The sequence below is a fragment of the Erwinia sp. BNK-24-b genome (assembly GCF_047456155.1).
In the GTDB taxonomy this organism is placed as follows: domain Bacteria; phylum Pseudomonadota; class Gammaproteobacteria; order Enterobacterales; family Enterobacteriaceae; genus Erwinia; species Erwinia phyllosphaerae.
Window position 1 is genome coordinate 4,705,983 of the sequence record NZ_CP179901.1, and the last position, 113,916, is coordinate 4,819,898.

Consider the following 113,916-nt stretch of genomic DNA (forward strand, 5'->3'; position numbering starts at 1 on the left):
CTGGAAAAAAAATACCATGACTGGCAGCACTGTTTCCGCCCGCAAAGCCAGGCTCGTCTGCCCAGGTTAGCCAAAGGAGGAAAAACGCTGCATCCGGTTGCTCATGTGGGCGTCAAAAAATTGCCGGACAAGCTGGCTGTTGCCCGCTGGATGAAGGGGAAAAATCCGCTCTGGGTGCAGCCGAAGCTGGACGGCATCGCCGCGACGCTGCACTACCAGCAGGGAAAGCTGGCTAAGGTTATTAGCCGGGGGGACGGCGTGCGGGGTGAAGACTGGACGGAAAAAGCGAGGAATATTCCCGCCATCCCACACTACATTTCCCATCCCGATGCTTCTGTAATCTTACAGGGCGAGCTTTTCCTGAAGATGACCGATCATCAACAGGCGGTTAAGGGCGGGGTCAACGCGCGCTCTGTCGTAGCTGGCGCGATGCGGCGTAACGACGTCTCGCCCGTCCTGAAAGATCTGGGCATCTTTATCTGGGCCTGGCCCGATGGCCCGCAGGAAATGTCGCAGCGCCTTGAGCTATTGGATAGCTTCGGTTTCGGTTTGGCAAAACGGTGGAGTAAAAGAGTAACAACCGCTGACGACGTTGCAGGCTGGCGCGAGCGCTGGTTCAGAGAGCCTTTGCCCTTTGTCACGGACGGCGTGGTTATTCATAGTACGCCAGTAAAAGGTGCCTGGTGGTTGCCAGGGGACAATAGCTGGTCCGCAGCCTGGAAATATTCGCCGGTAAAGGCCAGCGCGGAGGTGCGCTCAGTAGACTTTCCCATTGGCCGCACGGGAAGAATCAGTGCGGTATTAAATCTGGTTCCGGTGCAGCTGGATGATAAAAAAGTTAGTCGGGTCAGTATCGGCTCGCTTAAACGCTGGCAGGCCGCTGATATTGTGCCGGGCGATCAGGTTGCTATTAGCCTGGCGGGTCAGGGTATCCCCAGGCTTGACGAAGTTACCTGGAGAGTAAAGGTGCGGGAGCGTCCTCGGGTGCCGGATGCTGCGGCTTTTAACGCCTTAAGCTGTTTTTACTATACGCCTGCCTGCCGCGAGCAGTTTCTGGCCCGGCTGGTCTGGCTAAGCAGTAAGTCGGCGCTGGCTATGCAGGGGATCAGTCGCAGCAGTTGGCTACGGCTTATGCAGACGGGGGAATTAACCCATATCTTTTCGTGGCTGATGCTTACGCATGAAAAACTGAGCAAAATGGCAGGCATAACGCCGGCTCGCGCGGCGTTGCTCTATCATCAGTTTTCCCTGAGCCAGCAGCAGCCGTTCCGGCGCTGGGTCAGGGCGCTGGGCGTGCCGATTCCGCAAAGCGCGCTTAATGCAATAACAGATAACGACTGGCAGTCGCTGCTGTTACGCAAAGAGTCAGCCTGGCAACAGTTGCCCGGTACGGGCAAAGCGCTGGCGGGACAGATTGTTCGCTTCCTTCATCACCCTCAGGTTTTGCAGCTTATCTCGCAGCTGCAGGAAGCAAAGTGATGAAAAATTCAGTTATCGGCATGCGGGTAGTTAAACACGGGCAGCCCCAGCCGAAAACGCAGCGCCAGCAGGCGGGCAATAAAACCAAACAGCAGGGTGATAATAATCGCCATTTCGTCAGAAAGCGGTGTTTTCAACAGCAAGATATAGAGCCAGCCGGAAGCAAAGGCGATACCCGCGTACAGCTCCTTCTGAAACACCAGAGGAATGCGATTACAGAACATATCGCGCAGTACGCCGCCAAACACGCCGGTGATGACCGCGCTAATCGCGGCAATAATCGAAGCGTGACCCATGTCCAGCGCGACCTTAGTGCCAATAATAGAGAAAACGGCCAGGCCCAGTGCGTCCAGCACCAGAAACACTTTACGCAGGTGCGGCATTAAAGGCGCAAGCTGGGTCGTAATGACGGCAGCTACTGCCACAATAACGATGTATTCAGGATGCTTTACCCAGCCAAGGGGATAGTGTCCAAGCAGCATATCGCGTACGGAGCCGCCGCCGATGGCGGTCACGGAGGCAATAATAATGACGCCAAACATATCCATCTTGCGGCGGCCTGCGGCCAGTGCGCCGGTCATTGCTTCTGCGGTAATACCAATGAGATAGAAAACGGTAAGTAACATAACTTGCTCCTGAATAATCGGCGGCAAGCCTGAAGGATTGCTCAGAAGTTGACGACTGAAATTTTCTAAAAACAGATGATTACATGAGTTAAATTAATTCACCAATCAAATCCCCATGAAAGATTATTTTATATCATGTTGATTTTAAAGGTTTATAAATATCACGTCTTTAAAGCTGGCTTAATTTATTCGAGCCCGATCAACAGAAATATTCATGGTAAACCCGGTATCGGATGCAGGGAGATGCCCTGTTAACAAGGATGAGAAATATGATGGCAGGAGAACTGTTTCGGCTACTGGCAAAAGGGATACATCCGGAAACGGGCGAACTCTTACCGCCACACTCTATTGTACACACGCCTGACGCAATCAGACTGCTGTTTGCGCTGGCGGAAGAATTTAAAGGCACCAATTTTAATTCAGTCAAACGACATGCCAGAGTAAAGCTAACCCCCGATGAGCGCCGGGAGAAAAACCGCGCAGAGGGCAAGCCCGCCAACGCTTATCTGCCCTGGTCAGAAGAAGAGAAGCAAACGCTGGTGGTCCATTTTAGACAGGGCTGCTCAATTGGCGAACTGGCCGCGTTATGCGAAAGAACGCCTCGTTCCATCGCGATACAGCTGGAAAAACTGACGCTTATTACGGCTGAACAAGCGGCAGAGTTTAACTGAGCGTGGAAATAGCGGCTGGGCCGGGTACAAAAGCAAAGATCAGTTTTTCTTCACGAACTCAGATTTCAGCTTCATGGAGCCAAAGCCGTCTATCTTGCAGTCAATGTTGTGATCGCCTTCGACCAGGCGAATGCTTTTCACGCGAGTGCCAATTTTAAGCGGCGTAGAGCTACCTTTGACTTTAAGATCTTTGATAACGGTAACGCTGTCGCCATCGACCAGCAAATTGCCGTTCGCATCTTTTACTACCAGTGTGTCTTCTGACGGCGTTTCTGCACTGGCAGACCAGACGTGGCCGCATTCGGGACAGTTAAACATCGCGCCGTCTTGCCAGGTGTAATCAGACTGGCATTCTGGGCAGGGAGGTAAAGTTTGCATAAAAGACCTTAAAATAATCCATAGAAAGAAAGGGGGCATTTTAGCCTGGCAAAGCGGATAAGCCTATCCCTCTTTGTTTACTTCGTCCTTTACGACTTAAAATGTGCTGACGGGTGAGCCGATATTCATCAACTGACATACTGCATGATATTCATCGACTGACACCCTGCAGTATGGCCAATCCTTCGCAGAGATTTCGCTTTCGGCTCAGGGCTAATAAAAATCGTCCTGTTTTGCAAAGTCGGGTAATGGTTTTTGAGTCAACTGACATGGCTGGTACAAGCGGGTAGGGCAGACAATTTTATTGCTGTCCTGGCGTGAGGTGCAGAATTATTCATTTTTAATTTTTATTATTTCCCCGTTCTTTCCCATACGATATACTGCATCTTTCACAGTGAAGAAAATATTACCTCTTTGGCCTGTCTCTACGGAAAATACTCTGTTTTTTTCTATGCAATTTATCGGTGGCTGCATGTCTTTAAAACATAATCTGTCATATTTACCTTCTGCTTTATAACCTTCTCCGAACAACCAAAAAGTCAGATAGAAAGAGCCATCTTTATCAGGAGTAGGGATTTGGTATTTTTTCTCGATGCTTTTACTGTTTTTCAACCACCAGTTAATTTTTCCTTTATCCGTTAAAGGAAAGTTTTTTACTAAAACAGCACTGAAGCCGCTACTTCTGTGATGAATTGCAACAATTTCAACCGGACGTAAGGTTAACCAGAAAAAGTAACCTGTTAAAATAGTAATAATCACAGCAAGGATCAACAGGATTTTTTTGAGACTAGCTTTCATCACGGCTCCCGGTAATCTCTATAGTGGCTTCCATATTGGTTATAAATGGCTTGAAGCCAAACTGATTGTATCTCTGGAGAACAAACCAGATACGAAAGAAATGAAACTGGTGGAATTTTGTTTTCAGTATATCTTCACTGTCCAGGCCAAAGTGATCTTGCACCTTATAATGTACTACTGCCCGATAACCACTATTATCAATTTCTAACGATTTTATAGTGATGTATGTTGCCCAGGTATCATGAACAGTAATTCCCATGCCATTATAGTTATCCTGGAAACGGTCAAATTTAGGTAGCTTGCCAAAAGATATTACCTCATATAATTTTCCTTTTTTCACAGCCGGATAGTATTTATTGTGCCAGTCTATATTGTTACTCAAAGCCCTTTTCAATAACAGACGTGTACTATTTTCCTGTGAGTTATCCCTGATAATATGCTCTTTCAGCGCCCGGTCCAGCGCCACATCGCGGAAGGGTGTACCGTTACCATTCTGCATATGGGTGATCATCTTTTCGATCAGGTGACTGTATGGCCCGTGAAGGGAAAATTTATGGGATAACGAGCGGAATTCATCAAACAGCATTGCGGCACACTGCTGACGGGTAATCTTCTCACCCTTGCCGCGCTGGTTGCAGCAAAACATGGACTGAGGACGATCCATTGAAGAACGTCGGGTAAGCGTCCAGGGATCGACCCGGTCAGAAATGTAATCCAGCCGGTACTGGGATTTTAACTGTGTTTCGGTCAAATCGCCGCAGCGCATATCGCTGGCACCATAGTCGTCCATCCATTTTTGCGTTTTGAATACGATGTCGGGAAACTGTAAAGCGGTCATGGGTATACATTCCTTGTATAGTCATCCGTGAGGGTTTTCACAGGGAATGATACGTGATGAACGGTCATAGTGTAAATATTGTACAGCCATTACCCATGATTTTTACAAATCCTGAGCAGAGGACATAATTGAGGCTCTACGTTCCCAGTCCATCATCAATATGCCCTATGGCATCTTTAAGATTCACAGTGATTTCCTGTGCAATGCCTTTTGCATCAATGGACTGCACCTGTATCTCATTATTGTCGCGCCAATATCGAAGGCGTTGAGGCAGGCAGTAAGGCGTTACCACTTTTCTCTCCGTCGGGATAGCCTCTTTTGCATTTTGCTCTTTACTACTCCCGCTTTGCCGGAGCAAAATTGGGTAGATTAGATGATTTTATTACTGTCTCTATGCGAGCGAAAGCGGTTCTCTTCACCTTTAAGTTTTATTATTTTTTCGTTTCTTCCCATGCAATATTTTCCATTATATACTTTTGAGGTTAACTTTCACTACGGCCTCCGGTAATGAAAGTTAACTCTAATCGGATGAGGCTTTTATAATGTCACCATTATGACCTAAGCGATAGTTATCACCACCATATAAGGTAAACATTACTCCCATGTTTCTGCTTTTATCTACAGAAAAAATAGCATCTTTTTCAATGCAATTTTCTTTCGTTTTCATATCGTCAAAACAAAGCCTGTCATGTTTCCCTTGTTCTTTATAGCCTTCACCGAAATCCCAAAAAACAATAGTAAAATAGCCTGAAGATGATGGTTTAGGGATGGCATATTTTTCTTTTAGCATCTTTTTATTTTCAAGCCACCAGTTTATTTTACCTTTATCTGTGTATGGAAAATTTCTGACTAAAACATAGCTATGGTTTCCATTGTCGTGGACTGCGACAATTTCCACTGGGCGTAATGATAGCCAAAGCCAGTAGCCTGAGAGGGCGCATATACTCAAAAAGAGTAATGCAATGGCTTTCTTATTTATCACTCTCATTCTCGATTCCCTGTAATTTCAATAGTGGCTTCCATGTTGGTTATAAAGGGTTTGAAACCAAATTTATTGTATCTCTGGAGTACAAACCAGATACGGAAGAAATTGAACTGGCTAAATTTTTTTTTCAGAATGTCATCGTTATCAAGACCAAAATGGTCCTGAACTTTGTAATGGATCACTGCCCGATAGCAGTCATTATCAACATGCAGTGACTTTAAGGTGATATGTGTTGCCCAGGTATCATGAACGGTAATGCCCATACCATTAAAGTTATCCTGGAAGCGGTCAAATTTTGGGAGCTTCCCTTCGAGAATGGTTTTTCGCAATTCATCCTTATCTTTTTTCGGGTAACACTTCTCTTCCCATATCATATATTTTTTAAGTGTATCCCTTATTCTTAAAAGCGTACCATTCTTGCTTCTGTCATTAAGAATGCGCTCTTTCAGCGCCCGGTCCAGCGACACATCGCGGAAGGGCGTACCGTTACCGTTCTGCATATGGGTGATCATCATTTCGATCAGGTGACTATATGGCCCGTGAAGGGAAAATTTATGGGATAACGAGCGGAATTCATCAAACAGCATTGCGGCACACTGCTGACGAGTAATTTTCTCACCCTTGCCGCGCTGGTTGCAGCAAAACATGGACTGAGGACGATCCATTGAAGAACGTCGGGTAAGCGTCCAGGGATCGACCCGGTCAGAAATGTAATCCAGCCAGTACTGGGATTTTAACTGTGTTTCGGTCAAATCGCCGCAGCGCATATCGCTGGCACCATAGTCGTCCATCCATTTTTGCGTTTTGAATACGGTGTCGGGAAACTGTAAAGCGGTCATGGGCATACATTCCTTGTATAGTCATCCGTGAGGGTTTTCACAGGGAATAATACGTGATGAACGGTCATAGTGTAAATATTGTACAGCTACTCCCTGTGGTTTTTTGCAAATGCTGCAGTATAAAAATAAAAAGCTCGCTATAAAGCGAGCTCTAAAAGTTTGCACTATTAGTTTCGATAATATGAAACGTTACTCAATATTCTGAATCTACTTATGAAAGGAATTGGAAAAACTTATTTTATTCATATGCTTATAAGTTTTATTATATGAATCAACTCATAATAACCCCCACTATGCCCCCCAAAAAAAGTGTCAGGTATTAATATATCAAAAATGAATATCAAGTTAATTTCATATAACTAATTATTTTTTCAGTATACTTTGTAGTGGCAATCTGATCATCTTACAGGTCTAATGGTTGTCGTAAATCGTTCACCTTTGATCAGTTCACCAGAAGGTTTTCGATAGTAAGACTCGCCATCAAGTCGGTAGTAAGTGTATCCATCTTTGGTTTTAGTGATGTCCATGACCCAGTTTGACTTGTCTATACAATTCTCATCTGATTTCATGTCATCAAAGCACAGTAAGTAGTCAGTGTCATGGTCTGGAAAAGCACCTGAGTTCTTGGGAGCGAGCTTTTGATACTTACCATCAGATTTCCAAACTGAAACATTGTAAGTTTCATGAGAAGAAATGGTTTTGACTCCATTGTTATCCCACCATTTTATTTTATCACTATCAGAAAAAGGAATGTTTTTAACTAAAAAATCTTTTTTCGTATCAGAACTGTAAATTGCAAGCACTTTTGGAGAATTAAAGAAGCTAACATAAAATAATGCTAACATTGCTAATGCTACAATAAAAACGATAACCTTTTTGATTCTCATTAATTTCTCCTGCTATTAATTTCAAACTCTGCTTTCATATTGGTTAAAAAAGGCTTGAAAGCAAATTGTTCCCATCTTTGAAGAACAAACCAAATACGGAAGGCTCTGATAAAATGAAATTTAGGATTCATGATGTCAGTTTTATCGAGACCGAAATGGTCTTGCCCTGTAAATGTTATTTTTGCTACATAACCATTATCAGTTATATCAAGTTGATTTATCTGTATATTTGTAGCATGAATATCATGTATCGACATTCCTAATCCATTGAAACTATCAGCCCATCTATTGAATTTAGGAAGTATTGAATTTCTTATAGCTTGTGTTATTAAATCTATATAAGGATCTGATAACCTTTTTTGTCCAGTAACTATGATTTTATCTAATGAAGACTTAATTACTGTAAGTGGTGAGAGCGGAGATGTTTGCCCACTAATAATTAGATTTTTATATGCACTATCAAGAAAAGGGCTGGAATAACTTTTCCCATTACCGTGGTAAAGATGCTTTACGAGATTGTTGAATATTTGGTGCTGTCCAAGATAATATGCAGGCATAGAAACACGAAGAAACTCATTGAAAAGAAGTTCAGCCATTTCTATTCTGGATTTTGGACGGGTATCCCGGAAGGAGTTGAATATAGATACTTCTTTTCCAGTCCAAGGGTCAACGACATCAGAAACATCATCCAAACCCAAATCGCTTCTGAGTTGCTTTTCACTAAGATCTCCACACTTCATATCATCAGTACTGTAATCATTAAACCTGTGCCGTGTCTGATAAACGGTAAAAGGGAACTTCAATGCTGACATAATAATTTCCTTGTGAAATGATTCAGACTGAAAATCCACACTCATTACATTTTTACAGAAGGTATCATTGAAAGTGATAATGTAATCAGAGCCGTATAATCATAAACTTCCTGATGAGAAATTGGAAGTTAAAGAATTGAATTTTACGTATAATCAATAAGTTAGATTAAAGACTATAAGTCAAAACCATAAAAAACTTTGGTATTTTAGCTAATTAAATGAACAACAGGCATTGCGAATTATGTTTTGATTTTATGATGCTTGAATATTAGCTGAAGTTGTAGTGTAAAATGAGAATGTGTCATATCGGAAGCAATCTTATCTTTAATCACAGGAATGATTAGTCATGAGTGAATCTCTGAGAAATCTCAACAACATACGCACTCTTCGGGCACAAGCTCGTGAAACCCCATTAGAGTTTCTTGAAGAGATGCTTGCGAAACTCGCAACAGTTGTAGAAGAACTCCGCGATGAGCAAGATTATATTCGTAAGGAACAGGAAGAGAAACAAGCCAAACTTAAAGCTATCCATGCTCAGCTCCTTGAAGATGGCATTGATCCCCAGGAACTTCTAAATAGATTTTCTCAAAATAAAAAAATTAAGTTTACTCGTGAGGCTCGCCCAGCAAAGTATAGATATATAGATGATAAAGGAATGGAGAAGACTTGGACTGGTCAGGGAAGAACTCCAAAAGGTATAACCCATGCTATAGCTAACGGAAAAAAATTAGAGGATTTTCTTTTAAAGGAATAATCTAATAGTAATTACTTCAGGAGATTCTATCCCCTGAAGTAATTTTAAATATAAGTTATTTTCTTTTGAACAGAGAAGATGCAATAATGAATATCAAATAAATCATGCTGATTACAATTAAACCGAAAGATATTATAAATGAAGTTATATTTTCTTCAATCGAGCTTATAAGCCTTCCGGTTTTTCCATAATAATACTCTCCAAATTTGAGGTTGGCTATTTGATTTTCATCACCAATTTTTATTTTATATTTATTGAAATTATCTGATTTTGACCAAGCCCATATTTTATAGTGTCCACCTTGTCTGATTGAAGGTATCTTATATCTTGAAGTCGGAGCTTCTGGATGTGATTCATCACCTTTGTCATCTTCAACCATCAATAAAACTTTATCAGGATAATCAACATAAACATCTTTAGCGATAGCATCACCATTATTTTTAATATAAATAAATACTTTTGTTTTATATGATTCAAGCCCTTGATCAAAAGGGGGAGAGAACGGAAGTCGCATAGTTGAGACTAAAGTATTAGTGAGCTGTTTTTTTTGTTCTAAATCGCCGTTTAGGTCTACATTGTCGATTGAGTTAAAAATTTTATCCCGGTCTATTTTTTTAAAATATTCAATATTGTTATCTATGAATTGTGGAGGGATGTAAAAGTTATCTTGATAAAGCATAGCTGTTAATGCTGATTTAGGTTTTGTAACTTCATTCAAAAAACCTCCTATCGTAGCAAGGCCAGAGATAATTGCTACAATCAACCCTATTTTAGTAATGATTTTACGAGTGTTCATAAGCTTCCTTGTATATAGTATATAAAGTAACTAAAGAATGATAGTTTATATTAAAAAGTGTAAATAGAAATTGACCGCTTAAACAAACTCTTTCTTAGCACATATATGAATTTTTATAGTAACAATCATTAAAACATGGTGAGTTTATGAAGAATTGGACTACAGAGCATACAAAAGAAATTAAGGAGTGGTTCTCAATAGAAAACTATCATGTTTTCACAGGCTTAACCATTAAGGCCTACTACCATGAACTGTGGGCGAGAGCGATTTGGCACAGACCTTGGCCGACAGAGGAGGAAGCAAGGGATCTTATACAATTTGGCATCAAAGTGTTTAGTGGTAATCCCGTTTTATATAACTCAAGGCAACTGCAATACACAGATCGTGATGATCGCCTTTACGAACCTCCTCACATCCATCTCACGACTACCAAGAGGATTGCTCAGCTTGGCATCAACAGTATGGTAGCAGGACTCTTTTCATGGGATGGAGGAGAGCATTATCGTATGGTGCCAGAGTATGCTGAAGCCTTCATCTCAGACATCTTCGATGAGAGTATGACCAAGGGCACAGTGATGCTGGAAGTGGACCTGGCAAGTGGAACAGATGAAGAGATAGCTGAAGCTATAAAAACGGCGTTACCACAATGGAGAAAGATTAAAGGTATTGAGCCGGATATGTCAGGAGTAGTGCGGTTTGGGTATGGCACAATCAAAAAACTCGTGAGTTATCGAATCATGGCCATGCTCGACATTTTAATGTGGGCGAAAATCTACAAGGTGAGGATCTCTGACGATAGGTTATCTCGTCTTCTCTATACCGATGAAGATGAAGAGGAGGAAACCCGCTTGAGTAATCATATCCGCGATTCAGACCGTCCACTGGCTAACAAAGCGGCAACGATAAACTTTATCAGGCAATTCAATTACTTCCTAAACAAAAATCCTCATCTCAAAGATATGAAAGTTTCAGATGTTATGAAGCTTAGTGACTGAGTAAAGGCACCTTAAAGATAAGGTGCCTGACAAAAAATCAAAGCTATTTCAGAGTTACATTATCATCAAGATGCTTCGTCAGATCTTCTCTTTTAATCGGAGCTTTACCTGTGTATTTAGCTATTCCTGCCATTACAATGTCACGGTTCGCATCCGTAACCTTAGCCCCGTTATCTTTTATGTATTTATCAACAAAATATCCTACTTCCCACTCTTCTTCTCTTGAAACATAAATTCTGTCCAAATGTCCCTTATAATGCTTGTTATCTTCATGTTTCCAATCACTTTTCTGTAAAGACATATCATTCTCCAAAGGTATAAAGGAATAATAACTTATCTTAAAGCATATATAAGTTGTCATATTTCACTGATGCCTGCTGTATACCTAATCACAAAAAAGAGAAGAACTTCAGTAACGATGAAGTTCTTGAAGTTTATCCTGCCTGTTACAAATCAAACTGGGTTGTAAGTAACATTGATAGTTACCAGTATCACTAAGGTCTGTCCTTTCTAAAACAAACTTCCGTTACTGTTGGTTCATCAGAGAAACAGTGAGGAAACAAACATGAAAAACTCCAGTATTCGCTTAATAAGAATGCCCGAAGTGTTATCAAAAACCGGATTTAAAAAATCTTGGATTTATCTATTGATCTCAAGTCATTCATTTCCTAAACCTATCAAAATGGGACCGAGGGCTATAGCTTTTGTAGAAGCGGAAATTGACCAATGGGTTTTAGATCAAATTGAGAAGTCTCGGAATTAAAAAAGTTTGAATCTAATGATTCGAGTGATTTTGTAAAGTTTGCATTTGAAAAACACAGTATATTTAACGAAATAGTTTACAAAGTTTTTTGCGACGGTTTGTTTTTCTTATGTAATAAGGCTTTATTAGCTTTTCTCTTTGAATTGGGTATGGCTACAGTTAACTAGCCATACTGGTTTCTTTCACGTGAAAGAAATTTTTATAAGTTATTAAATCATATATAAATAACCCAAAAATATCAAAAATAAAATTGCAAAATTAAAATATATAAATTAATTGATAAGCCGGAATGATTAACAAATGTAAAATTTACGGAGGGTTATTAAATTGCAATATAAAATTAAGAAATTTGTAATGGAAAGCGGAGAGCGGAACTGCATTATAATTGATAGAGAAACTGGTCTTCCAGCTTACTATGAAAACCTATTCCTTACTACTAACATAAGAAATCCGGGTTATACCGTTTCAACTATTGAAGTGATCGCGACAAAGCTAATAATATTTAATGAGTTTTGCAAAAATAACAATATTAACTTACATGAAAGAATATTAAATAAAGAATTCTTCAACATATTTGAGATCGATAATCTCTCCAGATATTTGAATCAAAGATTTGATAATGGAAAAGTCCAAGAGATTAATAAAAAGGAGATTAAATCTATCTCAAAGAGAACTTTTAATTATAGGTTGCATATCATTGCGAAATATCTTGAGTGGCTTTGCGAAGTTGTGCACTCGACGAAAAAAATCAATGCAAAAAATGAAGTAGATACTTTCATCAAGAGTATTGAATCTCGTAAATGGAGTGTCCGAACTCTTAAATTGAATGAAATACCTGATAGAGCACTCAATGAATCACAGATAATTGAGTTATTTAAAATTGTAGAGATTGACAGTGAATTCAATCCTTTCTCTAAAAATGTTCAAAGGAGAAATAAACTTATCTTCAAAGTTCTGATTAATCTGGGGTTAAGAGCAGGCGAACTGCTGAACATAAAGCTGGAAGATTTAAATCCTCATGAAAACACATTGTATGTGAAGAGACGACATGACTGTAAAAAGGATTCAAGAATCTATCAACCTCTTGTTAAAACAGAAGAAAGGGTGCTTCAACTTTCTGATGAGTTAGCTATGGAAATTGATGAGTATATGATCTATGAAAGAGATGTTGCTACTAAACGGAAAAAGCATAGCTATCTTTTTGTAACTCATGGAAATTCAAATACAGAAGGCGACCCTCTCAGTATTTCTGCATACGAGAAAATAATTTCGACCATTAAGAAGAGCAGTAATTTATTAGCAAATCTATCTGGGCACAGGTTGAGACATTCATGGAATTACCTTTATTCAAAGGAGGCTAATAGCTCACAACTAAGCAGTCATGAGCAAGATGCCTTTAGAAAATATTGTATGGGATGGTCTGAGTCCTCGAAAATGTCTGAGATATATAATAGGAAAACGATTTCTGAAAAACATAAAGAGATTATGTTCAAGATTTTCAATGCCACTGATAGAATTTTAAAAGGGAAATAGATATGAGTTTGTCGTTAAAAGTCGAAGAAGCCTCTTACAAAGCTAAAATGGATGGGTATTACTTCAAACTAACAGATGGAAAATGGAAGCTTGATAAAAGTATAACTATATCTCCGATTGAAGCGATTGAATACCTATCATCTGATATCAAATTTGGTTATATCCATACTCTTGCATATTTTTCTTCAAATTTTAGTGCGGGATATGTAAATGCTATTAGCAATTCATTTAAAAAATTTTTCGCAAATTCTAAGATAAAAGTCATCGATAGTGAAAGTATTTTGAGGTTTAAAGCTGGACTGAAAGAGCATGAATTACATTATTTATGTTGTATGAAGAGTTTTCTGAAGAAATGGGTTGAGTTAAATTACCCAGGTATAAATTCATCTTCAGTGGCTATATTTAATGATATTAAAATAATTCGGGGAGCAATTGGTGAAGCTGTTAAAAGGAGAGACCCTAATGCAGGACCTTTTACAGATAATGAACTGAGTATGGTTACAACCAAAACCAATGAATTGATATCTGAAGGAAAGGTTGACTTATCTTTATTTTGTTTCTTGCATCTCTTAATCACCACAGGTAGACGGCCAGTGCAATTGACATCATTGAAGCATATCGATCTTAAGAAAGATGATAAGGGTATATACATTAATATCCCAAGGGTTAAGCAACAACTTACATTCAGAGAAAGTTTTACTTCAAGTTTTCTTGCACAAGGATTGTTTTCTTCATTAATGCATTTAAAAGATCAAACAGTAAAACAAATAGAAGCGAAGTTTGGAGTTAAATTAGAACAGCATATCAGTGATTTATTGCCAGTTTTCATTAATCAGAAAGCTGTAAATTCGTGCAGGAGTATCACAGATTTGAAGCAAAAGGTTTCCTCAGATTTTCTCCATGCACAAAATAAGTCGCTGACTAATGAAGTAAGGAAAATGGCTAAACAACATGGACTTATTTCAGAAAGAACAGGTAATGTTATCAAATTAAATCCAACAAGGTTTAGATACACATTAGGCTCAATTCTCGCAAAAAACGGAGCATCAGTTAGCGAGATTGCTCAAGCACTTGATCACAGCAATATAAGCTCAGCGGGAATCTACATTAAAAATATTGCTGACAATGTTGCCAAGATTGACTCGCACATGAATAAATTTATGTCACCGCTCTCCAATATCTTTATGGGAATAGACGTTGAATCAAATTCTCAAGGATTTATCAAAGTTATCAAGGAGGCTTTTCGTATAAAAGAAAGTATTCATAATGATATCAAATGTTTTGAGTGTAGAAAATTCAATCAATGGAGATCTGAAGATAATGTCTAATATAGTGTTATTTAAACCTGACCAAAAAAACTCGGCTTTTCACAATGTAAAAGCTTATGTGGCATACTATCGTAGTATTATTTCTGACAACGAGTTAATAAAAGACTGGAATGCAATTTCTTGGGGAAAGACTTATAGGTTTACTAAATTTGATTTCAATGATAATCGTGAATCCGATGTTCCTCTTAGTGAAGATTTTATAGACTTTGCTAAAGCATATATTAAATTTTCTATTTTATATGGAAAGAGAAAAAAACATACTAAAGCATTACGAGTTTTAAAGGCACTTGAGTTCGTTCTTCTAGAACTGCTTGATAATGCAAATATCAACGAATGCAATAATTTAGTTTTAGATAAATGTGCCAATATTATCTATGAGAAATATTCTAAGTCTGTATCCGCAGATACATGCAAAGAATTAGAGAATATAATCAATTTCCTTAAAAGAAATAGAATGATTGATTTACCTCATTTGAAGTGGATAAACCCAGTCAGGTTCAAATATCGGAAAAGCTGGGAAGGATATGATAAAGATCTCAAAGGTCATAGTAAGTTGCCAGATATTGAATCTTTAATGGTTATTGCAAGAATCTTTGCTAAAAAGGATGAAGAACTCTCTCAAAGAGATATGTTTACCACTTCAGTTGTGGCACTACTCTGCTGTGCACCCAGTAGGATTTCTGAAATTTTGGCTTTACCCAGCGACTGTGAGATTTCAGAAAACGATTCCAGAGGCATTAAACGGTATGGCCTTAGGTTCTTCTCGGGTAAAGGATATGCAGGCGATATCAAGTGGATTCCAACTGAAATGATCCCTGTTGCTCAAACTGCTGTAAGAAGGCTAAGGATGCTGTCTAAAAACGCCAGAGAACTCGCCCTAAAAATGGAGGGAGGTTATGAAAATTTCCAATCTCAGATCCTCCTTTCTGTAATAGATGAGAATAAATATCTTACTGCTAAAGAGGTCTGCGAGTTTTTAGGTTTTTACAGAGAGATTAGCAATGATTATCGAAGAAAGATTAAGGGAATTACATTAAATGGCAATGTAATAAATCATCAAGACTATTCATATACTTTAAACGAATTGAAGAGGTTGGTTTTTGATTCTAAACCAAAAGATTTTCCTTGGTTTGATCGTGAGAAAAATATTAAATATTCAAATGCCTTATGCCTGTTAAATCGTTTTCAGCTTAATGAAGTCAATGATACTTACAGCTTGGTTTTTGAAAGACCTACTTATGCTTTATTTAGTACTGATTTAGTTAAAGCCAGAGAAAGTAAAAAAAGATTTATAAATATTTTTGAAAGGCATGGTTTTATAGGTGATAAAACCTCGGGATATCGACTTAATTCGCATCAGCCAAGACATCTTCTTAATACATTAGCTCTCATTGCAGGCATTGATGGTTTCGATCTTGCTCGTTGGTCAGGAAGGCAATGTATTGCTCAAAATAGATATTATGATCATAGAAACCATGCTCATATGCTTAGTTTAATTAACGGTGAAGAACTTAAAGATGAAAATCAAAAACGCTCTGAGGCTGTAATTGAAGATTTGAATATCTTAAACAACGGTGCCGTCATGGTTAACAAGCACGGTTATTGCAGACATGCATATGCTTCAGAACCTTGTAAACATTACCCTGAAAATGAGTCAGGGATAGATGAAGAAAGCTTTTCAAGCATACACAAAAGAGTTCGAGAAAAAGCGACTCATGATAAAGAAGAAGGGCATGAAAGTGCTCAGAAGTGGTGTGAATTCCATGAAAGAATACAAATAAGGGAGGTCTAAATGGCAAAACATTTAAGCATTATACAGATCAGATATATTGTAGGAGTAATAAATAGATGGTCTGAGAATGAAAAGCTGACTTGGGATGCTCTATGTGACAAAGTTTCTTCAGGTATAGGCAAAAGGCCATCTCGTCAGTCTTTAAGCAGTCATAAATCCGTTGAAGAATCATTTAAACTAAAGAAAGAACAGTTAAAGCATGGTGAAGATAAGACTATCAAACCTGCGAACAGAAACGCAGCTATTCAAAGGATCAAAAGGCTCGAAGCTGAAAACAAAGCATTATTAAAGGAAAACAACGGCTATCTTGAGCAGTTTCACAGGTGGCAATATAATGCCCATATACGGCAAATAACTCTTGAAGATTTAGACAGTCCATTACCCAAAAAATATGGCGACAAATTTGATAGGTTTTAGCTATTGACATGATTGGATATTGTGGTAATTCTTTTAGAGTCGGGATGACATTTCACAAACAGCAAGGATGCTTATTATGATTAAACTAAATAGATATTTGCCAGACCAAAAGTTTTTAATACTCTTAAATCGCTTCATTCTTAGATACGATGAATCGGACTGTAATAAAGAAAAGATCGTAAAAGATGCTTATCTCTTTTGTGTGGGCTACTTTTTAAAGTATCAGCAGGACTATGAGAATCCTCACCTTACAGGATCAAGTAATATTATCGCTGTTCTCACCTCTGCTTTACTTAGCCCAAACTTTCATACATTACCTGATACAATAAGTTTGGAGAGAGTTCTCTACTTTTATAAATTTATTGTTGAATATATCATATGGAATGAGCATGAAGTTGAGAAAAACTTCATCAGCCATAAGATGAACTTTCAAAAGCAAAGTTCTCATAACAAAAATAGCCGATTGCTTAAAAAGCGGATTTGAAAATTCTTAAGGAAAGCACCTTTCCGAGTGCTTTCCTTTTTGATTTATTGCACGATTTATAAACTATCTTCAGTCTTGATTGACAATTTTATCGAATACATTCATCCATCTTTTGAACTGAAGTTCCAAATCCCTCACACCATCTTGAGTGTTGATGTGTCCGTTCTTCGGGAAAAAACGAATGTGCCACTCAGGTTGTTGAAGATCATTTACAATTACGAAGAAACCTGATTCATAGAGGTTTCTGTTCGTTTGGATATTATTTTGAGCCATGCTACTCAATCCGCCACTGATGGTTTCACCACCATGAGAAAGGTTATATCTCCACTCCTTCACATCTGAAAAGTTATAAGTTTTTTGTTTGTTTTCTTCTTTTAAGAAAATTTTTCTTTTATTAGTATCAATGATCATCAATGAACTGAAATATTCATGACTCCAGATACCATCATTTTTTTCATTAAAATAATCCCTGGTGCTGGCATTCCACTTCTTAACTTTGAACTTTTTATAAGCAAACATCAAAAGCATAATACTTACGAAAACCCAAATCATCGCAAGCTGAACTAAACCTTGCATACCCAGAAAGTAAAAAATGACGATTGGTAAAGCGATAGCAATCCATACCCGTTTCATCATTAGAAAATTCGGCTGTTTTACTTCTGTCATCGCTGTCATGTAAGTGTCCTATATGAAAGGGGCTGAATTTAGGGCGCACGTATTCGTCAGCTTTTTTGCTGATAATTCAGTAAGCTACATCGCTTTGTTTGAAGTTACTTTACGACTCAGAATTAGTTACTAGCAAATCATTTATACCGATCGATCGCTTTCTTTTGATAGCTAATGACTATCATCAATGGATAATTGATCAGTAATAACGATCGATCGTTTTTATCTATCAATATGATTTGAAATGAAAATATTTGTTGTGTTTGGCTTGGGGAATGATTTTAACTAACTGAAAACTAGCCGTTTAAAGGGGTTTAAATTGCGGTTTTCTTGCCGAGTCATGAGAATTTACCTCAGGAATCTCTGGTGTTTCAGAGTTGCCGGTTCGTATTGCTGTATAGATGACATTACTTTTGAGAGGATTGAGTATCGTTGAACTAACAGCTTTTAAACTGGCAACAAGCTCGTCGAGGTAAGGTATCCATTGTAACCAGCGAGAGCGAGTATGTTCGCTGGATTTCGCCATAAGGCTTGATGGGGTTGCTGTGGGATGAACTTCAATGGGAGTCGAAACGTTTTCATTGACGGCAATCGATACCGGAGTGATAGCTTCTGTTTGATGAGCAACGATGACTCGCTTACTTAGGTTTGACCAACTGTATGCTTTACCGAGCTGGGATGCCTTAAAAGCGACTCCCTTATGCTCAAACGAGAAACCGTTCATCTTGCCAGTAGATGCGATGTTTGATGTCGCTAATATGTTTTGCTTTTGCAGTTCACTGATGAAGTCTTCAATAGTGATTTCATCAAAGAAGGTGAGAACTGCATCTATAGCTTCTTGTATCACTATCTTGGGAGCTTTCTCTCCGGTCCTGTCTTGCATCATAGTTTCATTACGGGAGAGCTTCTTTTGCTTCTGTGAACGTTTCTCTGGTGAGGGACCAACGGTGCGAGTGAGGTTATGCTCCTGTTCCAGATCTTGGATCACACGAGTGCTGATGAGATTCTCATTCCTGCCAAGATAGAGTTGGCCATTGACCAAAACGTTTATGCGAGAAGCAATGATGTGTATGTGTTGTCCTTCTTCGTCGTCATGAAGAACATAACAGCGAAGATGAGTGTCGCAGAAGCCCATGCGAGTCATATAGTCGTCAGCTACCAGTTTCCATTGTTCATTGGTCAACGAATCACCTTTAGGGAGACGAAGAGAGTTATGCCATACAGGTTTCTCAACATCTTCTCTCAGTTGCAGAGTTCTGTTGAACTCTGCTGTCAGCTCTTCCACTGAAATGCCTACCAGGTTTCCTCCTATCACCTGAGGAACGGTTAAGTGATGAGGAGCAGGGGCAAGAGCATACGAGACGACACCTCGGAATTTTTTGCCCCTTTTTATTTTATTCATGCCCTTCATCAATAATGGTCACTTGTCGAGTGTCAGTAGAGCATCTCTTACATGTGACAGCTTTAACTTTAAAACAGTTACTTCATGCGACAGAAGCTGAGCATCTGTTCCTTTCCGAATCAGAAAGGATGTAAGGTCGTTGAGCTTCTGCAATGAAGCAGTAAGCTCTTGCCAGGCTTCTTTGTTGGGTTCTGGAACTCTTGGAGAAAGTTGCTTAAGAGCTGAGCTTCTTAGCCAACAGCTTTTGCTGAGCTGGTTCCGAGAATTATTCACTTGCTTGAGTTCAAAATCGTTAAGACGAACTGTTACTGTATGCTTGCGGATGCGGTTAGGTGGTAGTTTCTTTGCTTTTGAATGATCGCTGAACGACGAAGGAAATTCGTCATCAAATATATTATTAAATTTTTCCATATCAACTCCTTTTAATATTTAATTAATAGCAAGTCCGTATGCTATGCATATGTAATTATCATAATATGCAAATGTGTCAATGGTTTAGATTTTGATTTCGATGTTGGCTTTTCTTTTTCTGACTACAAGGAAGAAAAACAAGGGGAACTCAGCTTCGCTGAGTTAGCCCTTGCTAATAATTATATTGACAACCTGCTAAAATATGATTTATTAAAAATAAAAGGACAGAAAATGAAAAAGATAATTTTTTTAAACCTCCTTGCTCTAATCGCAGTTGTAACTATCAAAGATCCCAAAACAATACTGGGGTTTTATTTTTTCTATGCTGGTTTTTTCACTATAGCAATAAGCATCATCCTTTCACCTATTATTTATATAATTTTCGGCAGGCAATAATGATTATAAAAAACATCTAACTATAATTATTGGAAGTTTGGCAATAAACTTAAATGGGGAGAGAAGAAATCTTTTCAAAGAAAACTTTCGGCATTTCTTCTTGTTAGGTTTTACAGAAGGTTTTTTAAGAGCGAACACTACATTGTTAAATTGATTCTTAAGATACTCTTTTCTTGAAAGTATTAACTCTGAATAGGAAATTAAAAGCTTAATTGTATAAAAATATATAAATACTTCCGAAAGTAGTATCCGTAGAGCTTTATATAATTTTGAATATTCCAAGGCTATTGCTTGAGCATTTGAAATTATAAAATTATTACTAAGTGTATTCATATCAACAAAGTTAAATATTAATACTGTAGCACCTAATGCTCCTGTAAAGATTACAACAAAGTCCGCCATTTTTTTTAGATGATCTCCCATTGTAAAATAAGAGATAGAGAAAGTCATATAACCAAAGAGTAACGGAAGCAGATACATCAAGATTAAAAATAAATCGTTATAATAACTCCCAATACTTATCATAAAAAAAATAGTTAGATAAGGGATTAGGAATATTTTGGTTATTTTGTTTTTAATCAATTTTTCAATGTGCTTTTTTCTTGAAAAATAGAAGTTATCATTTTCTGCATCGAGCAATGATCTAAAAGGATCTAGGTTACTATATTTTTTCTTACCCAAGTCATTTTTTGGCATATTAACGGTGTAATATGATCTTCCAAAGAAACTTTCTTCATGGATTGTAATTTCATTAATATCAATATATTTTAATCGATTAGGCATTTCTCTTTTGATAATTTCAAAAACTTTATCTTTGATTTCGTCACTCATTAACTATCTCCTTAAAATCCGATGGAAAAGTCGTTTTTGATTTCCTGATTTAGACTGAAAAATTTTTAGGGTGATTTTTTAAATTATCATCTCATCAGGGGTTTGGATAGTGTAGCTGAGTAAAACTTTTTATTTTTTGGATTTACAGCAATTGTTTTCATTAGCAGTTTATGTTATCTTAAGCGGTTACGATTATTAAGGTTTAAATCGACATGGCTGAACTAATTACTGACCTGGATTGGGATTTTAAAGAGAAAGTTATTAAAGATTCTGTGCACGGAATCCATCCTTATCCTGCCAAGTTTATACCGGAGATACCGTTTCAGCTAATTAATCATTTAGGCTGTAAAGAAGGCACTTCAATTTTAGATCCTTTTTGTGGTTCTGGAACGACTCTAAAAGTTGCTCAGTCACTTGGTTTTTCTTGTGTCGGAATTGATCTGAATCCAATCGCATGTTTGGTATCTAAAGTCAAAACCTCAAGAGTTCCGAATGATTTTGAAAATGTCTTCAAAGCCGTAATAGCTAATGCAAAATCAAAAAAAGTGGATATTAATGAGTTGGCATCAATCCCTAATTTAAACCACTGGTTTAAATTAGATATACAGGAAAACTTATTAAAACTGAAAGAAAGCATCCATGAATTTTATGGTCATAATGTCTTTGATGCTCTTTGTGTGGCTTTTTCCTCAATAATTGTGAAAGCATCTAATCAGGAAAGCGACACTCGTTATGCTTCTATAGAGAAAAATATAGATGCATGGGATGTTTTCAGGTTATTTGAGATTTCATGCGAAAAGTTAAATCAATCATTGTTGCATTATAACGATAATTTGCCATGTCAAATTATCAATAAAGATATATTAACAGTTGAATCAAAGGAAATTCATTCTAAGATAGGTCTTGTCGTTACTTCGCCACCTTATCCAAATGCATATGAATACTGGCTCTATCATAAATATAGAATGTGGTGGTTAGGTTTTGACCCTAAAGAAGTTAAAGAAAAAGAAATTGGGGCTAGAGCACATTTCTTTAAAAAAAATCATCATACCGAGAGGGATTTTTATCATCAAATGTATGGAACACTTAAGCTTATAGACTCCGTTCTTATATTAGGAGGCTATGCCGCTTTTGTAGTTGGCAGATCCATCATTCATGGTAAGAACATAGATAATGCTGACCTAATTATAGAAGCAGCAGAAAATCTTGGCTTTGATATTGTTGAAAGATTTAATAGAAATATGAATTCTAATAGGAAGTCATTTAATCTTTCTTATGCAAAGATTAAAGAAGAAACAATTGTGGTTCTTAGGAAAAAGTAATGTTAAATTTCACGTTTCCAAATTACAAGCTGTTTGAATATGAAAAGAAACTTGCAAAAAAAGAACTCGCTAAGGTGTTCCCATCAGAAGACATTTATGAGACTGAAATTGGTTATAATATAAATTTAAAATCAGTAAATGATAAACAAAAGTTTAAAATCAGTAAGCTAACCTTCTTAAAGTTAATCAGTGAAAATGGATATCTAGTGCCATCATTGCAAGAGTTTAAAGAAAGCTCTTGTCTTAAAAGTGGGCACACTAAAAGACAGTCAACACGGTATGGTGCACATGGATTACATGAATACAAAGGTAAGTTTAATCCTCAAATTGTTTCTTCAATTTTAAATATTTTAGAGGTTGATGAAAATTCTAAAGTTGTGGAACCTTTCTGTGGAAGCGGAACAACTCTTTATGAATCCGCTTTAAATAAAATTGAAGGTGTGGGCTTCGATTTTAACCCCTTAGCATGTTTCATCAGTAATGCTAAATTATCCACTCTCGGCATGGATGTTAAAGAATTTAAGTCTTTTTCTAAGGATTGCATTGACAAAGCCATAGTATTGGCTAAAGATTTTATCATTGAGAATGATACACGATTAATTTATTTAAAAAAATGGTTTGAAATTGAAACTTTAAAAAAGTTAGAAGCTTTTCGTTTTGTAGTTTTAAAAGCTAATAACGAAAAATACCGGAATTTACTTTTTGCTTTAGTGAGCGATTTAGTTAGAGAATATTCTTTACAGGAGCCTGCGGATTTAAGAATTAGGAGGAGAACCTCAGAAATGCCGGATATCGATTTCTGGGAAGCAGTTAATGGAAAAGTTAATTCGGTTTGTGCCAACATAAAATCACTGCATGATTTTGCTAAAGTTGAAATTATTAATTCTAAAGCCATAAATACTGATATAAGGGATAGCGATGCATTAAAACAGTATCGTGATTTCGATTGCGCAATAACAAGTCCTCCATATGCGACAGCTTTACCTTATATCGATACACAAAGACTCAGCATAGTATGGCTTGGTTTAGCTTCTCCTGATGAAGTAAAGAAATTAGACCGGGATTTAATAGGATCTCGTGAGCTATCTCCGTCACTCAAGAGAGACTTAATGAAGTCCTTGATTGAAAATTCCTCTAAGATTCCTGTTAATTTAAATGAATTATGTCTTGAGATGTTTAATAGCTTAACTGATAAAGATGGATTTAGAAGGCAGGCAATGCCTTTTATCGTTTACCGATATTTTTCTGATATGAAAAAAATGTTTGAAAATGTTTTTTCAATGATGAAAGCCGATGCTAAATTTGCTTTAGTAGTTGGTCATAATTCGACTACTCTTGGCGGCAGGTTGTTTAAATTAGATACGCCATCTTATCTTATTGATATTGCAAAATCAGTAGGTTGGACTTTACATGATGACATCACTTTGGAAGTTTATAAAAGGTATGAGCTTCATAAATTGAACTCTATTGATTCTGAAAGATTAGTTATTTTGAGAAAAAAAAGGGCCTGATTGGCCCTCATTAATTATATGGTTTGAAAGAAAATATTATTATCTATCAAACCAAACCTTTTGCCTTTATGACCTATTGAAGTTGTTGCAACAGCATTTAATCTATCATAGATAGCTGAACCTTGTTGAATTATTCGCAACTCATAATCTTTAATTCCTGTTCTTGTAATACAAGCTAAATCACAAGGTTGGGCAATTTTACTATAGCGGAGCTTTCCTGTCCCTAACCGTACATCCATATTATTTTCAGCTTCGTATGTAACTCTTTCCTCACGGACTTCATTTAAATCGATATAATTCAGATTAATAATAGTATATTCTGCAATTTTCTCACGGTCGTTTCTTTGATCTAAGGGAGGAAAAAAATCCAGAGTTTCTTTACTCAACCAGATGTATTGGCTACCTTTACCTGCATCTTCACCTTGATTAGCCATAATACGATTGGTATCAGTATCAACTAGGGAAACTATAAGTGTATTAAGTTGCTGATTATTCATTGTTTTAATCCTTTTTAATGAGAATAATCTTAATTATACTTTCTAAGCATACATTAGTACAACTTAATGTTCTTCTAAAATTATCATGGAGACCTTGATGTATAATTCAAATAAATTCAATGATATAGATTATAAAAAAGCTTTTTTGATTGATAGTATTAAGAGAGAAAAAGCTTTAGCCTGTGCTCTGGAAATAAGAAAATTTGAAATAGAATTATACTGGAAAAGAGCTACATATTTTTGGACATTTATTGGTGCAAGTTTCGTTGCTTTTATAGCCCTTCAATCCTCAAGTATCCCACAAGGTGATTCAAAACAAGAGCTTACTATAATGATTGTTTGTTTAGGGAGCGTTTTTTCTTTTGCTTGGTCATGTGTCAATAAAGGAAGCAAATTTTGGCAACAGAATTGGGAAAAACATGTTGATATGTTAGAAGATGACATAGTTGGCCCACTTTATAAAGTAGTGGCAAACTCACACTTAAGTAAGAATGAGAGTTATGCGACTGAGTTATTACTATTAAAATCAAGACCGTATTCAGTATCAAAAATAAACCAGTTGATAAGCTATTTTGTCTTCTTAATATGGCTCTTAATATTAATCAGGATAGTTATTGATTCAAATCTTGTTTCAAATCCTAATTGGTATTGCATATCTTTTATCATTTTCTCATTTTTAACCTGCCTTTCAATTTGTTTAGTATGTAAGTCATCCATTGAATTTTCCGATAGCAATTGGATAAAAAGGAGTTAATTTATAATTCTTTGATTAAGAACCGAAGCTCATTGCTTAATAAATAATGAGCTTTTACTCTCTCCATAAAATAGTCATGTCTGTCATAAATACCTTCAACACCTTTGAGCTTATGATTCAGGCATCTCTCGGCCACATGAGGAGGAACTGCCAGTGAAGCAAGTAAGCTTCGGCTCGTTCTTCTCAGATCATGGACAGTAAAATATTCAATATCACCCATAACGTTTTTGGGTTTCTTCTTTTTGCCAGGTTCAATACCGAACAGCTTCGCTATGGCTCTGTTGAGAGTGTCTTTTGCCATGTGCTGGGACTTGCTCACACGGCGATTTGGGAAGACATAAGAAGAGCCAAAGGCTCTGACCTTCAGCTCGTTTAAAATCTCAATTGCGAGTGGAGGAAGTGGGATGACAATACCTACACCAGATTTACTTCTTTCTTTTGGTAAGGACCATTTTTTATCTTCTAAATTGAATTCCGACCACGGAGCTTCTGTCAGCTCACTTTTGCGAACAGCAAGAAGCAGTAACAGGGCACAAGCGAGATAGTTATCACGAGAGAAGCTGTCCGAATGTTCTCTGAACACTTTAAAAACATAAGCAATCTCATCCAGGCTCAATGCTCTTTCTCTGCTCTTTTCAACACCTCCGGCATCATTCACTTTGAAAGCAGTCGCTGGGTTGCTCTGAATTAAACCGAGCTTAATGCCGTGATTGAAGAGTTGCTTCATGTGAAGAAGAGCATCATTGGAAATTGTAGGTCTTCCACTTTTAGTAATATTTTGAAGAATTGCTCTGACATCTATGGGAGTGACTTTGCTTAAGGCAAGTCCACCAATGGTAGGTGCTATGTCTTTACGGTAAATCCTTTCTGGAATTCGTGGGTGCTTCAATCGCTTTTCGAGGACTTTATGCCAGTCCTCGAAAAGATCATTCACTGTAATCAGTGCTTCAGGTCTGTTTAACTTTCTTTCTGCGATAGGGTCATCTCCAGCCATAACCTTTTTGCGAACATCTTCTGCAAGGCTACGAGCTTCTGCGAGTGACACTATAGAAACCTTCCCTAAAGTGATTTCCCGTCTCTTTGTTTGTGCTGTGTATCTCAGCATCCAGTATGGTTCACCCTTGGAGGGGATTTTCAGGTATAGACCTCGCTCATCTCCAAACTTACCAACTCTGCCTGCTTTTATCAGAGACTGAACGGCTTTTACTGTTAATGAACCCATATAACTGACCTGTCATTTTTAGTGGGGGGTATCTGGTTATAGACTGTTATATTTTTCTAGTAAAGCACAAATGCTCCCCATTTTGCCCCCCTAAATTTCGTGGATGTAAGTGGAGAAACATGTTCATTAGTGGAATTTAAATACCATAAAAAAGCCCATTTAACATGGGCTTATGGAATTTATAGGGTGAGGGTGGAAATTATTCGATATTTTGAATCTGCTCGCGCATCTGCTCAATCAGCACCTTAAGCTCAATGGCGGAGGTAGTCACTTCAGCATTAATCGACTTAGACGCCAGCGTATTAGATTCGCGATTGAACTCCTGCATCATAAAGTCCAGGCGGCGGCCAACGGCCTCTTTCTTCTTCAGGATGTTATAGGTTTCTTTAACGTGCGCTTCCAGGCGATCCAGCTCTTCTGCCACGTCTACGCGCTGCGCCAGCATAATCAGTTCCTGCTCGACGCGGTTAGTGTCCAGCTGTACCTGAGCCTCTTCCAGCTTGGTTATCAGCCGTTCACGCTGCCATTTCAGCACGTCCGGCATTTGCGCGCGGACCTTAACGATTTCGGCACTAACCCCTTCCAGACGCTGCTCAATCAGTGCTTTCAGAGCCGCGCCTTCGGTTTCACGTGCAATGATGAAGTCATCCAGCGCGGTATCCAACGCCTGCAGCAGCTCGGCAGAAATAGCGTCTAAATCCTGTTCCTCTGCGGACATCACGCCAGGCCAGCGCAGGATATCAACCGGGTTGATCTCTCCTTCATCGCTCTGCATTTTCACCCAGTTGGCAGCCTGAACCAGCTGAATTGCCAGCTTTTCGTTCAGCACCAGCGAGCTTTGTGCCCGCACGTCAGCGTCAAAACGCAAATTGCATTCAATTTTGCCGCGCGTCAGGCGGTTGCGGATGCGCTCACGGATAACCGGCTCCAGACCGCGGAACTGTTCCGGCAGGCGGATATAGGTTTCTAAATAGCGCTGGTTTACGGAACGAAGCTCCCAGGCTGCGCTGCCCCATTCGCCTTTTGTCTCACGCCGGGCGTAAGCGGTCATACTGCGGATCATTGTGCGTACCCGTTTTCAGAAAAAGTTCAGGTGATTATAGCGGTGCTGACGTTGCCTTAACAGGCATCAGGTCAAACTCTGGCAAATCAGTAGCCTCCTGAAGGTGTGAAAAATTCTCGTGTTCAGCGGAAACAGCGTTTACGCGGGTCGCCGTAGGCATCTGCTCTCGAAATCCGTATAATGCGCAGCCAATCACGATTTTTAAGCCGGAGAAAAACCATGCGACCAGCAGGCCGTCATGCCAGTCAGGTGCGTCCCGTTACCCTGACTCGCCACTATACTAAACATGCAGAAGGCTCCGTCCTGGTTGAGTTCGGCGAAACCAAAGTGCTTTGCACCGCCACCATTGAAGAGGGCGTTCCGCGCTTTCTGAAAGGTCAGGGCCAGGGTTGGGTAACTGCAGAATACGGCATGCTGCCCCGTGCTACCCACAGCCGTAACGCGCGTGAAGCTGCAAAAGGCAAACAGGGCGGCCGCACGCTGGAAATTCAGCGTCTGATCGCTCGTTCTCTGCGCGCCGCGCTGGATTTAAAAGCGCTTGGCGAATTCACTATCACCCTGGATTGCGACGTATTGCAGGCTGATGGCGGTACGCGTACTGCTTCTATTACCGGAGCCTGCGTAGCGCTGGCCGATGCGCTGAACCATCTTGTCGCTATTGGCAAACTGAAGGCCAACCCGATGAAAGGGATGGTTGCTGCCGTTTCTGTCGGTATCGTTAACGGTGAAGCGCTGTGCGATTTGGAATACGTTGAAGACTCTGCCGCAGAAACCGACATGAACGTGGTCATGACCGAAGATGGCCGGATGATTGAAGTGCAGGGCACCGCAGAAGGTGAGCCGTTCAGCCATGAAGAACTGCTGACGCTGCTCTCTCTGGCGCGCGGCGGCATTGATACGCTGATCGAAGCGCAGAAGGCGGCGTTACAAAACTGATATTCCAGGCGACCAGAGAGTCGCCTTTTTTATAACTGATTGAGGAACGAGACATGAAAGCCTGGCAGCGGCAGTTTATCGAATTCGCCATTAACAAACAGGTGCTGAAATTTGGCGAGTTTACGCTGAAATCAGGGCGGAAAAGCCCTTATTTTTTTAACGCCGGTCTGTTTAACACCGGGCGCGATCTGGCGCTGTTAGGGCGCTTCTATGCCCAGGCGCTGGTCGATTCTGGTATCGATTTTGATGTGGTTTTTGGCCCCGCTTATAAAGGCATTCCTATCGCTACCACCACTGCCGTAGCGCTGGCCGATCATCATGACCGCGATGTGCCTTATTGCTTCAACCGGAAAGAGGCAAAAGATCACGGCGAAGGCGGTACGCTGGTTGGCAGCCCGTTACAGGGACGCATTATGCTGGTAGATGACGTTATTACTGCCGGCACGGCCATTCGTGAATCAATGGAAATTATCGCCGCCAATCAGGCAACGCTGGCTGGCGTGCTGATTTCGCTGGATCGCCAGGAGCGCGGTCGGGGTCAGGAGTCGGCTATTCAGGAAGTGGAACGTGACTACGGCTGTAAGGTCATTGCCATTATCACGCTGAACGAACTCATTACCTATCTGGAAGAAAAACCGGAGCTGGCTGACCATCTGGCCGCCGTCCGCGCCTATCGTAAAGAGTATGGTATTTAAAAAACAGCGGGCCGCTGATAGCGGCCCGGGTTGTTCATACCAGCTGACAGGCCAGTAGCGGCCAGCGCGTTTCAAATTCTGCCGTAGGACGATAGCGGAACCCGGAACGGACAAAACGCGACAGCAATCCTTCAGAAAACGCCAGCAGCTGGGAAGCCAGCAGTGCCTCGTCCGTTTTGAAACCTTCACCATCACGCAGCTTCTGCTCGCGCAGCACCTGTTTAAGCTGCACCTCGATACGTTCAAACAGCTGATTGATTCTTCCCTGCAGGCGATCCTGTTCAAACATCAGGGCATGGCCGGTCAGAATGCGTGATAAGCCCGGATTACGCTCACCAAAACCCAGAATCAACTGGAGTATCAGGCGCAGGCGCGGAATCGCTTCCTTCTCATCCTGTAAAATCAGATTGATGCGCGTAATCAGGCTGTCTTCAATAAATTCAATCAGGCTGTCAAACATGCGCGTTTTGCTGGGGAAATGCCGATAAAGCGCAGCTTCCGAAACGCCGACGTTGGCGGCCAGTTTGGCCGTGGTAATCCGCTGGCTTCCGTCGCTGGATTCCAGCATTTGCGCCAGAGCCTGCAGTATTTCTTCGCGACGGTTCCTTTTCGCACTCTTTTTCTCTGCCATGTCCTGAAAGACCCCTGAAATATCACTTTATACGGGCCAACGCCCACGCGACATCCGTGAGCGGTCGTGCTCACGGCGAAAATATGGGAGTTACTCGCTCACGAATGCCAGGCTGGCGACTACTGACGGCCTGAGTGGCCGAAGCCGCCTTCACCACGCACGCTGGCGTCAAAGTCGTTGACCAGATTAAATTCAGCCTGCACAACCGGTACAAAGACCATCTGCGCAATACGTTCGCCAGGCTCAATGCTGAACGTGTCCTGTCCACGGTTCCACACGGAAACCATCAGCTGTCCCTGATAATCGGAATCGATCAGGCCCACCAGATTGCCCAGCACCACGCCATGTTTATGGCCCAGACCGGAACGCGGCAGGATCACCGCGGCCAGCTGCGGATCGGCAATATGAATAGCCAGACCGGTAGGCACCAGCGTGGTCGCGCCAGGAGCCAGCTGTACGGCTTCATCCAGGCAGGCGCGCAGGTCGAGACCAGCGGAACCCGAGGTGGCGTAAGCGGGCAGGGGAAAAGTGGTGCCCACGCGCGGGTCTAAAATCTTAACGTCGATTTTTTTCTTCATAACGGCTGACTATTTCGTCCAGTAATTGTTGGCCCAGGAGCTGCTTATCGCTAAGCGGTAAGACTTTGTTCCCTTCTTGCCAGAAAAGATGCAGGGCATTGGTTTCACTATTGAATCCTTGCCCGGCTTTAGAAACATCATTAGCGCAGATCAGATCCAGATTTTTCCGTACCCTTTTTTGCCGGGCATATTCTTCCACATTCCGGGTTTCTGCTGCAAACCCCACGACAAAAGGACGATGTTCCTGCATGGCCGCTACGCCAGCAACAATGTCCGGGTTTTTTATCATCTTCAGAACGATTTCATCGCCCTGTTTTTTGATTTTTTCTTCAGAGAACGCCGCCGCGCGATAGTCACCAACGGCAGCAGAAGCAATAAAAATGTCCTGGCTGGCAGCGGAAGCCATGACGGCCGCTTCCATTTCCAGCGCGCTGATGACGTCAATACGGTTAACGCCCGGCGGCGTGGCTAACGCGACCGGTCCTGCAACCAGCGTGACGCTGGCACCGCGTTTTGCGGCAGCGGCGGCGATAGCAAAACCCATTTTACCCGAGCTGTGGTTGGTGATAAACCGGACTGGATCAAGCGACTCGCGGGTTGGACCAGCGGTTACCATGATGTTGAGGTGCGTCAAATCGTTGCCTGAAGAAGCCCAGTGAACCGCTTCGTCGACAATCGTTAACGGATCCAGCATGCGTCCTGGCCCTACGTCGCCACAGGCCTGACTGCCGCTGTCCGGTCCCCAAATCATCAGGCCGCGCTCGCGTAATACCTGAAGATTGTGTTGCGTAGCGGTAGCCCGGTACATTTGCTGGTTCATAGCCGGTACAACGGCGATGGGGGCAGCGGTAGCAAGACAGATGGTAGTGACCAGATCGTTAGCCATACCCGCCGTGACGCGCGCGATAAGGTCGGCTGTGGCAGGGGCCAGGATAACCAGATCGGCCCATTTCCCCAGTTCAATATGGCCCATTGCCGCTTCCGCCGCCGGGTCCAGCAGGCTGTCGCTGACCGGATAACCCGAGACGGCCTGCAGGCTCAGCGGCGTGATAAACGCTTTTGCCGCTTCGGTCATGGCCACCCGAACTTCTGCGCCGCGATCGCGCAGGCGTCTTACCAGCTCTGGCGCTTTGTAAGCCGCTATACCGCCGCTGATGCCCAGAACTATACGTTTACCGTTTAATGTCATGCTATCCGCTCCGTTGAGACAGATGGGCGCGCAGGCGCCGGAATGCCGCCATTTTACCACACTCCCGGTTTGCTGACTTTTAACGCAGCATCATCTTTGCGAGAGAACTCGCAGAGCGGCCTTACCCGCGTAGAAAACTACTGTATATAATGCCATGATTCTGTCTGTTGCGGAAGGAGGAAAGCACATGAAGAAGCCATGGAAAAAGCTACCGCCACGTGAAAAGCTGGTGGCGGAAGGGGTAGAAGCGTTAACGGATATAGAGCTGTTAGCCATTTTTCTCCGTACCGGGGCAAACGGCGTCCATGTAATGGCGCTGGCCCGGCAGCTGATTGAAGAATTTGGTTCACTTTACCGGCTGATGACGGCAGACAAAGACGCGTTTTTGCAGATAAAGGGCGTGGGCGTAGCAAAATATGCGCAGCTGAACGCCATAGCCGAGCTTGGACGACGCTTTTTTACCTGTTCTGATTCAATGAAGCAGGCCGTGCAGAGCTCCACGGATATGGTGAATTATCTGCACAGCAGGCTGGCGCATCGCGAGCGTGAAATTTTTATGGTGGTTTTTTTTGATAGTCAGCACCGGATTATTGAAGCTTGCGAAATGTTTGCTGGCGCTATCGCCAGCGTTGAGGTTCATCCGCGCGAAATTGTCCGCAGGGCGTTAAAAAATAACGCGGCGGCAATTGTGCTCGCTCATAACCATCCTTCGGGCATCGCCACGCCCAGCATGGCCGATCGTGATGTAACTCAACAGGTTATCACCTGCTGCCAGCATTTCAGCATTCGCGTACTGGACCATATTGTGATTGGCCGTGGCGAATATGTCTCTTTTGCCGAGCAGGGATGGCTCTCACCCGGCTGAAGCGCGGAAACCGCGTGGTTTTTAACCGGCAGACAACACTTTTTGCGTTCAAATGGAGCAATTTTGCACGATCCAAAGGGATCTTTATCTGTTCGGGACTTGAGCACCGGCCTTGCAGGGCGTATACTACGCCACCTTTGAGAATCTCGGGTTTGGCATTTGGGCCTGCTCAGCGGGTTCACATAGAACTCGCCTGGATGGGCTAAGAGCCTGACGAGGCGGCCAAGACCTTATTTTTAAAGCTCGAGCTTATTTGATTTTTGGAGAATTGACATGTCACGAGTCTGCCAGGTAACTGGAAAGCGTCCGGTGACGGGTAACAACCGTTCCCACGCAATGAACGCGACGAAACGCCGTTTCCTGCCGAACCTGCACTCTCACCGTTTCTGGGTTGAGAGCGAAAAGCGCTTCGTTACACTGCGCGTATCTGCCAAAGGCATGCGCGTAATTGATAAAAAGGGTATTGAGACGGTTCTGGCCGATCTGCGTATCCGCGGTGAGAAGTACTAAGGTAAGGAACTGAAACATGGCTAAAGGTATTCGTGAGAAGATCAAGCTGGTTTCTTCTGCTGGTACAGGTCACTTCTATACCACCACGAAGAACAAGCGTACTAAGCCGGAAAAACTGGAACTGAAGAAATTCGATCCTGTTGTCCGCCAGCACGTGATCTACAAAGAAGCTAAAATCAAGTAATTGAGATTAGCGACTGAAAAACCCTGCCTCGGCGGGGTTTTTTCTTTTGTGAGAACGGAAAAATTCCCAGCGGGAGGTTTGAATGCCGGAGTTACCTGAGGTAGAAACCAGCCGACGCGGTATCGAACCGCATCTTGTCGGCGCCACTATTCTGCACGCCGTAGTACGCAATGGCCGCCTGCGCTGGCCTGTCTCTCATGAAATTCACAGCCTCAGCGACCAGCCGGTCCTTAGCGTCCAGCGTCGCGCCAAATATCTGCTGTTAGAGCTGCCTGAAGGCTGGATTATTATCCATCTTGGGATGTCCGGTAGCTTACGCGTGCTGTCAGAGGAGACGCCTCCAGCCAAGCACGACCACGTTGACCTGGTGATGAACAATGGCAAAGTGCTGCGCTATACCGATCCACGTCGCTTTGGCGCCTGGCTATGGAGCAGCGACCTGACCGCCAGCAATGTGTTAGCGCATCTCGGCCCTGAACCGCTAAGTGAAGCGTTTAACGCAGATTACCTGTTTGAGAAGTCGCGCGGCAGACGAACGCCGGTTAAGCCATGGCTGATGGATAACAAGCTGGTGGTGGGCGTTGGCAATATCTACGCCAGCGAATCGCTGTTTGCGGCCGGGATCCATCCCGATCGCCCAGCGATGGACCTGAGCAAAGAAGATGCATCTTTGCTGGTCGCGACGATTAAAGCGGTGCTACTGCGCTCCATTGAACAAGGCGGCACCACGCTACGCGACTTTCTACAGTCGGACGGGAAACCGGGCTATTTTGCTCAGGAACTGCAGGTTTACGGCCGGGCGGGTGAGCCTTGCCGCGTTTGCACTACGCCAATAGTTGGCGCAAAGCACGCGCAGCGCAGTACTTTTTACTGCCCAACCTGCCAGAAATAGCTAGTCCGACAGCTTTGCCAGCAGCGCGTTATAGACGGGCGCTGGCAAAAAAGCGCTGACGTCGCCCTGATGGCGCGCCACTTCTTTCACCAGCGTGGAAGAGATAAACGAATACTTTTCGGAAGGCATCAGGAACACGCTTTCAAGCTCCGCCAGCAGATGGCGGTTCATCCGCGCCAGCTGCATCTCATACTCAAAGTCGGAAACCGCCCGCAGGCCGCGCACCAGTACATTTGCCTGGCGATCGCGCGCAAAGTTTGCCATCAGGTCGCTAAATCCCGTCACTTCTACATTGGGCAAATGCGCTACCACCTGCTGCGCCAGCGCCACGCGTTCGTTCAGCGAAAACATAGGCTTTTTGCTGGGGCTGGCGGCGATAGCCAGAATGATATGGTCAAACATGCGCGCCGCACGCGTGATAATGTCCAGATGGCCGTTAGTCAGCGGGTCAAAGGTGCCAGGATAGATCGCTTTTGTGCTCATAAACCGCCCTTACCGGAAGCGTGCGAAGAGTGATTCAGCGCCCACAGCGCCGTATATTTATTGAAAGTATACTGCGCGTTGACCACCGCCAGCAGCCAGCCCTGTTTACCATCCAGAAACCCGACGCGCAGCACCAGCGTTTTCAGAAAAGCACCCAGCGTATGGGCAAAAATCGCCGCCATACTGCACTTTTTCCCCTGATGATGGCGCTGCTTTGCCCAGGCTTCCGCATAGGCAAACTGCTTCCACTGAAAGGCGGAAAAATCGCGGCAGGTTAAATGCAGCAGGTCGCCTTTCAGCGCCACTACCTGTGCGTCCTGGGTTTCCAGCGATTCGTGTACCTGATGGTCGTTATAGGTAAAGTCGCGCGGGTAAAGGCGCGTTACCCTGTCGGGATACCAGCCGCTATGGCGCATAAAACGCCCCAGAAACAGATTGCGACGGCCCAGGCTGTAAACGGTACGGCCAGCGGCAGGCTGTTCTAATACGGCCTCAATAGCGCTGCGCAGCTGGGGCGTGACGCGCTCATCGGTATCGATCATCAAAATCATCGGATGACTGGCATGGCTTTGAGCCAGCTGGCGCTGTTTGCCGTAACCGCGCCACTCGTGAGAGTGGAAAACTTTCGCGCCGTGCCGGGCAGCAATCTGCGGCGTGCCGTCGCTGCTGCCGGAATCCAGCAGCACGATTTCATCGGCCCAGCTCACGGATTCCAGGCATTCCGGCAGCAGTTCGGCCGCATCTTTGGCGATCAGTACAACCGACAGAAGCTGACGTGAAGACATTTAGTGATTCCGCTGTGGCAGATAAGGTTCGAGTAACTGTAGCAAACGCTGTAGCGCGCCCTGGTTCTGATGCAGAACGTCTACCGCATGGCGGCCATAGTACAGACGATAATCTTCATCGGTGAGCAGGGTGCCGATCTCTTTATCCAGCGAGTCGGCATCGGTAACGGTAATCAGCCCGTCCGCCTGCTGCAGCTTCGCGCAGATATCTTTAAAGTTAAAAGTATGGGGGCCCATAAGCACCGGAATTGCATGCGCGGCGGCTTCCAGCGGATTGTGTCCGCCTCGTTCCACCAGGCTGCCGCCGACGAATGCCACATCGGCAATGCCGTACAGCAGCATCAACTCGCCCATCGTATCGCCAATCACTACCTGCGTACCGCCCGAAGGGATTTCGCCGCTGCTGCGTGTGATAAAGCTAAAGCCAGCCTTCTGCGTCATCTCGCGCGCGGTAGAAAAACGCTCCGGATGGCGAGGCACCAGAATAAGGAGCAGATCGGGGAAGCGCGCCAGAAGTTTGCGGTGCGCTTCCAGAATAATGCTTTCTTCGCCTTCATGCGTGCTGGTTGCTATCCATACCTGGCGGCGTGAAGCCCACTGGCGGCGCAACGCAACCGCGCGTGCGGCCAGCTCCGGCGTTACGGAAATATCAAACTTCAGGCTGCCGGTCACGGTCAGCTGGGAACGCTTCAGGCCAAGGCTGACGAAACGCTCGCCGTCTTCTGCGTTTTGCGCCGCAATCAGCGTGATTTTTTGCAGCAGGCGCTGCATAAATTTGCCCAGCTTGCCGTAGCCTTTCGCCGAGCGTTCAGAAAGACGAGCATTGGCGATGACCAGCGGGATTTTACGGGCGTGAAGCTGTGCAATCATGTTCGGCCACAGTTCGGTTTCCATAATGATCACCAGACGTGGATTCACATTGTTCAAAAACCGATTCATGGAGCCGGGCAGATCGTAAGGCAGATAAACGTGATGAACATCTTTACCGAAGGCCGAGGCCGCGCGTTCCGAACCGGTCGGCGTCATGGTGGTGACGGTAATCGGCATGGAAGGATAACGGTGGCGTAGCGCCCTGACCAGCGGCACGGCAGCCAGCGTCTCGCCGACGGAAACGGAGTGCAGCAGAATACCGTCCGGCCTGACTTTGTCTTTGCAGTAGCCGTAGCGTTCCGCCCAGCGTTGACGATAGGCCGGTGCCTTTCTGCCGCGCAGCCAGAGCCGCAGCCAAATCAGAGGCTGAATAAGGTAGAGCAGGACAGAATAAATTGTTGTCATCACAATGTTTACGAATTACAGAGAGACTCGCGCCAGAAAAAGCCGGAAAAGAGAAACATTACCGCATGTTAGCAGATAAGTCGCGCGTGCTCACATCTTCTTCTCAGGCCTGCTGCAACACTTGTTGATATAGCGCATGAAGCTGGCCTGCCAGCCGCTGCGGTGAGCAAGGCAGAACGCGCTCGCGGGCCGCATCGCCCATACGACTGTCGAGCGTTCTGACTGTGATAGCGTTAGCGGCGGCAGTCAGTGCCGTAACGTCCAGCGCATCACACACGTAGCCCTGCTCGCCATCAACGATAAATTCCGCTCCGCCGCAGGTAAAACTGGTAATAACCGGCAGCCCACACGCCATCGCTTCCAGAATGACGTTTGGAAAAGGATCGTAGAGCGTCGGCAGCATCAGTGCGTCAGCCGCGTGATAGTAAGGAGTAACGTTGTGCTGAACGCCGACAAAATGCACGCGGTTTTCGCATCCCAGCTGGCGAGCCAGGTTTACATACCGGGACTGCTGCTTGTCCTGACCAACAACCAGTAAATGCGCATCGGTAGCGGCCAGCGCCGTTATGGAGGCTTTTAAGCCTTTGCGTTCAAAACCGGAACCGACGTAGATAAAGACTTTGGCGTCAGCGGGTAAGTTTAATGCCGTACGCGACTGCTGGCGCTCTTCCAGCGTGGCGGGCCTGAAGCGCTGGGCATCAATAGCGTTGTAGATAACCGCGAACTTTTCTTCCGGCACCTGAAAGCAGCGCATGATGTCGTTCTTTACCATCAGCGAGTTACAGATGATTTTCTTCAGCGCTGGCGAGCGAAACATCTTTTCTTCTGCCGCCATGACGTAGCGATGATAGGGACTCAGGCTGGTTAGCAGCCGCTGCGCCGGGGAAACAACGCGCGCTCTTTGCTCCAGCCAGACGCGATGCACGCCGTCACCGGCGCGAAAAATATCGCAGCCCGCTATGCGCTCGTGGCTTTGCACGATATCGAATTTTTCCCGCTGCCAGCATTCACGGGCGGCCACGGCGAAACCACGCTCGCGTGAAATCCTTCCCCATTTTTTAGGGTTGCAGATATGCAGGTGCCAGTCCGGCTTTGGCTCGCCCTGCCAGCTGCGGGTGATGATATTTAACTCCAGGCTATCGTCGTCCAGCGCTTCAAGCGCCCGCGAGATAAAGCGTTCAGCGCCGCCGTCCGGCCGATATTTCTGCCGCACTATGGCCAGCCGTATTTTATTCATCCAGATAACTCCTTGCGGCTTTTACTACGTCATCCAGCGGGATCGCTGAAAGATAGCGCGTCTCCGTGCCGGTATTAATGCTGTCCGGTGACGGCAGCGGCGCGTAGTCTCCTGCCCAGATCACCCGGTTATTTTCTCCCCATGGTCGCCATTGCGTCAGCTTGGTCGGGCCGAAAAGGGCGATACAGGACGTATTTAACGCGGCGGCCATATGCATTGGCGCAGAATCGACGCCGATAAAAAGGCGAGCGTGATCGATTAACGAAGCCAGCTGCGGCAGCGTTAGCTTACCGGCCAGCGAAACGGCTTTATTGGGACAGAGCGTAAGAATATGTTCAATCATCGCCAGCTCTTTCTTATCGGGCGCGGCGGTTAACACTATGTCTGTTTCGCCAGAAGCCAGTGCGCTCACCAGGCCGGCGACCTTTTCATCTTCCCAGCACTTAAACACCCAGCGCGAAGTTGGCTGAATAACGATATAGGGCCGCGTAACCTGGTTTTGGGTCAGCACTGCCTGCGTATGTTGCCAGTCGCTGTCGCTGTAATACATCGCGGCCGAAAAACCGCTGGAAGCAATCCCCAGCGGCTGTAGCGCAGACAGGTTCTGTTCGACCGTATGTAGCTGGCTATGGTTGCTGGTGGAAACCAGATGGGTATGCGCTTTACGCCAGAAGAGGCTGCGGCGCTTGTTGTAAGCGAAACCAATTCTGACCCGCGCGCCGGATAAGCCAGTAATGATCGCGCTGCGCCACTGATCGGCCAGATTAATCACCAGATCGTAGCGCTGACGGCGAATCGTGCCGAGTAGCGCCGCTTCATGCCGGATATGCGCCAGCGCCCCTTCCTGTTTCCATTTGCGATCGATAAAGTGCAGCTGGCGAATATGCGGATGCGCCTGCAGCATCGGCAGCGTCTCTTTATAGAGCAGCACGTCAATACTGGCCTGCGGATAACGCTGGCGAAGCGCTTCAATAACCGGCGTGGTCAGCAGCATATCGCCATGATGGCGCAGCTTGATCAGCAAAATTTTCTGCGGCGCAAAGCTGGCGGGAATCGACTGGAGAGTAGCCATACTTATGGGATCTCAACATAAAGTGAACCGATTGTAAGAAAAAGTCCGACTGCGGAAAAGCCGGGATGCTTCAGCATCAGCGCTGACGCCAGCGGTAAATCCGGCCCAGCCAGAGCAGCAGCTGATACCACTGTTTAATGCCGCGGGCATTACGCATCATTCGCCCTGGCGTTTTGCTGGCGAACAGATCCGCTATCATTGCCTGTCGCGCCGCCGCGTCCGGTTCACGACGCAGGGCATGGCAAACGGTCAACGCCTCTTTCGTTACCTGGCGATACACGGCCGGGCCGATTTTCACCTTATGGCGATAGCGCAGGTTAATTTCATCCAGCATGCGGGCAATTTTCAAATAGTGGCGCTGGTACTCGACGTTGGCCATCCCGCTACGTTTGCGGTTGCTGATAGACTGGTCGTGAACGTAATAGCGATACATCACCTCGCTGGTATAGCGCACGCGACGCGCGTTCAGCATCAGTTCGGTGGTCCACGGGATATCCTGATGATGCAGCCCAGGCTCAAACAGCAGGTTCAGCTCTTCGATAAGCGAGCGGCGATAAATGCCCAGCCAGACCACGTGCAGATAGCGGTTGGTGGAAAGCGCCTGTTGCAGCCAGTCGGCGCCGCTCAGCACGGCAGTGGATTGCAATCGGTCTTCAGGGATCAGCGTTTTTGCACGGCCAGACCCCCAGAATACGCGCTCTGCATTACACTGCGCCACGTCCAGATCGTCCTGTTCGGCCATTGCCGTCAGCTTGCTGTACATCTCTGGCGACAGCGTGTCGTCGGCGTCCGGAAAGGTGACGTATTTACCGCGTGCGATTGCCAGTCCGGCATTGCGCGCGCGCGATACGCCGCCGTTTGCCTGATCGATAACGTGTACATGCTCATACTCGCTGGCGTAGCGGTGTGCCAGCTGTGCCGATTCATCCGTTGAGCCATCATTAACAATGATGATTTCCATTGATTGCAGCGTTTGCGCCAGCGCGGAGTCAATGAAAGCCTGGAAACTGCTTCCGGCGTTGTACATCGGGACAATAGCGCTCAGCAAAAGGGCCGGGTGTTTTTCTTGCGGCTTCATACTCAGGAGTCGGTCTTCTTTTCTTGTAATGGCGGCTTGCGCGCGCAAATAAAATCGTAAATATCATTGAGCTTACGGTCGTCAAGCTCATAAAGCTGTTCAACGGGATGGTTGAATTTATACAGCGCATGAAAAACGAACGAGGAAGGCGCGATATGATTAGGCCCAATCAGCAGCACGTCGCCCAGCGGACGCTGCTCTTCGACACAGCAGGGGCCATAAATCAAAACAACCGGCACGTTTTGCGAATCGGCAATGTAGATATTGCCGGAATCGGACGCCACGTAAAAATCCATCTGGCTGATGGCGTAAGGCAGGCCTTCCAGCGAAACCTTTCCGATCATATTGACGATGTTATCGCTTTCACCCGTCACCTTATTGAGTTCATGCAGGCGCGTAAGTTCATTTGGTGCGCCAAAAACATAAAACAGGCAGGGCAGCGAGCTGAGGCGGTCAAACAGGGCTTTCCAGATGGTGGGCGGAATAGTTTTTGCCTGGTTACCGGCAGAAATGCTGATGCCGATTTTGATTTTGTCCGTTCTGAAAACTTCTTCGGGCGTATTAGCAGGTTTCAGGAGCGGCAGCGTCGCGTGTTTGGGATAGCTTTCTTTCGTTAACGAGCGGTCTGCCAGCTTGAGGTAATTTTCCAGCGTCAGTGAATACTGGTCGTGTTCGACCACGCCGGTTGCGGTCAGATAAAAAATGCCCTGATACCATTTGCGGCGGTACATCGACAGAAACTGTTTGTTGCTGGCATTACAACAGGCGGCGTAGAACAGATTGGTATTGTTGGGATGCAGAAGATAAACGTTTTCATAGCGGTTCATGAGCTTAAACGCGAGCTTAAGCTTGCTGAAGGTGTTGTTTTTATGTTCTTCGATATAAAAAATTTCTGCCAGCGTCTGGTCGTGCTGCGCCAGCGGCGCAACGGTACGGCTCAGCAGCGCATCGCTACGTTCAAGATGGGTAAGTAACGGAGTGATATTAATGAAATCACCAATTTTTGCCGTCTGGATAACCAGGTTACGGGCCTGCTTTTTATGGTTTAGCTTCATTAACAGCTTGAACGGCAGCAAAAGCAAAAACAACAGCACGTAATTCACGCTCGATTCTCCCTGAGCCGTGCCCGGTTTGCTGCCCACAGGCTTTTTACCGTGCTCTGATATCCGTTCCCGGTTATGAGCATTACCATACTAAAAACCTTAAGTGAAAATAGGCGCTGGTCGGTCTGGCCGACGAGAGCGCTGAAATGAATGTCTGAGGCTTTCAGACACCGCCAGTTCATAAATGTTGCCGGGCCAGGTTAATCCTTCGTTAACGCGAGATATTGCTGGCAGATCGCTTCAATACTGTAGGCATCAAGATTTAGCTGTGAAACGTCAGGCGGATTCGACCAGATATCCTGCATGGTATGCGCCAGCGAGTCCACATCCAAATCTGCCAGCCCGCGCGCCAGTTCGCCGGTCAAAATAGAAATTGGCCCACCAGGGCAGCGCGTGCTGACCACCGGCACTTTGCAGATTAACGCTTCCACTAACACGTTACCAAATCCTTCGCTGTCCGAGCTGACCACCAGCATTTTTGCGTGACGGATCCACGGATAAGGATTGCTGAGGAAACCTTTAAAAATCACGCGATCCTGAATGCCCAGCTCGACGGCCAGCTTCTTTATCCGTCCGGTCGCTTCCTCATTTCCCTGACCAATCAAGACCAGCGGCGCGCCGATCCCCGTTTGCGCATAGGCTTTAAGCAGTCGATCGTGTCGTTTAGTCTGATGAAAGCGGCCAACATGGATTAAATAAGGTTTTCCTGCCATGTCACAAGGTTGCAGTGAAGCCTCAAGAACAGTATCAAAATCAAAAGGATTAAAAATTATCCGCTCGTGCTGCGGCTGAACGGCAAAAGCGCGTTTCAGATCGCTCACTACGTATTGAGAAACGCCAATGATGTTGCGGTTCTGATAAATACGGCGCGTTTTTAACTTTTTCTGCCACAGGGAAAAACCCTGACGGTGCGCCAGATAGGAAGCAGAGAAAACGCCGTGCAGGCAGAACCAGGTTTTGTCTTTGGCCAGATGTTGGCAGCGGCTGACGATACGGTCGGTTTTATGCAGGTGAGAAACGACCAGATCAAAAGGGCCGCCTTCTTTTTCTGCCTGCATGATGGCCTGGTCCAGCTTTGCTGCACGGCGGCTTAACTCGGTAAGCTTACGCCAGGGAAAAGAGCAGCGGTCCTTGATGACTTGATAGTCCAGACCGGCAGGAATGGCATAATCACAAACGCTGCGAAGCGAAAAAAGCGACACCCGGTGACCGCGCTCTATTAATCCTTTGGAAAGCGTTAGCACAACTTTCTCTGCGCCCCCACCGGGCAGACCGTCAATGATCATTAATACGCGCTTGGACAATTTTTTACCCTTAGCAGAGAAAGCCTATGATATGGACGACTTCCCTGCCGTTCATCATACGAAGATAAACCATCTTTTTTAACGTTCTACAGCATTCCTTTATTGAAGCTCGTTGATTTCATCCTGGCAATGTTGTGATTTTGTAAGGTGAACCGCCTTATTTGTGTATCTTAGAAAAATAAGAAAGATAGCGCTACAGCGAATACCTTTTAGCGACGTATTTCTGCAAATACTTTTGCGTCTGTTGAGGCCGCTGATAACATACCGGCAGGTTTAAAACGGAGTACCGCATCAACATGAAAACCCCTGCATTTCTTATCACCATCGACACAGAGGGTGACAATCTCTGGCGTAACCGCTCCGGCCATATTACGACCAAAAATGCCGGCTATCTCTCTCGTTTTCAGGAACTGTGCGAGAAATATACTTTTAAACCTACCTGGCTGACGAACTACGAGATGGCTATCGATCCGATCTATATCGATTTTGCCCGTGATGTTATTGCCCGTGGTCAGGGTGAGGTAGGCATGCATCTCCATGCCTGGAACAGCCCGCCAGCGTATGAGCTTACGGATAACGACTGGCAGCACCAGCCCTATCTGATTGAGTATCCGCATGAAGAAATGCGTAAAAAAGTCAGCTTCATGACGGAACTGCTGGAAAAAACCTTTAGCACCAAAATGCTCAGCCACCGCGCTGGCCGCTGGGCCTTTGACGAATATTATGCTCAGCTACTGATTGAGCACGGCTATCAGGTTGACTGTTCGGTAACGCCCGGCGTTAACTGGCAGTTTTCGCCAGGCGCGCCGCAGGGTAAAGGCGGCAGCAACTATACGCACTTTCCGCGTTCAGCCTATTACCTGGATGCGAATGACATTTCTCGTCCCGGTAAATCTTCGCTGCTCGAAGTGCCCATGAGCATCCAGTATAAGCATTCCGGTTTGATGAACGCCGTTAAACAGGGATACGACCGCCTGCGCGGTAAGCGCCGCAGCCCTTCCGTGCACTGGCTGCGTCCTACGGGCGGCAATGTTGAGCAGATGACTGGGGTGGCGCAAAAAACGCTGGCTGGCGGCGCAGATTACGTAGAGTTTATGCTGCACTCCAGCGAGTTTATGCCCGATGGTAGCCCAACCTTTAAAACCGCCGAGGATATCGACAGGCTTTATGACGATCTGGAGCAGCTTTTTATCTGGCTGCAAAGCCGCACGCAGGGGATGACGCTGGCGGAGTATGCTACGGCTAAAGCGGCTGGCTGAAATCGTTGTCCGGGATGCTGTTGAAACAGATGATTAATGTTGCCTGATGCCGCTGACAAAGCGGCTGAAAGGCTCGTCTCCGTCAGGGAGAAGCCTTTACAGGCCCCGCTTGCGGACGGCCAGCATCTTTCGTTTATAACTCAGCCTGATTTTGCCGTTCAGCAAGAACTTGCCGATGCCGACGCGTGCAATACGCGCTTTGACCTGGTTTCCCTGCGTCGTGCCGCGCAGTTCGTTGTGATAACGATTAGCGATATCCAGCCAGTGACAGGTGATCAAATGCTCATAACGTTCTGGCAGCACTTCATCCATATGCTGCGTTGCCGCAATCAGACAGGCAATTTTATGCTCATCAATGGCAGATGATAGGCTTTGGGCATGTTTGCGGTAAAGATAAAACCCTGCTGAAGTAAAAAGCGTTTTTTTACTCTTTATCAGCAGCTGCGGAAACAGCCAGGTATCTTCGTAACAAATAAAATCAGGAAAAGCATGCTGTTGCAGCAGCTCGCGCGAGAAAAACTGGCCGATAAAATGCGCCTGGTAATCCCGGTGGATCAGAAAACGTTCGACGGCACCGTGCGTCGTCAGCGTCTCCGGCTCTGTAGGTTGCCACTCTACCGTTGACGGCGTCTGCCGCACCTCAATGATTTTGCTCAGCAAAATATCCGGCGATGTCTGCCGCAGCGTCTCAAGCCTGTGCTCCAGCGCGCCCGGCAGTAGCGTATCGTCGCCGTCGACCATCAGGATATAGTCGCCGCGAGCAAGCTGGACGGCATGATTACGTACCTTGCCGACGTTACGATACTCTGTACGGCTGCTGCGAAGCTGCGGCAAACGTTCTGCGTAGCTATCGATAACGGTCTGCGTGGCGTCCGTCGAGGCATCGTTAACTACGATAATTTCCGCCTGGTCAGCCGCTGCGCCGAGCGAGGCGAGAATGCTTTCCAGCGTGTCGGCCAGCGAATCGCCACAGTTATGCGCGGCAATCAAAATACTTAACGGCAGCGTTTTCACGAGTTTTCGCCAGCGTGGCTAAGCAGAGGTATCAGCTGAGCCATCACGTCTTCGGCACTGATATCCGCCATGCTGTTGCCCTGAGCGGGCCGCAGCACGAACTGATTCTTGCCGTAGCCGCCAATCAGGCCCGGATCGGTTGGGCCATACAGCGTAATATTAGGGCGATCCAGTGCCGCCGTCAGATGGCTTAAGCCCGTATCGACGGATACCACGGCCGCCGCATTCGCTAAGGTTTGCGCCACCTGTTCCAGCGTGAGCTTCGGCAGTACTTCTACATAATCGAAGCCAGCCGCCAGGCGCTGCGCGCGCTGATGCTCATGCTCGGCTCCCCAGGGAAGCTTAATCTGTAGGCCGCTGTCGCTTAACAGGCCAATAAGCTGACGCCATTGCGCTTCCGGCCAGTGTTTTTCGTCGCGCGTAGTGGCATGCAAAAACACCAGGTAGCGGCCTGCGTCTGGTAAACGTTCAGCGGTAAAATGTTTGGCAATCGCGTAATCACCGGTAGTTTCCGGCAGCGGATAGCCCAGGCTTTTGGCAAACAGCTCGCGAGTTCGCTGTACGGCATGCTGCTGCTTGCTGATTTCATGGCGTTGGTCGTACCACCAGCTGGCAAACGGCTCGCGCGCGCTACGACTATCCTGGCCATGTTTAACACCTTTAGCGATACGAGTGACCAGCGCGGCGCTTTTAATCAGGCCCTGCGCGTCAATCACTACGTCGTACTGACGCGACTGTACTTCGCGCTTGAAGAGAAAACGCTCTTCACGCACCTGGCTGCCAAACCAGTGCTTGCGCCAGCGACGAATAGCCACGGGGATCACGCGATCGACGGCCGGATGCCAGGCAGGAATCTGCGCAAAACCTTCTTCCACTACCCAGTCAAAACGAATGCCGGGAATAGCCTGCATCGCGTCGGTTAAAGCAGGCAGCGTATGCAGAACGTCGCCCATTGAGGACGTTTTTACAATCAGGACGTGCATGCGTTCTCCTGATTTTTTTCCAGCAGCGTGGCCAGCTCTTGCAGCACGCGCTCCGGTTTTATATCGATCAGGCTTTGATGATAGCCTTCTTCGGCATCGCCTTTGCGCACCTTGTGATAGCCGCTGATTAGCCTGATTACGCATGCTTTATGCGACAGCGGTGGCGTGAAGTCCGGGCTGCTTGGCCCATAAAGCGCTACCAGAGGGCGGTCCAGCGCGGCGGCGATATGCATCAGGCCAGAATCGTTGCTGATCACGGCACGACAGTGCGCCAGCAGACAGACAGCCTGTTCCAGCTGGGTTTCACCTGCCAGATTACGGCAGTATTGCCGGGAGTTTTCCTGCAGGCTTTGCAGGATCTGCTCGCCGGTTTCTTTGTCTTTAGCCGAGCCAAACAGCGCGATCTGGTAGCCTTTATCGATCAGCTTCTGCGCCAGTTCCGCGTAGTGATAGTGCGGCCAGCGCTTGGCTGGACCAAACTCTGCGCCGGGACAAAAGCCGATGGCGGGTCTTTCTGCGGTCAGCCCAAAAGCGGCCGCCGTTTCCTGTTTTTCCTGCTCGCTGACCATCAGTTTTGGCCACAGCAGCGGCTGCGGCAGGTCGCTGGCTTTGGCAATCCGGCCTTTGTCGTAAGCCAGCGCCACGTAGCGTTCAACCATCAAAGGGAAGGCCGCTTTATCCAGTACTCTAACGTCGTTCAGCAAGCCGTAGCGCATCTCGCCGCGCCAGCCGATACGCGTTTTGATATCGGCGAAAAAGGGCACCAGCGCGGATTTAAAGGAGTTGGGCAGAACGTAAGCGCGGTCGTAACCTTTGCCGCGCAGCGCTTTACCCAGCCGTCGACGCTCGCCAATTTCCAGCGCGCCGTGGCCCAGCGGCATCGCCAGCGCCTCGTTGACTTCAGGCATTCGCGACAGCAGAGGACGGCACCACGCGGGTGCCATGACGTCGATTGTGGCTTCAGGCCAGGTATGTTTCAGCGTGCGATAAAGACTTTGCGACATCATCATATCGCCGACCCAGGAAGGCCCGATCACCAGAATTTTCATTGCCGGATGTCCCGTTAGTTGCGGTTCAGCCAGGCCATATACTCCGCCACGCCTTCCGCCACGGTTTTAAATGGCTTGTCGTAACCCGCCGCGCGCAGCTTCGTCTGATCGGCCAGGGTATAAGCCTGATAGCGTCCTTTCAGCTTTTCCGGGAAAGGAATATATTCAATTTCGCCTTTCTGGTGGAAATTCAGCGCGGCGTCGGCCACTTCCTGGAAAGATTCCGCGCGACCGGTGCCGCAGTTGAAAATGCCGGAAACGTTGTTTTCCCAGAACCACAGATTGACGGCGGCCACGTCTTCCACATAGATGAAGTCGCGCTTAAAGTTATCGCTGCCTTCAAACAGCTTTGGATTTTCGCCGTTGTTCAGCTGGGTATTCAAGTGGAAAGCGACGCTTGCCATGCTGCCTTTATGGCCTTCACGCGGGCCATAAACGTTGAAATAGCGGAAGCCGCAGATCTGCGACTGCGCTTCTGGCAGGATCTCGCGCACATAGTGGTCGAACAGCATTTTTGAATAGCCGTAGACGTTCAGCGGCTGCTCATACTGACGCTCTTCAATAAAGTTTTCGTTGCGACCGCCGTAAGTGGCCGCCGAAGAGGCGTACAGGAACGGGATTTGACGTTCCAGACAGTAGTGCAGCAGCTCTTTAGAGTACTGATAGTTATTATCCATCATGTACTTGCCGTCCCACTCGGTGGTGGACGAGCAGGCGCCTTCGTGGAATACCGCTTCCACCTCGCCAAAATCTTCATCGGCCAGGATGGCGATCAGGAAATCTTCTTTATCCATATAATCGGCAATATTCAGATCCGCCAGATTGGCGAATTTGGTGCCGTCTTTCAGATTGTCGACCACCAGAATATCGGTGTGGCCTTTGTCATTCAGCGCTTTGATAATGTTGCTACCGATAAATCCCGCGCCGCCAGTGACGATAATCATGAGTTTTAACCTTTAAAGAATGTGGGTGAAACGAAACGTTCACGCGCTAATGCCTGACATCATAACATCTCATCCCGCCTCAGACAGCCGGATGACTCCGTAAGAGAAGGTAAATTCCGGCGGCGAGAAGGCTACTTCAGCTTTTCCGCATCGGTCAGATAGCGCACCTTACGAGTATAATCCTGTCCTTTGAACGTCAGCAGCGCGTCGGGCGACTGTAGATATTTCTGCCATTCATCCAGCGGAAAACCGCCGTGTGCGCCGACCACTTCTTTAGGGATCGCCGCCGTCGTTCCGCCGATTTTTTTAGAGACCGGCCAGTTCATCCAGTCGCCCAGATTAACTGTTTTGAGATCCAGCATATCTAACAGCGCGGCCAGCGGGAGCTGATCGGTCGGCGGCTGTGAATCGTCCATCAGTTCCCAGGTATCCTGAAACAGGGTCAGCCACAGTGGGCAAATACGTTTCCAGGTCTGCCGCGTTGCGGCCAGAAAAGCGCCGTTAACGTGATCGACAATAAACGGGCGAACGCTGTGACGGTAATAGGCGGGCCGATTTTTTTCTGGTGCGTTCATCAGTTTGGCAATCATTTTGCCCTGACGGAAACTGGAATAAATGTGGCCGTCCAGCATGTTGATTTCCGGCATCTTAAGCAGATTCAAATCGGAATCGATCATCAAAATCCCTTCCGTTCGCGCCTGTAAAGGAGCCTGAAGCTTAATCAACCGGCTGCGGTAGATCTGCTTATAACGGTAGTTTTCTTCCCGAAAAGGGACGTCCAGCGTAACGACGCGCGTTTTCTCAGGTAGTTCGCCAAACTGTGCAGCTGGCTGGTCGGTAACGATAACAATCTCTTGCGCCGCTGGCGCAAAACGGGAAGCGAACAGCGCGCTCAGCTTAGCTTCTTCTACAAAATCCGCGCCGGTGCAGGGGATGACCACGGAGGTCACGGGGATTTTTCCCTGCACGTCCTGCTGGTAAGCAACATTGTGGCGTGCGCGAACGTGGCGGAACCGAGGATTTAAAAATTCAAACATGCGATGAGTTTCCATAAGCCGCATTTTCTAAAATAGTTTCTACACCAGAGACATAGTGCTCGATAGCATAGTGTTCTTTCACGTGCTGATTTGCCTGCTGCACCAGCTGCTGACGTTTTTGCGCATCCTGCCACAGCGTTTGCATGTGGCCAGCCAGAGCCTGAGTATCACCATAGTCAAACAGCAGACCGGTTTTATTGTGTTCGATTAGCTCTGCCGTTCCGGTCACCTTCGAACCCACCACTGCCGTATTTAGCAGCATGGCTTCCAGCACGACGCGGGGCAGACCTTCGCTCTTTGATGCCAGAATAAAGACATCAAAAGTAGCCAGATATTCCAGGGCATTGCTGCGAAAGCCGGTAAAAATCACGCGTTCTGCAATACCTGCCTGTCTGGCCTGTCGTTCCAGCGCCTCTCGCTGCTGGCCTTCGCCCAGAATGACCATTCGCCAGTTCGCCTGCGGAAAAGCAGCGGCGAATGTTGCCAGCGCCTGCAAGGTATGGTGATTAGATTTGCGGGCAATCAGCGAGCCGATGCTGCCAAAAACGAAGGTGTCGTCCTGAATGTTCAGCAGTTCTTTGCGCATCGCAGCACGCTCAGGTAAAGGCTGATAGATATCGATAGCGTTGAACACGGTAAAGCACTTTTCTGCTTTAACGCCGTGCTTCAGCAAAACATCACGCACTCCGTTGGAAACGGCGATGACGGCATCGGCACGCTGGTTGACCATTGCCACCAGTTCCTTATCCAGCACGGGTTCGATACGGCAGTGCTGGACCACGCTGACGGCAAGCCCGCTGGCGGCCAGATAGCCTTCTGCATTACTGCCCGGCTGGTTGTTCATATACAGCATGTCGCTCTGCTGCTGTGCAAGCAGCTGGCGAATTTTGCGGGCGTTTGGCTGAATGCGCCAGAGCTTGTCGACAAACCGGGCCGCCTTTAACCGCAGGCCGCGATGGAAAAAAACCAGCGAGCGCAGCAGTTCTTTGACTATTTTTGCCCAGCCAGGCTGGCGGCGCTGGGGAATGAACACGATCGGAATCGACAGCGCTGCCAGCACCTGCTCAATGGAATCGCCGCTGCCGCGACGATAGTTATGATAGAAACAGCAGTGAACGGCGAAGCGATTGCGATCGATGCGCTTCAGCAGCTCAAGCATGCTGTTGGTGCCGCCACCCCATTCGTTGCCGGTATCCAGCAACAGGATTTTTTTACGCTGCGTCATGCTGCCTGCAGATCCTTGTGACCGCCGCTGTAAGAGGCGAAATTAGTCTTTCCCCAGCTCAATTTTCAGGCCAGAGAAATAGGTATGGATATAGCGTACGCCAGCGCTGTCGGCAATGCTTTCCGTTATGGCGTTTATTGCCCGGCTCGCAGGAACAAACTCAGGCTTGCCCGGACAGGTTTTTACGCCTTTAAACGGATTACGCGGCGGCGTCGGTTTGGTTACTGACGGCAGCGGTTGATGGCCTTCGTGCTGCGGCTCGTTCAACAGCTGGCTCGGTCTGACCAGAGTGATATCGGCGGGCAGCGTCGGCAGCATCTGTTGCAGTACCTTCACCGTAGTAGGGTGAGGATGGCCGATAGCGATAGCTGAACCGTCACGCTGAGCCAGCTGGACCGCGCGCTGGAACTGTTTGCGGATATCAGCTTCGTTTTGCGTATCGTCCAGGAAAACGCGCCGCTTGATGACTTTAACGCTGGTGCCGACTGCTGCGCGAGTCGACTGGCTACCGGCAATGGTCATACTGTCGAGAAAGTAAAAATTATAGTGATTCAGGACCTGCATGACTTTCTGCATGCCCGGCAGGCTGGAGGTCATCGCGCTGCCCATGTGGTTATTCAAACCAACGGCATAGGGCACTTTTGCCACGGCTTCCCGAATAATCCGTTCAACCTCTGCGCTGGACATATCCGGACGCAGCGTATTTTTTTCCAGCGGTTGTTTACTCAGCGGCGCCATCGGCAGGTGGATCAGCACTTCATGGCCGTCCTGATGCGCTTTTGTGGCCATTTCCCGCGCGTGGGTCGCGTCTGGCAATACCGCAACGGAGATCTGCGGCGACATCTGTAGCACCTGGTTTTCCTGAGCCGGACGGTAGCCAAAATCGTCAATAACGATAGCGAGCTTGCCCGCGTGTGCTGAACAGGCTATCAGCAAGCCCGTCAGCGCCGCGCTGATTTTATGAAAAGATGACAAAAGTTATTTTCCCAACCACGGAAGTGGATTAACGGCCTGTCCCTGGCGGCGGATTTCAAAGTAAAGCGACGGTGTGCCCCGACCGCCGCTGGTACCGACCAGCGCCACAGGCTGGCCCGCTTTGACCTGAGCGCCCACGCTGACCAGCGCGCTCTGGTTATAACCGTACAGGCTCATATCGCCTTTACCGTGTTCGATTACCACTACCAGGCCATAGCCCTGTAGCCAGTCCGCCATCAGGACTCGGCCATCGGCGACGGCTTTTACTTCGCGACCTTCCGGTGCGTTAATCACCAGCCCTTTCCAGCGCAGCTCGCCCTGCAGCTGTTCGCCGAAACGGTGCTCAATTGAACCGTGAACGGGCCACAGCAGCTGGCCTGCCGGTCGTCCAAGACCGCCGGTACGGGCCATCAGCGAGCGTTCGCCTTCGGTAGGTTTATAGGTAGTGCCTTTACTCTTCGCCTGCGCTTCGCGTTGACGTACGCGTTCGGCATCTCTGGCTTCTTTTTCTGCTCTGGCACGCGCTTCCCGCTCTGCTTTGGCGATTTTATCGCGCAGGCGGCTTTCGTTCTCACGCATCTCCTGCAGCTGCGCCTGGTCTTTCTCGAGCGAGGATTCCAGCGTGGTCAGCGTTTGTTTACGGGCAACGCGAGCGCTTTCCAGCTTTTGCTGCTGCGCCTGTTGCTGGGTAAGCATGGCTTTTTGCCTGGCCTGCTTATCCACCAGCGAAGCCTTTTGCGAGGTGAGGTCGCTGCGGGTCTTTTTCAGCTCGTCTATAGAGTGCTGACGGGCGGTATTAAGATAGCCAAAATAGGCCAGAATACGCTCGCTGCGCTGGCTCTCTTCGCTGCTGAGAATAAGCTGCAGGCCGTTGTGCTGACCCTGGCGGAAGGCGGCATCGAGCTGTTCAGCAAGGATTTTTTCCTGCTTCGCCTGCTGGATTTGTAGCTTGCTGATGGAGGCGGTAAGCGCCGCAATCTCACCGTTTAACGAGGTGAGGGCCTGCTGGGTTTCCCGCAGCTGACGGCTGGCCTGAGCAATGATTTTTTCCTGGCTCTGCAGCTGGTCGAGCAGCTTACCGCGCTGCTGCTTCTGCTGCTGAACGCTTTTTTCCTTGGCCGCAATATCCTGTTGCAGGCTGGACAGCGCAGACTTGTTATCGTCCGCGTGGCTTACCGCAGGCAGCAGTAAAAGACCAGCGCAAAACAGGCTGGCAGACAGGGTGAACATGCCCAATCGTGACGGAGTGGCCGGGGCTAATCCGTTAGCGGGGGTTCGGAAATATGAAACTGTCGCTTTTTCCCTCATAGGAGGAGGATTATTCCACGATGAACAGCGGCTTACCAGCGTCCATAGCGGCTTTTGCGTTTCTATCAGTGTCAAAAAGAGGAGAGAAGACAAAGAAAAGTCCTAAGAGAAAACAAAATACTGCTGGTGGCCTGTATAAGAAAACAGCGCTTGAGATTAACGCAATCCTGGCCCGAGCAGACTATTTTGTCCTGACGCAATTTTTTTGGGAAATCTGCCGCAGAAAACGCAACTCTGACCGCATCACGGCTGTACATGAAACGCCTGGCAGGTATACTCAGAAGCCTTGTTTTCGCTTATTAACCCTTTCGGGAGTTGTTACCCCTCATGCAAGATATTATGCAGTTCGCAGGCAACCATACCATTCTCAGTCTGGCATGGGTCGTCCTGCTGGTTTTAGTGATCGTGACCACCGTTAAAGGCATGTTCTCCAAAGTAAAAACGATTAGCCGCGGCGAGGCGACCCGTTTGATCAATAAAGAAGAAGCCGTAGTGGTCGACGTGCGTGGGCGCGATGACTTCCGTAAAGGCCATATTTCTAACGCGATTAACGTGCTGGCTGCCGATATCAAAAAAGGGAGCTTTAGCGAACTGGAAAAATATAAGGCGCAGCCGGTTATCGTGGTGTGTGCTAACGGCGTTTCTGCCGCAGAACCTGCTGCCCAGCTAACCGCAGCCGGCTTTGAACAGGTTTTCATTTTAAAAGATGGTGTATCAGGCTGGAGCGGTGAAAACCTTCCGCTGGTGCGCGGCAAATAATTTCTGGAGGTAAGGTATGGCGAACGTTGAGATCTACACCAAAGCAACCTGTCCTTTTTGCCATCGGGCGAAAGCGCTGCTGAGTCAAAAAGGGGTGAACTATCAGGAAATCGCTATCGACGGCGATGCTGAGAAGCGCGAAGAAATGATCAAACGCAGCGGCCGTACCACCGTTCCGCAAATTTTTATTGATGCACAGCACGTTGGCGGCTGTGACGACCTTTACGCCCTTGATGGCCGCCAGGGCCTCGACCCGCTGTTAAAATAAAACGGGCAAGTGGCGCAATAACGGATTATTAACCCATAGGATTACGTAACATGTCAGAACAAAACAATACCGAGATGTCTTTCCAGATCCAGCGTATCTACACGAAAGATGTCTCTTTTGAAGCGCCAAACGCACCCCAGGTTTTCCAGAAAGAGTGGGAACCAGAAGTGAAGCTGGATCTGGATACGGCATCCTCTCAGCTGGCAGACGATGTGTATGAAGTCGTCCTGCGCGTAACCGTGACCGCGACCGTTGGTGAAGAAACCGCGTTCCTGTGTGAAGTGCAGCAGGCGGGTATCTTCTCCGTGGCCGGTATCGACGGTAACCAGATGGCGCATTGCCTGGGCGCATACTGCCCGAACATTCTGTTCCCTTATGCACGCGAATGCATTACCAGCCTGGTTTCCCGTGGTACTTTCCCGCAGCTTAACCTGGCGCCAGTAAACTTTGACGCGCTGTTTATGAACTACCTCCAGCAGTCAAGCGAAGGCGCCGCACCGCAACAGGATGCCTGATGCCTGCTTCAATGAGCGTTATCGGTGCCGGCTCGTACGGCACCGCTTTAGCTATCACGCTGGCCCGAAACGGTCACGACGTGGTGATGTGGGGCCATAACCCACAGCATCTGGCGCAGCTCCAGGCTGACCGCTGCAATGCGGCTTTCCTGCCCGATGTCCCCTTTCCTGATTCACTGAGCCTTGAAAGCTCGCTGGCTAAGGCCATTGCCGCCAGCCGCGATCTGCTGGTCGTGGTTCCCAGCCACGTATTCGGCGACGTTTTACAGCAGATTAAACCGCATCTGCGTGCGGATTCCCGGATTGTCTGGGCAACAAAAGGCCTGGAAAAAGAAACGGGAAGGCTGTTGCAGGACGTGGCTCGCGAGATTCTGGGCGACAAATTGCCACTGGCGACTATTTCCGGACCGACGTTTGCTAAAGAGCTGGCGGCGGGCATGCCGACGGCGATTGCCCTGGCTGCAACGAATGCCGAATTTGCCGATGATATTCAGCAACTGCTGCACTGCGGCAAAAGCTTCCGCGTTTATAGCAACTCCGACTTTATCGGCGTGCAGCTTGGCGGCGCGGTAAAAAACGTTATTGCTATCGGTGCCGGTATTTCAGACGGGATTGGTTTTGGCGCGAATGCCAGAACGGCGCTCATCACCCGTGGACTGACGGAAATGACGCGTCTGGGCGTGGCGCTGGGAGCCGACCCCACTACCTTTATGGGAATGGCAGGCTTGGGCGATCTGGTGCTGACCTGTACCGATAACCAGTCGCGCAACCGTCGCTTTGGCATGATGCTGGGGCAGGGCGTCGATGTAGAAACCGCGCAAAAGACCATTGGTCAGGTAGTGGAAGGATTCCGAAATACCAAAGAAGTCAGGGCGCTGGCCGCGCGCTGCGGCGTAGAGATGCCGATAACCGAGCAAATTTATCAGGTATTGTATTGCCAAAAAAACGCGCGGGAGGCAGCATTAAGCCTGCTCGGGCGCGCAAGGAAAGACGAAAACAGCACCAGCTGAGACAGGGAAGCACCGCGCTGTAGCATTCTTTTATGTGATGGGGAGTAAAGTAATGCCGTGTGTAGATCCTGAACTGGTCTGGGATTATATCAAAGAGGAAGCGCGTGCGCTGGCGGAGTGCGAACCGATGCTGGCCAGTTTTTATCATGCCACGCTATTGAAGCATGACGATCTGGGCAGCGCGCTGAGCTATATGCTGGCCAACAAGCTGGCGAATCCCATTATGCCTGCCATCGCCATCCGCGAAATTGTTCAGGAAGCCTACAAGCAGGATGCGAGCATGATCCAGTCCGCCGCCTGTGATATCCAGGCCGTGCGCCAGCGCGATCCGGCCATTGATAAATATTCCACGCCGCTGCTCTACCTGAAAGGTTTTCACGCCTTACAGGCTTACCGTATCGGGCACTGGCTATGGAAGGAAGGCCGCCGCGCGCTGGCCGTTTATCTGCAAAACGAGGTCTCTGTCTCTTTTGCCGTCGATATTCATCCGGCAGCGACAATTGGCCGCGGCATTATGCTTGACCATGCTACGGGCATCGTGGTGGGCGAAACGGCGGTTATTGAAGATGACGTCTCTATTTTGCAGTCGGTAACGCTGGGCGGTACGGGGAAAACCAGCGGCGATCGCCATCCTAAAATTCGTGAAGGCGTAATGATCGGCGCGGGCGCAAAGGTCCTGGGCAATATCGAAGTAGGGCGCGGCGCGAAAATTGGCGCGGGTTCCGTGGTGCTGCAGCCCGTCCCGCCGCACACTACCGCTGCGGGCGTGCCGGCGCGCATCGTTGGTAAACCCAGCAGCGATAAACCCTCAATGGAAATGGATCAGCATTTTAACGGTATGGTGCCGGGCTTTGAGTTTGGCGACGGTATCTGACTGTCTCGCAGGCCAGCATCACGCCTGTCACTTCTTAAGCAGTGCGCCCGCATAGTCGAGCTGGCGCCACGCTTCATAAACCACCACGGAAACGGCATTTGACAGGTTCATGCTGCGGCTGTCCGGCTGCATAGGGATGCGAATTTTCTGCTGCGGCGGTAGCGCATCCAGAATCGTTGCCGGTAATCCACGGGTTTCAGGTCCAAACAGCAAATAATCGCCAGGCTGATAACTTACCGCGCTATGTGCTGGCGTCCCTTTCGTTGTTAAGGCGAAAAGACGCTGCGGCGCTTCTACGCTCAGGAAAGCGGCATAGTCGGCGTGACGCTGAATAGCAGTAAATTCATGGTAATCCAGCCCGGCGCGGCGTAAACGCTTGTCGTCCCACGTAAAGCCCAGTGGTTCAATCAAATGCAGGCGGAAGCCGGTATTGGCGCACAGGCGAATGATATTGCCGGTGTTTGGGGGAATTTCAGGTTCAAAAAGTACGATATTCAGCATCGGCTGCGGCCCTCGGTCAGAAGGGCCGCAGCATAGCAAATTATTCGCAATGGATCAGGTATGTTGCCGACATGCGGAGCAGTGGGCAGATAAACGGCTTTCCGTCTGCCCCTGGCGAACTAGTTATTGCTGGTATAAAGCGGTAGCCAGAGCGTCAGCCGCAGGCCACCTAACGGACTATCATCCGCCTTTACCCAGCCGCGATGCTGCTGAATGGCCGTTTCTACAATAGCCAGCCCCAGACCGGTACCACCGGATTCACGATCGCGCGCTTCATCGGTTCGGTAAAATGGCCGGAAAATTTGCTCACGATCTTCAGCGCTAACGCCCGGGCCATCATCATCCACATGGATAGTAATGCCCTGTTTATCTACGGAAAAGCTCACCATGATTTTAGTATGTGAGTAGCGTAGCGCGTTACGAACAATATTTTCCAGGGCGCTATCCAGCGCGCTCGGGTTGCCGTAAAGCGGCCACGGACCCGGTGGATAAGGGACTTCCAGCGTTTTCCCCATTTGTTCTGCTTCAAACCGGGCATCATCCAGTACGCCAGACCACAAATGATTTGCCTTCATCGCCTCGCTGACCAGCGCGTTTTTATGCTGGGTGCGCGAAAGCACCAGCAGATCGTTGATCATGCCGTCCAGCCTTTGCGCTTCCATCTCGATACGCTGAAGTTCCTTGCCTTCACCATGCCGCCGCCGCATTAGCGCGGTAGCCAGCTGTAAGCGCGTTAGCGGCGTACGGAGTTCATGTGAGATATCGGACAGCAGGCGCTGCTGCGCGGTCATCATCCGCTCCAGCGCGCTGACCATCTGATTGAAGCTTGAGCCTGCGGCAAGGAATTCTTGCGGCCCCGCTTCCAGCTCCGGTCGCTGTCGAAGATTGCCAGCCGCGACATCATCGGCAGCATGCTTGAGTTTGCGCGCCGGTTTCGCCAGGCTCCACGCCAGCCACAGCAGCAGCGGCGAGCTAATCAACATCGTCACTATCAGCAGCAGTAGCGGACGATCGAACAGCAGATTGATAAAGTCGAGCTGCGAGCTGCCGGCAGGTCTGATCAGATAGAGCTGGTAGCTGTCTTCACCGTCACGCACGGAAAAGGGCCCAATCATTTCGATCCGGCCATACTTCTTTTTCTGCGGGTGATCGGCGTTGTCCGACTGGCCAATAAAGTTGCGAATGACCTGCATTTCGCTGTGTTGCGCGCCGATAACGCGTCCTTCGCTGGTAACCAGCAGCAGGCGTTGTCCCGGCGGCGCCCACTTATCGATGGCGCGGAACAGCCTGCGCCACCACATTAAATCGTTGGGCGGATCCTGCATCAGTTCCGCTTCCACGTGCTGTTCAATCATGGTGCCCTGCCGCTGCTCATTATCGAGCAGCGGCGTCATCTGACGGGTATCAAGTTTGGGAACCATCAGCACCAGCATCAACACCAGCGCCAGCGTAAGCCAAAAAATAGCGAAGATGCGGGTAGTCAAACTGGAAATCATGTAGCGGAAACCATCAGATAGCCCCGGCCACGCAGCGTTTTAAACCAGGGATGCCCATCCTTGCGATCCGGCAATTTACGGCGCAGGTTGGAAATATGCATATCGATAGCGCGGTCGAACGGCGTTAAGCGTTTGCCCAGAACTTCCTGGCTCAAATGCTCGCGAGAAACAACCTGGCCCAGATGCTGCGCCAGCAGGTAGAGCAGCGTAAATTCAGTCCCCGTTAAATCCAGCGCGATATCGTCAAAGCTGGCTTCCTGACGGCCCGGATTAAGACGCAAATGGTCCACTTCCAGGGTAGGAGAGCTGCTGTCGTGCTGCTGTTGCTGCTCGCTCCAGTTAGAACGGCGCAAAATAGCGCGTATGCGAGCCACCAGCTCACGGTCATTAAAAGGCTTAGGCAGATAATCGTCAGCGCCCAGCTCAAGCCCCAGTACGCGATCCAGCTCGCTTCCGCGCGCTGTCAGCATAATCACCGGCGTCTGATGCTGCTGACGCAGCTCTTTTAACGTGTCGATACCGTTCTTTTTCGGCATCATAACGTCCAGAAGCAAAAGATCGACAGAGCTGTCCAACACGGCCAGCGCCTGTTCACCGTCGCCAGCAACCAGAACATCAAAGCCTTCCATTTCAAGCAATTCTTTCAATAGCGAAGTCAGTTCGCGATCGTCGTCAACCAACAGGATTTTATTCATTTTTTATCGCCCTCCACAGGCAAAATACCGTGAACGAATGCCCGTAATCCATGACTTTACGTAGTTTTACACCCCCTGACGCATGTTTGCAGCTGCCTCCGTAGACTGGTTTCTGTTGAATCAAAAGATGGAAACCAACCTGGGAGTAAACGATGCGCAAAGTTACCGCCGTCGTTGTGGTTCCGGCACTGATCTTAAGCTTTTCTACCGCCAGAGCCGCCGATGTGACGACTGACGAGATGCATCAAAGCGGGACGGTGCCAGGCAGTATGGCGCAAATTCTGCAAGGTCAGATGTTTGACGGCATCAATCTTACGGAACAGCAACGCCAGCAGATGCGGGATCTGATGCAGCAGACTCGTCATGAAGGTTCGCCCATAAGTATTAGCGATTTAGAGCAGCTGCACACCATGATTATTGCAGATAAATTCGATGCAGCGGGCTATAAAACGCGGGTTGATAAAATTGCTCAGGCTGAAGTGGTAAGACAGGTCGAAATGGCGCAGGTGCGCAACCAGATGTATCACCTGCTAACGCCGGCCCAGCAGACAGTCCTGAACCAGAAATACCAGCAGCGCATGAATGAAATGCGCAGGCTGACTGAAACGCAGCAGGCTTCGTCGCTGCAGGCAGTAAGCAACACCGGCAGTCACCAGTAACAGAATATCCCTTTTTTCCTTGCCATAGACACCATCCCTGTCTTCCCCCTCATGATGAGGGGGCTTTTTTTATCAGAAATTCGGTATACTTAACGCTCTGCCCTGAACGGAGTTTGGTATGGCACAGCATTATGCCCGTCTGGTTAGCTCCGCCGCGCTGGCGGCAACAATTCTGGCTTCACTGCTACTGATAGTGAAAATATTTGCCTGGTGGTATACCGGCTCGGTGAGCCTGCTGGCGGCACTGGTGGATTCACTGGTGGATATCGCCGCTTCTATGACCAATCTCTTTGTCGTACGTTATTCCCTGCAACCCGCTGATGACGAACATACTTTCGGGCATGGCAAAGCCGAATCCCTGGCCGCCCTGGCGCAAAGCATGTTTATTTCAGGTTCCGCACTTTTTCTTTTTCTGACCGGTTTGCAACATCTGACCACACCTGCTGAAATGCGAGCGCCGCTGGTTGGGATTGTAGTGACGCTGATCGCACTTTTTTCAACGCTGCTTCTGGTCGCTTTTCAGCGCTGGGTGGTGCGGAAAACGCATAGCCTGGCGATTCGCGCCGATATGCTGCACTATCAGTCCGACGTTGTGATGAACGGCGCCATTCTGGTCGCGTTAGGACTGAGCTGGTACGGGTTTAAACGTGCGGATGCACTGTTTGCCTTAGGCATCGGCGTCTGGATACTCTACAGCGCATTACGCATGGGCTACGAAGCGGTACAGCTGCTGCTGGACAGGGCATTGCCGGAAGCGGAAAAACAGGGAATCGTAAAAATAGTAACAAACTGGCCAGGCGTTGAAGGCGTGCACGATATTCGTACCCGCCAGTCCGGGCCGACACGCTTTATTCAGCTGCATCTTGAGTTAAAAGACCAGCTCACGCTGTTCCAGGCCCATCGGATTGCGGAAGATGTGGAAAGGGCGTTACTGAAAGCTTTTCCTGGTTCTGATATTACTATCCACCAGGATCCCTGTTCAGTCGTGCCGGAAAAGCCGCTGGATGGGTTATGATCGCCTTATATTTAAAAGAGTTAACTGGAAATCGCCCTGAAGAGTTATTTTGCGTCGAAAAAATAGCAGAATGATCTCTGACCTGAATCAATTCAGCTACAGGGCTTTGATATACTATTGCCAACATTAGCCATAGATCGCTCGCGTACGCCGCTCCCCACGGCGTTCAGACTTTAAAATTTGCATCAACAAGTTCAGAGGTTGTCATGATCAAAAAAATCGGTGTACTGACAAGCGGCGGTGACGCGCCTGGCATGAATGCAGCTATTCGGGGTGTCGTTCGTGCGGCGCTGAGCGAAAATCTTGAAGTTTTTGGCATTTACGATGGTTACCTGGGATTGTATGAAGATCGCATGGCGACGCTGGATCGCTATAGCGTTTCCGACATGATTAACCGCGGCGGCACCTTTCTGGGCTCAGCGCGTTTTCCTGAATTCCGCGAAGAGTCTACGCGCGCCGTAGCCATTGAGAACATGAAAAAGCGCGGTATTGATGCGCTGGTGGTCATTGGCGGTGACGGCTCCTATATGGGTGCCAAACGCCTGACGGAAATGGGCTTTCCCTGCATCGGCCTGCCGGGCACCATTGATAACGACGTAGCCGGTACGGATTACACTATTGGTTATTTCACCGCGCTGGAAACGGTTGTCGAAGCGATTGACCGTTTACGCGACACCTCTTCCTCACATCAGCGTATTTCTATCGTTGAGGTTATGGGCCGTTACTGCGGCGATCTGACGCTGGCTGCGGCCATTGCTGGTGGCTGTGAGTTTATCGTACTGCCGGAGATCCCTTTTACTCGCGAAGAGCTGGTAGAAGAGATTAAAGCAGGGATCGCAAAAGGCAAGAAGCATGCGATTGTGGCCATTACCGAACATATCTGCGATATCGACGAGCTGGCAAAATATATCGAATCCGAAACCAAACGCGAAACGCGCTCGACGGTGCTGGGACATATTCAGCGTGGCGGCGCGCCGGTCGCTTACGATCGTATCCTTGCCTCGCGTATGGGAGCCTACTCAATTGAGCTGCTGCTGCAAGGCTACGGCGGCCGCTGCGTAGGTATCCAGAACGAGAAGATGGTTCACCATGACATTATTGACGCCATTGAAAACATGAAGCGTCCGTTTAAAGGTGACTGGCTGGATACGGCTAAAAGACTGTACTAGAAAGAATCCCACATCCCGAGGCGCTGATTAACAGCGCCTCCCTTCTGATATTCCATTCGGTTATTAAACCTGTTTTTTAATTCTTTAAGTCGTGAATCACTTTGTGTCACGCTCTCAGCCAGTTAAAAACTTTGGGAGCGCGCATAATGAAAAAGTGGAGTGTCGGATTGACCTTATTGCTGGCTTCGACCAGTGTTCTGGCGAAAGATATCCAGCTGTTGAACGTCTCGTACGATCCAACTCGTGAACTGTACGAACAGTACAACAAAGCATTCAGCGCGCACTATAAGCAGGAAACCGGCGACAACGTGGTCATTCGCCAGTCGCACGGTGGTTCCGGCAAACAGGCTACCTCTGTAATTAACGGTATTCGTGCCGATGTCGTCACGCTGGCGTTGGCTTCCGACGTGGATGCTATTGCCGATCGTGGACGTATCGATAAAAACTGGATCAAGCGCCTGCCTGATAACTCTGCGCCTTACACCTCCACCATCGTTTTCCTCGTGCGCAAAGGCAATCCAAAGCAAATTCACGACTGGCAGGATCTGACGAAGCCGGGCGTTTCCGTGATTACGCCAAATCCGAAAACCTCGGGCGGCGCGCGCTGGAATTACCTGGCAGCATGGGGCTGGGCGCTGGATAAAAATAATGGCGACACGGCAAAAGCGCAGGCCTATATCAAAGCGTTATTTAAAAACGTAGAGGTACAGGACTCCGGCGCACGCGGTGCAACCAATACCTTCGTAGAGCGCGGTATTGGCGATGTACTGATTGCCTGGGAAAATGAGGCTTACCTGGCCGTTAATAAGCTGGGAAAAGATCAGTTTGAAATCGTTACGCCGAGCGAATCAATCCTTGCGGAACCTACTGTTTCAGTAGTGGATAAAGTCGTGGATTCTCGCGATACGCGCAAAGTGGCCGAAGATTATCTGAAGTATCTCTACTCGCCGGAAGGCCAGGAGATTGCCGCGCAAAACTACTATCGCCCACGCGATCCGGCAGTAGCGAAGAAATATGCGAAAACTTTTGCGCCAGTGAAATTGTTTACCATCGACGATCCTAAATTCGGCGGCTGGACTAAAGCACAAAAAACGCACTTTGCGGATGGCGGGACTTACGACCAGGCTATGCAGCGCTAAGGTATTCTGTTTGCCACGTCAGCAGAGCCCAAAAAAGTACCTCAGGGTACGAAAGGTTTGACCTGCCGTGGCAACGTTTATTGAAAAAGCGCTGGCACGGTTGGCCCGAGCTTTTTGCTACGAGGCAAAAAGCGGCATTTATAGCAGTCTGAAGCGCTTCATCCAGAGCTTATCGTGAATTTACACGTTAAGTTGCCCGCTATCTGAAAGCCGATCGCTCGATCGGCTTTTTGCTTTTCCCTCTTATTTCGACTTTACTTCTTGCGCTATCCCGCTGAATAAAAGTATCTAATTGCGAATAGTCACTCAGGTTTATTATTTAGCATGACCTTTAGCAATGATTCGTTTACATTATGCACAGTAAATAGAGCAGAGGTTTTCTATCATGCAGGGACGAAAGCTTGTCCTGATTGTGGTTATTGCGGCCGTCGTCGCGGCCACCGGTTTGACGGCGCTGGAACATAAAAATAATGCCAATGCTTTATGGAATATCGTTAGCCAGCAATGTATTCCCAATCAGCAGCAAAATAATGATGCTACGCCGTGTCGGCTGGTGGATTTACACAATGGCTATGTAGTAATGAAAGACCGGGAAGGCCCGCTGCAATTCCTGCTGCTGCCGGTAAAGAAAATTACCGGCATTGAAAGTCCACAACTGCTGAATCCTTTTACGCCTAACTTTTTTGCCGAAGCCTGGCGCGCCCGACACTATATGGAAGAGCGACGCGGCTCGCCTGTTGCCGACAGCGCGGTGGCGCTGAGTATTAACTCGCAGCGCGACAGAACGCAAAATCAGCTGCATATCCATATTTCATGTTTGCGCCCGGATATTCGCCACCAGCTGGACAGCCTGAACGCGTCACTGAACGCCAGCTGGCAGTCGGTACAGCTGGGGAAACACCTTTACCAGCTCCGCACCGTGACCAGAGACGAACTGAAAAAAACCAGCCCGTTTATTCGGGTAGCAAACGAATTGCCGGGCGCGCGTGAGGAGATGGGGAAATATGGCATAGCGGTTGCGGCTATGCCGGATGGACGTCGCGTGCTGATGGTGATTAAACGTAATCTGCTGATGCTTAACCGGGGCTCGGCGGAAGAGCTGCAGGATCACAGCTGCGCTATCTTGCAGCCGTCATCCTGATTTTTTCAGACCGGGGCCTCAGGCGCTGGCTCTTCCGGGTCATCGGCATATTTTGCGGTGGCGATCCAGGCGGCGCAGAACAGCGTCAGGCGGGCAAAGAAATAGAAGAAAGCCATCAGGCCCAGCACCGAACCAAACGCCGCGCCGGAAGGCGACGAGGCCAGTTTCGGCAGCGTCATCGTCATAATCGCTTTAATCACTTCAAAGCCGATAGCGGCCAGCAACGTACCGCGAAACAGCGCTTTTTTACGCGGCTTATGGCGCGGTAACCGCCAGAAAATCCACAAAAATAGCAGATAATTAGCCAGGATAGAGATCGACAGCGCGATGGTGGTCATCGCCGGACGCAGCCACTCAATTCCGTCCAGGCCCAGCGCCCGTACGATGGCATCCTGAGCCGCACCGGCTACGGAAGTCAGCGTAATGGTGATAAACAGTGCCAGCACCAGGCCAATGAGCGAGATAAAATCGCGCGTGTATTTAAAGTAAATCTTCTCTTTATCCTGCTGGTTACGCTCCCAGACATCGCGCGACTGGGCGCGAACGGCTTCACGCAGGTTACCCATCCAGCTAATGCCGGAATAGAGCGCAACCAGCAAACCGGTAATCCCTACCGTGGTGCGCTGCTGAACCGCTGTTTTAACAGTGTTTTGCAGCGTGGTCGCCAGCGTAGGGTCGCTAATGCTGTTCACCATTTTATCAATCAGGCCGGTCAGTAAATCCTGGTTAGAGGCCAGCACGAAACCGATACCGGCAAAGGTCACCATCAAAATGGGGATCAGCGACAGAAAAGAAAAGTAGGTAATCGCTGCGCCAAACTGGCTGCCCATCCGATCGTTAAAGCGTTCGCCCGCACGGATAAAGTGCGCTACTGCCGGAATAGCCTGAAACCAGCTCGCCAGTCGGGAGACGCGCGTAATCGACTTATCGACGGTTTTATTGCCGGTTTTGATATTAATCAGCGGGCTGGCCTCTTTTTTTTGAGGACGTTCAGTCGTTTTTTCCTTCATGAATCCTTCTTTATATCCTTCAATAACATGGCGTAAAACAAATTATAGTCGCGCGATCAGACCACGTAATGTTTCATTGCCTGACTAAGCCAGTCCATAAAGACCTGTACCCGTCGCGTCAGGTTACGGCGGTGTGGATAAATCAATGAAACCGGCATCGGTTCCGCCCGGAAATGCGGCAGGATCTCGACCAGCTTTTTTTCCTTCAACGCCTTGCGGGCGCCGCGTTCAGGCACCTGGATAATGCCCAGGCCGGCCAGACAGGCGGCACGATAGGTCTCCGTGCTGTTGACCGTGACCGTGCCGCCAGTCTTAATATATCGGCAGATCTTTCCGTCAAAAAATTCAAAGCCCGGAGGCTGTACGCCAATCTGCTGGCTGTAATGCACCATCGCATGCGAGGCGAGGTCATCCAGCGTCGTGGGCGTGCCGAAACGCGTCAGATAATCCGGGCTGGCGCAGTTAATGATCGTTAGCTTTCCCAATGGCCTGGCAATCAGTCCAGAATTTTCCAGCGTGCCCACCCGCACCACGCAGTCAAACCCTTCGCGCACAACATCCACTCGCCGATCGCTGCTGCTCAGCTCCAGCTCAATACCGGGATAATTTTGCATAAAATTGGGCAGCAGCGGCAAAACATAATCACAAGCCATGCTGACCGGCATATCCACACGTAGCCGGCCGCTTAACGTCGCAGGGTCGTGCTGAAACAGGGAATCCATTTCGTCCAGCGTCGCCAGCACGTCGCGACAGCGCTCATAATAAACCTGGCCATCCTGGGTAAGCTGGACGCGACGCGTAGTACGATGCAGCAAACGAACGCCCATCATATTTTCCAGTGATTGTAACTGACGTGACAAACTGCCTTTTGGCAGCCCCATACTCTCCGCAGCACGGGTAAAGCTCTGAAGTTCAGCTACTCTGACAAAAACCTGCATTGCTTGAATTTTATCCATTGGAGCGCTCATTGTTGTTGGAATTGAAACAGTGAAGCGTATTCAGGGATATTTATAGATCGCTTTGCCCGCAATATCCTGTTTTTTATCCACAGTGAAACCCGGAGATTTGAAATGAGTCATAAAATTGCAGTGATTACCGGCGGTAGCCGCGGTTTAGGTCGAAATGGGGCGCTGAAGCTGGCGGAAAAGGGCGTTGACGTCATTTTGACCTGGCGCGGAAAAGAGCAGGAAGCGTTAGAGACAGTGAAGGAGATCGAGGCGCTGGGAGCCCGTGGCGTGGCGCTTCAGCTGAATGTGAGCGACAGCCAGGCTTTCCCTGCTTTTGTCGATGAAGTAAAAAAACAGCTGAAAGCCGTCTGGCAGCGCGACAGCTTTGATTATTTAGTGAACAACGCCGGCACGGCCCTGCATGAGCCTTTTATTTCTACCACGGAGGCGCAGTTCGACGAGCTGGTTAACGTCCATTTTAAAGGACCGTTTTTCCTGACCCAGCTGTTACTGCCGCTAATGGCTAACGGCGGCAGCATTCTGAATATCTCCAGCGGTCTGACCCGCTTCAGTCAACCCGGTTCAGGTGCTTATGCGGCCATGAAAGGCGCGATGGAGGTGCTGACGCGCTATCAGGCGAAAGAGATGGCGGCAAGGGGGATCAGAGTCAACATTCTGGCGCCCGGCGCTATCGAAACGGATTTCAGCGATGGCAGAGTGCGTGACAACCCTCAGATAAACGCTTTTATCTCTTCGGTTACGGCGCTTGGTCGACCGGGCGTGCCGGATGATATTGGTAAAGCCATCGCGATGTTGCTCAGCGAAGAGAGCGGCTGGATTACCGGCCAGCGTATTGAAGCCTCTGGCGGAATGTTTCTGTGAGAGATCAACATGCCGGAAATGGTGATTTCCGGCACGCAAACATCAGATGCGGATCTCGCCGTCAATCACCGTTACCGTGTGGCCGCCGATCCAGGGATGGCCAGCCGCCCAGTTAACGTTGAGACGTCCTGCACGCTGGAGAGCGGTTCCCTGGCGTACTTGGTAATCCAGTTCGACGCCCTGCGCCTGAAAATAGCGGGCAAGACAGGCGTTAGCGCTGCCGGTCACCGGATCTTCACACAGTGAACCATGCTCCATAAGCAGGCCGCGTACTTCATACTGTTCCTCTTCTCCCTGTAGCGGGCCAAACGGCATCACGCCCGTGACGCGGGCTTTTTTCAACAGCCGTTCAAATTCCGTCACGTCAGGCCGGATAGCCAGCACCGCCTCAGCGGAAACCATCGGCACCAGCAGAAAACGGATCCCCATATCGGCCACCATCACCGGCAGCTTTGTCTCAAACGCATTGCTGTTCAGCGCGCTGGATAAAGGCGCGTCGTTAAATTCGGTCAGCGTCGCCTCGGGTGCGGCAAAGGCCAGTGCGCCGTTGTCGCCAATGCGGATCGTCACCAGCCCCAGCTCGCACTGCTGCACAATCTGCCCCGCTTTTTTCAGGCTGATTCCTGACTCCAGAAGCGCGTGCGCAGTACCCAGCGTCGGGTGGCCGGCAAAAGGCAGTTCGCCGTCCGGAGTAAAAATCCTTACCCGATAATCAGCCTGCGGATCGGTGGCGGGCAGCACGAACGTGGTTTCCGATAAGTGCGTCCAGCGGGCCGTAGCCTGCATCTGTGCCGTACTCAGATCGTCCGCCGCCAAAATCACCGCCAGCGGGTTACCGTTCAGGGGGGAAGAAGTAAAAACATCGACCTGCTTAAAAGCGCGTAATTGCGTCATAACAAAGCCCTTTCCGTTAACAATATTTGAGAGTATCAGGAATTTTCACGATCGGAACCCGTGAGAGATGCTATTTTCAGGACTGGAGTAACGTTTTCAGTTCGCGCTGAAAAGGGTAGGAATAGCCAAAACCTGAACAAAAAAAGTGACGGAATTATGCTGAAAATACTGGGGCGAGCTTCGTCCATCAATGTTCGAAAAGTCCTGTGGACCTGTGAAGAACTGGGGATTGCCTTTGAGCGGGAAGAGTGGGGTGACGGTGCAAAATCGCCCCAGGACGCGGAATTTAAGGCACTCAATCCCAACGCGCTGATGCCGGTTATCCGGGATGATGAGTTCGTCCTGTGGGAGTCGAACGCGATTATTCGCTATCTGGCAAATGCTTACGACGGCAGCTGGCTTTATCCACAGGAGCCACGTCCGCGTGGGTTAATCGATCAGTGGATTGACTGGCAGGCGACCGAATTAAACACTTCCTGGCGCTATGCGTTTATGTCGCTGGTGCGGCACTCTCCCGCCCATCAGGATCCACGCCTGCTGGCCGCCGCCTGCAAAGGCTGGAGTTACACCATGGCCATTCTGAATCAGCAACTGGAACGTACCGACGCCTATGTTGCCGGTAGCGCCTTTTCGCTGGCCGATATCCCGATAGGCTTGTCCGTGAACCGCTGGTACGAAACGCCAATAGAGCATCCGGAGCTACCGGCGGTGCGCGCCTATTACGAACGGCTGACAAAGCGTAAAGCCTATGCGCACTGGGGACGTAACGGTATGCCGTGAGCCGGGTTAGCTGATGCCGGCCGGGATGCCGCTTAATTCACAGGCCAGCGCGCCTGTCCGCTTCAGCGCCCAGGTATAGCGTTCGTCGAAAGGATAACAGCAGGTCAGGCGAATGGCGCTGTTGCAGCGATCGCTCAGCGTATAGAGCGCGCCGGGCGTGAGGCAGATTTTTTCCTGCAGCAGGCGGTGAAACAGCTCAATGCAGTCCACCTGGCCCGGTAGCTCGACCCAGAAGATAAAGCCGCCGCCGGGCAGCGTCGCCCGCGTTCCCTGAGGAAAATGCCGGGCAATCAGTCCGCGAGCTTCGTCCATGTGCGCGGCGTAGCGACGGCGCATGGTGCGCAGATGGTGGTCATAACCGCCGGACTCCAGAAATAATCCCAGCGTTTCGCTTAACAGTTTCGATTCGGTCAGTGATGAAACCGACTTCAGCCGCGCCAGCTGTTCGCTAAAACGGCCTGCCGCCACCCAGCCCACATGAAAATCGGGCGCGACCGTTTTGGTAAAACTGGCGCAGTGTATTACCCAGCCATCGGTATCAAAGGCTTTTACCGCAGGCGAAAGCGGCCAGCAAAATTGCAGCTCGCAATACAGCCCATCTTCAATCAGCGGCACCTGGTAATGGTTAACCAGCTTCGCCAGCCGCTTTTTATCTTCCAGCCGCATGGTGCATCCCAGGGGGTTTTGTACCGTCGGCATTGCGACCAGCGCCTGAATACGCTGCTCTCGTAATACCAGCTCCAGCGCGTCCAGCGACAGGCCGTACTGAGGGTCGGTAGGAATTTCCAGGACCTTTAGCCCCAGGCTGGCAAGAAGCGGGAAAAGATAAAAATAGGTGGGCGTCTCAACCCCCACACAGTCGCCAGGCTTAGTGACCGCCCGCAAAGCCAGCTGTAGCGCCTCCATACAGCCGTGCGTCAGCGTAATATCTTCAGTGGTCAGCTTCATGCCCAAATCCGTGACGCGACGGGCGATTTCGCGACGCAGCCGCTCGCTGCCGGGCGGAAGCGCGTAGCGGCCAATCAGCCCGGGTTCACGACGCAGCAGCGAAGCCATAATGCGGCTAATTTTTGCCGTCGGAAAGAAGTCGCTGTTTTGCGGACACGCCAGCGAAATATTGATGTAGTCAGGATGGTTTTGCGCGGCAAAAACGGCATCGATCAAATCCAGTTTCTCGCTGCTGGGCGAACGTACCTGCGTTCGATGGTTGCCGGGGGCTTTTACCGAAGGCAGCACGCCGCGCACGTAGTAGCCAGACTGCGGCCTGGCCTCAATTAAACCGCGATCTTCCAGCAGCCGATAAGCCGCCAGCACGGTATTAATGCTGACCTGATGGGTAGCGGCGCAGCGGCGAATAGCAGGCAGGCGACTGCCGGGCAGCCAGGTGCCCTGATGAATCGCCTGCGCCAGCGTTTCGGCCAGCTGGTGATATAACGTGTGCTCTTGCGGTTCGATGATGGACACAGTTGGCTCTCCGGCGCAGGGGTACAGTCTGGGAGTAAACAGGATTGTAACCGTAACAATAGTGTATTTCTGAATCTGTTACCATTGGCGCGCGCTCCTTACTATGGTGTTTTCATTTACCTGCTGGAGCGCAACCATGCTCGATCCCTCTTTTTTCAGTTATGTGACCGTAATGTCCATTACGCCAGGCCCGAATAACCTGATGTTGGCCACCTCCGGCGTTAATTTTGGTATGCGCCGCACGCTGCCGATGATGTTTGGCATCACGCTGGGTTGCGCTTTGCAAATTGCCATGGCCGTGCTGCTGCTGGACAGTCTGCTGCTCTGGATGAGCGCCATTCGCCTGCCGCTGACGCTGCTGGGCTGCGCTTACCTGCTGTGGCTTTCATGGAAAATTTTTCGCGCTGGCGCGCCGGAAATGCGGGAAAAAGCTCGGCCGGTATCGCTGGTAAACGGCGCGCTATTACAGGTGGTTAACCCCAAGGCCTGGCTGATGGCGACCAATGTGGCGCTGATCTATTCTGCCAGCAGCAGTATCGTGCCGATGATGAGCGGCTTTGCCCTGTTAAACCTGCCCTGTATCCTGGTCTGGGCCGTAATGGGCGACCGGCTGGGCAGGCACCTTCAGGTTGCGTGGAAGCTTAAAGCATTCAACAGCGTGATGGCGCTGTCGCTGGTGATTACCGTTGGCTGGATGCTGGTGGAAGTGTTGAAGCCATAAACAGTGGTCGTTACTGAATCCTGCAACATCCATGTGCAGGATTCGGTGGCAAGAAAGCCCGGGATAACAATATCGCGGGCCAAACCTATAGCGATGCTGCTTTAATCTCCCGCTTCGCCGCTTCCTTCCTGTGATGGCCATTTCCAGTCGCGCACTTCCGGAATGTCTTCGCCATGTTCGCGCACGTAAGCGTGGTGAGCGGCCAGTTTTTCCTGTAACGCATCCAGCACGTCCGCAGCTTTTTCCTGTAGGCCCGGCACGCGCAGAATCGCTTCCTGCGCCAGATGGTAACGATCCAACTCGTTCAGCACCGTCATATCGAAAGGCGTGGTAGTGGTGCCTTCTTCATTGAATCCCCGCACGTGGAAGTTTGGATGGTTGTTACGTTGGTAGGTCAGACGATGGACCAGTGCCGGATAGCCGTGGAAAGCAAAGATAACCGGCTTGTCACGCGTAAATATTTCATCGAAATCTTGTTCTTCCAGGCCGTGGGGATGCTGCTCACGCGTTTGCAGCGCCAGCAAATCTACTACGTTAACTACGCGTACCGACAGGTCGGGCAGATATTGCCGTAGCAGATCCACCGCCGCCAGCGTTTCCATGGTGGGTACGTCGCCCGCGCAGGCCATTACCACGTCAGGCTGCTTACCCGCTTTTTCGTTACCAGCCCAAGGCCAAATCCCCATGCCTTTTTCACAGTGTGCAGCCGCTTCCTCTATCGTCAGCCACTGCGGCTCCGGCTGCTTACCGGCAATAATCACGTTGATGCGGTTCCAGGTTTTCAGGCAATGATCGCCAACCCAAAGCAGCGTGTTAGCGTCCGGCGGCAGATAAACGCGGACAACGTCGGCCTTTTTGTTGACAACGTGATCGATAAAGCCGGGATCCTGATGACTATAGCCATTGTGGTCCTGGCGCCAGACGTGGGAGGATAGAAGATAGTTAAGCGAGGCGATTGGCTTACGCCAGGGCAGCTTGCGGGAAACCTTCAGCCATTTAGCGTGCTGGTTAAACATAGAATCGATAATGTGGATAAAGGCTTCGTAACAGTTAAACAGGCCGTGACGACCGGTCAGCAGATAACCTTCCAGCCAGCCCTGGCACTGGTGTTCGCTGAGGATTTCCATTACCCGGCCATCCGGCGCCAGCTGGACGTCGTAATCGCGGATAGCTTCCATCCAGGTGCGGTTAGTGACGTCAAAAACCTTACTCAGGCGGTTAGAGGCGGTTTCATCCGGGCCAAACAGGCGGAAGTTATCGGGATTGTCGCGGAAAATAGCGCTGAGATAGCTTGCCAGCACGGCGGTGGACTGCTCCTGCGTTTCGCCAGGTTTTGCAACGTCGACGGCAAACTGTCTGATATCCGGTGTTTTAAGCTCTTTTCGCAGCCGACCGCCGTTAGCGTATGGCGTCGCGCCCATCCGTTTTTCGCCTTGCGGTGCCAGCGCCTGTAGTTCAGGTTTGAGCCTGCCTTCGGCATCAAACAGATCGTCAGGATGATAGCTTTGCATCCACTCCTGCAAAAGCTGGCGGTGCTCATCGTTTTCACGGCATTCAGAAACCGGCACCTGATGAGCGCGCCAGAAACCCTCCACTTTTTTCCCGTCTACGGTTTTGGGGCCGGTCCAGCCTTTGGGGCTTCGCAGAATAATCATTGGCCAGGCGGGGATGCTGTCGCTGGCTTCGCCCTGACGCGCCTGCTGCTGGTAATGGCGGATGCGGTCAAAAGCGTAATCGAAGGCGTCGGCCATCAGGCGATGCATTTTCTGCGGATCGTCGCCGCTGACAAACAGCGGTTCGTAACCATAACCCGCAAATAGCTGGCGGAGATCGTCGTCGCTGCTGCGTCCCAGCAGCGTAGGGTTAGCAATTTTGTAGCCATTAAGGTGCAGAATCGGCAGGACGGCACCGTCCCGGGCGGCGTTTAAAAACTTGGTGCCGTGCCAGCTGGCCGCAAGTGGGCCGGTTTCGGCCTCGCCATCGCCGATCACGCAGGGCACGATAAGATCCGGATGATCGAAAGCGGCCCCAAAGGCATGCACCAGCGAATATCCTAGCTCACCGCCTTCATGGATTGAACCGGGCGTTTCCGGCGCGGCATGGCTGGGAATGCCGCCGGGAAAAGAGAACTGACGGAAAAGGCGCTGCATACCCTGAGCATCTGCACTAATTTGCGGATAAATTTCGCTGTAGGTTCCTTCCAGCCAGGTGTTTGCCACCATGCCCGGCCCGCCGTGACCGGGGCCACAGATATACAGCAGATCGACATCGCGCTGGCGAATAATGCGGTTTAAGTGCGCATAAATAAAGTTCAGCCCAGGCGTGGTTCCCCAGTGTCCCAACAGACGTGGCTTAATGTGTTCAGGCTGCAGCGGTTCACGCAGCAGAGGGTTAGCCATCAGGTAGATCTGCCCGACCGAAAGATAGTTGGCGGCGCGCCAGTAGCGGTCAAGCAGCTGAAGTTCAGAATCGGTTGCGGAATGGGGGGAAGAGGTGTCCATCTGCTGCTCCTTTTCATTTGGGTTAGCTAAAAGCATAGACGGCTGAGGGCGTTGTGCGGGAAGCGGCAGGGCGCGCGGCTGAAAAAACGGAAAGATTCTGTTTCAGACGGTAAAGCGCGGGGGAGGGGTTAGTAAAGTATCCTGCGCCAGAGACGACGCAGGATGGGCTATCGGGGCGTGGCTTCCAGTTCCAGCCCTCTGGCGGTTAAGCCTTGAGTTTGCGATACAAGCCGCTGCTTATTTACCTATCACCGACGCGCCAGCAACGGCGGCTTCATCGTTAGCAGCGGTAAACGGCGAGTAGTCGAGCTGCAGAATACGGCTGGTTTCGGCAAGTTGATGTTCGGTCGCCGCCACGTTGCCGTTCAGCTTCTGACCATAAGAAGGCATCATCATCTTCAGCTTCGCCTGCCATTTTGGCGTGGCGATTTTGTCCTTAAATACCTTGCCCATTAAATCCAGCATGGCAGTGGCGGCCGTAGAGGCGCCAGGCGACGCGCCCAGCAGCGCCGAGATGGTGCCATCCTGCGAAGTCACTACCTCCGTGCCCAGCTTCAGCACGCCGCCCTTTTGCGCATCCTTTTTAATAATCTGTACGCGCTGACCCGCCTTAACCCGACGCCAGTCCTCTTTTTTCGCTTCCGGGAAATATTCCTGTAACGCCTTGCAGCGGTCCTCATCGGTCAGCATCACCTGACCTATCAGGTACTTCACCAGATCGAAGTTATCCAGCCCGACGTGCATCATCGGCTTAAAGTTTGATGCGGTCATTGAGCCAAACATATCCCACAGCGAACCTTGCTTGAGGAATTTGGTGGAAAAGGTCGCAAAAGGCCCGAACAGCAGGACCTGTTTGCCGTCCAGCATGCGCGTATCCAGATGCGGAACGGACATAGGTGGCGCGCCGACGGAGGCCTTGCCGTAAACCTTGGCAAGATGGCGTTTTACCACCTCCGGATTTTCCGTTACCAGAAATTCACCGCCAACAGGGAAGCCTGCATAATCTTTGGCTTCCGGAATGCCCGTTTTTTGCAGCAGCGTCAGCGCCGCGCCGCCCGCACCAATAAAGATATACTTCGCGCGCAGGGTTTTTTGCTGGCCGTTGTTGTTTAAATCGGCGATGGTCACGTTCCAGCTGCCGTCGTCGTTACGCTGAAAGCCGCGCACTTCATGGCTGGCATCCAGTGAAAAACTGGGGTTCTTCTGCAGTGAAGCAACCATCTGACGCGTCATTTCACCAAAGTTCACGTCCGTACCGGTGGTAATGCGCGTGGCCGCCACGCGTTCTGTTACATCACGGCCTTCCATCAGCAGCGGAACCCACTCTCTGATCTGTTCCGGATCTTCTGAATATTCCATGCCGCGGAACAGCGAGCTTTTCTGTAACGCCTCAAAGCGCTTCTTCAAAAACGCCACGTTATCCTCGCCCCAGACGAAGCTCATGTGCGGCACGGTATTAATGAAGCTGTGCGGATGGTTCAGAATGCCTTTTTGCACCAGATGCGCCCAGAACTGGCGAGAAACCTGGAAAGATTCGTTGATCTCAACGGCCTTGGTGATATCGACCGTACCGTCGGCTTTCTGCGGCGTATAGTTCATTTCCGCCAGCGCGGCGTGACCGGTGCCCGCGTTATTCCAGCCATTGGAACTCTCTACGGCCACGCTGTCCAGGCGCTCGACCATACTGATGCGCCACTCTGGCTCCAGCGCCTGTAGATAAGTACCGAGCGTGGCGCTCATAGCGCCTCCGCCGATCAGTAATACATCGATTTCTTCATCTGCCGTAGCGGCTTTCGCGGAGCCCATAACGGCCAGAAGTCCTGCTAATTTTGGCATGAGTCGACTTCTCCGTATGTTGACCAATCAACATGGTGAGCAAGCGAAACGGCGCGGCTTATAACGGGCCTCGTACGCCGTTTCACTATATACAGGGCGTTTCCATCAAAAAAACGGATGATTAACGCGCATTAAGCGTCTCAGAAATATACCATTGTTACGCGGCAATTAAAAAATTGTTTAAAGATTAAAAATAAGAATGCTGGCCTTGCGAAGATTAGCAATCGTGATAGTGAACGGGGTAATTAAACGCTGGCTGGATTGAATACTCTTTACTTACAACAGGATAGGTAAATAGCCCGACGGGGAAAAAATCGGCAGGATGGATAAAAAGCAGACTTCTCTCGATCAATAAATCGGCAGGATAAAAATATTTTTCAGCGGGCGCTGCGGGCGATTTGTTGATTTAATGTTAATTAAATGTTTGTTTTGGCCGGGTGGACCAGCAGGGAAGTGTGATGTAGATCGAAAAAACCCGTTCCGTTACCGGAGCGGGTTTATGGTTATGCGTTTATGCTGCAATAGCAGTCTTAACGATAACGGCAAAAGCGTCCGCTATTACGCGTTTTTCGCTGCGGCAGCAGCCTTAACGATCACGGCGAAAGCGTCCGCTTTCAGCGATGCACCGCCAACCAGCGCGCCATCAATATCCGGCTGGGCAAACAGTTCAGCAGCGTTTTTATCGTTAACGGAACCGCCGTACTGAATGATGACCTGAGCCGCAACGGCCTCGTCTTTCTTCGCGATATGGTCGCGGATAAATTTGTGTACGGCCTGGGCCTGCGCTGGGGTTGCAGATTTGCCGGTGCCGATAGCCCAGACAGGCTCATAGGCAATGACCACGCCGTTGAACGCTTCTGCGCCCTGGGTGTTCAGCACGGCGTCAATCTGACGTGCGCAAACTTCTTCGGTTTTGCCCGCTTCGTTTTCCGCTTCGGTTTCACCAATGCAAAGAACAGGGATCAGGCCCGCCGTTTTCAGCACGGCAAATTTCTTCGCAATCAGCTCATCGCTTTCTTTATGATAAGTACGACGCTCGGAGTGGCCGATAATAATGTATTTTGCGCCAACGTCTTTCAGCATGTCGGCAGAAACTTCACCGGTGAAAGCGCCAGAAAGATTAACGTCAACGTTCTGTGCGCCAAGCGCGATATGGCTACCGGAGCTGGCGTGCTTAGCCAGATCCAGATAAATCGTCGGAGGGGCAATGGCTACGCCACAGCCATCAACGGCGCTCAGCTCATTGCGCAGACCGGCAATCAGCTCGTTAACCATCTGCTTGCTGCCGTTCAGTTTCCAGTTACCCATTACTAACGGATGTCGCATTCTATCCTCCACGCTTAGCGCGATACGGTTAAATTACCCTGCCTGAGCAGCGGTTGTCTGCCAGACAGTATAGAGATCAAAACCCCGGAAGGCTTTGCTTTTCGTCATCTTTCAGGCGGTCAATTAGCGCCCATCGCCAGCTTCACGGGCTCAATAGCGAAGGTCAGTCCCTTATCGCCGTTGTCGGCAACCACGTAGCGAAGCGCGCCTTCTGCCTGGGCGTAATAACGGGAACCTTTCCCTTTTGCCAGGACCTCGTCCAGCCGCTTCTGGCTCTGTTGCTGGGTCAGCGTTGGCTCAAAAAATCTGGCCAGCGCGACCATATAAGCCACCGCCTTGTCGCGCGATGCTTTTTCATCCGGGCCCGGCACCGGCAGTAACGTAATCTGTAACGTTTTGATCTTACCGGTTCCCTGTTCCAGCGCGGTAGAAGAGTAGAGATTTTCATTGATCTTGCTGGCGGCACGCGTCAAATTACTCTTGTCGCCCCGGCTGTCGGTCGCGCGATATTCAGCAATCTGTAATCCAGGATTAATAGCATTATACTTTTCGCGAAACTGGCCGATAGTCATATCAAAGGTCGGCGCGCCGGCCAGAAGATAGGGTGCCACAGGCATATGTTCAGCACGCTCCTGCGGATCGGCGTCGGCCCGGACGGGCAGCGTCATCAACCAGACCAGTAACGTAAAACCTGTGAACATCGCTTTATTCATTATCTGTAGCTCTAACCAGTGCATTTAACTCAAGATTAGAACGGACAATGACCGGCAAAGTCAAAGCCTGACGCTGTTCTGAGGAAGAAAAAATGACCTTACAAGCGTGGTGTTTTTCCTGGCGAGGCAGGCTGGGACGGCGCGATCTGTGGATCTGGTTAACGCTCTGGCTGCTGTTGCTGACCGTGCTTTTCTCGCTGGCCGCACGCGGCTGGATAAGCACCCAGACGGCGGCCTTTTGCGTGGTTAGCCTGCTCTGGCCATCCAGCGCCGTGGTGGTCAAGCGCCTGCACGACCGCAATAAGTCCGCCTGTTGGGGACTTTTGCTGATCGTCGCATGGATGCTGATGGCGGGAAACTGGGAATCGCTTTCTCCCGGCTGGCAGTGGGCGCTGGGCCGCTTTACGCCCACGCTGATCCTCGTCACGATGATGCTGGAACTGGGCGTATTCAGCGGAAGCAAAGGTGAAAACCGCTTCGGCAAAACCACGCTGCAGGTCAACTATTTTGGCCGCCGGACGCCGGATTACCAGTAATGCTCGCTGGTGATATGGCCCGGTTTACGCTTCAGATGCTTACGCATTTCGCGCGTCTCTTTCAGCAACTGCTGGGTGTCTCTGACCATTTGCGGATTACCGCACAGCATGACGTGGCTTTCCTGTGCCGTTATCGGCAGGCCAACGGCTGCTTCCAGTTCGCCACTGTCGATCAGTGCGGGTACCCGGCCCGTTAGCGCGGCAGGGATTTCTTCGCGGCTGACCACGGTTTGAATACGTAGCTGGCCGCTATAGCGCTGCTCCAGCGCCTGCATCAACGGCAGGTAGCTCAGGTCCCGCGCGTAGCGAACGGCATGCACCAGCACAATGTTTTCAAAGCGCTCCAGCCCTTTACCTTCCTGCAAAATCGACAGATAGGGACCGATTGCGGTGCCGGTTGCCAGCATCCACAGCGTTTTGCAGTCGGGTACTTCATCAATAACAAAGAAACCCGCAGCCTCTTTGGTGATCATCAATGTCTGGCCGGGCTGTAGCGCGTGCAGGCGCGGGCTGAGTTTCCCTTCCGGCACCGTCACCAGATAAAACTCCAGATCTTTGTTGCCCGGTGCGTTTACATAGGAATAGGCGCGCTGTACGCGTTCACCGTCAACTTCCAGCGCCAGCTTGGCAAACTGTCCGGCGATAAAAGGATCGACAGGCGCGTTGACGGTGATGCTGAACAGGCTCTCTGTCCAGTCATGCACCTCTTTTACGGTGGCGTTGACCCATTCGGCCATCTTTTACTCCTTTGGTCATGCGGGTGAGCATCCCAACGTGCTGATAAGCTTTGCGTCACGTCAGGCAAATCTCTTCTTATCTTCGCTACAGAAACGCCTTTTTTCCAGTTTCGGCCGTCGACAAAGCTCATATCGACAAATCAACGCTATACGTACAGCTTGCTTTACGCGCCTGAACGCTTTTACTGACACTCAGCCGCTGGCGATTTTTGCTTGCCCTCTCGCTTTGTCATCTATTCCTGATATTTTCCTCGCCATTCACTCCCCCTTCTGGCGAATCGCGCTTTCTGATAGCGGATTGGCCGTTAACCGTGCTGGAAAAATGAAAAAAATAGCAAACGGGCATCTGTTGGTGATGCTGATCGCGCTGGTGGCCGTCGGGCAGATGGCGCAGACCATTTATGTTCCCGCTATGGCAACTATCGCCCAGGATTTTGGCGTGCGTGATGGCGTGGTGCAGCGCGTGATGGCGGCTTATCTGATGACCTATGGCGGCTCGCAGCTGTTGTACGGTCCGCTGTCCGATAATATTGGCCGCCGTCCGGTGATCCTGGGTGGACTCGCTATTTTTATGGTGGGTTCGCTGGTAGCGCTTGGCGCACCGACTTTTGATCTGCTGGTACTGGGCAGCGCCATTCAGGGATTAGGAACCGGCGTGGCGGGTGTAATGGCGCGTACTATGCCGCGCGACCTTTATGCCGGGGGCGAACTGCGTCAGGCTAACAGCCTGCTGAATATGGGTATTCTGGTTAGTCCGCTGATTGCGCCGGTGCTGGGTGCGGTATTGACCCACCTGCTGGGCTGGCACGCCTGCTTTATTTTTCTGCTGCTGCTCTGCCTGTCCGTGGGCGTAGCCATGATGCGCTGGCTGCCGGAAACGCGTCCCGCACCGCTGGAAAAGCGCGCATTTTTTTCGCGCTATCGTCCGCTGCTGGCTGACGGCACCTTCGTACGCTATTTGATTATGCTGATGGGCGCGCTCGGCGGCATCGCCGTTTTTGAGGCCAGCTGTGGCGTACTGATGGGCGGCGTACTGGGGCTGAACAGCATTACGGTCAGCCTGCTGTTTATTCTGCCTGTGCCAGCGGCGTTTTTTGGCGCATGGTTTGCCGGTCGCGACAATAAACCTTTCCAGCAGCTGATGTGGTGGTCGGTCAACAGCTGCCTGCTGGCCGGGGCGCTGATGTGGATCCCGGCCTGGTTCGGGGTGATGACCATCTGGACGCTGGTTGTGCCTGCCGCGCTGTTTTTCTTTGGCGCGGGCATGCTGTTTCCGCTGGCGACCACGGGCGCGATGGAGCCGTGGCCCTACATGGCCGGTACCGCAGGCGCGCTGCTGGGCGGCTTGCAGAATCTGGGATCGGGCCTTGCGGCCTGGCTATCGGCGCTGTTGCCGCAGACCGGGCAGTTTAGCCTGGGGATGCTGATGTTCGCGATGGCGCTGCTGATCCTGCTTTGCTGGCTGCCGCTGTCGAAAAGACCTGAGCTTCAGGCGATATAGTCAGAAGCAGCCGACCGGCATGGATGCGTATGCCGGTCGTGCTTTACGTTGTTCAGTCATGTAAACGGGCCAAACAGCCCGTTCGCATGTTACAGGATATAGGGATGCAGGCTCTCATCCTTGCGATCCAGATAGTGAATAGATTGAATGCGGCGAATGGTGCGTGACTTGCCGCGCACCAGCAGCGTTTCGGTAGTGGCAACGTTGCCCTGACGCGTAATGCCTTTCAGCAGATCGCCGCTGGTAATGCCGGTAGCGGAGAAAATGACGTTATCGTTGCGCGCCATCTCATCAAGCCGTAACACCTTGCCCGCTTCAATACCCATTTCCGCACAGCGCTTCAGCTCCTGTTCGCCCAGCGCACGGTTGTCTGGCGTATCGCCTTTGACTACGTGACGTGCCAGCAGTCGTCCATGCATGTCGCCATCCAGCGCGCGGATCACCGCTGCGGAAACCACGCCTTCAGGCGCGCCGCCGATACCATAGAGCACGTCTACTTCACTGTCTGGCATACAGGTCAGGATAGAAGCCGCCACGTCCCCGTCTGGAAAAGCAAAGATGCGCACGCCCAGCTGCTGAAGTTCGGCAATGACGCCATCATGGCGCGGCTTGGCCAGAATGGTAACGGTAAGTTCCGACAGCGGTTTTTGCAGCGCCTTTGCCACTCTCTGCAGGTTTTCCGCCAGCGGCAGCGCCAGATCGATAACGCCTTTTGCGCCCGGCCCAACCACCAGCTTTTCCATATACATATCGGGCGCGTTCAGAAATGTACCTTTATCGCCAACGGCCAGCACGGCCAGCGCGTTGGCCTGGCCCATCGCGGTCATGCGGGTGCCTTCAATCGGGTCGACGGCGATATCCACCGCGTCGCCCTGGCCGCTGCCAACCTTTTCACCGATATAAAGCATGGGAGCTTCATCAATCTCTCCCTCGCCAATGACAATTTGCCCGTCGATATTCACTTTGTTCAGCATGATGCGCATAGCGTGGACGGCTGCGCCGTCAGCCGCGTTTTTGTCGCCGCGTCCCAGCCACTTATAGCCAGCCAGCGCCGCCGCTTCCGTTACGCGTGAAAATTCAATGGCGAGTTCTCGTTTCATAATGGGCCTCGGGAAAGTGATGAGGCGAAAAGTCTATCATGGCGGGCAGAAAAAGTGCCCGCGATCGAGGCGATCGCGGGCGAGGGGATTACTCTTCGTGATCTTCCCATGCCTGGGCGCGGGCAACGGCTTTCTTCCAGCCTGCATAACGGTAGTTACGCTCGGAGGTTTCGATGCCCGGACGGAATTCGCGTTCAATAACCGCTTTGGCACGAACTTCATCCAGATCTTTCCAGAAGCCCACGGCCAGGCCAGCCAGATAGGCGGAACCCAGTGCGGTCACTTCCAGCACTTCCGGTCGCTCTACGCGCGCGCCCAGAATGTCAGACTGGAACTGCATCAGGAAGTTGTTGGCCACCGCGCCGCCGTCAACCCGCAGAGATTGCAGACGGGTATTGGCGTCGATTTGCATTGCTTCCAGCACGTCACGCGTCTGGAAAGCGATAGATTCCAGCGTAGCGCGAATAATGTGGTTGGCGTTGGCACCGCGCGTCAGGCCAAAAATGGCGCCGCGTGCATACGGGTCCCAGTAAGGCGCGCCCAGACCGGTAAAGGCTGGCACCATGTAAACGCCGTTGCTGTCTTTTACCTTGGTCGCGAAGTATTCGGAGTCGGTAGCATCGCCAATCAGCTTCATCTCATCGCGCAGCCACTGAATAGAAGCACCGCCGATAAACACCGCGCCTTCCAGCGCATAGTTTACTTCGCCACGCGGGCCGCAGGCGATGGTGGTCAGCAAACCGTTGGTTGAAGTAACCGCTTCTGTTCCCGTGTTCATCAGCATAAAGCAGCCGGTGCCGTAGGTGTTTTTCGCCATGCCGGGCTGCACGCACAGCTGGCCATACAGCGCAGCCTGCTGGTCACCGGCAATACCGGCGATAGGAATACGGGTACCGCCCTTACCGCCGATGTTGGTCTGGCCGTAAATTTCAGAGGAAGATTTCACTTCCGGCAGCATTTCGCGCGGGATATCCAGGATATCCAGCATGCGCTGATCCCATTCCAGCTTGTGAATGTTGAACATCATGGTACGCGAGGCGTTGGTGTAATCGGTGATATGCACCCGTCCCTGCGTCATTTTCCATACCAGCCAGGAGTCAACTGTACCAAACAGCAGCTCGCCGCGTTTTGCACGGTCGCGCGCGCCGTCAACGTGGTCGAGGATCCATTTCACCTTGGTACCGGAGAAGTAGGGGTTAATCACCAGGCCAGTAGTGTGCTGGATATACTCTTCCAGCCCTTCTTTTTTCAGTTTTGCACAGTAGTCGGCGGTACGCGGATCCTGCCAGACGATGGCGTTGTAGATAGGTTTACCGGTCTCTTTATCCCAGACGATGGCGGTTTCACGCTGGTTGGTAATACCGATAGCGGCAATCTCATCCGAGCGAATATCGGCGTGCGCCAGCACTTCTACCAGCGTAGAGCTTTGCGATGCCCAGATATCCATGGGGTCATGTTCTACCCAGCCAGCCTTAGGATAGATTTGCTGGAATTCGCGCTGAGAAACCGCAACGATGTTGGAGTCGTGATCCAGAATGACGGCACGGGAACTGGTTGTGCCCTGATCCAGCGCGACAATATATTTTTTATCTGTAGTCATAAATCCTTCCTGATGTGTAAAGGGTTAGCACTTACGCTTTACGCTGCTCAGCACGCGCTATCGTCTTTTCCACCTTCTTTACCGCAACTGCACCAGGCAGGTTACGGGCGATCAGAGAGCGGTAGCCGAATGCACCAAAGCTGGCGCCAACAATCGGGCCAAAGATTGGCACGAGGAAATAAGGAATATCGCGGCCGCCAGTAAAGGCGACGTTACCCCATCCGGCCAGCCACGCAAACAGCTTGGGTCCGAAATCACGGGCAGGGTTCAGGGCGAAGCCGGTCAGCGGGCCCATTGCGCCGCCGATAATCGCGATCAGTAAGCCGATCAGCAGCGGAGCCATTGGTCCACGCGGCAGGCCGTTACCGTCATCGGTCAGCGCCATAATCAGGCCCATCATCACGGCGGTGATAACGGCTTCAACCAGAAACGCCTGGCCGACGCTGATGTGCGGGTTAGGGTAGGTAGAGAAGATGCCCGCCAGCTCCAGGCTGTCTACGCTACCACGCACCATATGATGCGCTTGCTCGTAGTCGAGGAACAGATTGTAATAGAGCGCATAAACCAGCGCGGCAGAACAGAACGCCCCGGCAATCTGCGCCAGAATATAGGGCACGACCTTGCGGCCTTCAAAATTCGCGAACAGGCAAAGCGCCAGGGTAACTGCCGGATTCAGATGCGCGCCGGAAACGGCCGCGCTCAGGTAGACCGCCATGGCGACAGCGATCCCCCAGATGATACTGATTTCCCACAGGCCCAGCACCGCACCTGCCAGCTTCGCCGCCGCCACACAGCCGGCACCGAAGAAAATAATCGTGCCGACACCAAGAAATTCGGCGATGCATTGCCCTTTAAGGCTGCTTGTTGATTGGCTCATGATGTTGTTTCCTGAAGGCGAGGTTAAATGGTGTAGAGCGTTTTTTTTCTCATTCCCTGAGTCGCCCCAATCTTATGTGGGGTTGTTGTGAATTTATCGTTAACGAGCATAAACGAGAAATAGCGAAATCAAAAGTTGTGTGCTGCTTCAAAAAAATGAGCGTTTTCGCGTCTTTTTTGCCGTTTTATTTCCCGGCTTCGCCTTCCGATTGCTTATTCTTATCGCCATTTATTAACAACAGGCTCACATTTTCCGGCCAGGAATGTTAAAAACACCAGGCCGAGACTGAAAAACGGTTCTTGTGATGCCGTAGCGGGTTCGTTGCTGGACTTGACGAGCTGCTCTACTTACAATCGGAGCATCGTTGTTTTCCGCAGCAGTCGCTGCGTCAGCAACATCAACGCCTTGCGATTAGGAGAGGTCATTTACGATGTCATTTGAAGTGTTTGAGAAACTGGAATCTAAAGTACAGCAGGCGATTGATACTATCACCCTGCTGCAGATGGAAATCGAAGAGCTGAAAGAGCAGAACGCTAACCTGAATAATCAGGTGCAACAGGCTGCGGGCAACAGCGAATCACTGGTGCGTGAAAACCAGCACCTGAAAGAGGAGCAGCATGTCTGGCAGGAGCGTCTGCGTGCGCTGTTGGGAAAAATGGAAGAAGTCTGAGTCAGATTGACAGCAGGCGGTAAAAGAGACGGGTGCCTACCAGCACCCGTTTTTGCTATTCGATATCCAGCGGATCTTCAGAAAGGATGATGCCTGTGTTATCGGCGTAGAGATGGTCGCCCGAGAAGAAGGTAACGCCGCCAAAATTGACGCGCACATCGCTTTCGCCCGTGCCTTCACCAGCAGCACCAACCGGAATCGCCGCAATAGCCTGAATGCCGATATCCAGCTCCTCCAGATCGTCCACCTGACGCACGGAGCCGTAGACCACCAGGCCTTCCCACTCGTTTTGTAAGGCGATTCTGGCCAGGGCCGCATCAACCAGCGCACGCCGTACGGAACCGCCGCCGTCTACCAGCAGCACGCGTCCGCGTCCGTTTTCTTCCAGCAGATCATACAGAAGCCCATTATCTTCGAAACATTTCACCGTGGTGATCTGTCCGCCAAACGAGGTACGGCCACCAAAGTTTGAGAAGAGCGGTTCAACCACGTTTACATCTTCATGATAGATGTCGCAGAGTTCGGAAGTATCGTATTTCATAAGGGTTCATCTGTTTGCCACAGGGATGTTGAGTATATCGCTTTCTGGCGGTTGTTGGCAAAATCATCAGTTGCTAAAAGTTGCGGTGGGTCAAGCACATCATGATTAACCCACGATCAGACCAACCGCGAAAAGCAGGTTTATCAGCAGCGCCGCCTTGACCGTTTTTTCCAGCATTGGCCGCATCGCCACGGCGGAAAGATGCCTGATGGCAAAGCGGGCCTGACCAAACAGCAGGGGAACGCCAAGCATAAACAGCCAGCCCGTTGCGCTCAGCAAGGCCAGCCGGGCAAAAAGCGCAAAGCACAGTAGCGCGCTGGCGAGCAGCATTGCGTGGTAGTAACGGGCGTTATGTGCGCCAAGCCGTACCGCCACCGTAAACTTGCCGTTTTGCCGGTCGCTGTCGATATCGCGCATGTTGTTAACGTTCAGGACCGCAACAGCCAGCAAGCCGCAGCCAGTTGCCGGCAGGAAAAACAGCATATGCAGGCTGTGCGTCTGCAGGTAACAGCTGCCCAGCACGCCCAGCCAGCCAAAAAAGAGCAGCACGGAAAGATCGCCCAGGCCCAGATAACCGTAGGGTTTCTTGCCCACCGTATAGGCAATAGCGGCCACGATAGCCAGCGCGCCAAGCGCCAGAAAACCCAGCATATCGCTGACGCTGTCGCACGAACGCACTACCAGCGCCACGCCCGCCACCAGCGTCAGCGCTACGGTAATACCCAGTGCAAAACGCATCTGTCCTTTGTCAATCAAGCCTTTCTGCATACCGCGTAAAGGCCCTATGCGGGCAGGCGTATCGCTGCCTTTGACCGCATCACCGTAATCGTTGGCCAGGTTAGAGAGAATTTGCAGCAGCGCCGTGGTCAACAGCGCCAGCAGCGCAATCATCAGATCGAAATGGCCCTGCCACCAGGCCAGCGCTGAACCGGTTATCACCGATGAGCAGGCCAGCGGAAGCGTGCGCAGGCGCAGGCTTTCCAGCCAGGCGCGCAAGGAAGAAAATGCCGGTAGTACAGAGAGGTTGTCGGTCATCAGGCTACAGCCTTTGCTTAAACAAGAGGAAAACGGCAGAGAGCGGCCAGTTTACCGGGCACGGGTTGCACAAGAGTTAATCCATATCAAGGATGTTAAGGACAGGAGGATTTATGTCGCGGAATGGCGTCAGTAAAAGCGGAAAATAGCGGGGTAGAAAAAAGAAAACCCCAACACGAATTGGGGTTTTCAGCGTTTTGTTTAAGCGCCGTGCTAAGAATTACAGAATGAAGCGGCTGAGATCTTCATCTGCTACCAGCTCGTCCAGATGCTTACCAACGTAATCGGCATCGATAGTAATCGATTCGCCGTTAAGATCGCTGGCGTCATAGGAGATATCTTCCATCAGACGCTCCAGCACGGTATGCAGGCGGCGCGCGCCGATGTTTTCAGCCGTTTCGTTAACCTGCCAGGCGGCAGCGGCGATGCGGCTGATGCCATCTTCCGTAAAGTTAATGTCCACGCCTTCGGTTTTCATCAGGGCTTTATACTGGACGGTAACGGAAGCGCTTGGTTCGGTCAGAATGCGCTCGAAATCGTGCGTGGTCAGCGCTTGCAGCTCAACGCGGATAGGCAGACGTCCCTGCAGTTCCGGGATCAGATCTGACGGGCTGGCAACCTGGAACGCGCCGGAAGCGATAAACAGGATATGGTCAGTTTTAACCATCCCGTGCTTGGTCGAAACGGTGCAGCCTTCCACCAGCGGCAGCAGGTCGCGCTGTACGCCTTCGCGGGAAACGTCCGGGCCGGAGCTTTCGCCGCGCTTACAGACTTTATCAATCTCATCGATAAAGACGATGCCGTGCTGCTCAACCGCATCGATCGCTTCCTGCTTCAGCTCTTCCGGATTAACCAGCTTGGCGGCTTCTTCTTCCACCAGCAGCTTCATCGCTTCTTTGATTGGCAGCTTGCGCGGTTTTTGCTTCTGTCCGCCGATGTTCTGGAACATCGACTGCAGCTGGCTGGTCATCTCTTCCATGCCCGGAGGCGCCATGATCTCGACGCCCATTGACGAAGCGGCCAGGTCGATTTCAATCTCTTTGTCGTCCAGCTGGCCTTCACGCAGTTTTTTGCGGAAAGACTGGCGTGCCGCAGACGGCTCGGCTGGCGCTTCCGCCTGTCCCCAGTTGTTTTTGGCTGGTGGGATCAGGACGTCAAGGATGCGCTCTTCCGCCATCTCTTCGGCGCGGTAGCGATTCTTTTCGATTGCCTGTGAACGCACCATCTTGATGGCGGAATCGGTCAGATCGCGAATAATTGAATCGACTTCTTTACCTACATAGCCCACTTCGGTGAACTTGGTCGCTTCAACCTTGATAAAAGGCGCGTTGGCCAGTTTCGCCAGGCGACGGGCAATTTCTGTTTTACCGACGCCGGTTGGGCCGATCATCAGAATGTTTTTTGGCGTAACTTCGTGACGCAGCTCTTCGTCAAGCTGCATACGGCGCCAGCGGTTACGCAGGGCAATGGCAACAGCGCGCTTGGCGCCATCCTGGCCAATAATAAATCTGTCCAGTTCGCTGACGATTTCGCGCGGGGTCATTTCAGACATAATCAGGGTCCTTACGCTTTAGACGATAATTCTTCGATGGTGAGATTGTGGTTGGTATAGATGCAGATATCGCCTGCAATACCCAGCGCTTTTTCTACGATGTCGCGCGCACCAATCTCGGTGTTTTCCAGCAGCGCACGGGCGGCTGCCTGCGCGTAAGGGCCGCCAGAACCAATAGCGATCAGGTCATTTTCCGGCTGAATAACGTCGCCGTTACCGGTAATAATTAGCGAGGCGTTTTCGTCAGCCACGGCTAACAGCGCTTCCAGCTTGCGCAGCATGCGATCGGTACGCCAGTCTTTTGCCAGTTCAACGGCCGCTTTCACCAGATGACCCTGGTGCATCTCCAGCTTGCGTTCAAACAGCTCAAACAGCGTAAAGGCATCTGCGGTTCCACCGGCAAAACCGGCAATGACTTTGTCATTATAAAGACGACGCACTTTTTTGACGTTGCCTTTCATTACGGTGTTGCCGAGAGTAGCCTGGCCATCACCGCCAATTACTACCTGGCCGTTGCGTCGTACACTTACAATTGTTGTCACGGGCAGACCCCTTGTTGCAGTCGAAAGATCTCCCCGCAGGCGCGCTGCGGGGCAATGATGCATTCAGATATGGGGGGAAACTGAAAGGTTTCAACCCCCGAGGGAGACAGGAATACAATTTGAATGGCCGTTGCCGCGCAGACGCTTCAGCGTGCTGTCGGCGCTGGCCCGGTTGTTGTACGGACCAACGATAACGCGGTTCCAGCCGCCGCCGGTGGTGATTTTGCTTTCAAAGCCTTCAAACGCCAGCGAGGCGCGCACGGACTCGGCCTGGTCGGTACCTTTGAACGAGCCACACTGCACCATCCAGCGCTGTGACTTCTCTTTTTCTACCGGTTTCTCGGCTTTTGGCTGCTGGTGCGCGACGGTCGGCTGCTGGGTATGCTGTGGCAACATATGCTGCTGCTGCACCTGCTGCTGACGTTGTACCTGCTGTTGCTGCATCTGCTGCTGGCGTTGCGCCTGCTGTTGCTGCATCTGCTGCTGACGTTGCACCTGCTGTTGCTGTATCTGCTGCTGGCGTTGTACCTGCTGTTGCTGCACGGGCTGCGTCTGGATTTGCGGCTGCTGATACTGCGACTGAGCCTGGCGCGACTGCTGCTGTAGCTGCGTTTGCTGCTGCTGGCGCTGAAGCGTTTGCTGACGCTGTGCAGGCGTTTGCTCGTTCCACGGCACCTCGTTCAGCTGCGTAGGCTGCTGGCGCATATCGGCCTGCATCTGCTCCAGTAGCTGGCGCTGTTCATCAGTCAGCTGGGTGGGGGAATGCACTTCGCCGCCTGCGGAAGGTTCGACAGGCGTGGGAACGGTGATCTGGCGGTTTTCCAGCTCTTTAATATAACGCCAGCGCTCTTCAGGCTTTGGCGGCAGGCCGTTACCGGCTGCTTTATGATCCGGAATAACGGGCGTTTCTTCCTCTTTTTTATGATGGGCAATAAACCATAGCCCACCGACAAACGTCACCAGTACCGCAACGGCAAGACCTACCATTATCTTTGATACACCCGAGCCGCCGCCACGTTTCTTGCTGCGGCCGTTGCTCTTTTTGCGACGCGTCCCTGTCGAACGCCCGCGGCCTACGTAATCTTTTTGTGCCACTATCGTTCCGCTAATAATCAATGAAAGATGAGGTCGGGCCTGCGCGCTCGTGCCCGGCTGTCAGCCCGCCATGTTACTCAAGGGCCGGAAGTTTGACCAGCAGGGATACTATTAAGAATCTGCTGAATCTCCACTTTCTTGTCCTGGCCGAGGGTTTCAGGATTCAGATACGTTCATGCAGCGATGGCGCAGTGCTGCCGCGGATCTTGATCTCAAAGTCCAGCAGCCGCGAACCGCCGTTGACCGTGCGGCCCTGAAGCTGCTCCAGCAGTAAATTCATCGCTTCCCGACCAATATTGAATCTCGGCTGAGCAATGGTGGTCAGCTGAGGATCGCTATAGCGCGACAGTTCAATATCATCAAAGCCGATTAAAGAAAGGTCTTTCGGGATATTCATGCCCATGATTTTGGCCTGGGCCATCGCGCCCAGCGCCATGATATCGCTGTGGCAGAACAGGGCTTCCGGCGGTTCGGGCAGCGCCATCAGCTGTTTTAAAGCCTGACTGCCTGCATCAAAAGTAAAGTCGCCGCGCACAATATAGCGCGGATCCAGCGCAATGCCGTTGCGCCGCAGCGCCTGAATGTAACCCTGTAAGCGGTACTGGCACAGCGGCATATCCTGCGGGCCTGCAATACAGGCAATGCGGCTGTGACCCAGCTTCAGCAGATGGCTTACCGCCTCAAAGGCCGCCGTCAGGTTGTCGATGTGTACGGTTGGCAGCTCCAGCTCGGGCGCGAACTCATTTGCCATCACCATCGGCGGCAGGTTGCGTTGTTCTTCCAGCCCGGTGTCAAAAGGCACCTGCGAACCCAGCAGTACCATGCCGTCGATCTGGCGAGTCATGACCAGGTTAAGAAAAGCGTTTTCCTGACGATTCTGGTGCGCGCAGTCGCCAATCAGCACCAGATAATCGTTTTCGGCCGCAACGTGCTCGACGCCACGAATAATTTCACTGAAAAAAGGATCGCAGATGTCCGGTACGATCACCAGGATCGTACGGGATTCGCTACGTTTAGCGTTGCGGGTGATGACGTGAGGAGAGTAGCCAACGGCAACCACGGCCGCTTCAACTTTTTGACGCGTGGCGACAGAAACCTTTTCCGGATTCGCCAGGGCGCGGGAAACCGTCGCCGTCGACACGCCCGCTTTTTCCGCCACGTCTTTCATGGTCGCGCCCATGGCTTCAGGCTTTTGCTCCAACGCTGTTCTCCTCGTCCCGCTCTGCTGAGTGTCCGGATCTCGCCGGAATAAAGGGAATTCTGTCAGCGTTATGGCCGACCAGTACCGCATAATTAACCAATACTAATCAAAGGCGTTACTTAATTTGCATAAAAATTGTGACTTGTGCGACTTTTTTCGATCCATCTCGCAACATGAAAGCGAAAAAAGCAAAATTATTTAGCCTTCGCTGGGATCGACATCCAGCGTCCATTTGACTTTGCGTGACTGCGGAAGCGTGCCGATCAGCGGCAGCGTGGCCTTAATCAGCCTCTGTAACAGCGCCCGCGAAGGATGCTGTAACAGTAACTGCCAGCGATAGCGTCCACCGCGTTTTGGCTGCAGCGCCGGAACAGGTCCCATTACCCAGAAGGCTTCGTCCCTGAGCGGGCTGGCTTCCAGCAGATTGCGCAGCTGCTGCAAAAAGAGCGCCGACTGCTGGTTGTCATGGTCTTCGGAGCGGAACAGCGCATGGCTGGTGAAGGGCGGGAGAAACACGGTTTTACGCTCGCTCAATGCCTGCTGAGCAAAAGCGTCGTAGCCCTGATGCAGCAGTGTTTGCAGTAGCGGATGTTCAGGATGATGCGTTTGCAGCATGACTTCCCCCTGTTTTCCGGCACGACCAGCGCGTCCGGCAACCTGGGTATACAGCTGGGCGAAACGTTCGGCGGAGCGGAAATCAGCGGAAAACAGCGCACCATCCACGTCCAGCAGTGAAACCAGCGTAACGTCGGGAAAGTGGTGGCCTTTGGCCAGCATTTGCGTTCCCACCAGAATTCTTGCACCGCCGCGATGCACGTCAGCCAGATGCTGCTCAAGCGCGCCTTTACGGCTGGTGGTATCGCGATCGATTCTGGAAAGCGGCACGTTGGGAAACAGCTCGCCCAGATTTTGCTCCAGCTGCTCCGTGCCCAGGCCAACCGGCACCAGATGCGTGGAACCGCATTGGGGACACTGATAAGGCACAGGGCGCTGGCTGTCGCAGTGATGGCAGCGCAGCTGGCGATGATGCTGATGCAGCGTGTAGTAGCGGTCGCAGCGCTGGCATTCGGCAATCCAGCCGCATTCATGGCAGAGCATCGCTGGCGAAAAGCCACGGCGATTCAGAAACAGCAGCACCTGATTGTCCGCTTTCAGATGTTCACTGATTTTTTTTATCAGCATCGGCGAAAGGCCGCCCTGAAGCTTAACGCCTTTCAGATCGATCAGCTGCTGCGTAGCCTGGCGGGCGTTACCGGCCCGCTTGTTCAGGTTGAGCTGACGATATTTGCCCATCTGCACATTGTGCAGCGTTTCCAGCGCTGGCGTGGCGGTTCCCATAACAATCGGAATATCTTCCTGGCGCGCGCGGAAAACGGCTAAATCACGCGCCTGATAACGCCAGCCTTCGTGCTGTTTATAGGAGCTGTCGTGCTCTTCATCAATGATGATAACGCCCAGATCGGCAAAGGGGGTAAACAGGGCGGAACGTGTGCCGATAATGATGGCCGTTTCACCCTGACGCGCTCGCAGCCAGACTGCCAGACGCTCGCTGTCGTTTAGCGCAGAGTGTAAAACGTCGACGGGCGCGTTAAAACGCTCGCGAAAACGGGCGATAGTTTGCGGGGTTAAGCCGATTTCCGGTACCAGCACCAGCGCCTGCTTGCCGCTGGCAAGCACGTTTTCCAGCACGCTGAGGTAAACCTCGGTTTTGCCGGAGCCGGTGATGCCCGCCAGCAGCCAGGCCGCGAAATGGTCATCTTCGGCACGAATAGCGCCCACCGCCGTTGCCTGCTCGGTATTCAGCTTTAGCCGCTCGCCTTTGACGGCATAATCCGTGCGCCAGTCCTGCGGCGCACGCTGCTGCGTCTGTAGATCGCACAGGCCTTTGGCGCGCAGAGCCTGTAACGTGGCGTCGGTAATATCGTGCTGGCCAATTTCGTGCCGATAAAGATTGCGCTGGCGTAGCGCAGCCAGCGCCTGCTGCTGTTTTGGCGCGCGCTTCAGGCTTTCCGGGGCCGCTTCACGTCCCGCTTCGGTAATAAACCATTGCCAGAGCGGCGCCTCCTGCGCGGGTTTACCCTGGCGCAGCAGTACGGGCATGGCATGAAACAGCACTTCGCCTAACGGGTAATGATAATAGTCGGCGGCCCACAGCAGGATACGCCACAGCGAGGGCGGATAAATTGATTCGTTGTCCAGTACCTCATGTACGGCTTTCAGCTGCTCAACAGGAAAGTCGCTGGTATCGGTAATACCGGTCACCACGCCAATTGCCTTACGCTTGCCAAAAGGCACGCTGACGCGCGCGCCTGCTACCACAGTGAGATGCGCGGGCAGCAAATAGTCAAAGTTGCGGGCAAGCGGAACGGGTAAAGCGACCTGAACAACGGGCATGAGTTTATCCGGATGAAATTGTGAGCGGGATAGTGTACACTGTGTCTTCCTGAATGTGCGGATTCGATTGCAGCGAGCGGTTATTTTCTGTATAGTTCGCCGCCGTTGATACGGCATTTTGGTATCAAAACACCTGAACTATTAATCTTCGTGTGGTGCCGGCGCAGGCTAATCCTGGCGCGGGAGAGCGACACGGCCTTAACTGAGGTTTTCCCATGAAAAAAGGTATTCACCCAAATTACGCTGAAGTTACTGCTAAATGTTCTTGCGGTAACGAAATCAAAACCCGCTCAACCGTGGGTCACGACCTGAACCTGGACGTGTGCGGCAAATGCCACCCGTTCTACACCGGTAAGCAGCGTGATGTTGCAAGCGGTGGTCGTGTTGACCGCTTCAACAAGCGTTTCAGCATCCCAGGCAGCAAATAAGTCGCCTGCACGAAACGTTTATCGTTTCGGATGCCGCAAACCTGGCTTCGGCCAGGTTGAAAGGGCAGACAAGCCCCGCTTCGGCGGGGCTTTGTTTTATGCCTCTGACCCGTTTATCCTTCCTTTTATTTTTCCGCCATCCGGAAAGCGTAACCTCTTTGTTTTTTATCTGATTGCTTACCAACAGACAAAAGCCGGAGCGCGCTCAAAAAAAAGAGCCGACGTTCGCCAGCTCTTTGTATTAAGACATCACCGTCTCATTATTCGTTATCTGTAACAGACTTCTGGGCTTCAGTGCTGCTGGCCGGTACATTCATCTCAAAAGTTGGCGTGTAGATGTTCCCACCCAGCTCGTTAACTTTGTTCATAGCGGCGGCATTAACAATAATTTTGTCAGCAGTAAGCGTGCCTCTGTTGCAAAACCATAAGCACCTTTCGTTGCTGATTTTGCCATCGCTCTTAAGAGTCATCTCGCCACTTTGCAGCGTCCCTGTATTTTCAATGCCGCTGTTCCCGGTAACATTCAGGTGGTCAGTAGCCTGCATAACGCCCGTGTTTTTAACAAAGCTGGCATAGACAGTTAAATCTTTGCTGTCGACAGTGGCAGCATTTGTCACCGATGCGGCAGTAAGATAGGCGGTTCCTCCGGCTGTTAACACGCCTGAGTTCAGCGCAATCTCTTTAGTTGCCGCTAAAGAAACATTATTTTTCGCATTCAGAGTGCCGCTGTTAATTACACGGACATTATCGGAAACAATCACGGTAGCGTCATCGATAGTATTAAAGCCGGTTTGAGCAAGGACATTCCCTTGCGAATCGATTTCGCCTTTATTTTCAACATCGCCTTTATAGGAGACTAGCTGCAGCATTTTGCCGGTGCTGATCTTACCGGTCTTCTCATTGCTGATTTTGTTAAGCGCTACGGCGCTTAACTGCTCATCTGCGGTCAGGGTTCCATTATTAGTCAGTATGTTATTGGCCATCAGGCTGGCGTTTTTGACGCTAATCGCACCGTAATTGATCAGTGCGCCACCGGTATAAGCCTGCAGGCTGGTGCTGGTGATTGCGCCGTTGTTGGTCATATTGCCGGCAGATTGCAGACCAGCCGCGGTAGCGGTGATGGTTCCACCATTAGTTAACGCGCCGTTAGACGAGATTTGCAGGTTATCGCCCAGCAAAATGCCGCTATTATTTACTCCGGAACCGACGTCGGTGGTTTGCAGTCGGATAACGTCTGCCGTTACCCCTCCAAGTGCGCTGACGTCAACGCCCGTGTTCCACAACGTGGTCTTACTGGAGGTTGCCACGCTGCTTGCGCTGTCGTAGCTATAAACACCGGCAATAGCCTTCAGCTCGCCCGTGGCGATCTTCCCCTGAATACGAATGTTTCTTGCCAGAATATCGGTGTAGCCCTCATTGGCCAGGCCTTGACCATTTACCGTAACGTTTCCGTTGGCGACGTTAAAACCCGTCAGTGCGCCATTGGTAAAAGTTGGCGTGCCGGTGGTGAGCGTAGCGCGCCCGGTATTAATAAAGCTACAGCCAGAACAGGTGATGCCGTTCGGGTTAGCAATGATCACATCAGCCTTTTGTCCGACTACGTCGATATAACCATTTAATGTACTGGCCCGGTCAGAAATAACTTCGTTTAAAATTATTTTAGCTGCGTCAGTAAGATTATTGTTTTTAGGAATGTTACCGTTGGGGCGAACGGTATTTTCAGTACTGTTATTCAGCACCATACCGTTGTTGGTTACGTTAAACTCTTTCCACATGTTGTGAGAAAGTCCGTTTGCGTCAGCTTTATTAATATCAACTACGGAGAAACCGTTATGATGGGTATAGCTGCCCGGATCTGCCAACGCTGAATGAGTGAAAAGCGCTGCGGTAATCACCAGGGAAAGTACTTTAAATTTGTGCTGTTTCATCTTTAGTCCTTTAATTTATGATGTTTATAGTGGGTGGTGATATCTTTTTTCTTTAGCTTATCCTCCTTTAATATTGCCATTGTAGCGAGAAGCCTAGCGTCAATGGGGCAGTATGAAAACCCTCTGGTTTTACCAAAGGAAGGCCAGCGAACAAATCGTAACTAACCTGTCGGTATTCGCCCCGTAGACCTGCCACGCTGCCTGCTATCGTCCTGCCGCCATAATATTTCTGTTTGCTTTTTTCCGTTACCTGGCCCATATCTATACCGATATAGGGTCGATAATTCCTTTCGGGAAATATCCAGTTAAAATCGTTGCGCCAGTACCATCCTTTATTTTCCTGCAGGCTGGATTCACCATCAAAGCCGCGCACCGTCCATCTGTTACCTAAAGAAAAACTGTCCAGTGAAGACAAACGGTCCGGAGTAAGCTGTAGAGCAAAATGCGGCGCATAGTTAAACCACTGCCCGGATAAATTGAAATTTACCGAGGCCTGTAGGTCTAATAAAAATAATCTTCCTGCACGGTCGATAAGATTCAGCTGCTGTTCAGGCGTATTGTTGCTACCAAACCAGGGCCTTTTCTTTTGAAAACTTACCGTTCCGATAACGACGCTATTGCCAAAAGAGCGCTGTTGCTGAAGCACGGCTTTCCAGCCCGCGCTTTTTTTACGCATGCTGGTTAACTCCAGACTGTTGAAGTAATAGCGCGATCCGTTATTAAAGATTTGCAGTCCCGCCGTGGTTTTTTGCCCCACAGTTCGGGACAGCACGCGGTTGAGCTGGGCACTGTACCAGGCATTATCATTGTTCAGCATCCAGTCGCTCCAGTTGCCCCGGACATGCTGCTGATAGCGGCTCTGGCTGGCGTACAAATCCAGCCACCAGTAGCCTCAGGGAAGCGTATAGCCAACTGACCGATTGCTGTTGCCCTGTACGGTATGTCCTTTGGCAAGATCGTGACCGTAAGAAAGATAAAAAGTATCACTCAGCGAGCTAAGATTATTAAGATAGAGCGCCGCGCCTGCCTGGTAACGTCCGGTCGCCTTAGCGCCAGCATCATTCGCCCATGCCCGAACCTGCCAGAATTTATCCTGTTCGCGATAAATATAAATGTCGCTTTCACCACTCTCTTTACCCGGCACCAGATTAATCTTCACGCTGGAGCCCGGCACGCGTTGTAAATTAAAACTCCCCTGTTCAAGGTCGCGCAGGGTGAGTATATCGCCGTGTTTTAAAGGGAGGGTGGTAGCTAAATTAATATGGTCAGCGCCGCTCTTATCCACGATGATATTGCCTACTTTTCCGGAAGTAATCTCAAACTTTAGCTCCCGGCTGTGCAGATCCTGGTTCTGAATATTAATGCGGGTAGTGATATAGCCAAGGCGAATAATTTCATCCTGAAGCGTTTTTGCCAGCAGTCGGATACCCTGCACGCCAAGGCATTTCCCCTGTGCTTGTTGAGTGAAATAATAGATGTTGTTTAATTTAAGTTTGCTGCTGTCAACTTTTAAAGTGACTTTATCAATAAAATAGCAGTTTTTTTCTACAGGGAAATACAGTTTTTTTATTGTTGTTCCCTGAAGTTTTGAGCGGGCCTCCGGGGCCGCAGGCTGAATGATTTTCTTACGCGATCTCTCCTGGCTTGCCGTGCTAACAGATGTTTCCTGGATATGTTGTTTTCCAGAAATATCGGGTAATACCGTTTCTGCATGGGTTGCTGTCAAAGTAAATAGTAAAATAAATAAAACAGGCGAAGTATAATGCCCGTTTTGAAATACTCTTTCCATGAGTTATTCCATATCTCTATTTTTTAAACGGACGAGACTCTACTTGAATATCATTACTGATGCAACAATGAAGATTATATTTCGCGCAGCATATAATTTGTTGGCTATCTTCCAGGATTTTTCTGGCACTAACTGATTTATTATCCAGGCGAATAATATTTATATCAGAAGGCAACCCGGAAAGAATAATACAAATAAGCATGTTTCTGATGGGCAGGTTTGTCGGGGCCTGCCCATCAGTAAAAAGAGGAAAACCACAGCCATGCGGCGGAAGGAATTAATACTCCCAGGTGTCAGGATCGACGCCCATTTCGCGCATGATCGCTTTTGCCTCTTCCGGAATCTCATCGCTTCGCTCTTTGCGCAGATCGACATCATCTGGCAAAGGCTGGCCGGTGAAGGCGTGCAGGAACGCTTCGCACAGCAGTTCGCTGTTGGTAGCGTGACGCAAATTGTTAACCTGGCGACGGGTACGCTCGTCAGTCAGGATTTTCAGAACTTTTAACGGAATGGATACCGTGATTTTTTTAACCTGTTCGCTCTTTTTACCGTGCTCGGCGTAAGGGCTGATATATTCGCCGTTCCATTCAGCCATGGGGTACCTTAGTCATTATCAAAAATTGAAATATGCCAAAATTCGGCTAATTATGCCCGAAGTTCGCTTACATCACACTGTATTGCTCCCACTTTCTGTGGGTGCAAAAGCGTAATCTTAACGGTTATTGGCAGATTGCTCAATCTATACGCAAAGACATTTAGAAGTCCAGATGTATTGACGTCTATCTGTTCCCTGTTATGCTGTTGGCTCTTCTTTATTCTCCTGCAGGAATTTATGCACCATGACGCGCAAACAGGCAACCATCGCAGTACGCAGCGGTTTGAATGATGACGAACAGTATGGCTGCGTTGTCCCTCCTATTCATCTTTCCAGCACCTATAACTTTACCGATTTTAACGAGCCACGCGCGCACGACTATTCTCGTCGCGGCAACCCGACTCGTGACGTAGTGCAGCGTGCGCTGGCAGAGCTGGAAGGGGGTGCTGGCGCGGTGATGACCAACACCGGTATGTCGGCTATTCATCTGGTCTGTACGGTGTTTTTGCAGCCTGGCGATTTGCTGGTCGCGCCGCATGACTGTTACGGCGGTAGCTATCGTCTGTTTGACAGCCTGAGCAAGCGCGGCGCGTATCGCGTAAAATTTGTCGATCAGGGTGACGAAGCGGCGCTGCATGCGGCGCTGGCCGAAAAACCGAAGCTGGTGCTGGTAGAAAGCCCAAGTAATCCGCTGCTGCGCGTGGTGGATATCGAAGCCATTTGTAAGGCGGCGGCGGCGGTCGGCGCGGTTAGCGTGGTCGATAACACCTTCCTGAGTCCGGCGCTGCAAAATCCGCTGGCGCTGGGTGCCGATCTGGTTATTCATTCCTGCACCAAGTATCTTAATGGTCACTCGGATGTGGTCGCTGGCGCGGTCATCGCCAAAGATCCTGAGCGAGTCAAAGAGCTGGCCTGGTGGGCCAATAATATCGGCGTAACCGGCGCGGCTTTCGATAGCTATCTGCTGCTGCGCGGTTTAAGAACGCTGGCACCGCGCATGGCGGCGGCACAGCGTAATGCGCTGGCGCTGGTAGACTACCTGAAGCAGCAGCCGCTGGTGAAAAAGCTGTATCATCCTTCCTTGCCGGAAAACGCAGGCCATCAGTTTGCAGTGCGCCAGCAAAAAGGTTTTGGTGCCATGCTCAGCTTTGAGCTGGACGGTGATGAGCAAACGCTGCGCCGTTTCCTGAAAGCGCTGGAGCTGTTTACCCTGGCGGAATCGCTGGGCGGCGTGGAAAGTCTGATTTCCCACACGGCGACCATGACCCATGCCGGCATGTCGGCAGAAGCCCGCGCGGCGGCTGGTATTTCGGAAACGCTGCTGCGTATTTCGACAGGAATTGAAGATCACGAAGATTTAATTGCCGATCTGGATAACGCGTTCCGGATAGCGGCTGAGAGGTAAGCATGAGTCAGTCAGCAGTGGCAGCAGGCGCGCGTCAGCTGCATAAATTCGGTGGTAGCAGCCTTGCCGACGCCAAATGTTATCTGCGGGTTGCGGGTATCATGGCGGAATACAGCCGTCCTGGCGACATGATGGTCGTTTCTGCGGCAGGCAGCACAACTAATCAGCTGATTAGCTGGCTGAAGCTGAGCCAGAGCGATCGGCTTGCTGCCCATCAGGTGCAGCAGGCGCTGCGTCGCTATCAAAGCGAACTGATTAGCAGCCTGCTGCCGCCGTCGAGTGCGGATGGGCTGATTAGCGAATTTATCCACGATCTGGAAAAGCTGGCCGCCCTGCTGGACGGCAATATGACCGAAGCCGTCTATGCGCAGGTCGTCGGACACGGTGAAATCTGGTCAGCACGCCTGATGGCCGCCGTGTTACAGCAGCAGGATATGGCGGCAAGCTGGCTGGACGCACGCGAATTTTTACGCGCTGAAAGATCGGCCCAGCCGCAGGTGGATGAAGGTAAATTCTGGCCGCTGCTGCAACAGCTGATGGCGCAGCATCCGGGCGAAAGGCTGGTAGTCACGGGCTTTATCTGCCGCAATGAGGCAGGCGAAACCGTTCTGCTGGGCCGTAACGGCAGCGACTATTCGGCAACGCAGATTGGCGCGCTGGCCGGCGTTTCCCGCGTGACTATCTGGAGCGATGTGGCTGGCGTCTATAGCGCCGATCCGCGCAAGGTAAAGGATGCCTGTCTGCTACCGCTGCTGCGTCTGGATGAAGCCAGCGAGCTGGCTCGCCTGGCCGCACCGGTGCTGCATACGCGCACGCTACAGCCTGTTTCCGGCAGCGACATTGATTTACAGCTGCGTTGCAGCTATCAGCCGGAGCAGGGTTCCACACGTATCGAGCGCGTGCTGGCTTCAGGAACGGGCGCGCGCATTGTTACCAGCCATGATGACGTCTGCCTGATTGAATTCCAGGTGCCGCCGCAGCACGATTTTAAAGCGGCGCAAAAGGAAATCGATCGGTTGTTGCAGCGTGCTCAGCTTCGTCCGCTGGCAATCGGCGCGCATCCTGACCGCCATCTGCTCCAGCTTTGCTATACCTCGGAAATCGTCAACGGTGCGCTGTCGCTGCTGCAGGACGCCGCGCTTCCCGGCCGTCTTCAGCTGCGCGAAGGCATGGCGCTGGTGGCGCTGGTCGGCGCTGGCGTTTGCCGTAATCCACTGCACAGCCACCGTTTCTGGCAGCAGCTGAAAGACCAGCCGGTCGAGTTTATCTGGCAGTCGGAAGAGGGCATCAGCCTGGTAGCCGTGCTGCGCGTCGGCCCAACTGAACACCTTATTCGTGGACTGCACCAGTCGCTGTTCCGTGCGGAAAAGCAGGTTGGCCTGGTGCTGTTTGGCAAAGGCAATATCGGTTCCCGCTGGCTGGAGCTGTTTGCCCGCGAGCAGGAAACCTTGTCTGCACGCACCGGTTTTGAATATGTGCTGGCGGGGGTAGTCGACAGCCGCCGCAGCCTGCTTAGCTATGACGGGCTGAACGCCAGCCGCGTGCTCGCTTTCTTTGAAGACGAAGCCGTCGTAAGGGATGAAGAGTCGCTCTTCCTGTGGATGCGGGCACATCCGTTTGACGATCTGGTGGTGCTGGACGTCACGGCCAGCGAGCAGTTAGCCGAACAGTATCTTGATTTCGCCAGCCACGGTTTTCACGTTATTGGCGCAAACAAGGTTGCCGGCGCGTCAAGCAGCGACCGCTATCGCCAGATACGTGATGCCTTTGCCAAAACCGGGCGTCACTGGCTGTATAACGCCACGGTCGGCGCGGGTCTGCCGGTTAACCATACCGTGCGCGATTTGCGTGAAAGCGGCGACAGCATTCTGTCGATCAGCGGTATTTTTTCCGGCACGCTTTCCTGGCTATTTTTGCAGTATGACGGCACGGTTCCCTTTACCGATCTGGTGGAGCAGGCCTGGCAACAGGGACTGACCGAACCCGATCCGCGCGTCGATCTTTCTGGCCAGGACGTAATGCGCAAGCTGGTGATTCTGGCGCGTGAGGCAGGCTACGATATCGAGCCCGATCAGGTACGCATGGAGTCTCTGGTACCGAAAAGCTGTGAAAAAGAGAATATCGATCACTTTTTCGAAAACGGTGAAGCGCTGAATGAACAGATGCAGCAGCGTTTTGAGGCCGCTCAGGAAATGGGGCTGGTGCTGCGTTATGTGGCGCGTTTTGACGCTAACGGTAAGGCGCGAGTCGGGGTGGAAGCGGTCAGAAACGATCATCCGCTGGCTTCGTTACTGCCTTGCGATAATGTTTTTGCCATTGAAAGCCGCTGGTATCGCGATAATCCGCTGGTTATTCGTGGTCCGGGTGCAGGGCGTGACGTGACGGCGGGTGCTATCCAGTCCGATATTAACCGGCTGGCGCAGCTGCTGTAGCCGCTGGTAAAAACGCGTTATGACATAAAGTACGACAGAGGTTAGCCAGGCGCCACGGACGGCGCGGCTTTCGTCATTTCTGAAATTATTGATGTACTGGCCTGAACAAGCTTCCCGCTCTTTCTTTCTCTCCTTCATTGATTTTTCTGACTTCTTTTTGCTGTATGAATTTTCTTCAGCTTTGTTGAAAATTTGTCACCTCGCTGCACTATTTATCTGTTGACGAAATTTGTGCAATCGTTCATTTTGAATGTCTGGACGTCTAAACGTATGGATGTTCAAGGCGGGCAGTTTCTTTCTGCGATCGATGAGGTAAGCCATGAGTTTTTTCCACGCCAACCAGCGCGAAGCGCTCAATCAAAGTCTGGCCGAGCTGAACGGGCAAATTAACGTATCTTTTGAGTTTTTTCCGCCACGTACCAGCGAAATGGAACAAACGCTATGGAACTCTATCGATCGTCTTAGCAGCCTGAAACCTAAATTCGTTTCGGTTACCTACGGCGCTAACTCCGGCGAGCGCGACCGCACGCACAGCATCATTAAAGGCATTAAAGATCGCACCGGACTGGAAGCAGCACCGCATTTAACCTGCGTGGACGCCACCCGTGCCGAGCTGCGCGCTATTGCGCAGGATTACTGGAATAACGGCATTCGTCATATCGTGGCGCTGCGCGGCGACCTACCGCCAGGCGGCGGCAAACCGGAAATGTACGGTGCGGATCTGGTGGGCCTGCTGAAGGAAGTCGGCGACTTTGATATTTCCGTGGCCGCCTATCCGGAAGTGCATCCGGAAGCAAAAAGCGCCCAGTCAGATTTAATTAACCTGAAGCGAAAAGTGGATGCGGGCGCAAACCGGGCGATTACCCAGTTCTTTTTTGACGTAGAAAGCTATTTGCGCTTTCGCGACCGCTGCGTCGCGGCCGGTATCGATGTGGAAATCGTACCGGGCATTTTGCCGGTATCCAACTTTAAGCAGCTTCAGCGCTTCGCCGCCATGACTAACGTCCGCGTGCCGGGCTGGATGACCAGCATGTTTGCCGGGCTGGATAACGATCCGGAAACCCGCAAAATGGTGGGCGCCAATGTAGCGATGGATATGGTGAAAATCCTGAGCCGTGAAGGCGTCAAAGATTTCCACTTCTATACGCTGAACCGTGCGGAAATGAGTTACGCCATTTGCCATACGCTGGGCGTCCGTCCCGCCGTGGCCGTCTCCGCTGCCTGATAAGGTAAAGCGCCCATAAAATCAGAAAGGCGCTCATATCTGCCAGATATGAGCGCCTTTCGCTATGGCTTCGTGCCTGAAATCCTTAGCCCGTATTGCGCATACCGGCCGCCACGCCCGCTATCGTTACCATCAGCGCCTGCTCAACTCGCGCATCCGGTTCTTCGCCGCTGGCTTCCTGTAAGCGGGAACGATGCAGCAATTCCGCCTGCAACACGTTCAGCGGATCGGTATACACGTTACGTAACGCAATAGATTCGGCAATCCATGGCAGATCCGCCATCAGGTGCGCGTCGTTGGCGATAGTCAGCACCGCTTTAATATCGGAATCCAGCTGCTCGCGCAGCTGCTTGCCCAGCGGCCACAGCGAACGGTCTACCAGACGCTGATCATAATATTCCGCCAGCCACAGGTCAGCTTTGGCAAAGACCATCTCCAGCATGCCCAGACGCGTAGAAAAGAAGGGCCAGTTATGGCACATCGCCTCCAGCTGATCCTGATGGCCTGCCTGCATCGCTTTTTGCAGCGCCGCGCCCGCGCCCAGCCAGGCGGGCAGCATCAGACGGTTTTGCGTCCAGGCGAAAATCCACGGAATGGCGCGCAGCGATTCTACGCCGCCGCTTGCGCGACGCTTGGCCGGACGCGAACCCAGCGGCAGTTTGCCCAGCTCCTGCTCCGGCGTGGCCGAGCGGAAGTAGGGCACAAAATCTTTGTTTTCGCGCACGTAGCCGCGATACATCTCGCAGGAGTCAGCAGAAAGCTGGTCCATGATGCCGCACCAGGCTTTTTCCGGCTCCGGCGGCGGCAGCAGGTTTGCTTCAAGGATAGCGCTGGTATAAAGCGTCAGGCTGCTGATGGTCACTTCCGGCAGGCCATATTTAAAGCGGATCATCTCTCCCTGTTCCGTCACGCGCAGTCCGCCTTTCAGGCTACCCGGCGGTTGGGAAAGCAGGGCCGCATGTGCCGGTGCGCCGCCGCGACCAATGGTGCCGCCGCGTCCATGAAACAGCGTCAGCGCGATGCCTGCTTTTTCACAGGTTTTAATCAGCGCGTCCTGCGCCTGATACTGTGCCCAACTGGCCGCCATCACGCCCGCATCTTTTGCCGAGTCGGAATAGCCAATCATTACCATCTGCTTGCCCTGAATAAAGCCGCGATACCAGCCGATATCCAGCAGCTGCTGCATCACGTCGTTAGCATTATTCAGATCGTCCAGGGTTTCAAACAGCGGTGCCACCGGCATAGCAAAAGGAATACCCGCTTCTTTTAACAGCAGATGGACGGCCAGCACGTCCGAAGGCGTTTTCGCCATCGAAATGACGTAGGCGGCGATAGACCCCTGCGGCGCTTCTGCCGCCACGCGACAGGTATCCAGCACTTCCTGCGTGTCGGCGCTCGGCTCCCACTGACGCGGCAGTAAAGGCCTTTTAGAAGTCAGCTCGCTAATCAGAAATGCCTGCTTATCGGCTTCTGACCAGCTGGCATAGTCGCCCAGGCCCAGATAACGGGTCACTTCTGCAATAGCGTCGGTGTGGCGCGTGCTTTCCTGACGCAGATCGATGCGCACCAGCGGCACGCCAAAACACTTCACGCGGCGCAATGTATCCAGCAGCTGGCCGTTAGCAATAATGCCCATGCCGCAGGCCTGTAGTGACTGATAGCAGGCGTAAAGCGGATCCCACAGCTGATCGTTGGAAATCAGCAGATTATCCGGACGCGCGGGGCGTTCGCCTTTCAGACGGCGCTCAAGGTAAGCCTGGGTCGCCAGCAGCTGGGCACGCAGGTTTTTCATAATTTCACGGTACGGTTCCAGCGCGTCGGGATTGCCGCACAGCTCGCGAACTTCTGGCGTACACTCCGACATCGACAGCTCGGAAACCAGCACGGCGATATCACGTAAGAACAGGTCGGTCGCTTTCCAGCGGCTCAGTTGCAGCACGTGACGGGTAATTTTCGCCGTCACGTTCGGATTGCCGTCACGGTCTCCACCCATCCAGGAAGTAAAGCGGACAGGCACATAATCCACCGGCAGCTTCACGCCAAATGAGGCTTCCACCTGTTCGTACAGTTCGCGCAGAAAGGCCGGCACGCCTTCCCACAGGCTATTTTCAACCACCGCAAAGCCCCATTTAGCTTCGTCGACGGGGGTAGGGCGATATTTACGGATCTCATCGGTATGCCAGGCCTGCGCGACCAGCTGACGCAGACGGCGCATGATCTGCGATCGGTCATAATCAGGAAGATCGTGGTGATCCAACTGCTTAAGGCAGCTATTTACTTCGATCAGCTTGTGGATCAGCGTGCGGCGAGTGATCTCTGTCGGGTGAGCGGTCAGCACCAGCTCCAGCGAAAGCGACTCAACGGCCTCGCGGATCTTCGCTTCCGTCAGGTTTGGCTGCTGCTTTAAGCGCTCGAAGGTTTTGGCCAGCAGCTCCTGATGATTAGCGCCTTCGCCTTTAGGGGAAATAGTGTGGTATTGCTCGGCGACGTTGGTCAGGTTGAGGAACTGGCTGAAGGCGCGCGCAACGGGCAGGAGTTCGTCATTAGAAAGATTTTGGAGCGTAGAGAGCAGCTCCTGACGGTGGGCGTCGTTTCCCGCGCGGGAGGACTTGGAGAGCTTACGGATGGTTTCCACCCGGTCCAGGATGTTTTCACCCAGCGCATCCTTAATCGTATCCCCGAGCAGTTTGCCGAGCATACTGACATTACTTCGCATTGCGGAATATTGTTCGTTCATAAGACCCCTGACCGTTGTTTTTATCACTCTCTACCGTCGCCGGTATAACATTGCCTTTTATCTAGCCACGTTCCCTGCCATCCGTCAATTGACTTAAACACGCGCAAAGCTGGCGCTAACTAGCGGGAATTTATGAAATTTAACAAAGGAGAAGCGCGATAAGTAATTCTTATCGCCTGAAGTAACGGAAAACGTCGGCAAAGCCGGAAAAAACGCTATCTTTCCGGCCTGACAGGACAAATAGCGCTTAATGGTGGCAAAAATGTTGCACAACCTGCGTAATCAGCTCGCGGGTTGGCTTGATAAAAGCGGTGTCGAGATATTCATCCGGCTGGTGCGCCTGGTTGATCGATCCCGGTCCCAATACCAGCGTTGGGCATAATTCCTGGATAAAAGGCGCTTCGGTGCAGTAGTTTACGATGGAGGTTTCCGTGCCTAACAATTTCTCCACCACTTTGACCAGCTTGTGATCGGCCGGGCACTCGTAACCGGGAATCGGCGGGTGCAGCTGGCTAACCGTCACGCGGCCAGGCCAGCGTTCGCTAACCGGCGTCAGCGATTCGTTGATCAATCCTTCCAGCTCGTTCAGCGTTAAGCCCGGCAGAGGTCGAAGATCGATATGCAGCTCGCAGCAGGCGCAGATACGGTTAGCCGCATCGCCGCCGTTGATGTGGCCAAAATTCATGGTGGGATAAGGGATCGCAAAACCATCATGGTGATAGCGTGACTTCAGCGTGTTACGTAATTCCATCAGCTGGGTGATCGATTCGTGCATCAGTTCAATCGCATTGACGCCGCGTGAGGGATCGCTGGAATGGCCGGACTGGCCCTCAATGCGGATAGCGTTCGACATATGGCCTTTATGCGCGCGCACCGGCTGGAGCGACGTAGGTTCGCCGATAATCGCGCAGTCGGGACGTATGGTGGCGTTTTCGGAAAAGTATTGCGCGCCCGCCATCGTGGTTTCTTCATCGGCGGTGGCCAGGACGTAGAGCGGTTTTTTCAGCTTCGTCACGTCAACATCACGCAGCGCATCCAGAATAAAGGCGAAAAAGCCTTTCATATCAGCGGTGCCCAGGCCGTACAGCTTGTTGTCATGCTCGGTCAGGGTGAAGGGATCGCGCGTCCAGCGGCCATCGTCGAAAGGAACGGTGTCGCTGTGTCCGGCCAGCAGCAGGCCGCCAGCACCGTTGCCGGTGCGGGCCAGCATATTAAATTTGTGGCGCGTGCCGGGAACCGGCTGAACTTCAACCTCAAAGCCAAGGTCGCGAAACCAGCCTGCCAGCAAACTGATTAAAGCTTCATTACTCTGATCCATTGCGCTGTCGGTGGCGCTGATGGACGGCGTGGCAATCAACTCACGGTAAAGCTCAATAAAAGGCGGTAATTTTGTCTTCACTGTTGACAGTCCTTGCGTTAGGATAGTATCAATATTCATGCACTAATAGTGAATAAAAATACATTAATGGCGTGGGGATGGAAACCAAATTTCCTGCATATCCGGCGCTAATCGCGTGGGCAGACGGCATTAGCCGCCACCCAAAACCCGAGACCGTTATAAGGTGTCCGATGTTAAATACGCTGATTGTTGGTGCCAGTGGCTATGCTGGCGTAGAGCTTGCGACCTACCTGAATCGTCATCCTCAGGTGAACATAACCGCTTTAGCGGTCTCAGCGCAAAGCCCTGACGCAGGAAAATTGCTTTCCGACCTGCATCCGCAGCTGAAAGGCATTGTCGATATGCCGCTGCAGCCGCTGGCCAGCGCGGCGGAATTTGCGGATAAGGTCGACGTCGTGTTTTTGGCTACCGCGCACGAAGTCAGCCACGATCTGGCACCGGAGTTCCTGGCGGCAGGCTGCGTGGTATTTGACCTGTCGGCAGCCTTTCGCGTTAATGAAGAGAGCTTCTTTACCGACTATTACGGCTTCCCACATCAGCATAAAGCCTGGCTGGATAAAGCCGTTTATGGCCTGGCCGAGTGGCAGCAAAGCAAGCTGAAAGAAGCGCAGCTGATTGCCGTACCGGGCTGTTACCCGACCGCTGCCCAGCTGGCTTTAAAGCCTTTGATTGCAGCGAATCTGCTTAACGAAGCGCAGTGGCCGGTAATTAATGCCACCAGCGGCGTCAGCGGCGCGGGACGCAAAGCCTCCGTTGCCACCAGTTTTTGCGAAGTTAGCCTGCAACCTTATGGCATTTTTACGCATCGTCATCAGCCGGAAATTGCCGCGCATCTCGGTATCCCGGTCATTTTCACGCCGCATCTGGGTAATTTCCCACGCGGTATCCTGGCGACCACGACCTGTCGTTTGCAGGCGGGCGTAACGCGTGAAGACGTGGCAGAAGCCTTCCATAACGCCTATCACGATAAACCGCTGGTGCGCGTCTATGATAGAGGCGTGCCGTCAATCAAAGGCGTGGTTGGACTGCCGTTCTGCGACATCGGTTTTGCCGTACAGGGTGAGCACGCGATTATCGTCTCGGCAGAAGACAATCTGCTGAAGGGCGCTTCGTCGCAGGCCGTGCAGTGTATGAATATTCGTTTCGGTTTCCCGGAAACGCAGTCGCTTATTTAATCAGTGAGAAAGCCAATGACCAATCCTTTAATTATTAAACTCGGCGGCGTGTTGCTGGACAGCGAAGAAGCGCTGGCGCGCCTGTTTGACGCGCTGGTGGCATACCGCGAGACGCATCAGCGGCCTCTGCTGATCGTTCACGGCGGCGGCTGCCTGGTAGACGAGCTGATGAGCAAGCTTGCGCTGCCGGTGAAAAAGAAAAACGGCCTGCGCGTAACGCCTGCCGATCAGATCGACATCATTACCGGCGCGCTGGCGGGAACGGCTAATAAAACGCTGCTGGCCTGGTCAAAGAAACACGGCATTGATGCGGTCGGCCTGTGCCTGGGCGACGGCGGCAGCGTCAACGTGGCGGCTTTTGATGAAGAGCTGGGGCACGTTGGCCAGGCGACGCCGGGCAATCCAAAACTGATTAACACATTGCTGGAAGCTGGCTGGCTGCCGGTTATCAGCTCTATCGGCATTACCGAAGACGGCAAGCTGATGAACGTTAACGCCGATCAGGCCGCGACCGCCTTAGCCGCTACGTTGGGTGCCGATCTGGTGCTGCTTTCCGACGTCAGCGGCATTCTGGACGGCAAAGGCCAGCGGATTGCCGAAATGACCACGGCGCTGGCGGAACAGCTGATTGCGCAGGGCATTATTACCGATGGCATGATCGTCAAAGTTAACGCCGCGCTGGACGCCGCCCGCACGCTGGGTCGTCCGGTCGATATTGCCAGCTGGCGTCATGCCGAGCAGCTGCCAACCCTTTTTAACGGCGTGTCGATTGGCACCCGGATCCTCGCTTAACCGGTTCAAGGAAAAGACAATGCAAGATAAAAGCATCAAGAAAATCGTTCTGGCTTACTCAGGTGGTCTGGATACCTCCGCGATTATTCCGTGGCTGAAAGAGAACTATGGCGGCTGTGAAGTGGTTGCCTTTGTCGCGGATATCGGCCAGGAGCGAGGCGATCTGGAAGGCGTAGAGCAGAAAGCTTTGCAGTCCGGTGCCTCTGAATGCCACGTTGTCGATCTGCGTGAAGAGTTCATCAGCGACTACGTTTATCCCGTGCTGCAAACTGGCGCGCTGTATGAAGGAACTTACCTGCTGGGCACCTCTATGGCTCGTCCAATCATCGCCAAAGCGCAGGTTGAGCTGGCGCTGAAAGTCGGCGCGGACGCGCTGTGCCACGGCGCGACCGGCAAAGGTAACGACCAGGTACGTTTTGAAACCACCTATACCGCACTGGCTCCGCAGCTGAAAGTTGTCGCGCCGTGGCGTGAGTGGAACCTGCGTTCACGTGAAGCGCTGCTGGATTACCTGAAAGAGCGCAATATTCCGACTACCGCGTCGCTGGAAAAAATCTACAGCCGTGATGAAAACGCATGGCATATCTCCACCGAAGGCGGCGTGCTGGAAAGCCCGTGGAACGCGCCAAACAAAGATTGCTGGGTCTGGACTGTCGATCCGCTGGAAGCGCCGGATCGGCCTGAACAGGTTACCGTAAGCGTCGAAAAAGGCCGCGTGGTTGCCGTAAACGGCGAAGCGTTAAGCCCGTACGGCTGCCTGGAAAAACTGAATACGCTTGGCGCGAAGCATGGCGTAGGCCGTATTGATATCGTGGAAAACCGTCTGGTGGGCATCAAGTCTCGCGGCTGCTATGAAACGCCTGGCGGCACCATTATGGTTAACGCACTGCGTGCGGTTGAACAGCTGGTGCTGGATCGCGATAGCTTCAAATGGCGCGAGCAGCTGGGCCATGAGATGTCTTACGTCGTGTATGACGGCCGCTGGTTCGCGCCGCTGCGTAAATCTATCCAGGCCGCAGCGGAATCGCTGGCGGAAGAAGTGAACGGTGAAGTGGTTCTGCAGCTGTACAAAGGCCAGGTTACCGCGATCCAGAAGAAATCGGCTAACAGCCTCTATTCTGAAGAGTTCGCGACCTTCGGCGAAGACGAAGTTTACGACCACAGCCACGCGGGCGGCTTTATCCGTCTGTTCTCGCTCTCTTCACGCATCCGTGCGCTGAACGAGAAAAAGCAGAAGTAACGGCGATATTCAGGGCGTCACGGAAGATACCCGCCGGGTCACAGGCTAAAGGATTGGTTGTTTGCCCGGCGCTATAGCGGACTCGTTCCGCCTTATCATTCAACGAATTTAATGGAGCACTGACATGGCACTTTGGGGTGGACGGTTTACTCAGGCAGCAGATCAACGTTTCAAACAGTTTAATGACTCGCTGCGCTTCGACTATCGTCTGGCAGAGCAGGACATTATCGGGTCCGTCGCCTGGTCCAAAGCGCTGGTAACGGTCAATGTTCTGACCGCAGACGAGCAGCAGCAGCTTGAGAGCGCGCTGAACGTTTTGCTGGAAGAAGTGCGTGCTAATCCACAGCAGATTTTAGAAAGCGATGCGGAAGACATTCACAGCTATGTTGAAGGTCGCCTGATTGAAAAAGTCGGCGCGCTCGGCAAAAAGCTGCATACCGGACGCAGCCGTAATGACCAGGTCGCAACCGACCTGAAGCTATGGTGTAAAGCGCAGATTAGCGAGCTGCTGACGGCTACGCAGCAGCTGCAACAGGCGCTGGTCACTACCGCCGAAGCGAATAAAGATGCAGTCATGCCAGGCTATACCCATTTGCAGCGCGCGCAGCCGGTAACCTTTGCACACTGGTGCCAGGCCTATGTTGAGATGCTGGCGCGCGACGAAAGCCGCCTGCAGGATACGCTGAAGCGTCTGGACGTCAGCCCGCTTGGCTGCGGCGCGCTGGCCGGTACGGCGTACGAAATCGATCGTGAACAGCTGGCTGGCTGGTTGGGCTTCGCTTCTGCCACGCGCAACAGCCTGGATACCGTTTCTGACCGCGATCACGTGCTGGAGCTGCTTTCCGATGCGTCCATCGGCATGGTGCATCTTTCCCGTTTCGCAGAAGATCTGATTTTCTTCAATACGGGCGAAGCCGGTTTTGTTGAGCTTTCCGATCGCGTGACTTCCGGTTCTTCCCTGATGCCGCAGAAAAAGAACCCGGATGCGCTGGAGCTGATCCGCGGCAAGTGTGGTCGCGTACAGGGCGCGCTGACCGGCATGATGATGACGCTGAAAGGCCTGCCGCTGGCTTACAATAAAGATATGCAGGAAGACAAAGAAGGGCTGTTCGACGCGCTGGATACCTGGTCCGACTGCCTGCACATGGCCGCGCTGGTACTGGATGGGATTCAGGTGAAACGTCCGCGCTGTCAGGAAGCCGCAGAGCAGGGTTATGCGAATGCGACCGAGCTGGCCGACTATCTGGTTGCCAAAGGCTTACCGTTCCGTGAAGCGCACCATATTGTTGGTGAAGTGGTGGTAGCGGCTATCGGCAAAGGCGTGGCGTTGGAAGCGCTGCCGCTGGAAGAGCTGCAAAAATATAGCGAAACGATTGGCGAAGATGTTTATCCGCTGCTGTCGCTGCAATCCTGCCTGGATAAGCGTAACGCGAAAGGCGGCGTGTCGCCTCATCAGGTTTCGCTGGCGATTACCGACGCGAAAAACCGTCTGGCGTAGAAATAAAAAAGGCGGGCATCAGGCCCGCCAAAGAGTTTCGACTTTATTATTGGTTTTAAGCACATAAGAGGGCGAGCGATCGCCTTCTCAATTTTTTTAAGCTAAAAAGAACTGCTCTAAGTCGTCGCTGCCGCCAATATGGCGTCCGCCGATAAAGACCTGCGGTACGGTGGCACGACCGGTTACAGCACGCAGGCTGACGGTAGTCGCATCCTGGCCCAGCACGATCTCTTCATACTGAATACCGCGATCCAGCAGCATCTGCTTGGCTTTGGCGCAGAACGGACAGCCTGGCTTGGTAAACAGCGAGACGGATTCCTGCACTTTAAATTCCGGAGCCAGGTAGCGCAGCATGGTATCAGCGTCGGAAACTTCAAACGGGTCGCCCGGCTTGTTTGGCTCAACAAACATTTTTTCTACCACGCCGTTACGAACCAGCATGGAGTAACGCCATGAGCGAGGCCCGAAACCAAGGTCCGCTTTCTCAACCAGCATGTCCATACCGCGAGTAAAGTCGCCGTTGCCATCCGGAATAAAAGTAATGTTGTTAGCGTGCTGATCGGCTTTCCACGCGTTCATGACGAAAGTGTCGTTAACCGATACGCAAAGAATGTTATCCACGCCGTGTTTTTTGAAAACGTCAGACAGCTCGTTATAGCGCGGCAGATGGCTTGACGAGCAGGTCGGCGTAAACGCGCCTGGCAAAGAGAAGACGATAACGGTTTTGTCTTTGAACAGCTCATCAGTCGTGACGTCTACCCAGCTGTCGCCCTGACGCGTGTGAAAAGTGACCTGTGGGACTGACTTACCTTCCTGACTTGCAAACATAAACTACCTCTTGATTAGGGGTAAAAAGTGATTCATCTCTCGAACGGGTGACATTATTAACATCTGCGCTTGATAGGGCTAATCGTTGATTGCTATTCTATCTATCGCCACGAACTATCGTGGTTCGGAGGAAATGAATGAATATTCGCGATCTTGAGTATCTGGTAGCTCTGGCTGAACACCGCCATTTTCGACGTGCAGCCGATTCCTGCCACGTCAGTCAACCCACGCTCAGCGGGCAGATCCGCAAGCTGGAAGATGAACTGGGCGTTATGCTGCTGGAACGTACCAGCCGTAAAGTGCTTTTTACTCAGGCCGGACTGCTGCTGGTGGACCAGGCGCGCACCGTGCTGCGCGAGGTCAAGGTACTGAAAGAGATGGCCAGCCAGCAGGGCGAGGCGATGTCCGGGCCGTTGCATATTGGGCTAATCCCCACGGTTGGGCCTTATCTGCTGCCGCAAATTATTCCAACGCTGCATCAAACTTTCCCCAAGCTGGAAATGTATCTGCATGAAGCGCAAACGCAGCAGCTGCTGGCGCAGCTGGACAGCGGCAAGCTCGACTGCGCTATTCTGGCGCTGGTGAAAGAGTCCGAAGCGTTTATTGAAGTCCCGCTGTTTGATGAGCCGATGAAGCTGGCGATCTATCAGGATCATCCGTGGCACGAGCGCGATCGCGTGCCGATGTCCGATCTGGCCGGTGAGAAACTGCTGATGCTGGAAGATGGTCACTGCCTGCGTGACCAGGCGATGGGCTTTTGCTTTCAGGCGGGTGCGGATGAAGATACCCATTTTCGCGCCACCAGTCTGGAGACGCTGCGCAATATGGTCGCGGCGGGCAGCGGCATTACCCTACTGCCTGCGCTGGCGGTGCCAAAAGAGCGCGTGCGCGACGGCGTTTGCTATCTGCCGTGCTACAAACCGGAACCGCAGCGCACCATCGCGCTGGTTTACCGGCCCGGATCGCCGCTGCGCGGCCGCTATGAGCAGCTGGCAGAGGCAATCCGCACCCATATGCAGGGTTACATGCACAGCACGCTAAAACAGGCGGTTTAATCCGTTCAGCGCCGCTACACGGTAGGCTTCAGCCATTGTTGGATAGTTAAAGGTGGTATTCACGAAATACTCAATCGTGTTGCCGCCGTTTTTCTGTTCCATAATGGCCTGGCCGATGTGGATAATCTCGGCGGCGCGCTCGCCAAAGCAGTGAATACCCAAAATCTCTTTAGTGTCGCGATGAAACAGGATTTTCAGGCTGCCGACGTTCATGCCGACAATCTGCGCGCGTGCCAGATGCTTAAACTGCGCGCGGCCCACTTCATAAGGCACTTTCATTGCCGTCAGCTGCTGTTCCGTTTTGCCCACAGAACTGATTTCCGGAATGGTATAGATACCGGTCGGGATATCTTCGATCAGATGCGCGTTCGCTTCGCCTTTAATCAGCGCCTGGGCAGCAATACGCCCCTGATCGTAAGCGGCGGAAGCGAGGCTTGGATAGCCAATGACGTCACCCACGGCATAAATATGCGGCTGCGCGGTCTGATACATGCTGTTGACCTTCAGCAGGCCACGGCCATCCGCTTCCAGCCCCACGTTTTCAAGGCCCAAATCATCCGTGTTCCCCGTACGTCCGTTGGCGTAAAGCAGACAGTCTGCTTTTACCTTTTTACCGGATTTAAGGTGCATGATGACGCCGTCGCTCACGCCTTCAATCTTCTCAAACTCTTCGTTGTGGCGAATCACCACGCCGCTGTTCCAGAAATGATAAGAAAGCGAATCAGAGATTTCCTGATCCAGAAACGCCAGCAGATGATCGCGCGTGTTGATCAAATCAACTTTTACGTTCAGTCCACGGAAGATAGAAGCATATTCGCAGCCGATAACGCCTGCGCCATAAATAATGACGTGGCCAGGCTCGTGGTGCAGGTCAAGAATGGAGTCGCTGTCATAGATGCGTGGATGCGTAAAATCGACGTCGGCCGGGTGATAGGGCCGGGAACCGCAGGCGATCACAAATTTTTCGGCGGTCAGCCGATCGACAGTGCCGTCGTGCGTGGTGACTTCAATGGTATTCGCATCAACAAAGCGCGCGTCGCCCTGAAACAGTTCGCAACGGTTACGCTCATAAAAGCCCTGACGCATCCGTGTTTGCTGACTGATGACGTTTTCCGTGTGGTTAAGGATGTCGGCAAAAGAGGAACGCAGCAGGCGAGTATGATCGCTATAAAGTGGATTCTGGTTAAATTCGATAATACGGCTGACGGCGTGACGCAGCGCTTTAGAGGGAATGGTTCCCCAGTGGGTACAACCGCCACCGATATTGTGATAGCGCTCAATGACCGCAATGCGCGCGCCCTGTTTTACCAGCCCCATTGCCGCGCCTTCGCCGCCGGGGCCGGAGCCAATTACAATGGCGTCATAATCATAAGACTGTTGCATACCAATACGTCCTATTTTTTTATACAAATTTTCAACTTTATTCTAACATCTTGTGAGCGGCTTCCCAATTTTAACTGCCTTATTTGCCATTAATTGACAAAGTAAAAGGGTAACAGGCATTCACAAACTTGATGCCTCTGTACGCTGAAAGTTTGATATAGTGCAAATCTGGCAGGTAAAACAGGCACAAACATGGGCGTCAGAGCGCAGCAAAAAGAACGGACACGACGTTCGCTGATTGAAGCGGCATTTAGTCAACTGAGTGCCGAGCGGAGTTTTGCCAGCCTGAGCCTGCGGGAAGTTGCCCGTGAAGCGGGAATCGCGCCAACCTCTTTTTATCGCCATTTTCGTGACGTAGACGAGCTTGGGCTGACCATGGTAGACGAAAGCGGTTTGATGCTGCGTCAGCTGATGCGTCAGGCACGCCAGCGTATCGCCAAAGGCGGCAGC

Annotated in this window: 110 protein-coding genes and 1 pseudogene (2 of these 111 running past the window's edge); 46 read left to right on the plus strand and 65 right to left on the minus strand. The window is 50.6% G+C overall.

The window, feature by feature from the left end; translation table 11 throughout:
- Positions 1 to 1,479, plus strand: partial view of an NAD-dependent DNA ligase LigB gene (ligB, locus tag ACMGGR_RS21575; protein ID WP_414147831.1) — the 3' portion only. 183 nt of this gene lie to the left of the window's left edge; only the last 1,479 of its 1,662 coding nucleotides appear in the window; the start codon falls outside the window, past its left edge; its stop codon occupies positions 1,477 to 1,479.
- A gap of 8 nt (positions 1,480 to 1,487) precedes the next feature.
- Here ligB and ACMGGR_RS21580 read toward each other — a convergent pair whose 3' ends face one another.
- Complete coding sequence (locus ACMGGR_RS21580) at positions 1,488 to 2,105, minus strand: trimeric intracellular cation channel family protein (RefSeq protein ID WP_246761660.1); 618 nt, start codon at positions 2,103 to 2,105, stop codon at positions 1,488 to 1,490.
- A gap of 269 nt (positions 2,106 to 2,374) precedes the next feature.
- Here ACMGGR_RS21580 and ACMGGR_RS21585 point away from each other — a divergent pair, with 269 nt between their 5' ends.
- Positions 2,375 to 2,776, plus strand: coding sequence for a hypothetical protein (locus ACMGGR_RS21585; protein ID WP_246761659.1), 402 nt, complete (start codon positions 2,375 to 2,377; stop codon positions 2,774 to 2,776).
- Positions 2,777 to 2,815: 39 nt separating this feature from the next.
- Here the strand turns inward: ACMGGR_RS21585 and ACMGGR_RS21590 are convergent, their stop codons facing one another.
- The 7 genes from ACMGGR_RS21590 to ACMGGR_RS21620 form a co-directional block, all read right to left on the minus strand.
- A complete protein-coding gene (locus ACMGGR_RS21590) occupies positions 2,816 to 3,154 on the minus strand; it encodes a zinc ribbon domain-containing protein YjdM (protein WP_414147832.1) in 339 nt (112 codons plus the stop codon).
- A 330-nt stretch (positions 3,155 to 3,484) separates the two neighbouring features.
- Positions 3,485 to 3,952, minus strand: a complete 468-nt coding sequence (locus ACMGGR_RS21595) for a DUF943 family protein (protein ID WP_414147833.1) — start codon at positions 3,950 to 3,952, stop codon at positions 3,485 to 3,487.
- Positions 3,942 to 4,790, minus strand: coding sequence for a YPO3983 family protein (locus ACMGGR_RS21600; RefSeq protein WP_414147834.1), 849 nt, complete (start codon positions 4,788 to 4,790; stop codon positions 3,942 to 3,944). The genes ACMGGR_RS21595 and ACMGGR_RS21600 overlap by 11 nt, the downstream gene beginning before the upstream one ends.
- A gap of 520 nt (positions 4,791 to 5,310) precedes the next feature.
- Positions 5,311 to 5,778, minus strand: coding sequence for a DUF943 family protein (locus ACMGGR_RS21605; protein ID WP_414147835.1), 468 nt, complete (start codon positions 5,776 to 5,778; stop codon positions 5,311 to 5,313).
- A complete protein-coding gene (locus tag ACMGGR_RS21610; protein WP_414147836.1) occupies positions 5,775 to 6,614 on the minus strand; it encodes a YPO3983 family protein in 840 nt (279 codons plus the stop codon). The genes ACMGGR_RS21605 and ACMGGR_RS21610 overlap by 4 nt, the downstream gene beginning before the upstream one ends.
- Positions 6,615 to 7,012: 398 nt before the next feature.
- On the minus strand, positions 7,013 to 7,501 hold the full coding sequence (locus tag ACMGGR_RS21615; protein WP_414147837.1) for a DUF943 family protein: 489 nt from the start codon (positions 7,499 to 7,501) through the stop codon (positions 7,013 to 7,015).
- Complete coding sequence (locus ACMGGR_RS21620; RefSeq protein WP_414147838.1) at positions 7,501 to 8,313, minus strand: DUF3289 family protein; 813 nt, start codon at positions 8,311 to 8,313, stop codon at positions 7,501 to 7,503. Before ACMGGR_RS21620 ends, ACMGGR_RS21615 begins: the two co-directional genes overlap by 1 nt.
- Positions 8,314 to 8,659: 346 nt before the next feature.
- On the opposite strand from ACMGGR_RS21620, the gene ACMGGR_RS21625 reads away from it, so the two are divergent.
- Positions 8,660 to 9,067, plus strand: a complete 408-nt coding sequence (locus tag ACMGGR_RS21625; protein ID WP_414147839.1) for an H-NS family nucleoid-associated regulatory protein — start codon at positions 8,660 to 8,662, stop codon at positions 9,065 to 9,067.
- Between the two features lie 55 nt (positions 9,068 to 9,122).
- Here ACMGGR_RS21625 and ACMGGR_RS21630 read toward each other — a convergent pair whose 3' ends face one another.
- Complete coding sequence (locus ACMGGR_RS21630) at positions 9,123 to 9,863, minus strand: hypothetical protein (RefSeq protein ID WP_414147840.1); 741 nt, start codon at positions 9,861 to 9,863, stop codon at positions 9,123 to 9,125.
- A gap of 146 nt (positions 9,864 to 10,009) precedes the next feature.
- On the opposite strand from ACMGGR_RS21630, the gene ACMGGR_RS21635 reads away from it, so the two are divergent.
- A complete protein-coding gene (locus tag ACMGGR_RS21635; protein ID WP_414147841.1) occupies positions 10,010 to 10,858 on the plus strand; it encodes a DUF6387 family protein in 849 nt (282 codons plus the stop codon).
- Positions 10,859 to 10,901: 43 nt separating this feature from the next.
- Here the strand turns inward: ACMGGR_RS21635 and ACMGGR_RS21640 are convergent, their stop codons facing one another.
- Positions 10,902 to 11,159, minus strand: coding sequence for a hypothetical protein (locus tag ACMGGR_RS21640; protein WP_414147842.1), 258 nt, complete (start codon positions 11,157 to 11,159; stop codon positions 10,902 to 10,904).
- A 264-nt stretch (positions 11,160 to 11,423) separates the two neighbouring features.
- On the opposite strand from ACMGGR_RS21640, the gene ACMGGR_RS21645 reads away from it, so the two are divergent.
- From ACMGGR_RS21645 to ACMGGR_RS21670, 6 genes are all read left to right on the plus strand, one after another.
- Positions 11,424 to 11,621: a helix-turn-helix transcriptional regulator gene (locus tag ACMGGR_RS21645; RefSeq protein ID WP_414147843.1), complete on the plus strand. Its 198-nt coding sequence runs from the start codon at positions 11,424 to 11,426 to the stop codon at positions 11,619 to 11,621.
- 327 nt (positions 11,622 to 11,948) lie between these two features.
- On the plus strand, positions 11,949 to 13,154 hold the full coding sequence (locus tag ACMGGR_RS21650) for a tyrosine-type recombinase/integrase (RefSeq protein WP_414147844.1): 1,206 nt from the start codon (positions 11,949 to 11,951) through the stop codon (positions 13,152 to 13,154).
- 2 nt (positions 13,155 to 13,156) lie between these two features.
- Positions 13,157 to 14,482 (plus strand): tyrosine-type recombinase/integrase, encoded by a 1,326-nt coding sequence (locus ACMGGR_RS21655; protein ID WP_414147845.1) that lies wholly within the window; start codon positions 13,157 to 13,159, stop codon positions 14,480 to 14,482.
- Positions 14,475 to 16,274: a DNA-binding protein gene (locus ACMGGR_RS21660; protein WP_414147846.1), complete on the plus strand. Its 1,800-nt coding sequence runs from the start codon at positions 14,475 to 14,477 to the stop codon at positions 16,272 to 16,274. Before ACMGGR_RS21655 ends, ACMGGR_RS21660 begins: the two co-directional genes overlap by 8 nt.
- A complete protein-coding gene (locus ACMGGR_RS21665; RefSeq protein ID WP_095706484.1) occupies positions 16,275 to 16,691 on the plus strand; it encodes a hypothetical protein in 417 nt (138 codons plus the stop codon).
- 76 nt (positions 16,692 to 16,767) lie between these two features.
- On the plus strand, positions 16,768 to 17,175 hold the full coding sequence (locus ACMGGR_RS21670; RefSeq protein ID WP_414147847.1) for a hypothetical protein: 408 nt from the start codon (positions 16,768 to 16,770) through the stop codon (positions 17,173 to 17,175).
- Positions 17,176 to 17,244: 69 nt separating this feature from the next.
- On the opposite strand, the gene ACMGGR_RS21675 is transcribed toward ACMGGR_RS21670, so the two are convergent.
- The 4 genes from ACMGGR_RS21675 to ACMGGR_RS21690 form a co-directional block, all read right to left on the minus strand.
- A complete protein-coding gene (locus ACMGGR_RS21675; RefSeq protein ID WP_414147848.1) occupies positions 17,245 to 17,850 on the minus strand; it encodes a DUF4755 domain-containing protein in 606 nt (201 codons plus the stop codon).
- A gap of 295 nt (positions 17,851 to 18,145) precedes the next feature.
- Complete coding sequence (locus tag ACMGGR_RS21680; protein WP_414149017.1) at positions 18,146 to 19,252, minus strand: relaxase/mobilization nuclease domain-containing protein; 1,107 nt, start codon at positions 19,250 to 19,252, stop codon at positions 18,146 to 18,148.
- 9 nt (positions 19,253 to 19,261) lie between these two features.
- Positions 19,262 to 19,654, minus strand: coding sequence for a hypothetical protein (locus ACMGGR_RS21685; RefSeq protein WP_414147849.1), 393 nt, complete (start codon positions 19,652 to 19,654; stop codon positions 19,262 to 19,264).
- Between the two features lie 399 nt (positions 19,655 to 20,053).
- Positions 20,054 to 20,881: a hypothetical protein gene (locus ACMGGR_RS21690; protein ID WP_414147850.1), complete on the minus strand. Its 828-nt coding sequence runs from the start codon at positions 20,879 to 20,881 to the stop codon at positions 20,054 to 20,056.
- Positions 20,882 to 21,093: 212 nt separating this feature from the next.
- Between ACMGGR_RS21690 and ACMGGR_RS21695 the strand changes: the two genes are divergently transcribed.
- Positions 21,094 to 22,203: a DNA methyltransferase gene (locus ACMGGR_RS21695; RefSeq protein WP_414147851.1), complete on the plus strand. Its 1,110-nt coding sequence runs from the start codon at positions 21,094 to 21,096 to the stop codon at positions 22,201 to 22,203.
- Positions 22,203 to 23,714 carry a DNA methylase gene (locus tag ACMGGR_RS21700; RefSeq protein ID WP_414147852.1) on the plus strand — a complete coding sequence of 504 codons (1,512 nt, stop codon included), beginning with the start codon at positions 22,203 to 22,205 and terminating at the stop codon, positions 23,712 to 23,714. The genes ACMGGR_RS21695 and ACMGGR_RS21700 overlap by 1 nt, the downstream gene beginning before the upstream one ends.
- A 14-nt stretch (positions 23,715 to 23,728) precedes the next feature.
- On the opposite strand, the gene ACMGGR_RS21705 is transcribed toward ACMGGR_RS21700, so the two are convergent.
- Complete coding sequence (locus ACMGGR_RS21705) at positions 23,729 to 24,211, minus strand: hypothetical protein (RefSeq protein WP_414147853.1); 483 nt, start codon at positions 24,209 to 24,211, stop codon at positions 23,729 to 23,731.
- 97 nt (positions 24,212 to 24,308) lie between these two features.
- Between ACMGGR_RS21705 and ACMGGR_RS21710 the strand changes: the two genes are divergently transcribed.
- A complete protein-coding gene (locus ACMGGR_RS21710; RefSeq protein ID WP_414147854.1) occupies positions 24,309 to 24,965 on the plus strand; it encodes a hypothetical protein in 657 nt (218 codons plus the stop codon).
- 1 nt (position 24,966) lies between these two features.
- Here the strand turns inward: ACMGGR_RS21710 and ACMGGR_RS21715 are convergent, their stop codons facing one another.
- Both ACMGGR_RS21715 and ACMGGR_RS21720 read right to left on the minus strand, forming a co-directional pair.
- Entirely contained in the window at positions 24,967 to 26,187 is a 1,221-nt protein-coding gene (locus ACMGGR_RS21715; RefSeq protein WP_414147855.1) for a tyrosine-type recombinase/integrase, read from the minus strand.
- A gap of 199 nt (positions 26,188 to 26,386) precedes the next feature.
- Positions 26,387 to 27,250, minus strand: coding sequence for a YicC/YloC family endoribonuclease (locus tag ACMGGR_RS21720; protein ID WP_414147856.1), 864 nt, complete (start codon positions 27,248 to 27,250; stop codon positions 26,387 to 26,389).
- 219 nt (positions 27,251 to 27,469) lie between these two features.
- Between ACMGGR_RS21720 and rph the strand changes: the two genes are divergently transcribed.
- Together rph and pyrE are read left to right on the plus strand one after the other, a co-directional pair.
- Positions 27,470 to 28,186 carry a ribonuclease PH gene (gene rph, locus ACMGGR_RS21725; RefSeq protein ID WP_246761648.1) on the plus strand — a complete coding sequence of 239 codons (717 nt, stop codon included), beginning with the start codon at positions 27,470 to 27,472 and terminating at the stop codon, positions 28,184 to 28,186.
- A 53-nt stretch (positions 28,187 to 28,239) separates the two neighbouring features.
- On the plus strand, positions 28,240 to 28,881 hold the full coding sequence (gene pyrE / locus ACMGGR_RS21730; protein WP_246761646.1) for an orotate phosphoribosyltransferase: 642 nt from the start codon (positions 28,240 to 28,242) through the stop codon (positions 28,879 to 28,881).
- 34 nt (positions 28,882 to 28,915) lie between these two features.
- Here the strand turns inward: pyrE and slmA are convergent, their stop codons facing one another.
- From slmA to coaBC, 3 genes are all read right to left on the minus strand, one after another.
- A complete protein-coding gene (slmA, locus tag ACMGGR_RS21735) occupies positions 28,916 to 29,512 on the minus strand; it encodes a nucleoid occlusion factor SlmA (protein ID WP_414147857.1) in 597 nt (198 codons plus the stop codon).
- 119 nt (positions 29,513 to 29,631) lie between these two features.
- Positions 29,632 to 30,090, minus strand: coding sequence for a dUTP diphosphatase (gene dut / locus ACMGGR_RS21740; RefSeq protein WP_246761642.1), 459 nt, complete (start codon positions 30,088 to 30,090; stop codon positions 29,632 to 29,634).
- Positions 30,068 to 31,279 (minus strand): bifunctional phosphopantothenoylcysteine decarboxylase/phosphopantothenate--cysteine ligase CoaBC, encoded by a 1,212-nt coding sequence (coaBC, locus tag ACMGGR_RS21745; protein WP_414147858.1) that lies wholly within the window; start codon positions 31,277 to 31,279, stop codon positions 30,068 to 30,070. Before coaBC ends, dut begins: the two co-directional genes overlap by 23 nt.
- Before the next feature lie 187 nt (positions 31,280 to 31,466).
- On the opposite strand from coaBC, the gene radC reads away from it, so the two are divergent.
- The 4 genes from radC to mutM all read left to right on the plus strand — a co-directional run bounded on the left by radC (position 31,467) and on the right by mutM (position 33,730).
- Complete coding sequence (gene radC / locus ACMGGR_RS21750) at positions 31,467 to 32,144, plus strand: RadC family protein (protein WP_246761638.1); 678 nt, start codon at positions 31,467 to 31,469, stop codon at positions 32,142 to 32,144.
- A gap of 273 nt (positions 32,145 to 32,417) precedes the next feature.
- The gene (rpmB, locus tag ACMGGR_RS21755) at positions 32,418 to 32,654 is read left to right on the plus strand and encodes a 50S ribosomal protein L28 (RefSeq protein ID WP_246761637.1); all 237 of its coding nucleotides are present in this window, start codon (positions 32,418 to 32,420) and stop codon (positions 32,652 to 32,654) included.
- 16 nt (positions 32,655 to 32,670) lie between these two features.
- Positions 32,671 to 32,838, plus strand: a complete 168-nt coding sequence (gene rpmG / locus ACMGGR_RS21760; protein WP_001051798.1) for a 50S ribosomal protein L33 — start codon at positions 32,671 to 32,673, stop codon at positions 32,836 to 32,838.
- 82 nt (positions 32,839 to 32,920) lie between these two features.
- Complete coding sequence (gene mutM / locus ACMGGR_RS21765; protein ID WP_246761634.1) at positions 32,921 to 33,730, plus strand: bifunctional DNA-formamidopyrimidine glycosylase/DNA-(apurinic or apyrimidinic site) lyase; 810 nt, start codon at positions 32,921 to 32,923, stop codon at positions 33,728 to 33,730.
- On the opposite strand, the gene coaD is transcribed toward mutM, so the two are convergent.
- From coaD to ACMGGR_RS21805, 8 genes are all read right to left on the minus strand, one after another.
- The gene (gene coaD / locus ACMGGR_RS21770; protein WP_246761632.1) at positions 33,731 to 34,213 is read right to left on the minus strand and encodes a pantetheine-phosphate adenylyltransferase; all 483 of its coding nucleotides are present in this window, start codon (positions 34,211 to 34,213) and stop codon (positions 33,731 to 33,733) included.
- Positions 34,210 to 34,998, minus strand: a complete 789-nt coding sequence (locus tag ACMGGR_RS21775) for a glycosyltransferase family 2 protein (protein ID WP_246761630.1) — start codon at positions 34,996 to 34,998, stop codon at positions 34,210 to 34,212. Before ACMGGR_RS21775 ends, coaD begins: the two co-directional genes overlap by 4 nt.
- Complete coding sequence (gene waaA / locus ACMGGR_RS21780; RefSeq protein WP_246761628.1) at positions 34,999 to 36,273, minus strand: lipid IV(A) 3-deoxy-D-manno-octulosonic acid transferase; 1,275 nt, start codon at positions 36,271 to 36,273, stop codon at positions 34,999 to 35,001. It abuts the gene before it with no gap.
- Between the two features lie 103 nt (positions 36,274 to 36,376).
- Positions 36,377 to 37,510, minus strand: coding sequence for a glycosyltransferase family 4 protein (locus tag ACMGGR_RS21785; protein ID WP_414147859.1), 1,134 nt, complete (start codon positions 37,508 to 37,510; stop codon positions 36,377 to 36,379).
- The gene (gene rfaQ, locus ACMGGR_RS21790; protein WP_414147860.1) at positions 37,503 to 38,582 is read right to left on the minus strand and encodes a putative lipopolysaccharide heptosyltransferase III; all 1,080 of its coding nucleotides are present in this window, start codon (positions 38,580 to 38,582) and stop codon (positions 37,503 to 37,505) included. Before rfaQ ends, ACMGGR_RS21785 begins: the two co-directional genes overlap by 8 nt.
- Positions 38,583 to 38,658: 76 nt before the next feature.
- The gene (locus ACMGGR_RS21795) at positions 38,659 to 39,660 is read right to left on the minus strand and encodes a glycosyltransferase (RefSeq protein WP_414147861.1); all 1,002 of its coding nucleotides are present in this window, start codon (positions 39,658 to 39,660) and stop codon (positions 38,659 to 38,661) included.
- 2 nt (positions 39,661 to 39,662) lie between these two features.
- Positions 39,663 to 40,763: a glycosyltransferase family 9 protein gene (locus ACMGGR_RS21800; RefSeq protein WP_246761717.1), complete on the minus strand. Its 1,101-nt coding sequence runs from the start codon at positions 40,761 to 40,763 to the stop codon at positions 39,663 to 39,665.
- A 200-nt stretch (positions 40,764 to 40,963) separates the two neighbouring features.
- The gene (locus tag ACMGGR_RS21805; RefSeq protein ID WP_414147862.1) at positions 40,964 to 42,067 is read right to left on the minus strand and encodes a glycosyltransferase; all 1,104 of its coding nucleotides are present in this window, start codon (positions 42,065 to 42,067) and stop codon (positions 40,964 to 40,966) included.
- A 296-nt stretch (positions 42,068 to 42,363) separates the two neighbouring features.
- Between ACMGGR_RS21805 and ACMGGR_RS21810 the strand changes: the two genes are divergently transcribed.
- Positions 42,364 to 43,326: a deacetylase gene (locus tag ACMGGR_RS21810; RefSeq protein ID WP_414147863.1), complete on the plus strand. Its 963-nt coding sequence runs from the start codon at positions 42,364 to 42,366 to the stop codon at positions 43,324 to 43,326.
- Between the two features lie 96 nt (positions 43,327 to 43,422).
- Here ACMGGR_RS21810 and ACMGGR_RS21815 read toward each other — a convergent pair whose 3' ends face one another.
- From ACMGGR_RS21815 to envC, 8 genes are all read right to left on the minus strand, one after another.
- Positions 43,423 to 44,340 (minus strand): glycosyltransferase family 2 protein, encoded by a 918-nt coding sequence (locus ACMGGR_RS21815; RefSeq protein WP_414147864.1) that lies wholly within the window; start codon positions 44,338 to 44,340, stop codon positions 43,423 to 43,425.
- On the minus strand, positions 44,337 to 45,323 hold the full coding sequence (gene rfaC, locus ACMGGR_RS21820; RefSeq protein ID WP_414147865.1) for a lipopolysaccharide heptosyltransferase RfaC: 987 nt from the start codon (positions 45,321 to 45,323) through the stop codon (positions 44,337 to 44,339). Before rfaC ends, ACMGGR_RS21815 begins: the two co-directional genes overlap by 4 nt.
- Positions 45,311 to 46,372 carry an ADP-heptose--LPS heptosyltransferase RfaF gene (gene rfaF / locus ACMGGR_RS21825; protein ID WP_414147866.1) on the minus strand — a complete coding sequence of 354 codons (1,062 nt, stop codon included), beginning with the start codon at positions 46,370 to 46,372 and terminating at the stop codon, positions 45,311 to 45,313. The genes rfaC and rfaF overlap by 13 nt, the downstream gene beginning before the upstream one ends.
- A gap of 14 nt (positions 46,373 to 46,386) precedes the next feature.
- A complete protein-coding gene (gene rfaD / locus ACMGGR_RS21830) occupies positions 46,387 to 47,316 on the minus strand; it encodes an ADP-glyceromanno-heptose 6-epimerase (RefSeq protein ID WP_246761611.1) in 930 nt (309 codons plus the stop codon).
- Between the two features lie 131 nt (positions 47,317 to 47,447).
- Positions 47,448 to 48,353: a hypothetical protein gene (locus ACMGGR_RS21835; RefSeq protein ID WP_414147867.1), complete on the minus strand. Its 906-nt coding sequence runs from the start codon at positions 48,351 to 48,353 to the stop codon at positions 47,448 to 47,450.
- Positions 48,346 to 49,578, minus strand: a complete 1,233-nt coding sequence (locus ACMGGR_RS21840) for a glycosyltransferase (RefSeq protein WP_414147868.1) — start codon at positions 49,576 to 49,578, stop codon at positions 48,346 to 48,348. The genes ACMGGR_RS21835 and ACMGGR_RS21840 overlap by 8 nt, the downstream gene beginning before the upstream one ends.
- 42 nt (positions 49,579 to 49,620) lie before the next feature.
- Entirely contained in the window at positions 49,621 to 50,553 is a 933-nt protein-coding gene (locus tag ACMGGR_RS21845) for a divergent polysaccharide deacetylase family protein (protein ID WP_246761605.1), read from the minus strand.
- Between the two features lie 3 nt (positions 50,554 to 50,556).
- Positions 50,557 to 51,861, minus strand: coding sequence for a murein hydrolase activator EnvC (gene envC / locus ACMGGR_RS21850; RefSeq protein WP_414147869.1), 1,305 nt, complete (start codon positions 51,859 to 51,861; stop codon positions 50,557 to 50,559).
- Positions 51,862 to 52,188: 327 nt separating this feature from the next.
- Here envC and ACMGGR_RS21855 point away from each other — a divergent pair, with 327 nt between their 5' ends.
- From ACMGGR_RS21855 to cysE, 5 genes are read left to right on the plus strand one after another with little or no spacing between them, the layout of a single operon-like run.
- Complete coding sequence (locus ACMGGR_RS21855) at positions 52,189 to 52,620, plus strand: rhodanese-like domain-containing protein (RefSeq protein ID WP_246761602.1); 432 nt, start codon at positions 52,189 to 52,191, stop codon at positions 52,618 to 52,620.
- 16 nt (positions 52,621 to 52,636) lie between these two features.
- A complete protein-coding gene (gene grxC, locus ACMGGR_RS21860) occupies positions 52,637 to 52,888 on the plus strand; it encodes a glutaredoxin 3 (protein ID WP_246761601.1) in 252 nt (83 codons plus the stop codon).
- A gap of 50 nt (positions 52,889 to 52,938) precedes the next feature.
- Positions 52,939 to 53,403 (plus strand): protein-export chaperone SecB, encoded by a 465-nt coding sequence (secB, locus tag ACMGGR_RS21865; RefSeq protein WP_246761600.1) that lies wholly within the window; start codon positions 52,939 to 52,941, stop codon positions 53,401 to 53,403.
- A complete protein-coding gene (gene gpsA / locus ACMGGR_RS21870; RefSeq protein WP_414147870.1) occupies positions 53,403 to 54,413 on the plus strand; it encodes an NAD(P)H-dependent glycerol-3-phosphate dehydrogenase in 1,011 nt (336 codons plus the stop codon). The genes secB and gpsA overlap by 1 nt, the downstream gene beginning before the upstream one ends.
- A gap of 52 nt (positions 54,414 to 54,465) precedes the next feature.
- The gene (cysE, locus tag ACMGGR_RS21875; protein WP_246761596.1) at positions 54,466 to 55,287 is read left to right on the plus strand and encodes a serine O-acetyltransferase; all 822 of its coding nucleotides are present in this window, start codon (positions 54,466 to 54,468) and stop codon (positions 55,285 to 55,287) included.
- 27 nt (positions 55,288 to 55,314) lie between these two features.
- On the opposite strand, the gene trmL is transcribed toward cysE, so the two are convergent.
- The 3 genes from trmL to cpxR form a co-directional block, all read right to left on the minus strand.
- A complete protein-coding gene (trmL, locus tag ACMGGR_RS21880) occupies positions 55,315 to 55,788 on the minus strand; it encodes a tRNA (uridine(34)/cytosine(34)/5-carboxymethylaminomethyluridine(34)-2'-O)-methyltransferase TrmL (protein ID WP_414147871.1) in 474 nt (157 codons plus the stop codon).
- 119 nt (positions 55,789 to 55,907) lie between these two features.
- Positions 55,908 to 57,284 (minus strand): envelope stress sensor histidine kinase CpxA, encoded by a 1,377-nt coding sequence (gene cpxA / locus ACMGGR_RS21885; RefSeq protein ID WP_246761592.1) that lies wholly within the window; start codon positions 57,282 to 57,284, stop codon positions 55,908 to 55,910.
- Positions 57,281 to 57,979, minus strand: a complete 699-nt coding sequence (gene cpxR, locus ACMGGR_RS21890; RefSeq protein WP_246761591.1) for an envelope stress response regulator transcription factor CpxR — start codon at positions 57,977 to 57,979, stop codon at positions 57,281 to 57,283. Before cpxR ends, cpxA begins: the two co-directional genes overlap by 4 nt.
- Before the next feature lie 152 nt (positions 57,980 to 58,131).
- Here cpxR and cpxP point away from each other — a divergent pair, with 152 nt between their 5' ends.
- The 5 genes from cpxP to ACMGGR_RS21915 all read left to right on the plus strand — a co-directional run bounded on the left by cpxP (position 58,132) and on the right by ACMGGR_RS21915 (position 63,102).
- Entirely contained in the window at positions 58,132 to 58,638 is a 507-nt protein-coding gene (gene cpxP / locus ACMGGR_RS21895) for a cell-envelope stress modulator CpxP (protein WP_246761588.1), read from the plus strand.
- 118 nt (positions 58,639 to 58,756) lie between these two features.
- Positions 58,757 to 59,653 carry a CDF family cation-efflux transporter FieF gene (gene fieF / locus ACMGGR_RS21900; RefSeq protein WP_246761587.1) on the plus strand — a complete coding sequence of 299 codons (897 nt, stop codon included), beginning with the start codon at positions 58,757 to 58,759 and terminating at the stop codon, positions 59,651 to 59,653.
- A gap of 206 nt (positions 59,654 to 59,859) precedes the next feature.
- A complete protein-coding gene (gene pfkA / locus ACMGGR_RS21905) occupies positions 59,860 to 60,822 on the plus strand; it encodes a 6-phosphofructokinase (protein WP_246761585.1) in 963 nt (320 codons plus the stop codon).
- 146 nt (positions 60,823 to 60,968) lie between these two features.
- Positions 60,969 to 61,961 (plus strand): sulfate ABC transporter substrate-binding protein, encoded by a 993-nt coding sequence (locus tag ACMGGR_RS21910; RefSeq protein ID WP_246761584.1) that lies wholly within the window; start codon positions 60,969 to 60,971, stop codon positions 61,959 to 61,961.
- Positions 61,962 to 62,346: 385 nt separating this feature from the next.
- Entirely contained in the window at positions 62,347 to 63,102 is a 756-nt protein-coding gene (locus tag ACMGGR_RS21915) for a CDP-diacylglycerol diphosphatase (protein WP_414147872.1), read from the plus strand.
- Positions 63,103 to 63,107: 5 nt separating this feature from the next.
- Here ACMGGR_RS21915 and yhjD read toward each other — a convergent pair whose 3' ends face one another.
- Positions 63,108 to 64,112, minus strand: coding sequence for an inner membrane protein YhjD (gene yhjD / locus ACMGGR_RS21920; protein WP_246761581.1), 1,005 nt, complete (start codon positions 64,110 to 64,112; stop codon positions 63,108 to 63,110).
- A gap of 56 nt (positions 64,113 to 64,168) precedes the next feature.
- Positions 64,169 to 65,068, minus strand: coding sequence for a LysR family transcriptional regulator (locus ACMGGR_RS21925; protein WP_414147873.1), 900 nt, complete (start codon positions 65,066 to 65,068; stop codon positions 64,169 to 64,171).
- A 114-nt stretch (positions 65,069 to 65,182) separates the two neighbouring features.
- Between ACMGGR_RS21925 and ACMGGR_RS21930 the strand changes: the two genes are divergently transcribed.
- Entirely contained in the window at positions 65,183 to 65,941 is a 759-nt protein-coding gene (locus tag ACMGGR_RS21930; protein WP_414147874.1) for an SDR family NAD(P)-dependent oxidoreductase, read from the plus strand.
- A 42-nt stretch (positions 65,942 to 65,983) separates the two neighbouring features.
- On the opposite strand, the gene ACMGGR_RS21935 is transcribed toward ACMGGR_RS21930, so the two are convergent.
- Entirely contained in the window at positions 65,984 to 66,835 is an 852-nt protein-coding gene (locus tag ACMGGR_RS21935; protein ID WP_414147875.1) for a PhzF family phenazine biosynthesis protein, read from the minus strand.
- A gap of 156 nt (positions 66,836 to 66,991) precedes the next feature.
- On the opposite strand from ACMGGR_RS21935, the gene ACMGGR_RS21940 reads away from it, so the two are divergent.
- The gene (locus ACMGGR_RS21940) at positions 66,992 to 67,615 is read left to right on the plus strand and encodes a glutathione S-transferase family protein (RefSeq protein ID WP_246761577.1); all 624 of its coding nucleotides are present in this window, start codon (positions 66,992 to 66,994) and stop codon (positions 67,613 to 67,615) included.
- A 6-nt stretch (positions 67,616 to 67,621) separates the two neighbouring features.
- Here the strand turns inward: ACMGGR_RS21940 and ACMGGR_RS21945 are convergent, their stop codons facing one another.
- A complete protein-coding gene (locus ACMGGR_RS21945) occupies positions 67,622 to 69,079 on the minus strand; it encodes a PLP-dependent aminotransferase family protein (RefSeq protein WP_246761576.1) in 1,458 nt (485 codons plus the stop codon).
- A gap of 136 nt (positions 69,080 to 69,215) precedes the next feature.
- Here ACMGGR_RS21945 and ACMGGR_RS21950 point away from each other — a divergent pair, with 136 nt between their 5' ends.
- Complete coding sequence (locus ACMGGR_RS21950; RefSeq protein ID WP_246761575.1) at positions 69,216 to 69,800, plus strand: LysE family translocator; 585 nt, start codon at positions 69,216 to 69,218, stop codon at positions 69,798 to 69,800.
- 101 nt (positions 69,801 to 69,901) lie between these two features.
- Here the strand turns inward: ACMGGR_RS21950 and ACMGGR_RS21955 are convergent, their stop codons facing one another.
- The 4 genes from ACMGGR_RS21955 to ACMGGR_RS21970 all read right to left on the minus strand — a co-directional run bounded on the left by ACMGGR_RS21955 (position 69,902) and on the right by ACMGGR_RS21970 (position 76,176).
- Positions 69,902 to 72,301 (minus strand): phosphoketolase, encoded by a 2,400-nt coding sequence (locus ACMGGR_RS21955; RefSeq protein WP_414147876.1) that lies wholly within the window; start codon positions 72,299 to 72,301, stop codon positions 69,902 to 69,904.
- 237 nt (positions 72,302 to 72,538) lie between these two features.
- On the minus strand, positions 72,539 to 74,137 hold the full coding sequence (mqo, locus tag ACMGGR_RS21960; RefSeq protein WP_414147877.1) for a malate dehydrogenase (quinone): 1,599 nt from the start codon (positions 74,135 to 74,137) through the stop codon (positions 72,539 to 72,541).
- Positions 74,138 to 74,695: 558 nt separating this feature from the next.
- On the minus strand, positions 74,696 to 75,463 hold the full coding sequence (gene tpiA, locus ACMGGR_RS21965; protein ID WP_246761572.1) for a triose-phosphate isomerase: 768 nt from the start codon (positions 75,461 to 75,463) through the stop codon (positions 74,696 to 74,698).
- A 119-nt stretch (positions 75,464 to 75,582) separates the two neighbouring features.
- Positions 75,583 to 76,176: a DUF1454 family protein gene (locus ACMGGR_RS21970; RefSeq protein ID WP_246761715.1), complete on the minus strand. Its 594-nt coding sequence runs from the start codon at positions 76,174 to 76,176 to the stop codon at positions 75,583 to 75,585.
- Between the two features lie 92 nt (positions 76,177 to 76,268).
- Here ACMGGR_RS21970 and ACMGGR_RS21975 point away from each other — a divergent pair, with 92 nt between their 5' ends.
- Positions 76,269 to 76,712: a DUF805 domain-containing protein gene (locus tag ACMGGR_RS21975; protein WP_246761571.1), complete on the plus strand. Its 444-nt coding sequence runs from the start codon at positions 76,269 to 76,271 to the stop codon at positions 76,710 to 76,712.
- Here the strand turns inward: ACMGGR_RS21975 and fpr are convergent.
- Positions 76,703 to 77,449: a ferredoxin--NADP(+) reductase gene (gene fpr / locus ACMGGR_RS21980; protein WP_414147878.1), complete on the minus strand. Its 747-nt coding sequence runs from the start codon at positions 77,447 to 77,449 to the stop codon at positions 76,703 to 76,705. The genes ACMGGR_RS21975 and fpr overlap by 10 nt on opposite strands.
- Before the next feature lie 322 nt (positions 77,450 to 77,771).
- On the opposite strand from fpr, the gene emrD reads away from it, so the two are divergent.
- Positions 77,772 to 78,950, plus strand: coding sequence for a multidrug efflux MFS transporter EmrD (emrD, locus tag ACMGGR_RS21985; RefSeq protein ID WP_246761569.1), 1,179 nt, complete (start codon positions 77,772 to 77,774; stop codon positions 78,948 to 78,950).
- 89 nt (positions 78,951 to 79,039) lie between these two features.
- On the opposite strand, the gene glpX is transcribed toward emrD, so the two are convergent.
- The 3 genes from glpX to ACMGGR_RS22000 form a co-directional block, all read right to left on the minus strand.
- Positions 79,040 to 80,050, minus strand: coding sequence for a class II fructose-bisphosphatase (glpX, locus tag ACMGGR_RS21990; protein ID WP_414147879.1), 1,011 nt, complete (start codon positions 80,048 to 80,050; stop codon positions 79,040 to 79,042).
- Positions 80,051 to 80,138: 88 nt separating this feature from the next.
- Complete coding sequence (gene glpK, locus ACMGGR_RS21995; protein WP_246761567.1) at positions 80,139 to 81,650, minus strand: glycerol kinase GlpK; 1,512 nt, start codon at positions 81,648 to 81,650, stop codon at positions 80,139 to 80,141.
- A gap of 31 nt (positions 81,651 to 81,681) precedes the next feature.
- Positions 81,682 to 82,527 (minus strand): MIP/aquaporin family protein, encoded by an 846-nt coding sequence (locus ACMGGR_RS22000; RefSeq protein ID WP_246761566.1) that lies wholly within the window; start codon positions 82,525 to 82,527, stop codon positions 81,682 to 81,684.
- 430 nt (positions 82,528 to 82,957) lie between these two features.
- On the opposite strand from ACMGGR_RS22000, the gene zapB reads away from it, so the two are divergent.
- On the plus strand, positions 82,958 to 83,197 hold the full coding sequence (zapB, locus tag ACMGGR_RS22005; protein WP_246761565.1) for a cell division protein ZapB: 240 nt from the start codon (positions 82,958 to 82,960) through the stop codon (positions 83,195 to 83,197).
- Between the two features lie 55 nt (positions 83,198 to 83,252).
- Here the strand turns inward: zapB and rraA are convergent, their stop codons facing one another.
- The 7 genes from rraA to priA all read right to left on the minus strand — a co-directional run bounded on the left by rraA (position 83,253) and on the right by priA (position 91,557).
- Entirely contained in the window at positions 83,253 to 83,738 is a 486-nt protein-coding gene (gene rraA, locus ACMGGR_RS22010) for a ribonuclease E activity regulator RraA (protein ID WP_246761564.1), read from the minus strand.
- A 105-nt stretch (positions 83,739 to 83,843) separates the two neighbouring features.
- Entirely contained in the window at positions 83,844 to 84,773 is a 930-nt protein-coding gene (locus ACMGGR_RS22015) for a 1,4-dihydroxy-2-naphthoate polyprenyltransferase (protein ID WP_414147880.1), read from the minus strand.
- 220 nt (positions 84,774 to 84,993) lie between these two features.
- Positions 84,994 to 86,325: an HslU--HslV peptidase ATPase subunit gene (hslU, locus tag ACMGGR_RS22020; RefSeq protein WP_246761562.1), complete on the minus strand. Its 1,332-nt coding sequence runs from the start codon at positions 86,323 to 86,325 to the stop codon at positions 84,994 to 84,996.
- A gap of 11 nt (positions 86,326 to 86,336) precedes the next feature.
- Positions 86,337 to 86,867 (minus strand): ATP-dependent protease subunit HslV, encoded by a 531-nt coding sequence (hslV, locus tag ACMGGR_RS22025; RefSeq protein WP_246761561.1) that lies wholly within the window; start codon positions 86,865 to 86,867, stop codon positions 86,337 to 86,339.
- Between the two features lie 90 nt (positions 86,868 to 86,957).
- Positions 86,958 to 87,962: a cell division protein FtsN gene (ftsN, locus tag ACMGGR_RS22030; protein ID WP_246761560.1), complete on the minus strand. Its 1,005-nt coding sequence runs from the start codon at positions 87,960 to 87,962 to the stop codon at positions 86,958 to 86,960.
- Between the two features lie 163 nt (positions 87,963 to 88,125).
- Positions 88,126 to 89,163, minus strand: coding sequence for a DNA-binding transcriptional regulator CytR (gene cytR / locus ACMGGR_RS22035; RefSeq protein ID WP_281434681.1), 1,038 nt, complete (start codon positions 89,161 to 89,163; stop codon positions 88,126 to 88,128).
- 198 nt (positions 89,164 to 89,361) lie between these two features.
- Positions 89,362 to 91,557, minus strand: coding sequence for a primosomal protein N' (gene priA, locus ACMGGR_RS22040; RefSeq protein ID WP_414147881.1), 2,196 nt, complete (start codon positions 91,555 to 91,557; stop codon positions 89,362 to 89,364).
- Positions 91,558 to 91,772: 215 nt separating this feature from the next.
- On the opposite strand from priA, the gene rpmE reads away from it, so the two are divergent.
- Positions 91,773 to 91,985, plus strand: a complete 213-nt coding sequence (gene rpmE / locus ACMGGR_RS22045) for a 50S ribosomal protein L31 (protein ID WP_024966154.1) — start codon at positions 91,773 to 91,775, stop codon at positions 91,983 to 91,985.
- A 260-nt stretch (positions 91,986 to 92,245) separates the two neighbouring features.
- Here the strand turns inward: rpmE and ACMGGR_RS22050 are convergent, their stop codons facing one another.
- The 3 genes and pseudogenes from ACMGGR_RS22050 to metJ form a co-directional block, all read right to left on the minus strand.
- On the minus strand, positions 92,246 to 93,913 hold the full coding sequence (locus ACMGGR_RS22050; RefSeq protein WP_414147882.1) for a filamentous hemagglutinin N-terminal domain-containing protein: 1,668 nt from the start codon (positions 93,911 to 93,913) through the stop codon (positions 92,246 to 92,248).
- A 67-nt stretch (positions 93,914 to 93,980) separates the two neighbouring features.
- Positions 93,981 to 95,702, minus strand: a pseudogene (locus tag ACMGGR_RS22055) (ShlB/FhaC/HecB family hemolysin secretion/activation protein).
- 277 nt (positions 95,703 to 95,979) lie between these two features.
- Positions 95,980 to 96,297 carry a met regulon transcriptional regulator MetJ gene (gene metJ / locus ACMGGR_RS22060; protein WP_013200201.1) on the minus strand — a complete coding sequence of 106 codons (318 nt, stop codon included), beginning with the start codon at positions 96,295 to 96,297 and terminating at the stop codon, positions 95,980 to 95,982.
- 244 nt (positions 96,298 to 96,541) lie between these two features.
- On the opposite strand from metJ, the gene metB reads away from it, so the two are divergent.
- The 3 genes from metB (at position 96,542) to metF (ending at position 101,359) form a co-directional block, all read left to right on the plus strand.
- A complete protein-coding gene (gene metB / locus ACMGGR_RS22065; protein WP_246761556.1) occupies positions 96,542 to 97,702 on the plus strand; it encodes a cystathionine gamma-synthase in 1,161 nt (386 codons plus the stop codon).
- Between the two features lie 2 nt (positions 97,703 to 97,704).
- Entirely contained in the window at positions 97,705 to 100,134 is a 2,430-nt protein-coding gene (locus ACMGGR_RS22070) for a bifunctional aspartate kinase/homoserine dehydrogenase II (RefSeq protein ID WP_414147883.1), read from the plus strand.
- A gap of 319 nt (positions 100,135 to 100,453) precedes the next feature.
- Positions 100,454 to 101,359, plus strand: a complete 906-nt coding sequence (gene metF, locus ACMGGR_RS22075; protein ID WP_246761554.1) for a methylenetetrahydrofolate reductase — start codon at positions 100,454 to 100,456, stop codon at positions 101,357 to 101,359.
- An 85-nt stretch (positions 101,360 to 101,444) separates the two neighbouring features.
- On the opposite strand, the gene ppc is transcribed toward metF, so the two are convergent.
- Both ppc and argE read right to left on the minus strand, forming a co-directional pair.
- Complete coding sequence (gene ppc, locus ACMGGR_RS22080; RefSeq protein ID WP_414147884.1) at positions 101,445 to 104,096, minus strand: phosphoenolpyruvate carboxylase; 2,652 nt, start codon at positions 104,094 to 104,096, stop codon at positions 101,445 to 101,447.
- A 247-nt stretch (positions 104,097 to 104,343) separates the two neighbouring features.
- Positions 104,344 to 105,495, minus strand: coding sequence for an acetylornithine deacetylase (gene argE / locus ACMGGR_RS22085; protein ID WP_246761552.1), 1,152 nt, complete (start codon positions 105,493 to 105,495; stop codon positions 104,344 to 104,346).
- A 170-nt stretch (positions 105,496 to 105,665) separates the two neighbouring features.
- On the opposite strand from argE, the gene argC reads away from it, so the two are divergent.
- The 4 genes from argC (at position 105,666) to argH (ending at position 110,200) form a co-directional block, all read left to right on the plus strand.
- Positions 105,666 to 106,670 carry an N-acetyl-gamma-glutamyl-phosphate reductase gene (argC, locus tag ACMGGR_RS22090; RefSeq protein WP_414147885.1) on the plus strand — a complete coding sequence of 335 codons (1,005 nt, stop codon included), beginning with the start codon at positions 105,666 to 105,668 and terminating at the stop codon, positions 106,668 to 106,670.
- Between the two features lie 15 nt (positions 106,671 to 106,685).
- A complete protein-coding gene (gene argB, locus ACMGGR_RS22095; RefSeq protein ID WP_246761550.1) occupies positions 106,686 to 107,462 on the plus strand; it encodes an acetylglutamate kinase in 777 nt (258 codons plus the stop codon).
- 19 nt (positions 107,463 to 107,481) lie between these two features.
- A complete protein-coding gene (locus ACMGGR_RS22100) occupies positions 107,482 to 108,702 on the plus strand; it encodes an argininosuccinate synthase (protein ID WP_246761549.1) in 1,221 nt (406 codons plus the stop codon).
- Between the two features lie 124 nt (positions 108,703 to 108,826).
- Positions 108,827 to 110,200: an argininosuccinate lyase gene (gene argH, locus ACMGGR_RS22105; RefSeq protein ID WP_414147886.1), complete on the plus strand. Its 1,374-nt coding sequence runs from the start codon at positions 108,827 to 108,829 to the stop codon at positions 110,198 to 110,200.
- 96 nt (positions 110,201 to 110,296) lie between these two features.
- On the opposite strand, the gene ACMGGR_RS22110 is transcribed toward argH, so the two are convergent.
- A complete protein-coding gene (locus ACMGGR_RS22110) occupies positions 110,297 to 111,028 on the minus strand; it encodes a glutathione peroxidase (protein WP_246761547.1) in 732 nt (243 codons plus the stop codon).
- Positions 111,029 to 111,165: 137 nt separating this feature from the next.
- On the opposite strand from ACMGGR_RS22110, the gene oxyR reads away from it, so the two are divergent.
- Entirely contained in the window at positions 111,166 to 112,083 is a 918-nt protein-coding gene (gene oxyR, locus ACMGGR_RS22115; protein WP_246761546.1) for a DNA-binding transcriptional regulator OxyR, read from the plus strand.
- Here the strand turns inward: oxyR and sthA are convergent.
- Positions 112,066 to 113,466 carry a Si-specific NAD(P)(+) transhydrogenase gene (gene sthA / locus ACMGGR_RS22120; RefSeq protein WP_246761545.1) on the minus strand — a complete coding sequence of 467 codons (1,401 nt, stop codon included), beginning with the start codon at positions 113,464 to 113,466 and terminating at the stop codon, positions 112,066 to 112,068. The genes oxyR and sthA overlap by 18 nt on opposite strands.
- A gap of 192 nt (positions 113,467 to 113,658) precedes the next feature.
- Here sthA and fabR point away from each other — a divergent pair, with 192 nt between their 5' ends.
- Positions 113,659 to 113,916: the 5' portion of an HTH-type transcriptional repressor FabR gene (gene fabR / locus ACMGGR_RS22125; RefSeq protein ID WP_246761544.1), read on the plus strand. The gene runs 384 nt beyond the window's last position; 258 of the gene's 642 nt are visible here — the first part of the coding sequence; its start codon is at positions 113,659 to 113,661; its stop codon lies beyond the right edge, outside the window.

Bases quoted from the DNA above. Each gene is read 5' to 3' on its own strand.
- ACMGGR_RS21580 (WP_246761660.1), bottom strand. From the start codon at position 2,105: ATGTTACTTACCGTTTTCTATCTCATTGGTATTACCGCAGAAGCAATG.
- ACMGGR_RS21585 (WP_246761659.1), top strand. From the start codon at position 2,375: ATGATGGCAGGAGAACTGTTTCGGCTACTGGCAAAAGGGATACATCCG.
- ACMGGR_RS21590 (WP_414147832.1), bottom strand. From the start codon at position 3,154: ATGCAAACTTTACCTCCCTGCCCAGAATGCCAGTCTGATTACACCTGG.
- ACMGGR_RS21595 (WP_414147833.1), bottom strand. From the start codon at position 3,952: ATGAAAGCTAGTCTCAAAAAAATCCTGTTGATCCTTGCTGTGATTATT.
- ACMGGR_RS21600 (WP_414147834.1), bottom strand. From the start codon at position 4,790: ATGACCGCTTTACAGTTTCCCGACATCGTATTCAAAACGCAAAAATGG.
- ACMGGR_RS21605 (WP_414147835.1), bottom strand. From the start codon at position 5,778: ATGAGAGTGATAAATAAGAAAGCCATTGCATTACTCTTTTTGAGTATA.
- ACMGGR_RS21610 (WP_414147836.1), bottom strand. From the start codon at position 6,614: ATGACCGCTTTACAGTTTCCCGACACCGTATTCAAAACGCAAAAATGG.
- ACMGGR_RS21615 (WP_414147837.1), bottom strand. From the start codon at position 7,501: ATGAGAATCAAAAAGGTTATCGTTTTTATTGTAGCATTAGCAATGTTA.
- ACMGGR_RS21620 (WP_414147838.1), bottom strand. From the start codon at position 8,313: ATGTCAGCATTGAAGTTCCCTTTTACCGTTTATCAGACACGGCACAGG.
- ACMGGR_RS21625 (WP_414147839.1), top strand. From the start codon at position 8,660: ATGAGTGAATCTCTGAGAAATCTCAACAACATACGCACTCTTCGGGCA.
- ACMGGR_RS21630 (WP_414147840.1), bottom strand. From the start codon at position 9,863: ATGAACACTCGTAAAATCATTACTAAAATAGGGTTGATTGTAGCAATT.
- ACMGGR_RS21635 (WP_414147841.1), top strand. From the start codon at position 10,010: ATGAAGAATTGGACTACAGAGCATACAAAAGAAATTAAGGAGTGGTTC.
- ACMGGR_RS21640 (WP_414147842.1), bottom strand. From the start codon at position 11,159: ATGTCTTTACAGAAAAGTGATTGGAAACATGAAGATAACAAGCATTAT.
- ACMGGR_RS21645 (WP_414147843.1), top strand. From the start codon at position 11,424: ATGAAAAACTCCAGTATTCGCTTAATAAGAATGCCCGAAGTGTTATCA.
- ACMGGR_RS21655 (WP_414147845.1), top strand. From the start codon at position 13,157: ATGAGTTTGTCGTTAAAAGTCGAAGAAGCCTCTTACAAAGCTAAAATG.
- ACMGGR_RS21660 (WP_414147846.1), top strand. From the start codon at position 14,475: ATGTCTAATATAGTGTTATTTAAACCTGACCAAAAAAACTCGGCTTTT.
- ACMGGR_RS21665 (WP_095706484.1), top strand. From the start codon at position 16,275: ATGGCAAAACATTTAAGCATTATACAGATCAGATATATTGTAGGAGTA.
- ACMGGR_RS21670 (WP_414147847.1), top strand. From the start codon at position 16,768: ATGATTAAACTAAATAGATATTTGCCAGACCAAAAGTTTTTAATACTC.
- ACMGGR_RS21675 (WP_414147848.1), bottom strand. From the start codon at position 17,850: ATGACAGCGATGACAGAAGTAAAACAGCCGAATTTTCTAATGATGAAA.
- ACMGGR_RS21680 (WP_414149017.1), bottom strand. From the start codon at position 19,252: ATGAAGGGCATGAATAAAATAAAAAGGGGCAAAAAATTCCGAGGTGTC.
- ACMGGR_RS21685 (WP_414147849.1), bottom strand. From the start codon at position 19,654: ATGGAAAAATTTAATAATATATTTGATGACGAATTTCCTTCGTCGTTC.
- ACMGGR_RS21690 (WP_414147850.1), bottom strand. From the start codon at position 20,881: ATGAGTGACGAAATCAAAGATAAAGTTTTTGAAATTATCAAAAGAGAA.
- ACMGGR_RS21695 (WP_414147851.1), top strand. From the start codon at position 21,094: ATGGCTGAACTAATTACTGACCTGGATTGGGATTTTAAAGAGAAAGTT.
- ACMGGR_RS21700 (WP_414147852.1), top strand. From the start codon at position 22,203: ATGTTAAATTTCACGTTTCCAAATTACAAGCTGTTTGAATATGAAAAG.
- ACMGGR_RS21705 (WP_414147853.1), bottom strand. From the start codon at position 24,211: ATGAATAATCAGCAACTTAATACACTTATAGTTTCCCTAGTTGATACT.
- ACMGGR_RS21710 (WP_414147854.1), top strand. From the start codon at position 24,309: ATGTATAATTCAAATAAATTCAATGATATAGATTATAAAAAAGCTTTT.
- ACMGGR_RS21715 (WP_414147855.1), bottom strand. From the start codon at position 26,187: ATGGGTTCATTAACAGTAAAAGCCGTTCAGTCTCTGATAAAAGCAGGC.
- ACMGGR_RS21720 (WP_414147856.1), bottom strand. From the start codon at position 27,250: ATGATCCGCAGTATGACCGCTTACGCCCGGCGTGAGACAAAAGGCGAA.
- rph (WP_246761648.1), top strand. From the start codon at position 27,470: ATGCGACCAGCAGGCCGTCATGCCAGTCAGGTGCGTCCCGTTACCCTG.
- pyrE (WP_246761646.1), top strand. From the start codon at position 28,240: ATGAAAGCCTGGCAGCGGCAGTTTATCGAATTCGCCATTAACAAACAG.
- slmA (WP_414147857.1), bottom strand. From the start codon at position 29,512: ATGGCAGAGAAAAAGAGTGCGAAAAGGAACCGTCGCGAAGAAATACTG.
- dut (WP_246761642.1), bottom strand. From the start codon at position 30,090: ATGAAGAAAAAAATCGACGTTAAGATTTTAGACCCGCGCGTGGGCACC.
- coaBC (WP_414147858.1), bottom strand. From the start codon at position 31,279: ATGACATTAAACGGTAAACGTATAGTTCTGGGCATCAGCGGCGGTATA.
- radC (WP_246761638.1), top strand. From the start codon at position 31,467: ATGAAGAAGCCATGGAAAAAGCTACCGCCACGTGAAAAGCTGGTGGCG.
- rpmB (WP_246761637.1), top strand. From the start codon at position 32,418: ATGTCACGAGTCTGCCAGGTAACTGGAAAGCGTCCGGTGACGGGTAAC.
- rpmG (WP_001051798.1), top strand. From the start codon at position 32,671: ATGGCTAAAGGTATTCGTGAGAAGATCAAGCTGGTTTCTTCTGCTGGT.
- mutM (WP_246761634.1), top strand. From the start codon at position 32,921: ATGCCGGAGTTACCTGAGGTAGAAACCAGCCGACGCGGTATCGAACCG.
- coaD (WP_246761632.1), bottom strand. From the start codon at position 34,213: ATGAGCACAAAAGCGATCTATCCTGGCACCTTTGACCCGCTGACTAAC.
- ACMGGR_RS21775 (WP_246761630.1), bottom strand. From the start codon at position 34,998: ATGTCTTCACGTCAGCTTCTGTCGGTTGTACTGATCGCCAAAGATGCG.
- waaA (WP_246761628.1), bottom strand. From the start codon at position 36,273: ATGACAACAATTTATTCTGTCCTGCTCTACCTTATTCAGCCTCTGATT.
- ACMGGR_RS21785 (WP_414147859.1), bottom strand. From the start codon at position 37,510: ATGAATAAAATACGGCTGGCCATAGTGCGGCAGAAATATCGGCCGGAC.
- rfaQ (WP_414147860.1), bottom strand. From the start codon at position 38,582: ATGGCTACTCTCCAGTCGATTCCCGCCAGCTTTGCGCCGCAGAAAATT.
- ACMGGR_RS21795 (WP_414147861.1), bottom strand. From the start codon at position 39,660: ATGAAGCCGCAAGAAAAACACCCGGCCCTTTTGCTGAGCGCTATTGTC.
- ACMGGR_RS21810 (WP_414147863.1), top strand. From the start codon at position 42,364: ATGAAAACCCCTGCATTTCTTATCACCATCGACACAGAGGGTGACAAT.
- rfaC (WP_414147865.1), bottom strand. From the start codon at position 45,323: ATGCACGTCCTGATTGTAAAAACGTCCTCAATGGGCGACGTTCTGCAT.
- rfaF (WP_414147866.1), bottom strand. From the start codon at position 46,372: ATGAAAATTCTGGTGATCGGGCCTTCCTGGGTCGGCGATATGATGATG.
- rfaD (WP_246761611.1), bottom strand. From the start codon at position 47,316: ATGATTATCGTCACTGGCGGCGCGGGATTTATCGGTAGCAACATTATC.
- ACMGGR_RS21835 (WP_414147867.1), bottom strand. From the start codon at position 48,353: ATGTTTGAATTTTTAAATCCTCGGTTCCGCCACGTTCGCGCACGCCAC.
- ACMGGR_RS21840 (WP_414147868.1), bottom strand. From the start codon at position 49,578: ATGACGCAGCGTAAAAAAATCCTGTTGCTGGATACCGGCAACGAATGG.
- envC (WP_414147869.1), bottom strand. From the start codon at position 51,861: ATGAGGGAAAAAGCGACAGTTTCATATTTCCGAACCCCCGCTAACGGA.
- ACMGGR_RS21855 (WP_246761602.1), top strand. From the start codon at position 52,189: ATGCAAGATATTATGCAGTTCGCAGGCAACCATACCATTCTCAGTCTG.
- grxC (WP_246761601.1), top strand. From the start codon at position 52,637: ATGGCGAACGTTGAGATCTACACCAAAGCAACCTGTCCTTTTTGCCAT.
- secB (WP_246761600.1), top strand. From the start codon at position 52,939: ATGTCAGAACAAAACAATACCGAGATGTCTTTCCAGATCCAGCGTATC.
- gpsA (WP_414147870.1), top strand. From the start codon at position 53,403: ATGCCTGCTTCAATGAGCGTTATCGGTGCCGGCTCGTACGGCACCGCT.
- cysE (WP_246761596.1), top strand. From the start codon at position 54,466: ATGCCGTGTGTAGATCCTGAACTGGTCTGGGATTATATCAAAGAGGAA.
- trmL (WP_414147871.1), bottom strand. From the start codon at position 55,788: ATGCTGAATATCGTACTTTTTGAACCTGAAATTCCCCCAAACACCGGC.
- cpxA (WP_246761592.1), bottom strand. From the start codon at position 57,284: ATGATTTCCAGTTTGACTACCCGCATCTTCGCTATTTTTTGGCTTACG.
- cpxR (WP_246761591.1), bottom strand. From the start codon at position 57,979: ATGAATAAAATCCTGTTGGTTGACGACGATCGCGAACTGACTTCGCTA.
- cpxP (WP_246761588.1), top strand. From the start codon at position 58,132: ATGCGCAAAGTTACCGCCGTCGTTGTGGTTCCGGCACTGATCTTAAGC.
- fieF (WP_246761587.1), top strand. From the start codon at position 58,757: ATGGCACAGCATTATGCCCGTCTGGTTAGCTCCGCCGCGCTGGCGGCA.
- pfkA (WP_246761585.1), top strand. From the start codon at position 59,860: ATGATCAAAAAAATCGGTGTACTGACAAGCGGCGGTGACGCGCCTGGC.
- ACMGGR_RS21910 (WP_246761584.1), top strand. From the start codon at position 60,969: ATGAAAAAGTGGAGTGTCGGATTGACCTTATTGCTGGCTTCGACCAGT.
- ACMGGR_RS21915 (WP_414147872.1), top strand. From the start codon at position 62,347: ATGCAGGGACGAAAGCTTGTCCTGATTGTGGTTATTGCGGCCGTCGTC.
- yhjD (WP_246761581.1), bottom strand. From the start codon at position 64,112: ATGAAGGAAAAAACGACTGAACGTCCTCAAAAAAAAGAGGCCAGCCCG.
- ACMGGR_RS21925 (WP_414147873.1), bottom strand. From the start codon at position 65,068: ATGGATAAAATTCAAGCAATGCAGGTTTTTGTCAGAGTAGCTGAACTT.
- ACMGGR_RS21930 (WP_414147874.1), top strand. From the start codon at position 65,183: ATGAGTCATAAAATTGCAGTGATTACCGGCGGTAGCCGCGGTTTAGGT.
- ACMGGR_RS21935 (WP_414147875.1), bottom strand. From the start codon at position 66,835: ATGACGCAATTACGCGCTTTTAAGCAGGTCGATGTTTTTACTTCTTCC.
- ACMGGR_RS21940 (WP_246761577.1), top strand. From the start codon at position 66,992: ATGCTGAAAATACTGGGGCGAGCTTCGTCCATCAATGTTCGAAAAGTC.
- ACMGGR_RS21950 (WP_246761575.1), top strand. From the start codon at position 69,216: ATGCTCGATCCCTCTTTTTTCAGTTATGTGACCGTAATGTCCATTACG.
- ACMGGR_RS21955 (WP_414147876.1), bottom strand. From the start codon at position 72,301: ATGGACACCTCTTCCCCCCATTCCGCAACCGATTCTGAACTTCAGCTG.
- mqo (WP_414147877.1), bottom strand. From the start codon at position 74,137: ATGCCAAAATTAGCAGGACTTCTGGCCGTTATGGGCTCCGCGAAAGCC.
- tpiA (WP_246761572.1), bottom strand. From the start codon at position 75,463: ATGCGACATCCGTTAGTAATGGGTAACTGGAAACTGAACGGCAGCAAG.
- ACMGGR_RS21970 (WP_246761715.1), bottom strand. From the start codon at position 76,176: ATGAATAAAGCGATGTTCACAGGTTTTACGTTACTGGTCTGGTTGATG.
- ACMGGR_RS21975 (WP_246761571.1), top strand. From the start codon at position 76,269: ATGACCTTACAAGCGTGGTGTTTTTCCTGGCGAGGCAGGCTGGGACGG.
- fpr (WP_414147878.1), bottom strand. From the start codon at position 77,449: ATGGCCGAATGGGTCAACGCCACCGTAAAAGAGGTGCATGACTGGACA.
- emrD (WP_246761569.1), top strand. From the start codon at position 77,772: ATGAAAAAAATAGCAAACGGGCATCTGTTGGTGATGCTGATCGCGCTG.
- glpX (WP_414147879.1), bottom strand. From the start codon at position 80,050: ATGAAACGAGAACTCGCCATTGAATTTTCACGCGTAACGGAAGCGGCG.
- glpK (WP_246761567.1), bottom strand. From the start codon at position 81,650: ATGACTACAGATAAAAAATATATTGTCGCGCTGGATCAGGGCACAACC.
- ACMGGR_RS22000 (WP_246761566.1), bottom strand. From the start codon at position 82,527: ATGAGCCAATCAACAAGCAGCCTTAAAGGGCAATGCATCGCCGAATTT.
- zapB (WP_246761565.1), top strand. From the start codon at position 82,958: ATGTCATTTGAAGTGTTTGAGAAACTGGAATCTAAAGTACAGCAGGCG.
- rraA (WP_246761564.1), bottom strand. From the start codon at position 83,738: ATGAAATACGATACTTCCGAACTCTGCGACATCTATCATGAAGATGTA.
- ACMGGR_RS22015 (WP_414147880.1), bottom strand. From the start codon at position 84,773: ATGACCGACAACCTCTCTGTACTACCGGCATTTTCTTCCTTGCGCGCC.
- hslU (WP_246761562.1), bottom strand. From the start codon at position 86,325: ATGTCTGAAATGACCCCGCGCGAAATCGTCAGCGAACTGGACAGATTT.
- priA (WP_414147881.1), bottom strand. From the start codon at position 91,557: ATGCCCGTTGTTCAGGTCGCTTTACCCGTTCCGCTTGCCCGCAACTTT.
- rpmE (WP_024966154.1), top strand. From the start codon at position 91,773: ATGAAAAAAGGTATTCACCCAAATTACGCTGAAGTTACTGCTAAATGT.
- ACMGGR_RS22050 (WP_414147882.1), bottom strand. From the start codon at position 93,913: ATGAAACAGCACAAATTTAAAGTACTTTCCCTGGTGATTACCGCAGCG.
- metJ (WP_013200201.1), bottom strand. From the start codon at position 96,297: ATGGCTGAATGGAACGGCGAATATATCAGCCCTTACGCCGAGCACGGT.
- metB (WP_246761556.1), top strand. From the start codon at position 96,542: ATGACGCGCAAACAGGCAACCATCGCAGTACGCAGCGGTTTGAATGAT.
- ACMGGR_RS22070 (WP_414147883.1), top strand. From the start codon at position 97,705: ATGAGTCAGTCAGCAGTGGCAGCAGGCGCGCGTCAGCTGCATAAATTC.
- metF (WP_246761554.1), top strand. From the start codon at position 100,454: ATGAGTTTTTTCCACGCCAACCAGCGCGAAGCGCTCAATCAAAGTCTG.
- ppc (WP_414147884.1), bottom strand. From the start codon at position 104,096: ATGAACGAACAATATTCCGCAATGCGAAGTAATGTCAGTATGCTCGGC.
- argC (WP_414147885.1), top strand. From the start codon at position 105,666: ATGTTAAATACGCTGATTGTTGGTGCCAGTGGCTATGCTGGCGTAGAG.
- argB (WP_246761550.1), top strand. From the start codon at position 106,686: ATGACCAATCCTTTAATTATTAAACTCGGCGGCGTGTTGCTGGACAGC.
- ACMGGR_RS22100 (WP_246761549.1), top strand. From the start codon at position 107,482: ATGCAAGATAAAAGCATCAAGAAAATCGTTCTGGCTTACTCAGGTGGT.
- argH (WP_414147886.1), top strand. From the start codon at position 108,827: ATGGCACTTTGGGGTGGACGGTTTACTCAGGCAGCAGATCAACGTTTC.
- ACMGGR_RS22110 (WP_246761547.1), bottom strand. From the start codon at position 111,028: ATGTTTGCAAGTCAGGAAGGTAAGTCAGTCCCACAGGTCACTTTTCAC.
- oxyR (WP_246761546.1), top strand. From the start codon at position 111,166: ATGAATATTCGCGATCTTGAGTATCTGGTAGCTCTGGCTGAACACCGC.
- sthA (WP_246761545.1), bottom strand. From the start codon at position 113,466: ATGCAACAGTCTTATGATTATGACGCCATTGTAATTGGCTCCGGCCCC.